We start from the raw sequence: 111673 nt of genomic DNA, 5'->3' as shown, positions 1-111673 counted from the left end.
TGCAATCGGACGGCGGACGATCTTCAACATGATCGGGCCGCTCGCGAACCCTGCGGGGGTGAAGCGGCAACTCGTCGGCGTGCCGGGGGAGCAATGGCTCCTCTCCATCGCCGGGGCGCTGCAGAGGCTTGGCGCCGACGCGGCCATGGTGGTGCACGGCAGCGACGGGCTCGACGAACTGACCGTCACCGGCCCGACGGCCTGCACGCGCCTGATCGCGGGGCGCCTCGAAACCGAAGAGGTGTCGCCCGAAACAGCGGGACTCGCGCGGCACGAACCGCAAGCGATCCGGGGCGGTACGCCCGAGGAGAACGCGTCGGCGATGCTGCGACTTCTGGAAGGCGAACGTGGCGGCTACCGCGACATCGTCTGCCTGAACGCCGCGGGCGCTCTGATCGTCGCGGGCAAGGCGGAGGATTGGGCCGCTGGTGCGGCGATGGCGGCGGCGGCGCTCGACGACGGGCGCGCACGGGCGCTGCTCGAACGCTGGAAGGCCTTTCGATGAGCGACGTGCTGGCGGAAATCTGCGACCACAAGCGCGGTGTCATCGCGGCGCGGAAAAGTGCGCGGCCGATCGGGGAGATCGAGGCGGCGGCGCGCATCGCGGATGCCCCGCGCGGCTTCAAGGCGGCGCTCGATACGGCGAAACAGGAGGGCCGCTTCGGCCTGATCGCCGAGATCAAGAAAGCATCGCCGAGCAAGGGCCTGATCCGCGCGGACTTCGACCCGCCGGCGCTGGCGCGCGCCTACCGCGCGGGCGGGGCTTCGTGCCTCTCGGTGCTCACCGAGGAGCACTGGTTCCAGGGCAGTGATGACAAGCTGATCGCGGCGCGCGGCGCCGTGCCGTTGCCGGTGCTGCGCAAGGACTTCATGGTCGATCCCTATCAGGTCGTGGAAGCGCGGGCGATCGGGGCGGATGCGATCCTCATCATCGTGGCGGCGATCGATATCGGGCTGGCGCAGGAACTGGAGGCCACGGCGTTCGGCTGGGGGATGGATGTTCTTGTCGAGGTGCATGATGCGGATGAGCAGAACACGGCGCTCGCGCACCTGAAATCCCGGCTTCTGGGCGTGAACAATCGCAATCTCAAGACATTGCATGTCGATATTGAGACATCGGCCGCGCTCGCAGGCGGTGTGCCGGCGGACTATACGCTTGTCGGCGAAAGCGGGCTGCGGACGCGTGCGGACCTCAACCGGCTGGCGGGCTTCGGGATCAACAGCTTCCTTGTCGGGGAATCGCTGATGGCGCAGGATGACGTCACCGCTGCGACGAAGCGGCTGCTGGAGGGCTGATTCATGGCGCTCACTCACCTCGACGAGGCCGGCAAGGCCCGCATGGTCGATATCTCGGGCAAGGCGGTGACGGCGCGCACAGCGATCGCCGAAGGCCGCATCACCATGTCCGCCGAGGCGCTCACGGCCGTCCGCGACGCCAGCGCGGCGAAGGGCGACGTGCTCGCCGTGGCGCGCATCGCGGGCATAACGGCCGCGAAAAAGACCGCCGACCTCATTCCGCTCTGCCACCCGCTGCCGCTCACCAGCGTCGCTGTGGATTTTGGGCTGGAGGACGACGGTGTGCGCGTGGAGGCGACAGCCTCGACGACGTGGGGCACGGGCGTTGAAATGGAAGCGATGACAGCGGCTTCCGTTGCGCTGCTGACGATCTACGACATGGTGAAAGCCGTGGACAAGGCGATGGTCATCTCGGGCGTGCGCCTGCTGAAGAAGACCGGCGGCAAGTCTGGCGACTGGATCGCCCCCAGCGGATGCTGAGCTACGAGGAAGCGCTAGCGCGGCTGCTCGCGGCCTGCGGGCCGGTTCCTCCCGTAGACCTTCCGCTCGCCGAGGCTGCGAGCCTGACGCTTGCCGGAGACCTCGCCGCGCGGTTGACGCAGCCGCCCTTCCCGGCCTCCGCGATGGACGGCTACGCAGTCCGCTGGGCCGATATGCCGGGACCTTGGCGTGTCGTCGGTGAAAGCGCGGCAGGCCGTGGCTTTGCCGGAAAGGTTCGCGCGGGCGAAACAGCCCGGATCTTCACGGGCGCGCCCTTGCCCGAAGGCGCCGACACGGTGATCGTGCAGGAAGAGGTGTGCCGCGAAGGCGATCTGCTGACACTGACGGGCGAAGGCCCGCCACACACGGGCGCGCACGTCCGCAAGGCGGGCAAGGATTTCAGCGCGGGCGAACGGCTGATCGCGGCGGGAACGCGGCTTAGCCCGCAGCATCTCGGTCTTGCCGCCGCATCCGGGCACGGCAGCCTTGCGGTACGGCGCCCGCGCGTCGCGGTCATCGCCACAGGAGACGAGTTGGTGCCGCCCGGCGAGACACCGCAAGCGGACCAGATCGTCAGCTCGAACGGCGTGATGCTTGCGGCGTTGTTTCGCGCCGCGGGCGCGGAAGCCTGCGACCTCGGCATCTTCCCCGACAATCTTGACGCCATCGGCAAGGGGCTGAAGGCCGCAAGCGATGCCGACCTCGTCGTCACCATTGGCGGCGCCTCGGTCGGCGACCACGATCTGGTGCAGGCGGCTCTGCAAGACGCTGGCGCGGCGCTCGATTTCTGGAAAGTCGCGATCAAGCCGGGCAAGCCGCTGATCGCCGGGTCGCTTGGGCGTGCGCGCGTGCTCGGGCTGCCGGGAAACCCGGTCTCCGCCCTCGTCTGCGCCGTGCTGTTCGCGCTGCCGATGCTCGCGCGCATGGCGGGACGCACGAACACCGACCCGACGATTACGGCGCGGCTGCTCGCCCCCCTGCCCGCGAACGGCAACCGCCGCGATCACCTGCGCGCGCGGCTGACGGCGGACGGCGTGCGCGCGTTCGATGCGCAGGATTCCTCCATGCTGGGCGTGCTCGCCGGTGCGAACGCGCTCATCATCCGCCCCGTGGGCGCTCCCGCAACGGCAGCAGGGGCTGATGTTCCCGTGCTCGCGCTTGACAGGATTTTCGTCACCCCCTAAATGTTCTCCATTCGTTCACGAAAAGCGGAACATCTTGTGGAACGAGTCGCGAAACACGGAAGGGCGGACCGGACATGCTGACACGCAAGCAACACGAACTGCTGATGTTCATCAACGATCGGCTGCAGGCCGGCGGTGTCTCACCCTCATTCGAGGAAATGAAGGAAGCGCTCGACCTCAAGTCGAAGTCCGGCGTGCACCGGCTGGTGAACGCGCTCGAGGAGCGGCAGTTCATCCGACGCCTGGCGAACCGCGCACGCGCACTCGAAGTGCTGCGCCTCCCCGAAACCGGCACGACGGCGAAGGCCCCTGCCCGGCAGACGCCGATCATCGCGGCGGCGAACGATGACGTCATCGAGCTTCCGCTGCATGGAAAAATCGCCGCGGGTATGCCGATCGAAGCGCTGCAAAGCGATCGTACGCTTTCCGTGCCCGCCGCGCTCCTCGGCGGTGCGGGCGATCATTTCGCGCTGGAGGTTTCCGGCGACTCCATGATCGAGGCGGGCATCCTCGACGGCGATTATGCGCTCGTCCAGAAATGCGACACGGCACGCGACGGCGAGATCGTCGTGGCGCTGGTCGATGAAGACGAGGCGACGCTCAAGTACCTCCGCCGCGACAAGGGCGAAATCCGCCTCGACCCCGCGAACAGCGCCTACACCGCGCAGCGCTATGCGCCGAACCGCGTACGCGTGCAGGGCAAACTCGTAGGGCTGCTGCGCCGATACAACTGAGGTTTACCGCGCCTCGACCGTGAGGTGCGCGAGTTCGTGCACCGGGTGCAGGCGCTCGCGGGCGGTTTCGGCCGGGATGCCAGTTACGGAAACGATCGCGGCGTGAACACCGGGGCCGACCTGCCAGACGTGAAGATCGCGGATGCGGGCATCCCCCGTTTCCACGCATTCGCGGATTTCCGCGACGAGATGCGGATCGGCGGCATCGAGCAGCACCGCTGAGGTGTCGCGCATCAACGACCATGACCAGCGCGCGATGACGATGGCGCCCACGATGCCCATGGCCGGATCGAGCCAGACCCAGCCGCCGTATCGGCCCGCAAGCAGCGCAGCGATTGCAAGCACCGACGTCAGCGCATCGGCAAGCACGTGCAGATAGGCGGCGCGCAGATTGTTATCGTCGTGGTGATGGCCGTGATGATCATGATGATGGTCATGGTCATGGTCATGGCCATGCCCGTGTCCATGATGGTGGCCACCCGACAGCAGCGCCGCACTGACGAGGTTGACGGCAAGACCGATGACGGCAACGAGTGTCGCATCCCCGAACGCGACCGTGACCGGGCTGGCGAGCCGGAGCGCAGACTCGACTGCGATGCCGAGCGCGATCACCCCCAGCACCAGTGCCGAGGCGAAGCCCGCGAGGTCGCCGACCTTGCCGGTGCCGAACGAATAGCGGGGATTACCGACATTGCGTCGCGCGTACGCATAGGCAACGGCGGCGATGCCGAGCGCGCCTGCGTGCGTCGCCATGTGGAACCCGTCCGCGAGCAGCGCCATCGAACCCGTCGCATAGCCGGCGATGATCTCGCCGACCATCATCAGTGCCGTCAGCAGCACCACCCAGCGCGTTCGCCGCGCGTTCGCGTCATGGCCCGCGCCCAGAAAATCATGGGAATGGCTGCCATCGGCCGCACCGTGAAAACCGTTCAATTCCGCCTCCTGCTCAGCGCATGTGCCGTTTGAGCACTGTGGCGAGTTCGTCCGCCCCCGCCGTGCGTTCGGCATCGCTCAGCCCCGGCGCGGCGACGTGCGCGCGCAGGTGATCCTCAACGAGTTCATCCATGAGCCCAGCCACGGCGCCGCGTACGGCGGCGGCGAGATGCAGCGTTTCGCTGCACGGCGCTTCGCTGGTGATCGCCCGCTCGATTGCAGCGACCTGACCGGCGATGCGGCGGATACGGGCAACAAGGCGATCCTTGCGTTCGGTTTCCTGAAGATGTGCCATACCATAGGGGGGTATCCTATATTGGCACGTGGCGCAACATGCTCCTGCTTTCCGGCGCCAGGCTGTGCCGCGCCCAGGGATGCGCACCGTCCTCCGCGGCGACACTGCGGATACGCGGCCCTTCGAGCCAGATCGACAGCGCGCCGGTTTCTGCGAGCTTTGCGCGGTCGAGCTTCAGCCAGCGCGGCGCACACCAATATGGCAGGCGGCGGTCGCTGACGACGATGTCGGCGGCGGCACAGGCGGGTTCGAATGCGGCGCGATCGATGAGAAGGCCGGAACGCGTGGCGAGCAGCGTCCATGCACGGTCGCCCGCCATGACACGGGCGGTGCAGGCATCGGTCGTGCAGCGCGCGTCCGGCAGTGTTTCGAGATTGCTGCTCGCGGCTTCTCCCGCCGCGTCCGCCCACATCGAGCGCACGTAATCTCCGGCGCGTGTGCGCAGGAGCGCGACCTTTCCATCCCGTATCACGGCGAGGTGCTTGCCCTCCCCGTCGACGATGAGGTCGGGCGGCTGCGCCGTCGCCATGCCCACAGTGCCGATCGCAAGCGGTAACAGCGCGAGCCACCGACGGCGCGTCTGCCAGAGGCAGAACCAGACGCCGCCGAGCATCAACACGGCGAATGCCCAGTCTGGCGCGGCGGGGAGCCGGGAGACGGCGCCGGGCATTGCCCCTGTGATCTCCGCGATGCGGATGAGGAGGTGGAGCGCATGGCCGAGCAGCCAATCTATGGGCGCGGCGAGCCCGACCGCGCCGAGAAACACCGACAGGCCGAGCAGCGGCAGGATCACGAAGCTGGTGTAGGGAATCGCCACGAGGTTCGCGGCGACGCCATAGAGCCCCATTTGATTGAAATGGAAGAAGGCGATGGGCGCGAGCGCGAACTCGGCGGCGATACCGGTGGCAAGGAGCGCGAGAATGCCGTGCCACATGCGTGCTGTGCGGCCCGCCTCCTTTCCCGCATTGAAGCGTCGCGCGAGCGGCGATTCATAAAGCGCGACGATCGCGGTGACGGCGGCAAAGCTGAGCTGGAAGCTTGGGCCGAGCAGGAAATCGGGGCGTACGAGCAGGATGAAGAACGCGCCCGCGGCGACGAGGCGCAGCGAGATCGCTTCCCGCCCCAGCGCGAGCCCGACGAGCACGATGAGCACGGCAATGCACGAGCGCACAGTCGGCACCTCCGCGCCCGCGATCAGCGTGTAACCGATGCCTGCGGCGGCGGCGGCGAGCGCGGCGATCAGCTTGATGTCTGTGCCGAGCGCGAGGCGTTCGCTCTGCGCGAGCAGGCGGCGCGTGCCCCACAGCACGCCGCCCACCACGACAGCGATGTGCAGGCCCGAGATCGAGATGAGGTGCGCGAGGCCGCTGTCGCGCATCGCCTCGGTAACGTCATCGGGTATACCGCCACGATCGCCGGTGACGAGCGCGGCCGCAAGCCCGCCTTCCCTGCCGCCGACGCCGTCCTGCAGGCGCTTCGTGAGCGCGCTGCGGAACGCCTCGAAGCGTCGGATGAAACCGGGACGCGAAGGTGCTGGCGCAACGACCGTGACGTCAGAGAGTGCGTAGCCGACCGCGCCGATGCCATCGAACCACGCGCGGCGCGCGAAATGGTAGCCGCCGGGAATATTCGGCCCCAGCGGCGGCGACAGCGATGCGCGCAGCGCGACCCGCGTGCCGGGTACGACGCCCTCCGGTGCATTACCTCGGATACCGACACGCGCGATGAGGCCCGGCGGCAGGCCGGAGATGTTCGAAAGACGCAGGCGCGTGCGGCTCTCGGCTGGGCGCGGTTCGACGGCGTCGACCGTCGCCTCGATCGTGAGTGCACGCCATGACCGCTCGATCACCGGCGCGCGTACCTGCTCGGCACGCAGCCATGCCGTGCCGACACCCAGCGCAAAAAGCAGGCCGACTGCGGCAAGCGCGATGCGCGGAAGCCCGTTTGCCAGCAGGCCGAACGCGGCAAGCGCGCCGCCGAGCAGCATGGCCGCGACCCATTCACGCGGTGTCGGCAGCGCGAACCATGCCGCGATGCCGAGCCCGAGCGCGACAGGTACGAACAGCACGAGCTGGTGACGCTCCTCCGCAAGCCAGATTTCTGCGGCTTCGTGCAGGCGCGTGCAATGCGCAAGGGGCAGTGCTCCGGCCTCGAGCGGCCCGGTTTGAACGGCTGGCAGCGTTATGTTAGAGCCCCCCGACTTCTTTCAGTTTCGGACAGGATTTCCATGGGCGCAAGCGCCAAAACCCCGGTCGTCACCCGCTTCGCACCGAGCCCGACCGGCTTCCTCCACATCGGCGGCGCACGCACCGCGCTGTTCAACCTGCTGTATGCGAAAGCGACCGGCGGCACCTTCAAGCTGCGCATCGAAGACACCGACAAAGCGCGCTCCACGAAGGAAGCGATCGACGCGATCATCGACGGGCTGTCGTGGCTGAACCTCGATTGGGACGGCGAGATCGTCTACCAGTCCGAACGCGAGGCGCGGCACGCGGAGGTCGCGCGCGGACTGCTGGAGACGGGCGGCGCCTACAAGTGCTTCGCGACGCCCGAAGAGCTGGAGCAGATGCGCGAGACAGCGCGCGCCGAGAAGCGCCCGATGCGGTACGATGGGCGCTGGCGCGACCGCGATCCCGCCGAGGCGCCCGTAGGTGCGCCCTACGTGATCCGCTTGAAAGCGCCGCAGGAGGGTGAGGTCACGCTTCAAGACGCCGTGCAGGGCGCAGTGACGGTGAAGAACGCCGAACTCGACGATTTCGTGCTGCTGCGTTCGGACGGGACGCCGACGTACATGCTCGCCGTGGTGGTCGACGACCACGACATGGGCATCACGCACGTGATCCGCGGCGACGACCATTTGAACAACGCCTTCCGCCAGCTCGCATTGATCCGCGCGCTCGGCTGGGCGGAGCCGAGCTATGCGCACGTGCCGCTGATCCATGGCGCGGACGGCGCTAAACTTTCCAAGCGGCACGGCGCGCTCGGCGTCGACGCTTACCGCGACATGGGTTTCCTCCCCGAGGCGCTGGAAAACTACCTGCTGCGGCTCGGCTGGGGCCACGGCGACCAGGAGTTCTTCACGCGCGAGGAAGCCGCGGCCGTTTTCACACTCGAAGGCATCGGGCGCAATCCGGCACGACTCGACTTCAAGAAGCTCGAGAACGTCAATGGCCACTACCTGCGCATCGCCGACGATGCCCGCCTGGTGGGGCTGATCGAAGGCCGGATCGCGGCCACGCTGGCCCGCGACCTGTCCGTGGAAGAGCAAGACTTGCTGCTCCGCACAATGCCGCATCTGAAGCCAAGAGCGAAAGATTTGAACGAGTTGGCCGCCTCCAGCGCATTTCTGTTTCGGCAGCGCCCAATAACACTCGACGAAAAGGCCGAAGGGTTGCTAGACAGCGCCGGCAGAGGGCGCCTTGCTGCACTGCGGGAGGTTATCGCCAGCGTCGGCGAATGGACGACCGCAGCCATCGAGGACGCCGTGCGGGACTATGCCGTGCGCGAGGATATCGGGCTCGGCAAGCTCGCTCAGCCCCTGCGCGCGGCGTTAACGGGAACCACAACGTCGCCGGGTATATTTGAGGTTCTGGAAGTGATGGGGCGCGAAGAAAGCCTCGGCAGGATAGACGATCAGGTTGGGAAGACGGCCTAGACCGCCAACGAAACGGAAGGGTGAGCGAGCCATGAGCAACACGACTGCGAAGCTGGATCTGGGCGGCAAGGCCAGCGACTACCCGGTGCTTTCGGGCTCGGTCGGGCCGGATGTCGTCGACATTCGCAAGCTCTACGGCAACACCGGCGCCTTCACCTATGATCCCGGCTTTACCTCCACCGCCTCGTGCGAATCGAAGATCACTTACATCGACGGCGACGAAGGTGTGCTGCTGCACCGCGGCTATCCGATCGACCAGCTCGCCGAGAAATCGAGCTTCATGGAGGTCGCTTACCTACTGATGCGCGGCGAGCTGCCGAACCCGAACGAGTACGACGAGTTCGTGCGCACGATCACGCGCCACACGATGATCCACGAACAGCTCGCGATGTTCTATCGCGGCTTCCGGCGCGATGCGCACCCGATGGCGATCATGTGCGGCGTCGTCGGCGCGCTTTCGGCCTTTTACCACGACTCGACCGACATCGACGATCCGGTGCAGCGCCGCATCGCCAGCCACCGCCTGATCGCCAAGATGCCAACGATCGCAGCGATGGCGTACAAATATTCTGTGGGTCAGCCGTTCCTCTACCCGGACAACAGCCTCTCCTACACAGGCAACTTCCTGCGCATGACCTTCGGCGTGCCGGCGGAAGCCTATGAGGTCGATCCGGTGATCGAGAAGGCGATGGACAAGATCTTCATCCTCCATGCCGACCACGAGCAGAACGCCTCGACCTCCACGGTGCGTCTCGCCGGCTCCTCGGGCGCCAATCCGTTCGCTTGCATCGCGGCGGGCATCGCCTGCCTGTGGGGCCCGGCGCACGGCGGCGCCAACGAGGCCGCGCTCGAAATGCTGCGCGAAATTGGCACGCCCGACAAGATTCCGGAATACATCAAGCGCGCCAAGGACAAGGACGACCCCTTCCGCCTGATGGGCTTCGGCCACCGCGTGTACAAGAACTACGATCCGCGCGCGACGGTGATGCAGAAGACCGCGAACGAGGTGCTCGCCAAGCTCGGCGTTACCGATCCGGTGTTCGACGTCGCCCGCGAGCTGGAGCACATCGCGCTCAACGACGAGTATTTCATCGAGAAGAAGCTCTACCCGAACGTGGACTTCTACTCGGGCGTCATCCTCTCGGCGATCGGCTTCCCGACCTCGATGTTCACCGTGCTGTTCGCGCTCGCCCGCACCGTGGGCTGGGTCGCGCAGTGGAATGAGATGATCGAAGACCCCGCGCAGAAGATCGGCCGCCCGCGCCAGCTCTACACGGGCGCCACGCAGCGCGACTACGTGGAGATCACCAACCGCTGAGCGGTGGGTTCCACGACGCAAACGAACGGGCGCCTTCGGGCGCCCGTTTTCGTTTGCGCTCTCACCGCATCGCGGCGCGGGCGTCCAGCATCGGTTGTTGGGAAACGGTGATGCCACCGCTCCACGGCCTGTCGAGATCGAGGATCAGCAGCAGTGCGAGCGTGAGGAGTGCGAACAGGATCGTGGTGACGACGCGGTGGCGCCTCCCGGAGCCGCCGAGGACGTAACCGACAATGCCCGCCGACATGAGCGCATAGAGAATCAGCACTTCGATCACGCGGCCCGGAATCCGTGCCGCGCGTTCCGCTTTCCGGGCACTCGCTGCGTCGAACATCTCATTGGTGGCGGTAATGATCGTGCCCGCGATCGGCGGCGGCGTATCGCGGATCGCGGTACGCATTTCCGCCCAAAGCCGGGTCTGCGCCCTGCCCGTTTCGGCCTCCGTGGCCTCTGCATCTCCGCTCTCGTTCGGCAGCTTCAGGCGCACGTCGGTATAGCGCGCGATCGCCGCCTGAAGGCCCGGCCCAGTTTCATCCCCGGCAAGTCCGGCGCGCAGCCACGCGGTGCCGATCGCATTGGCTTCGGTCACCACCATCACGCGGCGCGTATCGTAGCGATTGAGCGCCAGCGAAAAGGTGAAGGCGATAAGGAGCCCGAGCAACGCGAGCGCCGCCGAGAGCAGGTAGCCCTCGCGGTCCCCTTCCCCGTCGCGCTCGCCGCGAGCACGCTTGCGAAGCGAGACGCCGAGCCATGCGAACGCGGACATGGCGGCGAAGAGAACAAGGCCAAGCAGCCAGAGATTTGCCGAAACGAAGGCCGTATCGATGAGGCCCATGCGTGCGGCGCGTCAGTCCGCCACGGGCAGCGTGAGCGTGAAGCGCGCACCCATGCCCTTGTGGCTTTCGAGCGTGAGGCCGCCATTCATCAGTTCGGCAAGACGGCGCGAGATGTGGAGGCCGAGGCCGGTGCCCTCGCCGCTCGCCACATAGGGTGGTTTGGGGAGCTGCTCGAACTTTTCGAACACGCGGGCGTGATCTTCGGGATCGATGCCGGGGCCGGAGTCCCAGACCGTGACGGCGACGTAGCCGGCGAGCGTCGTCGCCGGTTCCGCGCCGACGAAACCGCCTTCGGGCGTGAACTTCACGGCGTTGGTGAGCAGGTTGACGAGAATCTGCAGCGTGCGGCGGCGATCACCGCGCGCGCGCAGCGGTGCGTCGAGCGCAACCGCCTTGATGTCGATGTTCCGCGCCGACGCCTTCATCTGGACCATCGCGCGCGCCTGCTCGACGAGCGCGGCAAGGTCGAAATCCTCGGTTTCGAGGTCGATCTCGCCCGAATCGAGGCTGGAGATGTCGAGCAAATCCTGAATGAGGCCGAGTAGGTGGCGCCCGGCGTTGGCAATATCCCCCGCATATTCGACGTACTGCGCCTTCAGCGGGCCATGAACCTCATGGTTCATCGCCTCGGCGAAACCGATGATGGCGTTGAGCGGCGTACGCAGCTCGTGGCTCATCGACGAGAGGAAATTGGCCTTGGCGGTGCGGCCGAGTTCGGAGCGCATCCGTTCGATCAGCCGTGCGCTGTCCGGCACCACTGCTGCGACGCCGCGATAACCGCAGCCGCCGTCCTTCGTGGGCACGGCGACCCCGGCGAGACGATAGAGCCGGGTGGCGCCGCCCTGCGTGGTGACCGACATCAGCTGATCGCGGAAGCTGGAACCGCGCGCCTGTGCCGCTTCATACGGCACTTCACCGTTCTCGCCGCGCAGAAGTGTGCCGATGGCTATGAGAGGCCTGCCGAGGAGCGCACCCGCCGGCTGCCCGACCAGAAGCTCGAGCGCGCGAGAAATCGAGGTGAGCGCGCCGCGGCTGTCCGTCTCCCAATACCAGTCCGAATTGACGCGCACGAGCTCATCGCCCTGCCAGCCGGCAAGGGTATCGCGCTCGCGCTGTTCAACCGTAGTGGACGATTCCCGCATGATTCCCACGAATTTCAACTCGTTGCGGGCCAGTGTCGACACGGGCACGAAACGAACGTGAAAATGACGTGGATCGCCCAAAAGCTCAAGAGTGAAGCTTGCTGAAACCGATTCTCCTGCAGGAGCCAGTGCAGCGACCAGCCGCGCCGCAAGTTCGCCAGGTGCAAGCATCACAGCGCGCTCAAGCTCGGCATAGGCCGCGTTGGCTTCAAGGAGCACACCGGTGGATGAGCATTCGAACACGACGGCACCGGCGAGCGCGGGGTCTGCCGCCGCGAGCGCATCGAGCGCGCTCGCATGACCGGGACGGATGTCGCGCGGCTCGAACATGGCCGCTACGCGGCGTCCCCGTTCAGATCATCGATCGCCTGCCGAAGCCCGGCATCGAGCTGCCAATACTGCAGCACACGGCGCGCGGCGGCGACATCGAGATCGTCGTGGAGCCTGAGAATTTCCGCAACCGCCGAGGGCGGACGCGCACTGGCGGCATTGCCCAGTTCGCCAAGCACGATCACGAGTGACGCCGTGGCGTCGCGGCTGACGTCAACCGCCTTCGCCAGCACGATGAAGCTCTCGCTCGCCGGATCGGTGACGATCCGCCACACGGTGTTGAACGCGATCTTCGCGCGCGCGGCAAACGCCGCGGTAAACAGGCTGAGCCGCCCCTGGCGCAGCGTGCGAAGCAGGAAGCCATCCGTGAGTTCGCCAAGTTCATTGAGGCGCCGTGCGAGTTGGAGCGCGCGGGACTGCACGGACTGCGTGTCGTCGTATTCCACCATCGCGCGCTTTGCCGCGCGTTCGAGCATCGGATCGAGCACGGCCTGATCGATGACGAAATTCTTGAGGATATGGCGGCGGAGCGCGGCCGCGACCCACCAGTAAACCTCGTGTGCGAGATCGGCGGAGAGATCGTTCTGCGTCAGGAGCGGCTGCTGGAACTGGCCGTTGCGCTTGCTCTCGGCGACCAGAAGCTCCATCGCGCGGCGCGAGAGCACGGGATCTTCGGTACGGATCAGGCCTTCGAGAACGTCGTCCTCGCTGCCCTTGAAGCCGCGTTCGGCCAGCGCCTCGGTGAGCGGCGGCGAAACGGTTTCGCGCAGAGCGATCGCCATGCGGTGCTCTTCGGCGCACTGGATGACGATATCCATGAGTGCGGGATTGCGAACCACGCTGCTGCGTTCGAGGATCGGCCGCGCCACCTCGATGCTGTCGCTCGCGAGCCGGGCTTCAAGGTCGGGCTGCGATGCGGGCGAGCGGCTGAGCGCTTCGACGAGGTGCCGGCGCACCTCCATTTCAACCGTGCCGAGCAGGCGCCCGAGCACATCCGTCATCAACGCGCGCTGCTGATCGGTAAGCCGCTGTGCCGCGGGCAGGAACAGATCGGTGACGGCGTTCGCAATCTGCGCCCGCGCCGCGCCGGAACGGCCGGCGGCGAGACCCAGCAGCGCCTGAACGTCGATTGGCCGATCCAGCGGCAAGACAACCCCTCTTTGGTGCGAACCCGTATCTTTTCTCGGATGCCGAACCTAGAGGGATGCACCTAAAATTGGATTAACCTAGAAACGTGTGCGCCAGCCGATTTCAATCGCGGTCTTCGCATCGCTGACGCCGGGCGTGTTCGGCGCGTCGGTGTCGTAGCGGGCCTCGAGGCTGATATCGCCGAAGGCGGTTGGGAGTTCGGTGCCGACTTCGAAGGCATTGTATGTCTCGCGATTGAGCGAGAGGTTGTTGTTCCGGAGGTTGCTCGTCTTGTTGATGTCGACGCGGCGATAGGTACCGTAGAAACGGCGGTTCTTCGCGTCCGTGACGGAAAGGCCAGCGGTCCAGAGTTCGCTATCGCCATCAAGGCTGTGGCCAAGCGCGTGGTCGCGGTAGGTGAAGCCGTCGAAATATATGAAATTGTTATACATGCTGCCCGGATAGGTCTTGCCGCCGCCGAGCTTTACCGCAAGCGTATCGGACCATTCGCCGAGCAGTGTCCAGCTTGCGCCGTTGTCGCCGATAGGGCCGGAGAGCGTGAAACCCGCCATGCGCGAGAACTGCTCGATCAGGAGGTTGTCCTCGTCCTCGGCTTCCCACTCGGTATACGCCTGCACGGCCACGTTGCCGATCATGCGCGTGTAGCTGATGTCGAAGCCGGCGATCTGGTTGCCGGGTTCGTTGAGCGTGCCCGTGTTGTCAGCGTCGCCGATGCCGACGACGGCGTCGAAAATGGTGCCGAGGCCGCAGGGGCGCCCGCTGCCGCAAAGCTGGAGGCCGCGATTGAGGCCGACTTCGAGGCCGGGGACGGGCTCGAAGGACAGGCGCATTCCCGCGATCGCCGGGTTGTTGTAGTCCTCGCGCTTTTCGGTCGCGATGCCCGCGAAAATGTCGAGCCGCCACGGGCCGAACCAGCGGAGCACCGGAAAATCGATCGGCTCGGGCACCAGCCGCTTGATGCCGACGCGCGGGATGGGACGCGCGTTGGTGGAGAAGAGCAGCGCGCTGTCGTGGCCCGGCCCCCACCACGTGTCGACATAGCCGCCGTAAAGCGCCCAGTTGCCGATGGGAAGCGCGAGTGTCGCGGGCTCGAAGTGGAAATCACGGCCCTGCTGGCCGTCGCGCCAGCCGACGCCATAGGACACGTAGAGCTTGCCGATCTCGTGCTCGGCGCGGACGGTGACGTCACCATCCTCGCGGGCGGTGTCGCCAAAATCGCGTACCACCGAAGGCCGATTGGCGGCGCGGGCGCGGACCTCGTAGCGGCTCTTCTGGCCGTCGCGCTCGGAGAGGATCGTCAGGCGGCGCACGGCAGCGCCGAGATGCGGCGGCAGCGCCTGGCCGTTGGCGCTCTCCAGCCCCTCGGCGACCTGGGCCCACGGCAGCGGCCACGCGTTGACAGGGCCGCGGATGAGGCCTGCGGCTTTCAGAAGCTCGACGTCGGCGCGGACCTGACGGTCACCCGCTTCGAGCCATGGACCCGCCGTGGCAGGCATCGCCGACAGCAGGACGGCGGCGGCCGCAACAAGAGACTTCATGCAGCACTCTCCCCTTTCGCGCCAAGCCAGCGCTCCGCGATCTCCAGCGCCCGCGCGTCGTCCACGTCGAGCCAAGCGCCATCCCCGGTTTCGACCGCGCACGCAAGCCCCGACGCGGCGAGCGTGGCAACGCCCTGCGACAGGCTGGGCGCGGAAAGCCCGGAGAGCGCATCGAACAGCGATTTCCCAACGGAGAAGACGCCGGTGTCGTAGCCGTTGAAGGGTTCAAGATGCTTGCCGATGGCGACAATGGCATCGCCTTCGGTGCGGACGCGCGTGACGTCATCCTCGTCGATCCAAGCGTGGCCGACGCGGCGATCGACGCCGAGCAGCAGCGCGCCGTCCTCGGCGGACGCCTCGACCACGCCGCGGTAGAGCGTGGAGTCGACGAGATGGTCGGCCATCACGAGCAAGGCACGCGACGCAATGAAAGGCGCAGCCGCCAACACGGATACGCCGTTCGGCAGTGCCGGATCGGCAACGGTGACCGTGCGCACGGCGAGCGGCAGGTTCCATTCCGCAAGCGCCGCCGCGACCTCTTCGGCGCGGTGCCCGAGCACGACCGTGACGTCATCGACGCCAGCTTCGGCGAGACGCGAAACCGTGTGGAGCAGCAGCGGCCGTCCCGCGACGAGGGCAAGCGGCTTTGATGGCGCGTGACTGCGGAGCCGGCTACCGAAACCGGCGGCAAGCACGATGGCCTGCATGGCGGTGTCCTAGTGTAGCTTGCCGCCGCCGGCGATGAACGCTTCCAGCGCGGCGAAGGCAAGGTCGTCGCTCGTCTGGCGCGGCGGGTGTTTGCAGAAATAGCTGGCGGCGGCATCGATCGGCCCGGAGAGGCCCCGATCGAGCGCGAGCTTCGCGCAGCGGATCATATCGATGGCGACGCCCGCCGAGTTGGGGCTGTCCTCCACCGAAAGGCGCAGTTCAAGGTTCATCGGAACGCCGCCGAAAAGCTGCCCTTCCATGCGCAGGAAGCAAACCTTGTTGTCGTTCTGCCATGCCACATAATCGGACGGGCCGACGTGGATGTTCTCGTCATCCATGCGCCGCTCGGCGACCGACTGCACGGCCTCGGTCTTCGACTCCTTCTTGGAAGCGAGACGCGAGCGGTTCAGCATGTTGAGGAAGTCGGTGTTGCCGCCGGTGTTGAGCTGGTACGTGCGATCGAGCTTCACACCGCGCTTCTTGAAGAGGTCGGTGAGCACGCGGTGGACGATCGTGGCGCCGAGCTGTGCCTTGATGTCGTCCCCGATGATGGGGAGGCCCGCATCCTTGAAGCGCTTCGCCCAAACGGGGTCGCTGGCGATGAACACCGGGATGTTGTTGACGAACGCAACGCCGGCCTCGAGCGCGCACTCGGCATAGAATTCGGTCGCCTTCTGGCTACCGACGGGGAGGTAATTCATCAGCACGTCGGCGCGCGTTTCGCGAAGCACGCGCACGACCTCGTCCTTGTCGGGCTCCGCTTCGTCCGCCACGAGGAAAGTGCGGTCGTCGGGATAGTCGGCCATATGCTCGCCGACGCCATCAAGCACGCAACCCATGCGGACGCGGACGCTGGTTTCCGGCACATGATCGCAGAACACTGCCGTGCAGTTCGGCTTCGCGAAGATCGCCTCGGCGATATCAAGGCCGACCTTGCGGCGATCGACATCCCAACCGGCAACGAAACGAATATCCTTGGGGCGATAACCACCGAGATCCCAGTGCAGCAGGCCGATCTGCTCGTTGGCACCACCGTTCTGATAGTGCGCGACACCCTGAACAAGCGAACTTGCACAATTGCCGATACCAACGACCGCTACTCTTACTTCATGCATGGGAAAGATCCTGAGACGCGTCTACTGCGCGGTTGACGACGATCACTTAGCGTTGCCAGCTGAATCGGGCAAGAATGTGTAGGCCGTCTTTGCAAAGTTCGCGGCGATCCGATCGCTGTTTTCGCTGCCATATTCCTGAAGCCGAACGAAGAAGCGTGCCTGCATGACGAAGAAGGTGAGCGCGCTGTACGCCGCGATCATCGCAAAGCCCAAATACCAGGCGCCGAACGCCGCAAACGGCAAAAGGCTCCAGAAGAATGTGTTGCGGCGGCCCGCGACCAGCCGGAAGCGGCGTTCGAACTCGCCGGCGTCGTCGATCTGCTTGCCGCTGAAGCGCCGGAAAAACTCGCCCTGTACGGCTTCGGCAAGCGCGAAACCCACGCAGATCGCAGCAAGCGGCCATGCGCCGCCGTGTCCGACCGAATTGAAATAATAAGCGAGCGCCGCGAACCAGCCGTACTCAACGACCTTGTCCGCGACATGTTCCAGATCGCCCCACTTCGAGAATTCGACACGGGTCCGCGCAAGTTTGCCGTCCACGCCGTCGAGGGGCCCGATGACGAGCGCGAGGACAAGGCCGATCCAGAGATGGCCGAGCGCGAATGCCGCCATCGCGGCGAGCCCGAGCAGGAACACGCCCACCGAGATCATATTGGGCGTGAGCGGTGTCGGCAGCAGCAGACGGGTGAGCAGATTCTCGACCGGCGGGTGGATGAAACGCGCGGGCCAATCGAGGATGCCCTTCTGCGCGGACGCCAGCGCTTCAGTGGTCGCTGCCTCAGCGGACGCTGCATCAACAACGCGGCGCCATTGCAGCGGGACCTCTCGCCGCCGCGACGGGCAATAGGCGGGGATGCGCGCGACCTCGACGGGCGTGTGCGGCCCCTCCCCCAGCGCCGAGCGCACCAGCGTTGCCTGCATATCCCAATCGCCGAGACGGCCCGCAACGCTGCGAACGAGACGTCCAGGAAAGCGTGCAAGCCCGGCGAAGAACCGGTCAGAGGCGATCCGCTCCGCCGTGATCGGGCGCTCATCCGCCTCCATCCAGACACCGAGCACGACATCACCGGTGGCACCTGCGACGGCGACGATGGCGCGTTCATCAGCGACGAGCCCCTCGTCGAGCGAGAGCACGCTATCTTCCTCGCGGATCGCGGCGCGAACGCCGTCTCCGCCGTGGACGACCTCGATACCGGGCGATGCGCGGCGCGCGCGATCGAGTGCGGCGGCGAGGCGGGGCGTCACACGCTCGACCATGACAACGACGCGCTCGGCACCCGCACGTCGGCACTGGCGAATCTGCCGGTCGACCGAGGCGATTCCCGTGATGCCGAGCGCGGCCAGCGGTTCGTCCGCCCCGGCGCTGAAATGATGGGCATAGAGCAGCGCCACAAGCGCCATCGACGTCTCCGGGTCTGAATGGATGGCGGACCATAAGGGCAAGCAAGCGGACTTGCCAACTCTCCCCAGAGCGGCGCACATCGCATACGATGCATTCCACAGTCGACACAGCAGACGGCGGACGCCCCCGGGCCATAGAGGAACCGCTGAACATCGCGGTCGTTCACCCGGTCTCGCGTGCATTGCTGCCAATAGCGGTGAAGCTTCGTATCCCGCCGAACGCCATTTCGATCGCCGGGATCGGCTTCGGTCTCGTCGCCGCATGGGCCTATTTTCACTACGAGACCCCAGCGATGGCGCTTGCCGGCTTCGCCGCGATGCTGGCGTGGCACGTCTTCGACGGGCTCGACGGCATGACTGCGCGCGCCACGGGGCGGACCAGCGAGTTCGGGCGCTTCCTCGACGGCTTCTGCGACTACAGCGTTTTCATCCTCGTTTATCTCAGTCTTGCCTTCGCGGCGGCACACGAGGTTGGCATAGGCGTCAGCCTGCCGTTTGCGGTTGCGGCGGGTGCCGCGCACGTCGTGCAGGCTGCATGGTACGAACTGCAGCGCGAGGTGTTCATCCGGCGAAGCGCAGGCCAGCCCGGCTTTGTGCCGCGTGCAGCCGTCGGCGGTTTCCTCGAAATCGGCTACAATGCGCTTCAGGCGAAGTTGATGCCGGGTGCGCAGGCGCTTGATACCGCGCTTGGCGCGAACCCGGCGCTGCGTGCGCGCTACGTGGAGAGGTTGCGCCCTATTCTCCTGGCTGCCACGATCCTTGGTGCGAGCGGGCGAACGCTTGCGATCTTCATCGCCTGCCTTGCCGGAAGCCCGCTCTGGTACTGGCTTTGGGAAATCCTTGGCCTCAGCCTTTCGGCAATTCTGATCGAACGCGCGCGCCGCGCGCGCGAAGCCGCGCTGCTAGAGCGCCCAGCGTGAAATCAGACGCAGGACGCGCGCGCTATCTCTTTGTTGACGCATCGTTGCTGGCGGAAAACCGGTTCCCACTTTTCCGCACGATGCTTTAGAAGCTTGAGAAGCGCATGATCTCAGCGTCGAGGCGCGCAAGGAGCGCGCTATCGCCCGGCGCCGACAGTTCGGCAAGCAGTGCGATCGCACCGATGGCCTCCGCGCCGATGGCCTGCGCCGCACCTTTCAAGCGATGCGCGGCGGCTTTCCAGCCCGTGCGATCCTTCGCAGCGCGCAGTTCGGCGGCATAGGCGGGCAAATTCTCGCGGAATTCCGACATCAGGTCGTCGAACAATGCCGTGTCCCCGCCCGTGATTTCGAGCAGGCGGTGCGGCAGGAAAGCGGGGGCGGATTCGGGGTTCATGCGGCCATGTTCGGCGACGAGTGTTAACAAACTGTCGACAAATGCAGATTGCCGGGCTGTCCTGTCCGCACGGGCGGTGATAGACAGGTGCGCGAGGGGTTTTCATACAACAGGTTTCGCGGGGGTCGTGCACCATGAGTCCAGTCGGTCGGCGGTCGTTTCCGGAAAAGCTTCCGCCGGACTACACGTGGCAGCAGAGCCCCGTGTCCGACGCTGAGCCGGATACGTCGGCGCCGATGAGGCGTCTGCGCCAGATGGATGACGAGGCCGTGGACGATGCCGTGCCGACGTTTTCCAGCCGCGTGCTGCTGTTCGCCGCCCTCGCCTCGCTCGCGTGGCTGGCGCTTGCCGCTGCCGTCGTCTGGCTGATCGCCGGTTCGGCGGGCGTCGGTGCGCTGACGCTGACCGAATGGGCGGGTGTCGCGGGCGGTGTTGCCGCGCCGCTTTCGGCGATCTGGCTGATCGCGCTCGTCGCCGCGCGCGTGTGGCCGGGGCAGCAACGCGAGATGCTGGCGCGAATCGAAGCCGCCGAGGAGCGCTTCGCACTCACCGCACGCGAAACGCGCACGCAGCTTGAAAGCATCGATTCCGTACTGGCGGCCGTGACCATGCGCGTCGAAGGGTTGCGCAAGGTGTTCGCCGAGGAGGTCGAGGGCTTCGTTACCGCCACGGACGCCGCCGTGCACCGCACACGCACGCTCGCCGGAACGCTCGCCGAAGACCGCGCCGCGATCGATGCCAGCTCTGCGGCGCTCGCCGAGAGCAGCGACAAGGCACGCGCCAGCTTCGATTCGCTGGCAAGCGCCCTCCCCGAAGCGGAAGCGCAGGTGAACCGCATCGCCGGGCTGCTCGCCACGAGCGCAACGGATGCACGCACGCAGCTTCAGGAAACCGAAGACCTGCTCGCCGCGGTGTGGACGCGCAGCGAGGAAGCGGGCGCGCAGGCCAAGGCCGCGACCGCAAGCCTCACCAGCGTGATTTCCGCCATTGCCACCTCCGCCGGCGATGCGGAGAGCCGTCTCGGCACCTATGCGACTGCGCTCGAAGCGAGCGGCGACGCGGCGCTCGCCAAGACCGGCGAGGCGCTGGAAGCCACGCGTGCCGGTGTCGAGGCACAGACGGCAGCGCTTGCCGCCGCGATCTCGCGCACTTCGCTCGACCTTGAAGACATCGGCGGCCGCGCCATCGAGACCATCGCAGGCAGGATCACCGCCATCGCCGAGCATGTTTCCGAGCTCAGCAGACGCATCAGCGAGCAGGACGCGGGCAGCCGCGGCTTCCTCGATACCGTCGAGCGCGGTTTCAGCGTGCTGGATGCCAAGCTCGGCAACGCCGCCAATTCGAGCGAAAGCGTCCTCGCCAGCCTTTCCGCGCGGATCGCGCAGGTGCGCGGCGAAATCGATTCGCTTTCGACGCCGCTCGGCACCACGCGCGGCGCGGCGAAAGAGATCGGCGACGCGCTCGCATCGGTACGTGCGGCGACGGATCAGGCGCTCGTCTCGCTTGCCGAGGGCGTGCCGGCAGGCGCTGAAAAGGGCCTTGGTGCCATCGACGCGCTGCGCGGCTCGGTCACGAACCTGTCCCAGGACATCGACCGCGTCTCCGAACGTGCTGCGGCGATCAACTCGCCGATTGCCGCGGGGCGGAAAGCGATCGACGAACTGCTCGACGGGCTCGAAGATCAGCGCGAAAGCCTCGAAGCCGTGGTGGCCAAGGTGCGCGGCGAGATCGAGGCGGCGCAGGGCATCCTCTCGGGCGTCGAACGCTCGGCGGAAAGCACGGCGCTCAGCGCGACGACGCAGCTGATCGACGCGCTCGGGCGCGTGCGCGAGGTTGCGGCGCAGACGGCGGGTACGGTGAAGAGCGCGCTCGAAGCCGTTGTCGAGGAAGCGCGCGAGGCGCTTTCGAAGGCGTCGCGCGAAGCTGTGCGCCAAAGCGCGATCGAGCCCGTGGAAACGCAGATCAAGGCGCTGGAAACCGCAGGCGCGCGTAGTGCCGACGCTGCGCAGGCCGCCGCCGAGCGCCTGTCGCGCCAGCTCGTGTCGGTCGCCGAAACCGCCGCCGCGATCGAAACGCGCGTCAACGAAGCGGACGCACATCTCGATGCCGCGCTCCGGAAAGACATCGGCCGCCAGTCCGAACTGCTCGTCGAAGCGCTCAACAGCGCCTCGATCGACATCGCCAAGGGTCTTTCGGCGGAGGTCACCGAGACGGCGTGGAAGCAGTATCTCGCGGGCGAACGCGGCGTCTTCTCGCGCCGCGCCGTGCAGCTCCTCACGAACCGCGATGCCAAGGAAGTCACGCGCCGCTACAGCGAGGACGCCGAGTTCCGCGACGGCGTGCGCCGCTACATCCACGATTTCGAGGCGATGCTCCGCCGCTTCAACGCGGACCGCGACGGCAACGCACTTTCGATGACGCTGCTGTCGTCAGACCTCGGCAAGCTCTACGTGGCATTGGCGCAGGCGACCGAACGCCTGCGCTGAGCGCTCTCGGATCAAGGCTGGAAAGCTTTGAGCTGGTTGATCGCGGTGTGCGCCGAATAGCCCTTGTAGAGAATCCAGCCGCCAAAACCCACGAACAGCAGGCCGATACCCAGAAACGGGATGAGCGGCAGGCCGATGACGACGAGCACCGCCGCGAGCACCATCGGCATCACAGTCGGCATGTAATAGCCCGCCCCGGTCGTCAGGTTGCGGAGCGCCACGGCTTCGAGCGTCCCGTTCTTGTCCGTGCCGACGACAGCGACACGATCGCCTTCGCTGATCGAAGGTAGCGTGCGCGTCTTGAACAGCACCGGTTTGTTGTCGATGCGCAGGCTTACGAGCTGGTTCTTGATGGCGACCGGGCCGTGGCTCGCACTCGCGGCGTAGGAATAGTCCGAACCCAGGTTGATCGCACTCGCAGTTCCGTGAACGAGAATAGCCATGTCGCCGTGCCCTCCGCTGTTTCCGCGCGGAGTGTTGCATCATTACGAAGTCAAAACAACCGGGTGCCGGGCGGCTCAATTCGGCATGAAATTGAGGTAGCCCGCCTCACTCAGCCACCAGACGCCGGCCATCAGGACGGCCGAGATCAGCGTCGTCCAGAGCACCTTCTTCGCAAGCATCGGGCGCACGGGCGCGCTGTCGGCCTGACCCTTCACCTTGTCCTCGCCCGCCTCCTCGGAGGTGCGGACGCCGAACGGCAGCACGGCGAACAGCGTCACCGTCCAGATCAGAAGATAGATCGCGAGTATCGATCCCCAGCCCATCAGCCCTTGATCCTTGTGACGGTGACTTCGGTAATGGGCTTCTTGCCCGTCCAGTCGCGCGCGGTGCGGCGGACGGCGACGCGGATCGCCTCTGCAAGCGCCTCCTCACCGTTGCTGCGCGCCTTCGCGGCGGCTTCGCTGGCGGCCGAAACGCAATCGTCGAGAAATTCGTCGCGGTCGTCCTCGACCGGAACGCCGTGCGACTGCACCTGCGGCGGCGCGAGCAGGCGGTTCTTGCCGTCGATCACGACGAACACGGCGATGAGGCCGTTGTGCATCATGCGGCGGCGCGCGAGCATCGTGGCGCCGTCGGCGGGGAGAATGACGTCACCGTCGAGGACGAGACGTCCCACGGGTTCGTGGCTGATGATCTGCGGTTTACCGGGCGCGAGGCGGATGGCGCTGCCGTTCACCGGCACGACCGCTTCCGGCACGCCGAAACGCCGCGCGAGGCGGGCGTGCTCTTCCATGTGGCGACGTTCGCCGTGGACAGGAATCGAGATTTGCGGACGAATCCAGCCGTACATCGCCTCAAGCTCGGGAATGCCGGGATGCCCGGAAACGTGGACGTGCGCCTGCCGGTCGGTGATGATCTCGATGCCCTTCGCGGCAAGCGCGTTCTGCACGCGGCCGATGGAGATCTCGTTGCCCGGAATCTGCTTCGAGGAATACACGACGAGATCGCCGCGTTCGAGCTTGATGTTGTGCTCCCCCTCCGCGATGCGCGAGAGCGCGGCGCGCGCCTCTCCCTGCGCCCCGGTGGAGACGATCAGCAGCTTGTCGCGCGGCACCTTCATCGCCTCTTCCTGCGACACGGTGGGCGGGAAATCGGTGAGGTAGCCGACGCTCTTCGATACTTCGAGGATACGATCGAGCGAACGGCCGACGACGCAGAGCTTGCGGCCCGTGTCCTTCGCGACCTCGCCAAGCGTATGCAGGCGTGCGGCGTTCGAGGCGAAGGTGGTGACGAGCACCCTGCCCTTGTGCCCGGCGATCACCTTGTCGAGCCCTTCGCGCACGCCCGTCTCGCTGCCGGAGGCTTCGGGGTTGAAGACGTTCGTGGAATCGCCGACGAGCGCGAGGATGCCCTCGTCGCCAAGCGCGGTCAGTTCCTCGGCGGTGGACGGCACGCCCAGCACCGGCGCCTCGTCGAGCTTCCAGTCGCCGGTGTGAAAGATCTTGCCGTAGGGCGTTTCGATGAGGAGCGCGTTGCCCTCGGGGATCGAATGCGCAAGCGGCACGTAACGACACTTGAAAGGACCGAGATCGACCTCGCCTTCAAGTTCCACGACATTGAGCTCGACATCGCGCTCGATGCCTTCCTCGATCAGCTTCTTGCGGATGAGGCCAGCGGTGAACGGCGTCGCGTAGAGCGGCACGTCGAACTCACCGATCAGGTAGGGGATCGCGCCGATATGATCCTCGTGGCCGTGCGTCAGGACGATACCGAGCAGATCCTTCTGTCGGTCCTCGATGAACGACAGGTCGGGCAGCACCAACTCGACGCCCGGCAGGTTCGGATCGGCGAAGGTCATGCCGAGATCGACCATGATCCACTTGCCGTTGCAGCCATAGAGATTGACGTTCATGCCGATCTCGCCGGAGCCGCCGAGCGGCAGGAAGATGAGTTCCTTACCGGGCCTCATGCGGCGGCACCCATCGCGCGGGCGTGGAGCACGGCTAGGCCGCGCAGCGTCAGGTCCGGTTCGATGGCATCGAAGAGGTGCGCGTGACTTTCAAAGAGCGGGGCGAGACCGCCGGTGGCGACGACCTTCACAGGCGTGCCGATTTCAACCTTCATGCGCGCAATCAATCCTTCGATCATGGAAACATAGCCCCAGTAGACGCCGATCAGCATCTGGCTTTCGGTGGTGCGGCCGATGACGCTGCCATCCTCCGGCGCCTCGATGGCGATGCGCGGCAGCTTGGCGGCTGCGGCGACGAGCGCATCGAGCGACAGGTTGATGCCCGGCGCGATGATGCCGCCCTTGTAGGCGCCGCTCGCGCTCACCCAGTCGAATGTCGTCGCCGTGCCGAAGCTGATGACGATGAGATCGCCTGCGTGCAGGCTGTGCGCGGCAATGGCGTTCACGGCGCGATCGGCACCGACGGCGTGCGGCTCCGCGACATCGAGTGCGATACCCCAATCCGCAGGCGGCTTGCCGGCAATGACAGGCTCGACCTTGAAATACTTGGTGGCAAGCACGGTAAGATTGTACGTCGCGCGCGGCACCACGGTGGCGATGATGACCGCGTCGACGTCCTCGCGGCCGTAGCCTTCGATAGCGAGAAGCTGGAGCAGCCAGACGGCATACTCGTCCGCCGTGCGGCGCGCGTCGGTCGCGATCCGCCAGCCGCGCTTGATGTCACCCCCATCGACGAGCGCGAACTTGATGTTGGTGTTGCCGGCGTCGATGACGAGCAGCATCAGCGCTGATCCCCCAATGTGAAGACTTCGCCCGCGTGAATGGGCCGTAACGTCCCGTCCGGCAAGCGCAGAAGGAGCGCACCGTCCGCCGCCAGACCTTCAAACGTCCCGGCGAGGTCGGCGTTCCCGAGGCGAGCGACGATGGGTTTGCCGAGCCCTGCGGCGGCGGTCAGCCAATCGGCGCGGGTGGCGGTGAAACCTTCCTCCCGCCAACGCCGGCGGTGCGCGGCGAAGGCTTCCGCGAGCGTTTCGCAGGCTTCACGCGCCGATGGCAGTGCGATGCCTGCCGCGGCGAGGCTCGTCGCAGGGCGTTCCGTCCCTTCCGGGAAATGCGCGAGGTTGACGCCGATGCCGATGATGACGCCCTGGGCGTGGCCTTCGAGCAGGATGCCCGCGACCTTCACACCGTCCAGCAGCAGGTCGTTCGGCCATTTGAGCGACAGGCGTTCACGCGGCACCCAGCGGGCTACGGTATCGAGCAGGGCGTTTGCAGCCACGAACGACAGATGCTGGGCCGCACCCTCCCCCGGCTGCGGCGCAGCGAACGTGCTGGCGAAGAGGTTTCCGACCTCGGATGTCCACGCCCGCGCGCGGCGGCCGCGTCCTGCCGTCTGCCGGTCGGCGCGAACCCACAGCCCGTCTTCCGGGTGCTCGGCGATCCAGTCGTTCGTGCTGCCGGTTTCGGCGAGATCGACGATGCGAAAATTCATCCGGTGACGATGATGCGCGCCGCCGCCGTCGCCCACGCGACCAGCGGTGCGATCGCGAGCATCCCGACGGGCGAGCAGAACACCGCCGCAGCCGTCAGCACGATGCCGTTCACGCGGCTTTCGCCGGGTGCGAGCGTACCCACGGGCTCGTCGAAGTAAGCGAGCTTCACGACGCGCAGGTAATAGTACGCACCCACGACCGACGTGACGACGCCGATCACTGCGAGCACATACATCTCGGACGCAATGGCGGCGTTGAAGACGCTGAACTTCGGCCAGAAGCCGAGCATCGGCGGAATACCGGCGAGGCTGAACATGAACACGGCAAGCGCAGCGGCAAGGCCGGGGCGCTGCTTCGAAAGGCCCGCGAGGCGTGCCATGTCGTCAACCGGCGTGCCGTCCGGGTCGCGGAGCGCGAGGACGACGAGGAACGAACCGACCGTCATCGCCGCGTAAATGCCCATGTAGAAGAGCACACCTGCAATGCCCTGCTCCGTCCCCGCAGCGAGGCCGATAAGCGCGAAGCCGACATTGTTGATCGACGAATAAGCGAGCAGGCGCTTGATGCTCGTCTGCCCGATGGCGCCGACGGCACCCAGGATCATCGAGGCGACCGCCGCGAAGGCAATGATCTGCCGCCATTCATCAGCAAGCCCGCCGAAGCCTTCGATCGCGACGCGCACGAGGAGACCCATCGCGGCCACCTTCGGGGCGGACGCGAAGAAGGCGGCAACCGGCGTCGGCGCGCCTTCGTAAACGTCCGGCGTCCACATGTGGAACGGCACGGCGCTGATCTTGAACGCGAGGCCCGCAAAGATGAAGACGAGGCCGAAGACGACGCCGATCGAGGCCGAACCTTCAAGCTGCGTGCCGAGCGCGACGAAGTTCGTGCTGCCGACGAAGCCGTAGATGAGGCTGATGCCGTAGAGCAGGATGCCGCTCGCGAGCGCGCCGAGCACGAAATACTTGAGACCCGCCTCGGAGGACTTCGTCTCGCTACGGTGGAACGCGGCAAGCACATACGCCGCGAGGCTCTGCAGTTCGAGACCGACGTAGAGCGAGAGGAGGTCGTTCGCCGAGACCATCATGCCCATGCCGAGCGCGCCGAGCATGAGCAGCACGGGGTATTCGAACTTGTCGGAGTGAGCGCGTCGCAGATACGGGATCGCGATCACGGTGCAGACGGCAGCGGCGCCGTAAACGACGGTTTTCAGATAGTCCGAGAACAGGTCCGCGACGTAGAGCCCGTCAAAGGCGAAGGCGCGCGGGGCATCGTCGATCATGCACAGGCCGGCGACGGCATAGATGCCGACGGCGAGCCACGACAGCAGACCGAGGCTGCGGTCACCCCGGAAAGTGCCGATCATCAGCAGCGCCATCGCGCCGACGGCGAGGATGATTTCCGGTGCGGCGATGCCGAGCGATTGCGCGAGCGGCTGCATCAGTGGGTCTCCGCCGGGATATGTGTCTCAGACTGGGGTTTGGCTGCAGCCGCCTTCACGACCGAAACCGTCTGCTGGTGCGGTGCGGTCGGCTCGAGCCGGGCAACGATCGCCGCAACCGGTGCGCGCACCGGATCGATGAACACGTTCGGCGCGATACCCATCCACAGCACGAAGACCGCGATGGGCGCGAGGCACAGGATCTCGCGCACGTTGAGATCGGTCATCGCGCGCACTTCGTCCTTGGTCACATTGCCGAACATCACCTTGCGATAGAGGTAGAGCATGTAGGCGGCGCCGAGGATGATGCCTGTGCAGATCACGGCGGTGGCGAAGGTGGACGTGCGGAACGCGCCCATCATCACGAGGAACTCGCCGATGAAGCCGCTGGTGCCGGGAAGGCCGACCGACGCCATGGTGAACAGCATGAACAGGATCGCATAGCGCGGCATGATCGTGGCGACGCCGCCGTAGGCATCGATATCGCGCGTGTGCAGCCGGTCATAGACGACGCCGACACAGAGGAAGAGCGCGCCCGAGACGAGACCGTGGCTGAGCATCACGACGATCGAGCCTTCGATCGCCTGCTGGTTGAAGCCGAACAGGCCGACCGTGACGAACGCCATGTGCGCGACAGACGAATACGCGATCAGCTTCTTCATGTCGGACTGTGCGAGCGCGATCAGCGACGTGACGACGACCGCGATCATCGACAGCGCGAAGACGATCCACATCAGCTCCGCCGAAGCCGCCGGGAACATCGGCAGCGAGAAGCGGATGAAGCCGTAGCCGCCCATCTTCAGGAGCACGCCCGCCAGGATCACCGAGCCCGCCGTCGGCGCCTGCACGTGCGCGTCGGGCAGCCACGTGTGCACCGGCCACATCGGCATCTTCACCGCGAAGCTCGCGAAGAAGGCGAGCCACAGCCATGTCTGCACCTTCGGATCGAAATCGTGGGTCAGCAGCGCCGGGATGTAGGTCGTGCCCGCGACGTGCGCCATGTAGAGCATGGCGAGCAGCATCAGCACCGAGCCGAGCAGCGTGTAGAGGAAGAACTTGTAGCTCGCGTAGATACGGTCCTTGCCGCCCCAGATGCCGATGATGAGGTACATCGGGATAAGGCCGCCTTCGAAGAAGACGTAGAACAGGAACAGGTCGGTCGCCGCGAAGACGCCGATCATCAGCGCTTCCATGAGCAGGAACGCCGCCATGTATTCCGGCACGCGCTTCTCGATCGAGGTCCACGACGCGAGGATGCAGATCGGCATCAGGAATACGCTGAGCGCGATGAGGACGAGGCTGATGCCGTCGATGCCGAGCGACCACGAGAAATACGGCTCGAACAGCGGCAGGCTCTCCGCATACTGAAAGCTCGCCGAACCCACGTCGAACTGCGCCCAGAGGACGATGCCGAGCACCAGCTCGACGAGCGTGATGCCGAGCGCGCCCCAGCGCGCCGTGTTCGCCCGCGCGTTCTCGTCGCCGGGAACGAACAGCAGCAGCGTCGCCGCCGCGAGCGGCAGCAGGATCATCAGGGAAAGGATCGGAAAGCCCATTATTCGCCGCCCAGCATCTTCGGGAGGAACCACGCTGCCGCGGCGGCGAGGCCGATCAGCATCACGAACGCGTAGGTGTAGAGGTAGCCGGTCTGCAGCCGCCGCGCGACGCCCGCACCGCTCATCACCAGCCCCGCAAGGCCGTTCGGCCCGAGGCGGTCGATGGTGCCCTCGTCACCCTTCTTCCACAGGAAGCGGCCGAGCCACTTCGACGGGCGCACGAAGATCACGTCGTACAGCTCGTCGAAGTACCACTTGTTGTAGAGGAACGCGTGAAGGCCGCGGAACATCGCGACGAAGCGCGCAGGCGCACCCGGATCGCGGAGGTAATTGTTCCACGCGATGAAGAGGCCGAGCAGCATGACGGCGGCAGGTGACAGCTTCACCCACATTGGTACGTGATGCGAGGCTTCAGCCAGGTGCGCATCGAACGCCAGCGCGCCCTTCCAGAACGCCACGCCGCCTTCCGCGTCGATGAACGCATGGTGGAAGATGAAACCGGCGAACACCGCGCCGAGCGACAGGACGCCGAGCGGGATCAACATGCTCGCCGGGCTCTCGTGCGGATGATAACCGAGCGTGCCGTCATCGTGCGCATGTGCGTGATGGTCGTCGTGACCATGCGCATGATCGCCGTGCGCGGCGTGCTGGATATGCTCGCTCTGCGACCAGCGCGGCTTGCCGAAGAAGGTGAGGAACACGAGGCGCCACGAATAGAAGCTGGTGAGCAGCGCTGCGAAGATGCCGACCGCGAAGGCGACATAGCCGGACTGCGTGCCCGCCGCAAAGGCGCTCTCGATGATCGCATCCTTCGAATAGAAGCCCGCGAAGCCGAACACGCCGAGGATGCCGACGCCGGTGATGGCGAGCGTGCCGAGCGTCATCGCCCAGAAGGTGAGCGGGATGTGTTTCCGCAGCCCGCCGTAATAGCGCATGTCCTGCTCGTGGTGCATCGCGTGGATCACGCTACCCGCGCCGAGGAACAGCAGCGCCTTGAAGAAGGCGTGCGTGAACAGGTGGAACATCGCCGCGCCATAGGCGCCAACGCCCGCCGCGAAGAACATGTAGCCGAGCTGTGAACAGGTCGAATAGGCGATCACGCGCTTGATGTCGTGCTGCGTGGTGCCAACGGTCGCCGCGAACAGTGCCGTCGCCGCACCTACGTAGGTGACGACAGTGAGCGCCACTTCGCTCGTTTCAAAGAGCGGCGACAGACGGCAGACCATGAACACGCCCGCCGTCACCATGGTGGCGGCGTGGATCAGCGCGGAGACGGGAGTCGGGCCTTCCATCGCGTCCGGCAGCCAGGTGTGGAGGCCGAGCTGCGCCGACTTGCCCATCGCGCCGATGAACAGCAGCAGGCAGAGCGCCGTCATCGTATCGACCTGCGCGCCGAGGAATTCGAAGGTCGAACCCTGATAATTCGGCGCGGCGGCGAGAATGTTCCCGATGTCCGTGGTACCGAACACCATGAACACACCGAAGATGCCGAGCGAGAAGCCGAAGTCGCCGACGCGGTTCACGACGAACGCCTTCACGGCGGCCGCGTTCGCGGAGGGCTTGTGATACCAGAAGCCAATGAGCAGGTACGACGCGAGGCCGACGCCTTCCCAGCCGAAGAACATCTGCACGAGGTTGTCCGCCGTCACCAGCATCAGCATCGCGAAGGTGAACAGCGACAGGTACGCGAAGAAGCGCGGCTGATCGGGATCTTCCGCCATGTACCCCCACGAATAGAGGTGCACGAGCGCCGACACGGTGGTGACGACGACGAGCATCACGGCGGTGAGCGTATCGAGCCGGAGCGACCATTCGACGACGAGCCCGCCTGAGCGGAACCATTCCATCACCGGCTGCCCCTCTACGGGCTGACCCGCGAGGACGGGGATGAAGATCGCCCACGACAGCGCACAGGCGATGAAAAGACCGCCCGTGGTGATCGCCTTGGCGGGGGTGTTGCCGATGGCGCGGTTGCCCAGCCCTGCGATGATCGCAGCCAGCAGCGGCAGGAAAACGATAGTGTGAAGCACGGCCCGCCCCTCAGCCCTTCATCATGTTGATGTCGTCGACGGCGATGGTGCCGCGGTTGCGGAAATAGATGACGAGGATCGCAAGCCCGATCGCGGCCTCGCCCGCCGCCACGGTGAGCACGAACATCGCGAACACCTGACCCACGAGATCGCCGAGGAAAGACGAGAACGCCACGAGGTTGATGTTCACCGCGAGCAGGATCAGTTCGATCGACATCAGGATGATGATGACGTTCTTCCGGTTGAGGAAGATGCCGAGCACGCCGAGCACGAACAGGATCGCCGCGACGGTGAGATAGTGGGTGATACCGATCATTTGAGTTTCACCCCTTCGCCCACGGGCACGCTGACGACATCGACAGCCTCTTCGGGCCGCACCGCGTTCTGGCGCGCGATGCTCTGCTTCTTGACGCCGCTGCGCTGGCGATGCGTCAGCACGATCGCCCCGATCATCGCGGTCAGCAGTACCATGCCCGCAGCCTGGAAGATGTAGACGTATTTTGTGTAGATGAGCGCGCCGAGCGCTTCGGTGTTGGTAACGTCACCCGCCGCCGCGACAGGCGCCGCAGCCACCGCTCCGGCTCCCGCGCCGAGCGTCCATGCCGTGCCCGCGATCACGAGTTCGGCAAGCAGCACGCCCGCGAGCATCAGCCCGAACGGCATGTAGCGCGCGAAACCGGAACGCAATTCCGAAAAGTCGATGTCGAGCATCATGACGACGAAAAGGAACAGCACTGCGACCGCGCCGACGTAGACGATCACGAGGATCATCGCGATGAACTCGGCGCCGAGCAGCAGGAACAGGCCGGCGGCGTTGAAGAACGCCAGGATCAGCCAGAGCACGCTGTGCACCGGGTTGCGGGCGAAGATCACCGCCGTTGCCGACAGGACAATAATGCCTGCGAGCATGTAGAAGATGATGGCCTCGATCACGGTTTCGCCCCGCCCCTTTTCATGTCGCCGCTCTTTTGCCTGCGGCCGGTTATCGCCACTGCGCGTCCGCCGCAAGGTTGGCGGCGATCGCCGTTTCCCACTGCTCGCCGTTCGCCAGCAGCTTCGCCTTGTCGTAGATCAGTTCCTCGCGCGTTTCGGTCGCGAACTCGAAGTTCGGCCCTTCGACGATCGCGTCCACCGGGCAGGCTTCCTGACAGAAGCCGCAGTAGATGCACTTCGTCATGTCGATGTCGTAGCGCGTGGTGCGACGCGAGCCGTCTTCGCGCGGTTCGGCCTCGATCGTGATCGCCTGCGCCGGGCACACCGCCTCGCAAAGCTTGCACGCGATGCAGCGTTCCTCGCCGTTCGGATAGCGGCGCAGCGCATGTTCGCCCCGGAAGCGCGGGCTGATCGGCCCCTTCTCGAACGGGTAGTTCAGCGTCGCCTTCGGCTTGAACATGTATTTGAGTGTGAGCGCCATGCCCTGGACGAACTCCAGCAGCAGCATCGATTTGGCAGCGCGGAATATGGCGGTCATGACGCAAACCTGTCTGTGAAGAACATCAGCCACCCGGAAACGAGGAACACCCAGAAGAGCGACAGCGGCAGGAACACCTTCCAGCCGAGGCGCATGAGCTGGTCGTAGCGATACCTCGGCACGGTCGCCTTCACCCAGGCGAACACGAAGAACATGAACGCCATCTTCGCGAGAAACCAGATGAAGCCGGGGATGAGGTAGAGCGGCGCCCAGTCCACCGGGGGCAGCCAGCCGCCGAGGAAGAGGACCGAGGTCATCGCGCACATCAGCAGGATGTTCGCGTACTCGCCGAGCCAGAACAGCGCGAAGCTCATCGAGGAGTATTCGACCTGATAGCCCGCGACGAGTTCGGCTTCCGCTTCGGGAAGGTCGAACGGCGGCCGGTTTGTCTCGGCAAGTGCCGAGATGAAGAATACGATGCCCATCGGGAACAGCAGCGGGTTGAAGATATTGCCGTTCAGGAACAGGATGTTGGCCTGCTGGCTCAGGACGATGTCGCTGAGGTTGAACGACGACGCGTAAAGCACGACGGTGATGATCACGAGGCCGAGCGAGACCTCGTAGGACACCATCTGCGCCGCCGAGCGGAGCCCGCCGAGGAACGGGTACTTCGAGTTCGACGCCCAGCCCGACATGATGATGCCGTAAACGCCAAGCGAGGACACCGCGAACAGGTAGAGGATGCCGACGTTGATGTCGGCAAGCACTGCCCCGGCATCAAACGGGATCACCGCCCAGCCGATGAGCGCGAGCGTGAAGGTGATCATCGGTGCGAGCAGGAACACGCCCTTGTTGGCACCCGACGGGATGATGGTTTCCTTGAGGAACACCTTCGCGCCGTCGGCGAAGCTCTGCAGCAGGCCCCACGGGCCGACCACGTTCGGGCCGCGGCGAAGCTGCATCGCCGCCCAGATCTTGCGGTCCGCATAGACCGCGAAGGCGACCGCAACCATCACCGGCAGCGCGATGAGAAGGATGAGGATGAGCGTCGCGACCAGATAGCCGAGGTTCGGCCCGATCAGATCCTGAAAGAACGCCGTCATTATTCCGCCGCCTCCAGAACCGTCTCACCGCGGATCAGCGTCGCCGAGCAGTCCTGCATCACTTCGGATGCGCGCGCGATCGCGTTCGTCAGGTAGAAATCGCGTATGGAACGGCCGATCGGCGCAGCGTCGAACTCGCCGCCGCTGCCGAAGTCGATCTCGCCTTCCGCCGCCGCAACGCCCTCCACGGAAAGTTGCGGCCATTCGGCGGCGATACGCGTGCGGAGCGCGGCGAAGCTGTCGTAGGGCAGCTTGCTGCCGAGCACTTCCGAAAGCGCGCGCAGAATCGCCCAGTCTTCGCGGGCGTCGCCCGGCGCGAACACGGCGCGGTAGCTGCGCTGCACACGGCCTTCCATGTTGACGTACGTGCCGTCCTTCTCGGCAAAGCTCGCGGCGGGCAGGATCACGTCCGCACCGCGCGCACCGGCGTCTCCGTGGTGGCCGATGTAGACCTTGAACACGCCGTCGAGATCGGTGTCGATCTCGTCCGCGCCGTGCACGATGAGCGCCTTGAGCCCACCGCCCAGCACCTCGCCGATACCGCCTTCATGCGTGAAGCCGATGTCGAGACCACCGACGCGCGAGGCAGCGGTGTGGAGGACGTTGAAGCCTTCCGCGCCGATCTTCGCGGTCTTGGCGATCTTGCCGAGCGCGGCGAGGATGGCCGGTGCGTCACCGCGCGTGAGCGCCGCGGCACCGACGATGATCGCGGGCTTCGTCGCGCTCTTCAGCGCGTCCGCCGCCGCCTTCGGCAGCTTGCCGAGCACGGAAGCGCCGTCGCCAAGCTGCGTGACCGGATAGGTGAGGTCGATTTCCGGGCCGACGTTGAAGACCTTCGCGCCCTTCTTCACCACGGCCTTGCGTAGGCGCGTGTTGACGAGCGGCGCATCCCAGCGCGGGTCCGCGCCGACGAGCAGCACGACGTCCGCGTCCTCGATACCCGCAATGCCGGTGTTGAAGCGGTAACCCGCCGTACCACCGCCGGGCAGCGCAGCGCCGTCCGTGCGGCACTCGAAGCGATCGGAGCCGAGCGACTTCATCAGGTCCTTCAGCGCGACCATCGATTCCACGTCGAGCAGTTCGCCCGCCACCGCGCCGATCTGGTTGCCGCTGAGGTCCGAAAGCCCGGTCTTGATCGCGGCGAAAGCCTCCGCCCACGTCGCGGCTTCAAGCTTGCCGCCACGGCGAACATAGGGCTTGTCGAGACGGCGCTTGGCAAGGCCGAGCGGCGCGTAGCGCGTCTTGTCCGACGCCCATTCCTCGTTCACGTCGTCGTTGACACGCGGCAGCACGCGCAGCACCGCGGGGCCGCGCGCATCGATGCGGATGTTGGTACCTACGGCGTCCATCACGCAGATGCCGTTCGTCTTCGTCAGTTCCCACGGCCGCGCCTCGAACGCATAGGGCTTCGAGGTGAGCGCGCCCACCGGGCAGAGATCGATGACATTGCCCGAAAGCTCGGACTTCACCGCCGCCTCAAGGTACGAGGTGATCTGCATGTTCTCGCCGCGATAGAGCGCGCCGATCTCGTCGGTGCCCGCCACTTCCTCGGCGAAACGCACGCAGCGCGTGCAGTGGATGCAGCGGGTCATCACCGTCTTGATGATGGGGCCCATGTATTTCTCGGTAACGGCGCGCTTGTTCTCAGTATAGCGCGTCGCGCCGCGCCCGTAGGCGATCGACTGGTCCTGCAGGTCGCACTCGCCGCCCTGATCGCAGATCGGGCAATCGAGCGGGTGGTTGATGAGCAGGAACTCCATCACGCCTTCGCGCGCCTTTTTCACCATGGCGCTGTCGGTGCGAACCTCCTGCCCGTCAGCGGCGGGAAGCGCGCACGACGCCTGCGGCTTCGGCGGCCCCGGCTTCACCTCGACAAGGCACATGCGGCAATTGCCGGCGATCGAAAGCCGCTCGTGATAGCAGAAGCGCGGCACTTCCTTGCCCACGGCCTCGCAGGCCTGAAGCACGGTCGCCCCAGCGGGAACCTCGACCTCGATACCGTCAACGGTGAGTTTAGGCATCAGACTTTCCTACTCTGCCGCCACGGCGAGGGCTTCGCCCTTGCGTTCATTGATGCGGCGCTCAAGCTCGGGGCGGAAGTGGCGGATGAGGCCCTGGATCGGCCAGGCCGCCGCGTCGCCGAGCGCGCAGATGGTGTGCCCTTCGACTTCGGTGGTGACGTCGAGCAGCGTATCGATTTCCGAGATGTCCGCGTCGCCGGTGCGCAGGCGCTCCATCACGCGCCACATCCAGCCGGTGCCCTCGCGGCACGGCGTGCACTGACCGCAGCTTTCGTGCTTGTAGAAGTATGAGATGCGGCTGATCGCGCGGACGATGTCGGTGGACTTGTCCATCACGATCACCGCCGCCGTGCCGAGGCCCGATTTCAGTTCACGCAGGCCGTCGAAGTCCATCGGCGCGTCCATGATCTGCGCGGCGGGAACCAGCGGAACGGACGAACCGCCGGGGATCACCGCAAGCAGATTGTCCCACCCGCCGCGAACGCCGCCACCATGCTTCTCGATGAGTTCGCGGAAGCTGATGCCCATCGTTTCTTCAACGACGCACGGCGTGTTCACGTGGCCCGAGATCTGGAACAGCTTGGTGCCGAGGTTGTTCGGGCGGCCGAAGCCGGCGAACCACTCCGCGCCGCGCCGCAGGATCGTGGGCACCACGGCGATGCTCTCGACATTGTTCACCGTCGTCGGGCAGCCATAAAGGCCCGCACCCGCCGGGAACGGCGGTTTCAGGCGCGGCTGGCCTTTCTTTCCTTCGAGGCTTTCAAGGAGCGCGGTTTCCTCGCCGCAGATGTATGCGCCCGCGCCGCGATGGACATAGACGTCGAAGTCATAGCCCGAACCGCAGGCGTTCTTGCCGATCAGCCCCTTGTCGTAAGCCTGCTCCACGGCGGCGAAGAGCGTCTCCGCCTCGCGGATGAACTCGCCGCGGATGTAGATGTACGCGGCCTTCGCGCGCATCGCGAAGCCAGCGATGAGAGCGCCTTCGATCAGCTTGTGCGGATCGTGGCGGATGATCTCGCGGTCCTTGCACGAACCGGGCTCGGACTCGTCGGCGTTGATGACGAGGTAGGACGGGCGATCCTCGCGCGGCTCCTTCGGCATGAACGACCATTTGAGGCCGGTCGGGAAGCCCGCGCCGCCGCGCCCGCGAAGGCCGGACGCCTTCACCTGCTCGATGATCCAGTCCTGCCCCTTGGCGAGGAAATCCTTGGTGCCGTCCCAATCGCCGCGCTTCAGCGCGCCTTTGACGCCCCAGTCCTGGAACCCGTAGAGGTTCGTGAAAATCCGGTCCTTGTCCTCAAGCGGCGCAATGGTCGTCATGCCATATACTCCTTGAGAACACGGGGTCCGCCCACGGGCGCGCTGTTCTGCCGGTCGATCTGCGGGCCGGGCTTCGGCGTCTTGCCGGCGGCAAGCTCGTCGAGGAGACGCGTCATGCTCGCGTAGTCGAGGTCTTCGTAATTGTCGTCGTTGATCTGCACCATCGGCGCGTTCGCGCAGGTGCCCATGCACTCGACCTCGGTGAGCGTGAAGAGGCCGTCTTCGGTGGTGTGGCCCTTGGCGAGCCCCTTGTCCTTGCACGCCTGCATCACGTCGTCGGAGCCGCGCAGCATACAGGGCGTCGTCCCGCAGACCTGCACATGATGGCGTCCCACGGGCGCGAGGTTGTACATGGTGTAGAAGGTCGCGACCTCGAGCACGCGGATGTACGGCATCCCGAGCATCCCCGCGATGAACTCGATCACCGGGATCGGCAGCCAGCCCTGCGTCTTCGTCTGCGCGCCGACCTGGCGCTGCGCGAGATCGAGGAGCGGCATCACGGCGGATTGCTTCCGCACCTCCGGATAGCGCGCAAGGATCACCTTCACGCGCTTGGCGTTCTCAGGAGTCCAATCGAAGCCGTCGAACGCGTGGTGCTGTTCGGGCGTTGCTGAAGCGGCGTGACTCACCGGTCGACCTCACCGAAAACGATATCGAGACTGCCGAGCACGGCGGGCGCGTCGGCGAGCATGTGGCCCTTGCAGAGGAAATCCATCGCCTGCAGGTGCGAGAAGCCCGTAGGGCGGATCTTGCAGCGGTACGGCTTGTTGGTGCCGTCTGCCACCATGTAGATGCCGAACTCGCCCTTAGGGCTTTCGGTCGCGACGTAGACCTCGCCCGCAGGAACGTGGAAGCCTTCCGTGTAGAGCTTGAAGTGGTGGATGAGTGCTTCCATCGAGCGCTTCATCTCGCCGCGCTTCGGCGGCACCACCTTGCGGTCGAGGCTGCCGATCGGGCCTTCCGGCATCTCTTTCAGGCACTGCTTGATGATGCGCAGCGACTGCTTCATCTCTTCGATGCGGACCATGAAACGATCGTAGCAATCGCCGTTCTTGCCGACCGGCACGTCGAACTCCATGCGGTCGTAGACCTCGTAGGGTTGCGACTTGCGGAGGTCCCACGGCAGGCCGGAGCCGCGGATGCACGGCCCGGAGAAGCCCCATGCCACCGCGTCCTGCTCGCTGATGATGCCGATATCGACATTGCGCTGCTTGAAGATACGGTTGTCGCAGATCAGCGCCTCGAAGTCGGCGAGCGCCTTCGGGAAGGCATCGGCCCAGTCGGCGATGTCGGCGATCAGCTTCGGCGGCAGGTCCTGATGGACGCCGCCGGGCCGGAAATAGGCCGCGTGGAAGCGCGCGCCCGAGGCCCGCTCGTAGAAGCCGAGCAGTTCCTCGCGCTCCTCGAACAGCCACAGGATCGGCGTCAGCGCGCCGACGTCCATCGCGTGCGCGGTGGTGTTGAGGATGTGGTTGGCAATGCGCGTCAGCTCCGCGAACAGCACGCGGATATACTGGGCGCGCAGCGGCACCTCGATATCGAGCAGCTTCTCGATGGCGAGCACATAGCTGTGCTCCATGGACATCGGCGACACGTAGTCGAGCCGGTCCATGTAGGGCAGCGCCTGCAGATAGGTCTTGTATTCGATCAGCTTCTCGGTGCCGCGATGCAGCAGGCCTACGTGCGGATCGCAGCGCTCGATGATCTCGCCGTCCAGCTCCATGACGAGACGGAGCACGCCGTGCGCCGCCGGATGCTGCGGGCCGAAGTTGATCGTGTAGTTCTGGATTTCGACGTCAGGCGTCGTGGTTGCGACGTCGGCCATCAGCTCGCCTTCCCTTCCGCCTTCTCATCGCCCGGCAGCACGTATTCGGCGCCTTCCCACGGGCTCATGAAGTCGAAGCTGCGGAAGTCCTGCGCCAGTTTGACGGGCTCGTAGACGACGCGCTTGTGCTCTTCGGAGTAGCGCAGCTCGACGTAGCCGGTGAGCGGGAAGTCCTTGCGGAACGGATGCCCGGTGAAGCCATAGTCGGTGAGGATGCGGCGATGATCCGGATTGCCGTCGAAACGGACGCCGTACATGTCCCACACTTCGCGTTCCAGCCAGCCCGCGACCGGCCAGAGGTCGACGACGGACGGCACCGCGTGCTTCTCGTCGGTCAGCGTCTTCACGCGGATGCGGCGGTTCTTCGTCAGCGACAGCAGGCAGTAGTTGACCTCGAAGCGCTCGGGGCGCTCCGGATAGTCGACACCCGCGATCTCCATGAGCTGCTGGTACTCAAGGCCGGGCGTATCGCGCAGCGCTTCGAGCACCTTGTAGAGATCGCGGCGATGAACGGTCAGCGTCACCTCGAAGGCGTGCTCGGTCGCATCGATGATGAGGTCGCCAAGCGCGGCGCGCGCGGTTTCGATGACGCCGTCGTCGGAGGACGTGCGGGGCGCGGGACTTTTCATCGTTCGAACGTTCCCACCCGGCGGATCTTCCGCTGCAGCTGCAGGATGCCGTAAAGCAGCGCCTCTGCGGTCGGCGGGCAGCCCGGCACGTAGATGTCCACGGGCACGATGCGGTCGCAGCCGCGCACCACCGAATAGCTGTAGTGGTAATAGCCGCCACCGTTGGCGCAGCTTCCCATTGAGATGACGTAGCGCGGTTCCGACATCTGGTCGTAAACGCGGCGCAGCGCCGGGGCCATCTTGTTGCAGAGCGTGCCCGCGACGATCATCACGTCCGACTGGCGCGGGGATGCGCGCGGCGCGGCACCGAAGCGCTCGAGGTCGTAGCGCGGCATACTCGAATGCATCATCTCGACCGCGCAGCAGGCAAGGCCGAAGGTCATCCACCACAGCGAGCCGGTGCGCGCCCAGTGGAACAGCTCCTCGGTCGAGGTCACGAGGAAGCCCTTGTTGGACACCTCGTTGTTGATGTCGTCGACAAAGCCCTGTTCCGGCATGATGATGCCAGAAGCCGAACCGTTGCCAGATGGCGCCATTTGGGTCTCTACTCCCATTCCAGCGCGCCCTTCTTCCATTCGTAGATGAAGCCAATCGTAAGGATGCCGAGGAACACCATCATCGATGCCCAGCCGAACACGCCCGTCGCGCCGAGGCTGACCGCCCACGGGAACAGGAACGCGACCTCGAGGTCGAAGATGATGAACAGGATCGACACCAGATAGAAGCGCACGTCGAACTGGCGGCGCGCGTCTTCGAAGGCGGGGAAACCGCACTCGTATTCGGCAAGCTTGTTGGGGTCCGGCTTGTTGGTTCCGGTGAGGTTCGAAACAAGCACCGGCAGGCCGACGAAGACGCCCGAAAGCACCACCGCGACACCCAGAAACAAGAGGATGGGCAGATACTCCGCCGCGACCGATTGCATACGCGATTCCCTGATGTTCGCGGCGCTTTTAGGCGCGTGTCAGCGGGCTTGCAAGGCTGTAAGCCTGCCTTTCGCAATCACTTTGCTGCGCTGCGAAGTGCCCCGCCGATGAGTTTATGCAAACGACTCTGAATAGCACCATTGGAGGCGATAACTTCGCGTCTTTCGATGGCCTTGTCGCCGCCGCGATAGTCGCTGACGAACCCCCCGGCTTCGCGCACAAGGAGGATGCCGGCACCCACATCCCAGCTGTTGAGACCCGCTTCCCAATAGCCGTCATAACGCCCCGCCGCGACCCACGCGAGATCGAGCGCCGCCGATCCGAAGCGCCTTATGCCTGCGACATTTGGCGCCACGGCCTGCAGGATCGAATCGAACTGTTCGAAATCACCGTGCCCGCGGAACGGAATGCCCGTCGCGATCAGGCAATCGCCGAGGTCTTTACGCGCCGAAACGCGCAGCCGCTGGTTCTGAAGCCAGGCACCCCTGCCCGCTTCCGCCCAGAAGCTCTCGTCGGTCATCGGCTGGTAGACGAGACCCGAAATGATCTGGCCATCCTGCTCCGCCGCGATGGTGATCGCGAAGTGCGGGATGCCGTGCAGGAAGTTCGAAGTGCCGTCGAGCGGATCGACGATCCAGCGCGGACGCGATGGGTCGCCTTCGATCTCGCCGCCCTCTTCCAGCACCAGCCCCCAGTCGGGTCGTGCCTGCCGCAGGATCTCGACGATGGTGCGCTCGGCCGCGCGGTCGGCGTTGGACACGAAGTCCGACGGACCTTTGCGGGAGACCTGAAGCTGGGCCACCTCATTGAAATCACGGCGCAGCCGCGGCGCAGCCTTGCGCGCGGCCTTGTCCATGATGGTGATGAGGGCGGAATGAGCAGGCATGGTGTTTCCGATCAGTCCGCGCGGCGAACGTAGGTCTGTTCGTAGACGTCAACGACGATGCGCGTGCCCGATGCGATGTGCGGCGGCACCATGATGCGCACGCCGTTGTCGAGCACGGCGGGCTTGTAGCTGGAAGACGCCGTCTGGCCTTTCACCACGGCGTCGGCTTCCACGATCGTGGCTTCGACCTGATCGGGAAGCTGCACGGAAAGTGGCTTCTCTTCATAGAGTTCCATCACGACGTCCATGCCGTCCTGCAGGAACGCGGCGGCATCGCCGAGCAGGTCCTGCGGCAGCGAGACCTGCTCATAGGTCTCCTTGTCCATGAAGGTCAGCATGTCGCCTTCGGCATAGAGGAACTGGAAGTCCTTCGTGTCGAGGCGAACGCGCTCCACCGTCTCCGACGAGCGGAAGCGGACGTTGGTCTTGCGGCCGTCGACGAGGTTCTTCAGTTCCACCTGCATATAGGCGCCGCCCTTGCCGGGCTGCGTGTGCTGGATCTTCACGGCGCGCCACAGCCCGCCTTCATATTCGATGATGTTGCCGGGACGAATGTCCACGCCGCTGATCTTCATGGGTGCGTTCCTGAGAAAGAAAGGTCGCGCGGCTTCTATCAGCGCGCGGGCATCTGCTCAAGGATGCTCTGAAACGCCTTTACGCCCGCCCCAGCGCCTTCCGGATGCGTCCATACGGCGCTGGAAACCACCAGAAAGTCCGCACCTGCCGCAACGAGCGGCGCCGCGTTCGCAGGTGTGATGCCGCCGATGGCGACGCAGGGGATTTCGCTGATCGTCGTCCACCACGAGAGGATCGAGGGGTCGGGACGGTGCGAAGTTTCCTTGGTGGCGGTGGGATGGAAGGCGCCGAACGCCACATAGTCCGCGCCCGCCTCGCCGGCTTCCATCGCAAGGTGGCGACTGTCGTGGCAGGTGACACCGATCTGCGCATCGTGGCCGAGCAGGCTGCGCGCCGCCGCGATACTGCCATCGGTCTGGCCGAGGTGGACGCCATCAGCGCCCAGTTCCTTCGCAAGGTCGGCGCGGTCGTTGAGGATGAAGGCGACGTCGTAGGCCGCGAGGATCGGCTTCAGCGCGGCCCCCGCGCGCAGGATTTCCATGTCCTCCACGCCCTTCAGCCGAAGCTGAAACGCCGCCACCGGTCCCGCATCGAGCGCGGCCTTCAGCGTTTCCGGGAAGCCGGGATCATAGCGCTCAGGCGAGATCAGGTAGAGCTGGCACGGCGGCCGCTTGTCACGTTCGAAGCGGTCGGCGAACCCCGGATCCAGCGCCACGTCGTCATCGTTCATCATTTACCGTCCACCACCGCGATCAGAAAACCGTCCCAGCCCTTGGCGCCCACAGTCTGGATCGCCGTCGCGCTGAGGCGTGGCTCAGCGGCGACGGCATCAAACAGCGCGCGCGCGCCGAGGATCGCCTCGTCGGCACTCGACGCGTCCGTTACACGCCCTTCGCGTACCACATTGTCCACGACGATGAGCCCGCCGGGCCGGGCCAGCGCGAGCGCGGCTTTCAGGTAAGCGACGTTGTTCGGCTTGTCGGCGTCGATGAACACGAGGTCGAACGGCCCCTCGCCTTCGGCTTCCATGCGGGACAGCGTCTCCACGGCCGGACCGACGCGGATTTCGACCTTGTCGCCGACGCCCGCCGCGTCGAGGTTCGCGCGGGCGACCTCGGCGTGGTGCGGATCGATCTCCAACGTGACAAGAGCGCCGTGCCCCGGAAGCGCGCGGGCGAGCCAGATCGTCGAATAGCCGCCGAGCGTGCCGACCTCCAATATCCGCCACGCGTCGATGGAGCGCGCGAGGATATGGAGCAGCTTGCCCTGCGCCACCGAAACGTCGATCGGCGGCAAGCCTTCTCCCGCATTGCGGGCAAGGGCCTCGTCAAGCGCCGTATCGCCGCCGATCAGACGGTCGGCAATATAGGCGTCGACATCGGCCCAGCCCGCGGACATGGGGCCTATTCCTTGCCCTTGTAGATGTTCACCAGCTTCGCAAGCATCGCCATCGCCTCGTCGCGCGGGCGCTGGAAGGTGTTGCGGCCGATGATCGAGCCGTTGCCGCCGCCGTCGCGGATGTCGCGCGCGTCCTGATAGACGGCGTCGGCGCCCTTCGCGGCGCCGCCCGAGAAGACGACGATGCGGCGGCCGTTGAAGCACGACTTCACGACATGCGACACACGCTTCGCCTGCGTCGAACTGTCCAGCTTCTCGTAAGCCTTCTGCGCGTCCTTCTGTTCGATGTGTGCGCTCGGCAGCTTCACCTTGATGATGTGTGCGCCGAGCAGCGCTGCCATGTGCGCCGCATAGGCGCCGACGTCGAGCGCAAGCTCGCCGTCCTTCGAGAGGTTGCCGCCGCGCGGATACGACCAGATCACGGTCGCGATGCCCACCGACTTCGCTTCGGCGGACATTTCGCGGATCTCTTCCATCATGTCGAACACGTCGTCCGCGCCAGGATAGATGGTGAAGCCGATCGCCGAGCAGCCGAGGCGCAGCGCGTCGTCGACCGTGCCGGTGACGGCCTGGTTGATCGAGGTCGCCCACGAGTTCGACGAGTTCACCTTGAGGATCGTCGGGATCTGGCCCGCGAACGTATCTGCGCCCGCCTCGATCATGCCGAGCGGCGCGGCATAGGCCGAAAGCCCGGCGTCGATGGCGATCTGGAAGTGATAGTGCGGGTCGTACGCCGGCTCATTGACCGCGAAGCTGCGCGCGGGGCCGTGCTCGAAGCCCTGATCGACGGGGAGGATGATGAGCTTTCCGGTGCCGCCGAGCTGGCCCTGCATCAGGATACGGGCGAGGTTCGCCTTCGTGCCGGGGTTGTCGCTTTCATAGTTGGAAAGGATGGCCTTCACGGCTTTCGTGATCTTCATGCGTCGTCCTCGTCGCTTGAGTATTCTGGGCTGGATTATTCCGGTTGCCGCGCGTGATACAGAAGAGGGCCGCGCATCGCAACGACCCTCGCGCGCGGATTCAGGATGATAGGTTAGTTGAGCGCGGCGAGCGCGAACTGCGCTTCGGCGCGGCCGAGCACCATGGTCCAGAAGCGCCCCTTGGTGGGCGAGCAGGCATAGCCGATGCCGACATCGGTGACGTCTTCGAGCATCATATTGTCGCGGTGGCCGGGGCTCCGCTCCCACGCGACGACCACGGCGGCGGACGTCGGCAGGTTCCACGCGACGTTCTCGGCGCGCGGTACGCCGTCGAAGCGTGCGCGCTCGGCCCGGTCGACGAAGTTGCTGCCATCGGAGCCGCTGTGCGAAAGCTTGCCCCACCCCGCAAGATCATCGGAATGCCGCTGTGCCGCACGGGTGAGCGCCATGTTGGGACGCACCGGCGACAGGCCCTGCGCACGGCGCAGGTCGTTGAGCGCAGCCACGGCCTCGACGGGGTTCACGTCGCCCGCCGCGCACCAGCTGTGCTTCGCGACCGCAACGGTCGAAAAGCCAGCGGCCATGGCCGGGGTGGCGATCAGGAATGCAGCAGTGGCGAGACGCATAAGCATGGCACCGACCTTCGCCCGTAAGGCTTAAGGTCGGGTTTTAAGAAAAGGTTAATTTCCCGCTTACCATAGCTGAAGTGACGCATCGCCGCGACAAAACCGGGTTCGTTACGCCCGCAGCGCCTCGACACCCGGAAGCGCCTTGCCTTCCATCCATTCGAGGAAAGCGCCGCCCGCGGTCGAGACGAAACTGAAGCTTTCCGCCACGCCCGCGTGGTTGAGCGCCGCGACCGTGTCGCCGCCGCCCGCGACCGAAACGAGGCTTCCGGCCTCGGTAAGCGCCGCCGCCGTGCGCGCGAGCGCGACCGTGGCCGCATCGAACGGCTCCAGCTCGAACGCGCCGAGCGGCCCGTTCCACACCAGCGTCCGGCAGGTCTTGAGCGCGTCCGACAGCGCCTCGACAGCCGCGGGACCAACGTCGAGGATCATCTCGTCCGCTGCCACCTCGTGTACGTTCACCGTGTGGTTCGCGGCATTCGCCTTGAACTCCTTCGCCACGACGACGTCGTAAGGCAGGTGCACGGTGCAGCGCGCCGCATCCGCCTTGGCGAGGATGCCGATGGCCACGTCCTTAAGGTCGTGCTCGCAAAGCGACTTACCGACATCGACACCCTTTGCGGCAAGGAACGTGTTCGCCATGCCGCCGCCGATGATCAGGTGATCGACCTTGCCGACGAGGTTGTTGAGCACATCGAGCTTCGAAGACACCTTGGCGCCGCCGACGACCGCCGCGACAGGCCGCTCAGGCTCGCCGAGCGCGGCTTCCAGATGCTCCAGCTCCGCCTGCATCGAACGCCCTGCATAGGCCGGAAGCACATGCGCCAGCCCCTCTGTGGAAGCGTGCGCGCGGTGCGCGGCGGAGAAGGCATCGTTGACGTAGAGGTCGCCGAGCTTCGCGATGGCGGCGACGAGCGCCGGATCGTTCTTCTCCTCGCCTGCCTCGAAGCGAGTGTTTTCAAGAACGGCGATCTCGCCCGCCGCCATCAGGCTCACCGCCTGCTCGGCGGCCGGACCCTTGCACTCGGTGACGAAACCCACCGTGCGGCCGAGCACCTTCGCGAGTGCCGACGAAATCGGCGACAGGCTGAACTCGGCGCTTTCGCCCTTCGGACGCCCGAAGTGCGAGAGCACCAGCACGATTGCGCCCTTGTCGGCGAGTTCGGCGATGGTCGGCTGCGCCGCGCGCAGGCGGGTGTCGTCGCTGACCTTCCCCGCCTGCATCGGCACGTTGAGATCGGCACGAACGAGGACGCGCTTGCCGCGCACGTCCCCGATATCGTCGAGCGTCCGGAATTTCGCCATGCTCAGAGGAACGCCGCAATGGCTTTCGCGGTGTCGACCATGCGGTTCGAGAAGCCCCACTCGTTATCGTACCATGAAACGACGCGCACGAGCTTGCCTTCAAGCACGGCGGTTTCAAGGCTGTCGATCGTCGAGGACGCCGCTGTGTGCTGGTAGTCGATCGAAACCAGCGGCTCGTCAGAATAGCAGAGGATACCCTTCAGCGGACCGCTTTCGGACGCCGCCTTCAGGATCGCGTTCACCTCGTCCTTCGTCGTGTCACGCTTCGGCGTGAAGGTCAGGTCGACGAGGCTGACGTCCGGCGTCGGCACGCGGATCGCGGAGCCGTCCAGCTTGCCCTTCAGTTCCGGAAGCACCTCACCCACGGCGCGGGCAGCGCCCGTCGTCGTCGGGATCATCGACATGGCGGCGGCGCGGGCGCGGCGCGGATCGTCGTGGATCTGGTCGAGGATCTTCTGGTCGTTGGTGTAGGCGTGAACCGTCGTCATCAGGCCGCGTTCGATGCCGAGCGCATCGTTCAGCACCTTGGCGACCGGCGCGAGGCAGTTCGTCGTGCAGCTCGCGTTCGAAACGATCTTGTGCTCGGCCGAAAGCTTGTCGTTGTTCACGCCGAAAACGACCGTGAGGTCGACGTTCTTGCCCGGCGCTGAGATCAGCACGCGCTTGGCGCCCGCCGCGATGTGCTTCTCGGCCGATGCCCGGTCCGTGAAGAAGCCCGTGCACTCGAGCGCGATATCGACGCCGTTCGCGGCGTGCGGCAGGTTCGCCGGGTCGCGCTCGGCCGAAACCTTGATGCGCTTGCCGTCGATGATGAGATCGTTGCCGTCCACCTCGACCGTGCCCCCCCACGTGCCGTGCACGGAATCGCGCTTGAACAGCAGGGCGTTCGACTTGGCGTCGGACAGGTCGTTGATCGAAACCAGCTCCAGCCCGCTTTCCGGACGCTCCAGAATGGCCCGCGCCACGAGGCGCCCGATGCGGCCGAATCCGTTGATCGAAACCTTCGCCATGTCTTCCGTACTCCTGTTCCTAATTTAAGCGAGCTTCCCCCGAACCGCCTTCGCGATCGCGTCGGCGGTCAATCCGAACTTCTCATACAAGGCTTCGGCAGGCGCGGAAGCGCCGAAACGGTCGATGCCGAGCCGCAGGCCCTTGCGGCCCGTGTAGCGTTCCCAACCGATCGTTGTCCCGGCTTCGACCGAAACGATGAGCGCGTCTTCCGGCAGGATATCGGCCTGATAGGCGTCGCTCTGCAGATCGAAAAGCTCCCAACAGGGCATCGAGACGACGTCGCAGCCAATGCCTGCCGCTTCGAGCTGGTCGGCAGCGCCAAGCGCGGCCTGCACTTCGGAGCCGGTCGCGAGGAACACGACCTTGCGCGCGGCAGAAGCGGCACGCAGGCGATAGGCGCCCTTCGCGGAGAGATTCTCACCGGCTTCCGTTCGAACCTGCGGCAGGTTCTGGCGGGAAAGCGCAAGCACCGTGGGGCCGCTGTCGTTCTCAAGCGCAAGCGCCCAGCACTCTGCCGTTTCGACAACATCTGCCGGGCGCATCACGAGCACGTTCGGCATCACGCGCAGGCTCATGACGTGCTCGATCGGCTGGTGCGTCGGGCCGTCTTCGCCAAGCCCGATCGAATCGTGCGTCATCACATAGATGGCCTGCGCCCGCTGCAGCGCGCTGAGACGGATCGCCGGGCGACAATAATCCGTGAACACGAGGAAGGTGCCGCCATAGGGCACGAGACCGCCGTGCAGCGCCATGCCATTCATCGCGGCGGCCATGCCGAACTCGCGGATGCCGTAATAGACGTAGCGGCCGCCGTAGTTCGCAGCGTCAAGCGTGCCGAGGCCCTTGGTCAGCGTATTGTTGGAGCCGGTGAGATCGGCCGAGCCGCCGATGGTGTTCGGTACGGCGGCGTTGATCGCGCCAAGCGCAAGCTCGCTCGCCTTTCGCGTCGCAACCGTCTGCGGTGCGGCGATCAGCGCGTCGATATGGGCCTTCAGCGCCGGGCCTGCCGCTTTCAGCGCCGAACCATCCAGCCAGGTCAGGAATTCGGCATAACCCTCTGCTTTCGCAGCGTTCACCTTCCAATCGGCGCTGACCTTGGTGCCGCGCGCACCCGAAGTGCGCCACGCATCAAGGATATCCGCCGGGATTTCGAACGGTTCGTGATTCCAGCCGAGCGTCTCGCGTGCCGCCGCGATTTCCGCCGTGCCGAGCGGCGAGCCGTGCGTTGCCGCGGTGCCCTGCTTGTTGGGCGCGCCGTAGCCGATGATCGTGCGACAGGCGATCAGCGACGGGCGCGGATCGGCCTTCGCCGCGCGCAGTGCCGCGTCAATGCTCGCTGCGTCGTGGCCGTCACAGGAAACGACGTGCCAGCCTGAAGCCTCGTAGCGTGCCTTCACGTCCTCCGACGTCGACATCGAGGTCGCGCCGTCGATGGTGATGCGGTTGTCGTCCCAGATCACATTGAGGCGGCCGAGCTTCAAGTGTCCGGCAAGCCCGATCGCCTCGTGGTTGATGCCTTCCATCAAGCAGCCGTCGCCTGCGATCACCCATGTGTGATGGTCCTGCACGGCGTCGCCGAAGCGCGCGTTGAGGTGCCGCTCCGCGAGCGCCATGCCGACGGCGGTGGCGAGACCCTGCCCGAGCGGGCCGGTCGTCGTCTCCACGCCGGGGAGCTCGAAATTCTCGGGGTGGCCGGCGCACGGGCTGCCAAGCTGGCGGAAGTTCCGGATCTGGTCGAGCGTCGGCTTCTTATAGCCGGTGAGATATAGAAGTGCGTAGATCAACATCGAGCCGTGACCGGCGGAAAGCACGAAGCGGTCGCGATCAGGCCATTCAGGCCACTGCGGATCGTACTTCAGATGCTGTGTGAAGAGAACCGTCGCGGCATCCGCCATGCCCATCGGCATTCCAGGATGACCGGAATTCGCGGCCTGTACGGCATCCATCGCCAGCGCACGGACAGCGTTGGCGAGATCGGCGTGATTGACGGTCATCTTCGGCTTGGTTCCCCAATATTTCGGCCGGGCGGCGAATCGGCGCGCACAATGGAGAGGGGCTTATGCTGCGTCAACGTCATGTCAAGGCATGGCGGCCATGCGCACATGAAACAGGCGGGAATCCGGCTGAATCGGAATGAATCGGCGAACCGACCCGCGCTCGCCTTGACCGTCATTCGGATTCGTTCTTATGTTCCTCGCCCAAACTGCTGATTTCGGGACTTTTCGGCATGGATCAGATGACCGGTTTCGCGTCGGCGCTGACACGCCTTGAAAGCGCACTCGACAAGCTCGAGCGCGCTGCGGCGGGTGCAGGTGATACCGGCGGCGCGCTCGCCGAACTGGACGCACTGCGTCAGAAGCACCGCCGCCTCAAGGACTCCACAGAACGCGCCGTCGCCGATCTCGACGTGCTGATCGCGTCGCGGAGCTAGGCGCGTGGGTCAGATCAACGTCACGATCGGCGGCCGTTCCTATCCCCTCGCCTGCCGCGATGGCGAAGAGGAGCGGCTGAACCGTCTCGCGGCGCATGTCGACGCCAAGGCGGCCGATCTGCAGGGCGCGCTCGGGCAGATGAGCGAGCCTCGGTTGCTGCTGATGTCGGCCATCCTCATCGCCGACGAATTCTTCGACCTCAAGGAACGCGACCCATCGCTCGGTGACACGATCGCGACGGGCGCGCTCGAAAAGGCGGCGCAGCGGGTGGAAGCGATTGTCGCGGCCCTTGAGAAGCGGCGCGCCAACGCCTAGATTACTCCACGGCGGATACTGCCTGGTGCGCGCGATGCGAACATCCCTGAGGCGATATCGACATCCAAGGGTGCTGTCCCTGTGCGGATCCTGGTCCGACCATATGGTGCCCACCTGACGTTACTGGCGTCAGAGGATATTCCGGCAAACGGCCGAGGCGGTTCCGCCACCCATTTTTGACCTGTCGCCCGGATTCCCGTTTGCCCACCGCCTCCCCCTTCGACAAGGAAGCCCTGCGCCGCGACGCCCGCGCAGCGCGCGCCGCGTTCGTGCGCGGCCTGTCCGCCGGGGAACGGCAGGCACTGGAAGCCGCGCTCGCCGCGCGCACCCTTCCCTTCCTCGCGAACGCGCGCGCCATCGGCAGCTACGTGCCCATGGGCCACGAGATCGATCCCGCCGCGTGTCTTGCGCAAGGCATGGCGCTCTTACCATGGTTCGCGAGCCGCGATGACGTCATGCACTTTCGCGTCTCCGGCGGCCCGCTGGAGCCCGGCCCTTTCGGCACCATGCAACCATTTGCCGACGCGGCCGAAGCCGTCCCCGATACGCTCCTCGTTCCCCTTGTCGCGGCCGACATGCACGGCAATCGCATCGGCCAGGGCAAAGGCCACTTCGACCGCGCCCTCGCCGCACTGCGCGCCGTACAGCCCACGATCGCCATCGGCCTTGCCTGGGACGTGCAAATTCTGGAAGCGCTTCCCGCCGACAGCTGGGACCAGTGCCTCGACGCGGTGGTGACACCGACAAGGACACTCACCACATGACCGATCCCAAGCCAAGCCTCCGGAAGCCCTTCGGCGTGCTCCTGCTGATCGTCCTGATCGCTATCTATGCCGTCCTCGCCGTCGCCGTGGCTGAGCCCGTCACACGCCTTCACGTGCTCCTTCAACTCCCGATCTGGATCGTACTGGGCATCGCCTGGGTCTTCCCGGCCCGCCCCCTTGTTCGCTGGATAGAAACCGGACGCTTCCGCAAATGACCGACATCGTAGCCCCCGACACCTGCACCACCATGCCGGAGATCCGCGCCGCGATCGACGCGCTCGACCGCGAGATCGTCGCGCTGCTGGCGAAGCGGATGCGCTACATCGAGGCGGCGGCCAGGGTGAAGACGTCGCGCGGCGCGGTGCGCGACGAGGACCGGAAGGCGGACGTGATCGCCAAGGCCTGTGCCGCCGCGGAAACCCACGGCCTCTCCCGCGAGCATGTCGCGGCGATCTATGAACTGCTCGTGGAGCGCTCGATCGCGCATGAGTTCAGGGTCTTCGACAGCATCGAAGCCTGATCTCGCTTCCTGCGGGGAAGCGCCATTTCTGCTTGCAAGAAATGGCGCGAGTGACGGGGCTCGAACCCGCGACCTCCGGCGTGACAGGCCGGCACTCTAACCAACTGAGCTACACCCGCGCGTTGCTTCGTATTTCGAAAGCCGGGCGTACCTATTGGCGGGGCCCGGTGCTGTCAAGAAGCATCTGCCGGATTTTACCGCAACTGACGGGGAACTGCGAAGCGCTTTGAAAAAAGCAGCGGAAACGCATAAATTTTGCGCCGCATGTCACACGCGCCGAGCCTGTTTCGTCATGTCTGCAAGCGCGCACGGTGCGCGCCGCCAAGGAGAACGGACATGACCGCCCGACTGAACAATGCGCAGAGCTACGCCCCCGAAGCGATGCAGGCGATGATCGCACTCGAAGAGAGCTTCAAAACCAGTGGCCTCGAACAGAATTTGATGGACCTGGTGCGGCTGCGCGCCTCGCAGATCAACGGCTGCGCTTTCTGCATTTACATGCATTCTACCGAACTTCGCCACGCGGGCGAAGACGAGATGAGGCTCTACATGCTGAACGCATGGCGCGAATCGACGCTGTACACCCCCCGGGAACGCGCAGCACTCGGCTGGACCGAGGCGCTCACCCGGCTTTCAGAGACGGGCGCACCAGACGCGGATTACGATGCGCTGAAAGCCGAGTTCAGCGAGGCCGAGCAGGTGAAGCTGACGTTTTTGATCGGCGCGATCAACACGTGGAATCGTCTCCAGGCCGGCTTCCGCGCCCCGCACCCGGCCCTGCGCCGTGCCGCAGCCTGAAAACACCGCTCTGTTCGAGGCGCAGCGCCCCCGGCTGCTGCGCCTCGCCTACCGGATGCTCGGCTCCGTCGCTGAAGCCGAGGATGTGGTGCAGGACGCCTGGCTGCGCTGGTCTGAAGCGTCGGACATCGAGTCGCCGCCTGCGTGGCTGACGCGTGTCGTCACGCGCCTCTGCCTCGATCGCATGAAGTCGGCGCGTGCACGCCGCGAAACCTATTTCGGCACATGGCTCCCCGAACCCCTGCTCGAACCCGAAGCCATCGCCGACGACGTCACTCTCACGCTGATGCTCGCGCTCGAGCGCCTCTCACCCTTGGAGCGGGCGGCATTCTTGCTCCACGACGTGTTCGAAGTGAGCCTCGGCGACGTCGCAGCGACGCTCGGCAGGGATGCGGCGGCGGTGCGCCAGCTTGCCGTGCGCGCCCGGCGGCACGTGCAGGAGTCGAAATCGCGTTACATGGTGGAGGACGCCGAGGCCGAACGCATCGCGCAGGCCTTTTTCGCTGCAACGCGCGACGGCGACACGGCCGCGCTGCAGGCGATGCTCGCCGAGGATGTCGTGATCCATGCGGACGGCGGCGGCCGCGTGCTTGCGTTCCGCAATCCGATCCGCGGCATCGCGCGTGTGCTCCGGCTTTACGCCAGCCTGTTTCGCAAGTTCGGCGACGCCGCAACCTTGCTGCGCACGCAGCGCATCGACGGCCTTCCGGGCTTCGTCAGCCTCGATCGCGGCGACGTTCTGCAGACGACCGCACTCGCGATCGAGGACGGCTGCATCACCGCGATCTATATAGTGCGCAACCCCGACAAGCTCGGCCACGTCATCCAGGCGCTGCCCGTTAACTGAAGCCTCAGCGCGGCTTTACCGCGAACGCCTGAATCTCGATCTTCGCCCGGTCCTCGACGAGCGCCGCGACCTGCACCAGCGCCATCGCCGGAAAGTTCTTGCCCATGGTGTCGCGATAGGCCGCACCCACACCCTTCAGATTAGCGAGATACTCGGCCTTGTCGGTCACGTACCATGTCATCGACGTCACGTGCTCCGGCCCTGCCCCGCCGGCCTTCAGCACCGCGACGACGTTCTCGAGCGTCTGCCGCGTCTGCGCCGCAAAATCGTCCGTCTCGAACTCGGCGTTCGCGTTCCAGCCGATCTGGCCGCCCACGAAGATCAAGGTGCCCTCGGCAGCGATGCCGTTCGCATAGCCGATCGGCTTCACCCAGCCTTCGGGCTGCAGGGTTTCAAACATTCGAGGTCTCCAGATGCTGTTCGAGAGCCGCGCGCATGTCGTCCGGCCACGGACGCGCGCGGTGAGTATCGGTATCGGTTGCAACGACGCGCTGCTCGGCGGACCAGAGCAGCGTACCGCCACAGGTGATGCGGTGCAGGAAATCGAGCGAGCTTCCACCCACGCGCTTCACATCCACCCGGAATTCAAGCACGTCGCCGTGCACGCCCGGATGGCTGAACGTGATGTCCAGCCGCACGGTCGGCACGGAAATACGGCGTTCGCCCATCATCACCGGCCATGGCGAGCCGATGGAGGCGAAGAACTCCTCCATCACCCCGACGAGCAGGTTGAGATAGGACGGGAAGTAAGCGATCCCCGAAGGGTCGCAGTCCCCGAACCGCAAGGGGCGAACCGCCGTGAAAGCCATGACGATCGCCTAGTTCGCGAAGGCCGCGATGCCGGTGATCGCGCGGCCGATGATGAGCGCATGGACATCGTGCGTGCCTTCATAGGTGTTCACCACCTCGAGGTTCACAAGATGCCGCGCCACACCGAATTCGTCGGAAATGCCGTTACCGCCCAGCATGTCGCGCGCGGTGCGGGCGATATCGAGCGCCTTGCCGCAATTGTTGCGCTTCAGGATCGAGGTCAGCTCCACCGGCGGATGCCCGTCCTCCTTCATCCGGCCGAGCCGCAGGCAGCCCTGGAAGCCGAACGAGATGTCGGTCACCATGTCGGCGAGCTTCTTCTGGATGAGCTGGTTCGCCGCGAGCGGCCGCCCAAACTGCTTGCGATCGAGCACATACTGGCGCGCCGTCTTGTAACAGGATTCCGCCGCACCGAGCGCACCCCAGGCGATGCCGAACCGCGCGGAGTTGAGGCACGTGAACGGCCCTTTCAGGCCGCGCACCTCGGGGAACATCGCCTCTTCGGGCACGAACACGTCGTCCATCAGGATCTGGCCGGTGATCGAGGCGCGCAGGCCCACCTTGCCGTGGATCGCGGGCGCGGAGAGACCCTCCATGCCCTTTTCGAGCACGAAGCCGCGGATGGCGCCGTCGTCGGTCTTCGCCCACACGACGAACACGTCGGCGATCGGCGCGTTGGTGATCCACGTCTTGGCGCCCGAAAGGCGGTAGCCGCCCGGCACGCTCTTCGCGCGCGTCGCCATCGATCCGGGGTCGGAGCCGTGGTCCGGCTCGGTGAGTCCGAAGCAGCCGACCCACTCGCCGCGCGCCAGCTTCGGCAGATACTTCTGCTTCTGCGCTTCCGAACCGAACGTCTCGATCGGCACCATCACGAGCGAAGACTGCACGCTCATCATCGAACGATAGCCGCTGTCGATTGCCTCGACCTCGCGCGCGATCAGCCCGTAAGCGACGTAGCCGAAGCCCGCGCCGCCATATTCCGGCGAAATCGTCGCGCCGAGCAGGCCAAGCTCGCCCATCTCGCGGAAGATCGCGGCGTCGGTTTTCTCGTGCCGGAAAGCCTCGACGACGCGCGGCGCCAGCCGGTCCTCGGCAAAACGGCGCGCGGTCGCGGAGATCATCTGCTCTTCTTCGGTGAGCTGCTGCTCAAGACCGAAGGGGTCAAAGGGATCGAAGGTTGCCAAGATCGTGCTCCACTAGAGTTCGGTACGTACTTTCCAGAGTTCGGGGAACAATTCCACCTCCAGCATCTTGCGGAGGTACGAAACGCCCGAAGTCCCGCCGGTGCCGCGCTTCAATCCGATGATGCGTTCAACGGTCGTCACGTGGTTGAAACGCCAGCGGCGGAAATAATCCTCGAAGTCGACGAGCTTCTCGGCGAGTTCGTAAAGCGCCCAGTGCTTCTCGGGTGCGCGGTAAACGATCTTCCACGCCTCTACGACATCCTGGCTCTCCGCGCGCGGGGTCGCCCAGTCCGTGCGCTCCGCATCGGCCTTGCCGATCGGGATGCCGCTGCGCTGGAGGAGCAGCAGCGCCTCGTCATAAAGGCTCGGCTTTGCAAGAATGTCTTCGAGCTGGGCCATGATCTCGGGCCGGTGCGCGTGTGGTTTCAGCATCGCGGCATTGCGGTTCCCGGCCAGGAATTCGATCGCACGATACTGATAGGACTGGAAGCCGGAGGACTGGCCCAGCGAGTCCCGAAACTCGGTGTATTCGCTCGGCGTCATCGTCCTCAGCACGTCCCACGCGCTGTTGAGCTGCTCGAAGATGCGCGCCACACGCGTCAGCATCTTGAAGGCGTTCGAAACGCGGTCCTCGCGCACCGCCTCCATCGCCGCGCGCACCTCGTGGATCGCAAGCTTCATCCAAAGCTCGGACGTCTGGTGCTGGATGATGAACAGCATTTCGTCATGCGCGGCCGAAAGCGGCTTCTGCGCATTCAGAATCGGATCAAGCGACAGATAATCGCCGTAGGACATGCGTTCCCGGAACGACATCTGCGCGCCGTCTTTGGCCGGGTCATAGGGTTGCTGGCTGGTCAAGTGACAAGTCCTCTTCTGTGATATTCGGGTTTGTCCCAGCTCCTCTTGCTCAGAACGTCCTCCATGATGGAGACCGCGCCGAGCACCTCCTCCTCGCCGATATAAAGCGGCGTTAAACCAAACCTCAGCGCGTCGGGCGCGCGGAAATCACCGATCAGTCCGCGCGCGATCAGCGCCTGCATGACCGCGTAGCCCTGCGGGTGGCGGAACGACACCTGGCTGCCACGCGACGCGCTATCGCGTGGCGAGGCAAGCACGAGGTCAGCACAGCGCTCCTCGACCTCGCGAATGAACAGCTCGGAAAGTTCGATCGACTTCCGGCGCACGTCCGCCATGTCAACGCCCTCCCACGCATCGAGCGCGGCATCGAGCACGGCAAGCGCGATGATCGGCGGCGTGCCGACGCGCATCCGTTCGATACCGGTGCCGGGGCGATAGTCCTGATCGAATGCGAATGGCGCCTCGTGCCCCATCCAGCCGGAAAGCGCCGGGCGCGCCGCATCCGCGTGCTCGGCCGCCACATAGATGAACGCAGGCGCACCGGGGCCGCCGTTCAGATACTTGTATGTGCAGCCGACGGCGAAGTCCGCGCCCGCGCCTTTCACGTCCACCGGAATCGCCCCCGCGGAGTGCGCGAGATCCCAGATCACCAGCGCGCCCATCGCGTGCGCCTTCGCGATCAGCTTCGCCATGTCGTGCAGGCGGCCGGTGCGGTAATCGACCTCGGTGATCATCACCACGGCGACGCTCTCGTCGATCGCGGCCTCCACGGCTTCGGGCTCCACGACCTTCAGCTCATGCCCCCGCCCCAGCGAAGCGATAAGGCCCTGCGCCATATAGAGGTCGGTCGGGAAATTGCCGCTGTCCGACACGATCACGCGCCGGTCCGGGCGCATTTCGAGCGCGGAAGCCAGCGCCTGATAGACCTTGATCGAAAGCGTATCGCCCATCACGACGCTGCCCTCGGGCGCGCCGATCAGCCGGGCGATGCGGTCGCCAACCTTCCGCGGCTGCACCATCCACCCGGCGGTGTTCCAGCCCTTGATAAGCTGGCCGCCCCATTCCTCCTCGATCACCTTTGCCGCGCGCGCCTTCGCGGCGATCGGCAGCGGCCCCAGCGAATTGCCATCGAGGTAAAGGATGCCTTCGGGAATGTGGAACTTCGCGCGCGTTGCGCTGAAATCGGTCATTGGAACCTCTAAGCCTTCAGCCGGAACCGTTGGATCTTGCCGCTCTCGGTCTTGGGAAGCGCGGCCGTGAACCGCACCGAGCGCGGATATTTGTAGGGGGCGATCGTCGCCTTCACGTGGTCCTGCAAGGTCTTCACGATGCCGTCGTCTGCCGCAATGCCTTCCACCAGCACGACATGCGCCTCAACGATCTGCCCGCGCGCCTCATCAGCGATGCCGATCACCGCGCATTCCAGCACGTGCGGATGCTTGAGCAGCGCGGCTTCCACCTCCGGCCCGGCGATATTGTATCCCGCCGAGATGATCATGTCGTCGGAACGTGCCGCGAAGTGGAAGCGTCCTTCCGCGTCCTGCGTGAAGGAATCACCGGTCAGGTTCCAGCCCTTCTTCACGTATTTCAGCTGCCGCGTGTCGGCGAGATAGCGGCATCCAACCGGCCCGCGAACCGCCAGCCGCCCCACCTCGCCGCGCGGCAACTCGTTCATGTCCTCGTCTACGATCTTCGCTTCGTAGCCGGTGAGCGGCCGCCCCGTGCAGGCCGGGTGCATGTCGTCGAGACGGTTCGAAATGAAGATATGCAGCAGTTCGGTCGCGCCGATGCCGTCGAGGATCGGCTTGCCGGTCTTCCGCACCCAGTCTTCGAACACCGGACCGGGCAGCGTCTCGCCCGCCGAAACGGCAATGCGCAGCGAGGAGAGGTCGGCGCCCTCGTCGAACGCCGCCAGCATCATCCGGTAGGCGGTCGGCGCGGTGAAGCTGATCGTCGCCTTGTAGGTCTCGATGATCTCGATCATGCTTTGCGGAGAGGCATGTTCAAGCAGCGTCGCCGCAGCGCCGAAGCGCAGCGGGAAGATTGCGAGCCCGCCGAGCCCGAAGGTGAAGGCAAGTGGCGGCGAACCCACGAAAATGTCGTCCGGGCGCACACCGAGCACTTCCTTCGCATAGGCGTCCGCGATGATCAGCAGATCACGGTGGAAGTGCATCGTCGCCTTGGGCTCGCCCGTGGTGCCCGAGGTGAAGCCGAGCAGCGCGACGTCGTCACGGCCCGTCTGCACCGCATCGAATTTCACGGACTTGCCGAGCGCCACGCGATCGAGTTCCGCGTCATGGTTGGCGGTGCCGTCGAAGCCGACGACCGCTTTCAGGAAACGGCTGTCCTTCGCGCACAGCACCATTTCGTCCATCAGCCGCGTGTCGCAGAGTGCGAGGCTGATCTCGGCCTTGTCGACGATCTTTGAAAGCTCGCCCGCGCGCAGCATCGGCATGGTGTTGACGACGACTGCGCCGGCTTTGGTGGCGGCGAGCCAGCACGCGACCATCGCGGGGTTGTTCGCCGAACGGATCAGCACGCGGTGGCCCGGCTTGATGCCGTAGTCTTCGACAAGCGCGTGCGCGATGCGGTTCGACCAGTCGGTCAGTTCCTTGTAGGTGCGCCGCCGCCCGTTGCCGATGAGCGCTGTGTGATCGCCGAAACCCTTCTCCACCATCGCATCGGTGAGTTCGACACCGGCGTTCAGAGTATCGGGGTATTCAAAGCCATCGAGCAGCAGGTCCGGCCATTCTTCGAACGGCGGCAGATTGTCCCGCGTAAACGTATCGACATGCGCCGACGGCCCCAAAATCATGCTCCCGCTCCCATCACCTGACGCGCAATCACCACCTTCTGTACGTCCGATGCGCCCTCGTAGATGCGAAGCGCCCGGATCTCCCGGTACAGGCTTTCGACGATGTGGCCGTGGCGCACACCGTCCCCACCATGAAGCTGTACCGCTTTATCGATCACGGACTGTGCGCGGTCGGTGGCGTAAAGCTTCGCCATCGCCGCCTCGCGCGTCACGCGCGGCGCGCCCATGTCCTTCGTCCACGCCGCGCGATAGACGAGGAGCGCCGCCGCATCCACGTCGAGCGCCATGTCCGCGATGTGGCCCTGCACCATCTGCAGGTCGAACAGCGGCGCGCCGAACAGCGTGCGTTCGCTCGTCCGCTTGATGCTCTCTTCCAGCGCCCTACGCGCGAAGCCGAGCGCCGCCGCGCCCACCGTCGAGCGGAACACGTCGAGCACCGACATGGCGATGCGGAAACCGTCTCCCGGTTTCCCGACCATTGCCGATGCGGGCACGCGTACGTCATTGAACCGCAGCCGTGCAAGCGGGTGCGGCGCGATCACGTCGATACGCTCGGCGATCTCAAGCCCAGGCGTATCCGCCGCCACGACGAACGCCGAAATGCCCTTCGCGCCCGGCGCCTCGCCGGTGCGGGCGAACACCGTGTAAACGTCGGCAATACCGCCGTTCGAAATCCAAGTCTTTTCGCCCGAAAGCACATAGTCATCACCGTCGCGCCGCGCGGCCATATCCATATTGGCAACGTCAGAGCCCGAGCGCGGCTCGGAAAGCGCGAACGCGGAAATCGCCTTGCCCGCACGCGTCTTCCTCAGCCATTCGCGATGTCCGGCGTCACCAAACAGGCTGATCGTCCCGGTGCCGAGTCCCTGCATCGCAAAGGCGAAGTCGGCCAGCCCGTCATGTCGCGCCAGCGTCTCGCGCGTGATGCACAGCGTCCGCACGTCGAGCGGCGCAGGCGTATCACTATCCACCGCCGTCGCGAGCAGCCACCCCCCCTCGCCCAGCATGTCCACAAGCCTGCGGCACGCACCGTCTGTGTCGTCGTGGTCGACCGGAAGATTCTCCCGGCACCACCCCTCCAGCCGCTCGGCATAGTCACGGTGCCGGTCTTCGAAGAACGGCCAGTCCAGAAAGCTGCGGTCCGCCATCAGTCGCCCTCGAACACGGGAGTCTGCTTCGCCACGAACGCGTTGTAAGCCCGCTCGAAGTCCCGCGTCTGCATACAGATCGCCTGAGCCTGCGCCTCGGCCTCGATCGCCTGATCCAGGCTCATCGACCATTCCTGATTGAGCTGCGTCTTGGTGATACCATGCGCAAACGTCGGCCCCGCCACGATCCGCCGCGCGAGCGCCATCGCCTCGTCCTCCAGCGTCTCGGCAGCAACCAGCCGGTTGTAATACCCCCAGCGCTCGCCTTCCTCAGCACTCATCGCGCGCCCAGTGTAAAGCAGCTCCGCCGCCCGTCCCTGCCCGATGATGCGCGGCAGCACCGCGCACGCACCCATGTCGCAGCCCGCGAGGCCGACGCGCGTGAACAGGAACGCCGTCTTCGCCGCCGGGGTTGCAATCCGCATGTCCGAAGCCATCGTGATGATCGCACCCGCACCGACCGCCACACCGTCCACCGCCGAGATGATCGGCTTGCCGCAGTGGATCATCGCCTTCACGAGATCACCCGTCATACGCGTGAACGCGAGTAGCTGCTTCATGTCCATCGCAACCAGCGGCCCGATAATGTCGTGCACATCGCCGCCCGAGCAGAAATTGCCGCCGTTCGGCAGGAATGCCACCGCGTCGACATCCTCGGCGTAAACCAGCGCGCGGAACGTGTCGCGAAGCTCGGCATAGGAGTCGAACGTCAGCGGGTTCTTGCGGTCAGGCCGGTTCAGGCGGACACGCGCGATGCGGTCTTCGACCTCCCACAGGAAATGCTCCGGCTTCAATCCTGCCATCTGCGTCAATGTCCGCCCTCCCACTTGCTCTGGAATGTTCTGAGTGTGCCCGCGAGGTGTGCGGCCTCTTCGGGATCGACATCGGCGAGCATCGCGTCGATCCAGCGGCCGTGCGCGGTCGCCATTGCCTTGAACTGCGTGGCGCCCATGTCCGTCAGCTTGACGATGAAGGCGCGGCGGTCGCCGTCGCGGGCGGTGCGGGCGACCAATCCATCCGATACCAGGCGGTCGACGATGCCGGTGACGTTGCCGTTGGAAACCAATAGGAAACGCGACAGTTCGCTCATCATCATGCCGTCCGGCGCGCGGTCGAGTGCCGCCATGACGTCGAAGCGAGGCAGCGTCGTGTCGAACTCGGTTTTCAGCCGTTCGCGCAGTTCGGCTTCGATGAGGCGGGTGGCGCGGAGCAGGCGCAGCCACAGGCGGACACGTTCCTTGCCGTCGCCGGCGGTGAGCGGTGCGCTTACCATGTCTCGCCGCCCGATACGGAAATGGCCTGGCCGGTGATCGATGCCGCGCCCTCGCTTGCGAGCCAGAGGACGGTGGCCGCGATCTCGTCCGGGGTGATGAAGCGGCCTTGCGGGTTCGTCGCCGCGAGGCTGGCGCGCGCGTCTTCGCGGCTGCGGCCGGTGGTGGCCATGATGCGTTCGATCGACTCTTCGAGGAGGTCGGTCTCGGTGAAACCGGGGCACACAGCGTTGACCGTGACACCCGACTTCGCCGTCTCCGCCGCGAGCGCGCGCATCAGGCCGACGACGCCATGCTTCGCCGCCACATAGGGCGCGACATAGGCATAGCCCTTGAGGCCCGCCGTCGAGGCGATGAAGATGATCCGCCCGGCGCGGCGCTTGACCATTTGCCCGATGGCGGGCTGCACGGTGAGGAAGGCGCCGGTGAGGTTCACGGCGAGCGCCGCCTGCCAAGCCGCCTGCGTCACCTTGTGCGCGGGCGCGCTTTCCGCCGCGCCTGCGTTCGCCACAACGATATCGAACGGTCCGTGTGTTTCGTGGAGCGCGCACATCGCCGCTTCATCGGTCACGTCCGCCTGCGCGGCAACAATGCGGTCGCTTTCCGCCGCGACCGCTTCCAGCGGTGCGAGACGACGGCCGCAGATGGTGACGCGGACGCCTGCACCGGCAAGCGCAAGCGCGATGGCCCGGCCCGCGCCGGTGCCACCGCCCGTGACGAGTGCGCTCTGCCCTGCGATCATACCTTGCCCGTCATCTGCTCAGGCCCGCGCTCGGCGAGGCGGAACGCCTGATCGCGCCCGGCGAGATAGGGCTTCGGCCATTCCGTCTGCTTGTCGCCGAGCGTCGCTGCGGCGTGCAGCGTCCAATAGGGATCGGCGAGGTGCGGTCGCGCAAGGCAGACGAGATCAGCGCGGCCCGCCATCAGGATCGAGTTGGCGTGGTCGGGCTCGTAGATGTTGCCGACGGTCATCGTCGCCATGCCGGTCTCGTTGCGGATACGGTCGGAGAACGGCGTCTGGAACATGCGGCCGTAGACAGGTTTTGCGCGCACCGACGTCTGCCCTGCGGAAACGTCGCAAATGTCGACGCCTGCGTCCTTCAGGATTTCGGCGATCTGCACGGCTTCTTCCGGCGTCACGCCCTCGTCGCCGACCCAGTCGTTCGCTGAGATACGCACCGAAATCGGCTTTTCATCCGGCCACACAGCGCGCACCGCGCGGAAGACTTCGAGCGGATAGCGCATCCGGTTTTCGAGGCTGCCGCCATACTCGTCCTCGCGGCGGTTGGTGAGCGGGCTGATGAACGACGAGAGCAGATAGCCGTGCGCGGCGTGGATCTCGACCATGTCGAAGCCCGCACGGTTCGCCATCTCGGCCGCCGCGACGAACTGATCACGCACCCGATCCATGTCCGCGCGGTCCATCGCTTTCGGCACGGCGTTCTTCTCGGACCACGGCACGGCGGAGGCTGCAAGCAGCGGCCAGTTGCCCGCAGGCAGCGGCGCGTCCATTTCCTCCCAGCCGATCTGCGTCGAGCCCTTGGAACCGGAATGGCCGAGCTGCGCGCAGATCTTCGCGGATGTTTCAGCGTGAACGAAATCGACGAGCCGCTTCCAAGCCACCTCATGTTCCGGCGCATAAAGGCCGGGGCAGCCGGGCGTGATACGCCCTTCCGGGCTCACGCAGGTCATTTCCACGAACACGAGGCCCGCGCCGCCCTTTGCGCGCTCGGCATAGTGCACGAAGTGCCAGTCGGTCGGGCAGCCGTCGACCGCCTTGTACTGCGCCATCGGCGAGACGACGATGCGATTTTCAAGCGTCATGCCGCGCAGATTCAAAGGCGCGAACATCGGCGCGCGGCGCACGTTTCCGGCGCCCGCCTGCTGCTGGAACCACGTCTCCGCGCTGTCGAGCCACGCGCGGTCGCGCAGGCGCAGGTTTTCGTGCGAGATGCGCTGCGAACGCGTGAGCAGCGAATAGTTGAACTGCACCGGGTCGAGATCGAGGTAGCGCTCGACCTCCTCGAACCATTCCATCGAGTTGCGCGCCGCCGATTGCAGGCGCAGCACCTCGACACGGCGCGCATCCTCATACTTCTGGAAGGCCGCCGCCAGCGTCGGCTCGCTGTGGATATAGTCGGCAAGCGCCACAGCGCTTTCCATCGCGAGCTTGCTGCCCGAACCGATCGAGAAGTGCGCCGTCGCCGCCGCGTCGCCGAGCAGCGCGACGTTCTGGTAAGACCAGCGCTCGCAGAGCACACGCGGGAAGTTGATCCACGCCGAACCGCGCACATGCGCCGCGTTCGACATCAGCGGATGCCCGCCGAGGTGCTTTGCGAAGATGCGCTCGCACGTCGCGATCGACTCTTCCTTCGTCATTTCGCCGAAGCCGAAGGCTGCCCAGGTGTCCTCAGTGCACTCGACGATAAACGTCGCCGTATCCGCATCGAATTGGTAGGCGTGCGCCCACACCCAGCCGTGCTCGGTCTTTTCGAAGATGAAGGTGAAAGCATCGTCGAACTTCTGGTGCGTGCCGAGCCAGACGAACTTGCACTTGCGCACGTCGATATTGGGCTGGAAATGATCCGCGAACTCGGTGCGCGTGCGGGAATTGAGCCCGTCCGCAGCAACGACGAGGTCGTACTTGTCCATGTAGGCCTGCGTCGGCTCGGCCTCGGTTTCGAAGCGGATTTCGACGCCGAGCTCCAGTGCACGCGCCTGGAGCAGAAGCAGCAGCTGCTTGCGCCCGATGCCGCAGAAGCCGTGCCCGGTGGAAAGCGTGCGCACGCCCTTGTGAACGACGGCGATATCGTCCCAATAGGCGAAATGTTCGCGGATCGCGGCAGCGCTGACGGGGTCGTTCGCGGCGAGGTTGTCCAGCGTCTCGTCCGAGAGCACGACGCCCCAGCCGAACGTGTCGTCCGGGCGGTTGCGCTCGATCACCGTGATGCGATGGCTGGAATCGCGCAGCTTCATGCTGATCGCGAAATAAAGGCCCGCAGGCCCGCCGCCGAGTACAGCCACATCCATCGGATGACCTCCCTTGTCGATGAGTCGGAGGCTGACATGTCGATTTAATTATTTCAAGCCTAAAGTTTCAGGGTTGAAATATTTTCGAGGCGGCGCATTGTGCGTGAACCCGAACAGGAGTGGACATGACCCTGCACGCGATCACCGACTGGGACGATGCCTACGCCAACGCCGCGCACATCGCGGACGGCGACCGCTGGCCGGACGCGTGGGTTGAGCCTGCCCAGCGCTGGCGCGATGCGTGCGGCACACGCGCGAGGCTGGACCTCCCTTACGGCGAAGCACCCCGCAACCGCTACGACCTGTTCCTGCCGGAAGGCATGCCCGGCGGCCTCGTCGTCTTCATCCACGGCGGCTACTGGCTCGCGCTCGACAAGAGCTACTGGTCGCACCTGTCGCGGGGACCGCTCGCACGCGGTTTCGCCGTCGCGATGCCGTCCTACACGCTCTGCCCCGAGAACCGCATCGGCGGCATCACGCGCGAGATCGGCGCCGCGATCACTGCCGCCGCGGCACGTATCGACGGCCCGATCTTCATCACCGGGCACTCGGCGGGCGGGCACCTCGCCGCGCGCATGGCCTCCGCATCCTCGCCGCTACCGTCGGAGGTCGCGGCCCGCATTGCGCATACCGTGCCGATCTCGGCGCTCACCGACCTGCGGCCGCTGATGCGAACGGGAATGAACGACACGCTTCACATCGACGATGGAGAAGCTGCCGCCGAAAGCCCAGCCCTCCTCGCTCCGCTCTCCGGCGCGCGTGTGACCTGCTGGGTCGGCGCGGACGAGCGTCCTGAATTCCGCCGCCAGTCGGCGCTTCTCGCCAACATCTGGACCGGCCTTGGCGCCGCAGCCGCGCTTTTCGAGGAACCGGGGCGTCATCACTTCAACGTCATCGACGGGCTTGAAGACCCCGATCACCCGCTGACGCGCACGCTGCTCGGCGAATAGCTCAATCAGCCTTCATCCAGCGACCGTACCAGTCGATGTTGGCGCGGATACGGTGCGCGAGGTAGCTCGGCACGGTGAGACCGTGGTTTTCGCCCGGGTAGACGATCAGCTTTGTCGGGATGCCGCGTGTCTTCAGCGTGAGGTACATCTGCTCGGCGCCCACGCAGGGCACGTTGTCGTCGGCGTCCGCACACTGGAACAAGGTCGCCGCGGTGATGCGCTCCGGTTCGAAGAACGGATAGGCGAGCTTCTTCCACGTATCGAAGTTCTCCCACGGCGTACCGAGTTCGAGCATGTATTCGCGCTGATACATGTCGACGCCCCACGTCGCGAAGATGTTGGAAACGCCCGCACCCGCGACCGCCGCCTTGATGCGCTTGTCGTAGGCGATCATGTAGCCGGTGAGGATACCGCCGTAGCTCCAGCCGCCGGCGCCGATGCGGTTCGGGTCCGCGATGCCGGTTTCGATCGCATTGGTGATGCCCGCGCTGATGTCCTGCGCATCGACATTGCCCCAATCGGCATAGATGGCGCGCGAGAAATCGAAACCGCGCCCCGATGAACCGCGTGGATTGATCTTGAGGACGACATAGCCCGCCGCCGCGAGCGCGCGCGCATCGAGATCGAACTCGTGGCTGTGCTGATAGACGGGGCCGCCGTGGAGGTCCGCGATCAATGGGTAGCGCTTCGCCGGATCATAATCCGGCGGCAGCACGTAGAAGCCGTGGATTTCAACGTCGCCGCTCTTGAAGCTGACGTCGCGCGTTTCACCGAGAGCGCGGTCTTTCAGCCACGGATTGTGGTCGGTCAGCGGGCGGGCGGCGCCCTTGTCGAGCGCGAAAAGCTCGGCGGGCTTTTCGTTGGTCGTTTCGAGAATGGCGATACGCCCGTCGTTTGCGACGGCATAGTCATAGGCGAAGCGCGTGCCCTTGGTGAGGTAGCTGATCCTGCCGCTCTTGGCGTCCACGCGCGCCAGCCACGTGTCGCGGTCGCCCTCGATCTGCGTCAGGATCGAACCGTCCGGGGCGAAGCGCGGGTAATAGAACCAGAGGTCGAGCTTTGCGGGCCGCGTCACCGCGCCCGTTGCCACGTCGGCGACGGCAAGGTGCGGCGTGCCGTAGTAGAGCCACTTGTCCTCCATGCCTTCGAGCCAGACGATCCGCTTCGAATCCGGAGACCATGAAACGCCCGCGACCCAATCCGGATCGTCGTCCGCATTCGCGGTCGGGCTGAGCTTGCGTGGTTCGCCGCCGGATGGCGCCAGCACGTAGATTTCGGTGTTCAGCGTCTTGTCGGTCTCGCCGTGATCCTTGGCGGTGTAGGCGATGAGCTTGCCGTCGGGCGACCACGCGGGGCGCCAGTGATCGCGCGCGCCGCTCGTGAGCTGCCGCGCCGCGCCCGTTTCAAGGTCGACGATGAAGAGCTGCTGCGTGCGGTCGTCGAGATAGCCGCGACCGTCCTGCTTGAAATAGAAGCGCTCGGTTTCAACGGGAGGCGGGTTCTTTGCCTTGCTGCCCACAGCCCTGCCGACCTCGGCGACAACGACGGCGTATTTGCCGTCCGGCGACAGATCATAGTCGCTGATCCCGCCCGGAAGGCTCGTGATCCGTTTGCTTGCGCCGCCTGCCGCGGGCATCCGCCAGAGCTGGGCGCTGTCGTCTTCCTCGTCGTCGCCCTCCGCCTTTTCGCCCGCATCGCTGAGGAACACGATCGTCTTGCCGTCCGGCGTGTATCGAGGGCTGTATTCGCTCGTCTCGGGGGTGCGGGTGAGCGGCGCGGGCGTGCCGCCCTTCCACGGCACGGTCCACAGGTCACTCGTCTTTTCATCCCGCGCCTGATCGGGGGTCGAGACCATGTAGACGAGCGTGCCGCCATCGGGCGAGAACGCCGGCTCGCCCACATCCGCGAGCCGGTAATAATCCTCCGGCACCACCTCGGACGGCGCGGCAGATGCAAGGCTGGAAGTTGCCAGCAGCAGAAAACCGCCCAGAATCCGGTACATAAGCCCTGCCCCCTTGTGCTGCCCTGCGTTCAGAACGAAACGGTCGCACCCATGTAGAAATAGCGGCCCATCGCGGAGACCGGATAGGAGCTGAAATTGAACGCCGGCTTCTCGTCGAACAGGTTGTTGACGCCGCCGTAGATGCTGAATCGTTCGCCGATGTCGTAGCTCAGCTGCACTTCGTGCTCCCACTTCTGCTTTGCCCAGAAGTATTTGGGATCACTGTAATCGGGATCGCCTGCGAGATCCTCGGTCGTGAAGCGGCGGGTCTTGTCGAACCACGAGATGCCGTACGCGATCGTCACCGGCCCCTTGTTCCACGTGAGATCGAGCGTCGCCGAGTAGCGCGGCGCATAGGCGAGCGCCTCATCGCGGTCGGAATCGACCTCGGCACCCGGCGTCGCCACGAAATCCAGACGGTCGAGATAATTGCCGGCGAGCGCAACGTTGAACGTGCCCGCCGTATCCGTGTGGATCCGGTAGGCGAGCGTTACGTCGAGCCCGGCAGTGCGGAACTGCGCGACATTGTCGGGCCGCGAGGTGAAGCCGGTGATGAAGCCCGTGTCGGGATCGCGCGTGATCGCCGAACAGAACGGATTGTCGAGCGTCGGCTGGTCGACGCACAGCTCGGCGAGTTCCTCGGCCTGCGGCGTGTTGATCGCGTTCCTGATCTTGATGTCGTACCAGTCCGCCGAGAAGGTGAAGCCCGGCAGGAAACGCGGGCGCAGCACGACGCCCGCCGTCCACGTCTTCGCGGTTTCCTCCTGAAGGTCGGGATTACCGCCGCTCAGACCCTCGGTGAAAAGTGACGAGCTGGGGTCGCTCGACGGGCTGAACGTCGTCGGGTCGATACCGAGCCCGCCGATCAAGTCCGCGCAGTTCGCTTCGCGTGTCGAGGTGCCGTTGTTCAGCTCCAGCGTGTCGCACGGATCGACGATGAAGTTGAACGAAGAGCTTTCCGGCGCAAACAGCTCCGCGATATTCGGCGCGCGCACCGCCTGCGAATAGGTCGCGCGGAACGAGACGTCGGGGATCGGCGCGTAGACGCCGTCCACCTTCCACGTCGTCGTCGATCCGATCGTGCTGTAGTCCGAAAGCCGGATGGCGCCGCCGAACGACAGCAGGTGTGCGCCCGGCACGTCCTTCAACAGCGGCAGGTTGATCTCGGCGAACACTTCCTTCACGTCGAAGCTGCCGCTCGATGGCTGGATCGCACCGTACCATGTCAAACCGTCGCGGATCACCGGGTCCGGATCGAACGTGCTCTTCTCTTTGCGATACTCGGCGCCGACGGCGAAGCCGACCGCCCCGCCCGGAAGATTGAAGAATGCGCCCGTGTCGCCCGAAATCGAGCCCGAGACAACGTGCTGGGTTACCTTCGCACGGCTGAGACTATCAGTCGTCACGAAGCCGATCGCGGCCGGATCGCGCACATTCTCGCCGAAGATGTTATACGGTACACAGTTTGGGAACGGATTGTCCGGGTCAAGCATCGTCCGGCAGATCGGCGCGCCCGTGTCGGGATCGGCGACAACATCGATCGCCGCCTGCCATTCGGCTTCCAGCCGGTTGCCCTGGCTGAACGTGCGCGTCTTCGTCTGGCCGTAGACGTACGACACTTCGTATTTCAGGTGCTCGCTGAAATTGCCGCTGGCGCCGATCACACCGCGCAGCGTTTGGCGGACGTTCTCCTCGAAATTGACGCCGAGATCGAAATTGTCGCGCGTAACCCACACGCCGTCCGGCATCTCCGGATCTTCGTAGGCGGCGGCTGCAGCGCCAGGCACGATCGCGTCGCGGATCGAATCCGGCATGAACGGGTTTTCCGCAGTCTGGAACAGGTAGAAATCGTAGGTCGGCTGTTGCTGCGTCCACGCCTTGGTGCGGACGTACTTGCCTTCCGCGAAGAGAGTGAAAGCATCGCTGAATTCATAGCGGCCTAGGACGTTGAGGAGGTGGCGTTCCAGGCCCGGGAAGAGGTCGCCCTGGTAGCCGTCGATGGGCGTGCTCGATCCGCCCTGCGCGTATCCGCCGGATTCCTCCAGCACGAGGCCGCGATCGTAGATGTCGCCGTCGCCCTCGAAGTCGGACGCATAGTCGAAATCGACATCGACGGCGCCCATGCGCGCGCTGTCCGCATAGCGGACGTCGTTATAGGGGATATAGTCCGGAATACTGGGATCGTCCGGAATATCGCCCTGATTCCGGTACAGCCACTTGGCGCGCGGATTGCGTAGCCGCGAGCGCTGCAGCTCGTTCAGCCTGTCTTCCTTGTTGTATTCATAAGCGGCGGCAATGTTGCCCCGGCCTTCGGAAAAGTTGGTGCCTGCGGTGATCGCGCCGTAGCGGTTGCCACCGTCGCCGCGCTGCGAAATGCCGATCTGGCCGCGCGCGGTGATGCCTTCGAAATCGTGCTTCAGGCGGAAGTTGACGACGCCCGAGACACCGTCCGCGCCGTAGATCGCCGAAGCGCCGCCGGTCAGCACGTCGACGGCTTCGATGAGGTCCGTGGGGATGGCATTGATGTCCACCGCGGCCGAGCCCGCGAGCGCGGACACGTGACGGCGCCCGTCCACCAGCACCAGCGTGCGGTCGGTGCCGAGGTTCCTGAGATCGAGGAGGTTGAGGCCCGCCTCGCCGAACTCCGACTCGGAACCGCCGGTGAGGTTGCCCGTCTGGGAACCGACGAGTGCCGGGCTCTGCGTCAGGAAATCGGCGATATTGGTCTTGCCGGACTGCGCGATGGCGTCAGCGGACAGCGTTGTGACGGGGTTCGCGAAGTCGAGTTCGGGGCGGCTGATGCGCGTGCCCGTGATGATGATGGTTTCGGCGACCTGCTCTTCGGCGGTGTCCGCCTGCTCGCCCGCTTGCTGCGCGAAAGCCTGCGCGGTCCATGCTGCCGTCGCCATCAACGCGGCGAACGCGGTGATCGTCTTCATAGCTGCTGCTCCCACCCTTTGCCGGTTTCCGGCGTTCTTTACGAACTTCCCGGAGCGGAGGATGTCGCAGCCTCAAGTGTTAGTCAATTGTCCAATCGGCGAACGGAAGGCGCCACCCCCGGGCGGGATCGGGGGCGGCGCGACCGAACTTCGGACGGAGTGTTCAGAATGAACCGAGCGGATTGCGCGCGCGGTTCCAGCCGAGTGCCGCGAGACGTTCCGAGCGTTCGAAACGGCGGCGCTCTATGATGCCGTTGAGCTTCATCGCAAGGCCGATCGCGATAAAGGCCCACACCGCCTGCGAATAATTTTGCAGCGCGAAGCTGGCGGTGCCGACAACGGCGCAGATGATAATGATCATAGGGAAGACGCGGGCGTAGACCGCGTCAGCGAGTTCAACCTTGTCCATGGCCCCTAGACTCCCGAGCATTTTCTTGACCCGGTGCCCATTAGCGACCCGAATGACTAACGAGGTCTTGCCGAAGGCGGTTAACGTCAAAACTTTGATGGTTAACCTTACGGCCCTGTTATCAACTCCGCTCCAGCCCCCTCTACTTGCTGCCTGCGATCAGGCTCGCGGTGCTGCCGCCGCCTTCCTTCGCGGAGGCGTGGACCTGCAGACTGCGCCCGGTCGCGTCGTCCTGCGCAGCGACCATGCGCATCTCGGGCGTCGTCATTTCACCGGCGACCTTGAGGCCGGACTTCTCGGCCGCTGCCTTGTACCAGGCGATCACCTTTTCCGGCGCGTCGCCGGTTTCGAAGTTGACCATGCCGCCCTTGCCCGTGCTGGAATCCCCGCCCGCGCCGCCGACAACCTTCGCGCCCGGATAGAGCGGCGCAAAATCGGGGAGGAAGCTCGCGGCAGCCTCGCCGCTCTTGAACGTGCCCGTTTGCCCATCGGGTCCGGTGACGGTGACGGTGGAATTCTCGCCGTCCTGACGCACGCTGTATTGCGCCTCGCCCTCCCCGGTTTCGACACTGCCGCTGGCGACCTCCTTGCCCTCGCCCTTCGAGGCCTCGCTGGCATCGTTGCCGCCGCACGCCGCAAGCGCCAGCAGTGCTGCACCCGCCACAAATCCTTGTTTCATCATGAAAAGGCCTCCCTGTCCGGCCCCACCCTAACAAAAGCGGATACCGGACAGGAAGCCTTGTTATTCCGTCAGCTCAGCGGCACTTGACACCGTCGTCGAGGCTCTTGCCGACGAGGCCGCCCGCGACAGCGCCGAGCACGGCGCCAACGGTCTTGGAGCCGCCCGGCGCGATCTCGTGGCCGAGCACGCCGCCAGCCACGCCGCCGATGATGAGGCCGGTCGTGCCGTCCTTGCGCTTGCAGTAATAGCGCCCGTCGCGACCGCGATAGATCTGCTCGTCGCGGCCGAGGCGCCGCTCGCGATAATTGCCCTTGCGGTAGTGATCATCGGCATACCAGCGATCCCGATCCTTGGCGCGCTTGCCGTGCGCGGGCGCCCACTCCGGCGGATCGGCAAACGCCGGAGCCGAGGCGACACCGGCAAGCGGGATCAGCGAAGCCGCAACCGCGGCGAATACGACCTTTTTCATAAACCTCTCCAAAACCAGTCACATGAAGCCTTCGCTTCGGCTGCCAAACGCAAGACTGCGCAAACGGCTCCCACGAAAAGCTTCCCCGCGAAGGTTGCCATGGAACGCTGACTCGTGCCTGAACAGCCGTGGCGGCGTGCCCCCGCGCGCGCTAAGACGTGTCTCCATGCAGACGATCGTCCTCCTCACCTTCTCGAACATCCTGATGACCTTCGCGTGGTACTGGCACCTGAAGGCCGGCGCGGCGGGCGCAAGGCCGATGTTCGTGATCATCCTCATCAGCTGGGGCATCGCCTTCTTCGAATATGCGCTCGCGGTCCCCGCGAACCGCATCGGCGCCGCCGCCGGCTGGACACCGGGGCAGCTGAAGATCGCGCAGGAGGCGATCGCGCTCACCATCTTCGGCGTGTTCATGGTCACCTATCTCGGCGAACCGCTGCACTGGCGCCACCTCGCGGCCTTCGGCTGCATCATGGCGGCGGTCGGCTTCCTGTTCGTTGGCCGCTGAAGGATGGAAGCCGCGCTCGCAGCGCTCGTTTCGCCCGACGGCACGCTCGCCGTGCGGGTGACGCCGAAAGCGCGCGGCGGCGAACGCATCGTCGTTGAAGACACGCCCGAAGGCCCGCGCGCCCGCGTGTGGGTTTCCGCCCCGCCCGAAGACGGCAAAGCGAACGCCGCTGTCTGCCGACTCGTCGCGAAGGCGCTCGGCCTTCCCAAATCCGCCGTCAGCGTCGCGCGCGGCGACACCTCTCGCGAGAAGCTGCTGCGCATCGCACGCTAAACCGCCGTTTTCCTTTGAAAGAAAGAACCGCGCCGCAAAGCGAGTTTGACTCAGATCAAAGTCCGAACGCAGCGCTGCCTTACCTACAGAGGGGAGGTTCCGCCGGCGACTACCGTCCCACCACCCTCCGCAAGGGGCCGGCGGACCCTCCCCGCAGTAAACACCTCCTCCTCGGGGGATAGCGCGCTCCTGCTGTCCCCCACATTTCTTTCCTGTCCTTTTGAAGACGTTGCGCCGCCACGCGCAGCCCACCACGATCGGCCGCAGACCGGAACGGGTGCAGACGGGGAAGGACCAATCATGAGCGCCGATTTCATACGCAAGAGCGCAGGCACGCTGATGCTGCTGACCGGCGTCGGACACGTCGCGCTGCTCGCGCTGCGGCCGATGAGCCCGGAACTCGCGATCACCGCCGCATTCGGCGCGGGCTACTTTTTGATCGGCATTTTCCTGTGGCGCAGCGGCGGGCGCGGAGCGCTCTGGGCCGGGCTTATCCTCCCCGCGATCGGCGCTGCGCTCTCCTTCGCCGCGAACCCGCCCGGCAAAGGCAGCTGGACGCCGATCGGCACGGCGTTCGTCGCCATCGACATCGTGGTGCTGCTGGCGTGTTTGTGGTTGCTGATGCGGCGCCTGGGGTGAGCGAAGTGAGACCGGGGTGAACCCGGAGGCGAGCGGCGCGGTTTCGGAGACAGTCCGGGGAGATCGCTCGCGTCCGTTTCCGGCAAAGCCACACGCTTTTCCGCGCGAGCGAGACGGACAAGTAGAGGAAGTGGAGGCCAAGCGCGCAATTCCTGTTTTCTTCGGCACGCCGGGTTAGGCGGCCCGCAATGCAGGAACGCTGGCACAGGAAATCCTATTAGAACAGGGTTTGGAGTCTGGGGCGGTAGAGTGGACACTTGTCAAGATTTATAGGAAATTCTATAAAGATTGACATGGCACAGATGAACGTCTCGATCCCCGACGCCCTCAAGAACTGGGCGGAACACCGTGTGGCCGAAGGCCGCTACAGCAGCACCAGCGACTATGTGCGCGACCTGATCCGGCGGGATCAGGAACGGGCGGACGAACTGGCGGCACTGGAAGCTGCACTCGATACCGGGGAGAAGTCGGGCATCAGCACGCGCACCATCGACGATGTGATAGCAGACCACCGGAAACGCCGCCGCGCGCGTGGCTGACGTCCGTTTCACCGAGGCGGCGCTTGCCGACCTCGCGCATATCTATGAATGGAGCGAAGCCGAATTCGGGCCAGAGATTGCCGATGTCTACATGGCGAAGCTGAAAATGAACTTCGACTTGCTGGTGCGACATCCTGAAGCGGGAATGCTCCGAACCGACCTCCGGAAGCCATATCGCACCCTGCCCTGCCGCAGTCATCGGATCTTCTATGCCGTCGATGATCAGGGCGTTCGCATTGTACGTGTGCTTCACGCAGCTATGAGCGCTGAACGTATTCTCTAACTCTGATATTGGAGTGGCGGAGGTGATGACATCACCTCCGCCACGGTTGATGACTACCGGCTAAATCCATTCCTTGTCGGAACACACCAGTTCGAAGTTTTGTTGTGCTTCAGGAAGCGTTGGAAATGCGAAGCCGGAACGACCCAACGGGTCTCCTTCATCCGACTCGGCATACCAACGCCAGTCACAACCGCTCTCCATCATAAAAAAAACGCGCATAGCGTTCTCCTTTAGAAAGAGGCGTTTAGGGACAGTTTGGATTGTTGATCTTGTGTCCCGGAAGCACATTGTCCGGACCCGAATCCTCAGCATGAATGCAAAGGTAGCGTCAGTAGCTTGTGCGTCCCCGATAGATCAGAGATCCAGCTTTCTGTCCGAGTTTGTTAGGAAGCCATAGTAAACACCCCCTCTCTTAAAAAGCTGCGATCAACCTACTCCGCCACCCCCAGCAGCCCCTGCGCGTCGCCCGCCTCGTTGGCGGCGGTGGTGATTTTCGCGGATTTGCGCTTGTCGAAGGCGTCCCACACGTCGTTCCAGCTGCCCTTGGTGGCGGCTTTCGAATATTCGGTGGCGCGGGTTTCGAAGAAGTTGGCGTGCTCGACACCATTCAGCAGCGGCGCGAGCCACGGCAGCGGGTGTTCGCTGATCTTGTAGATCGGCTTGAGGCCAAGCTGGCTGAGCCGCCAATCAGCGATGAAGCGGATGTAGTTCTTGATGTCGTCGGGCGTCATGCCGGGCACCGGGCCCATCTCGAACGCCAGATCGACGAACGCGTCCTCCAGATCCACCGTGTGATAGCAGGTGTCGCGGATTTCCTTGCGCATCGCCGGGGTCAGGCAATCCCGCTCCTGGCAGAAGGTGTGGAACAGCTTGATGATGCCCTCGCAGTGCAGGCTCTCGTCGCGCACCGACCAGCTGACGATCTGGCCCATGCCCTTCATCTTGTTGTGGCGTGGGAAGTTCATCAGCATGGCGAAGCTGGCGAAGAGCTGAAGCCCTTCGGTGAAGCCGCCGAACATGGCGAGCGTCTTCGCGATATCCTCGTCCGTATCGACGCCGAAGGTCGCGAGGTAATCGTGCTTGTCCTTCATTTCCTTGTATTGAAGGAACATGCCGTACTCGCTTTCGGGCATACCGATCGTGTCGAGCAGGTGGCTGTAGGCGGCGATGTGCACCGTCTCCATGTTGCTGAACGCGGTCAGCATCATCTTGATCTCGGTGGGCTTGAAGACGCGGCCGTATTTCTCGTGGTAGCAATCCTGCACCTCGACGTCCGCCTGCGTGAAGAAGCGGAAGATCTGCGTGAGCAGGTTGCGCTCGTGATCCGAGAGCTTCTGCGCCCAATCCCGGCAATCCTCGCCGAGCGGCACTTCCTCTGGCAGCCAATGGAGCTGCTGCTGGAGCTTCCAATAGTCGTATGCCCACGGATACTCGAAGGGCTTGTACTGCTTGGAGGCTTGCAGAAGAGGCATCGCCGTTACTTTCCCATTGCGGGCCAGGCTTCAAGGCCGCCCGAATTTACACTGTTTCCCGCGATCAAAGTATCGCTTTGATCGAAACCCCTATTGGCAGGTCCCTACTGACAAGCGAGACACTCGTCGTAGTCCTTCACCTCCACCTCGATCATCTTGAGGTCGATGGTGTTGTCCGCCTCCACGCCGCCCGCGAAGCCCGCGCGCTGGATGGACTTGGAGCGGCAATAATAGAGCGACTTGATGCCCAGCTCCCACGCCCGGTAGTGCATCATCAGAAGATCCCACTTCTCGATGTCCGCCGGCAGGAACAGGTTGAGGCTCTGCGCCTGATCGATATAGGGCGTGCGGTCGCCGGCGAGCTCGAGCAGCCAGCGCTGATCGATCTCGAACGCGGTGCGGAACGTCGCCTTCTCTTCGGGCGTGAGGAAATCGAGGTGCTGCACGGAGCCGCCGCGCTCCAGGATCGTGCTCCACACCTTGTCGCTGTTCTTCGCCTTGTCCTCCAGCACCTTTTCAAGGTGCGGGTTCCGGACGGTGAAGCTGCCCGACAGCGTCTTGTGCGTGTAGATGTTCGCGGGGATCGGCTCGATACAGGCCGATGTGCCGCCGCAGATGATGCTGATCGACGCGGTCGGCGCGATCGCCATCTTGCACGAGAAACGCTCCATCACGCCCATATCCTCAGCGTCCGGGCAGGCGCCGCGCTCGGTCGCGAGCAGCATCGAGGCCTCATCCACGTGCGCGCGGATGTGGCGGAAGATCTTGAGGTTCCAGGACTTCGCCATCGCGCCTTCGAACGGGATCGAACGCGCCTGCAGGAAGCTGTGGAAGCCCATGACGCCAAGACCGACCGAGCGCTCGCGCGCGGCGGCGTATTTGGCGCGCTCCATCTCGTCGGGCGCCCGCTCGATATAGTCGCTGAGCACGTTGTCGAGGAAGCGCATCACGTCCTCGATGAAGGCCTTGTCCTTCGACCACTCGTCCCACGTATCGAGGTTGAGGCTGGAGAGGCAGCACACCGCCGTGCGGTCCTTGCCGTGCTGGTCGACGCCGGTCGGCAGCGTGATTTCCGAGCACAGGTTCGACGTGGTGACCTTGAGGCCGACGTCGCGCTGATGCTTCGGCATCGTGTTGTTCACGTGATCGATGAAGATGATGTATGGCTCGCCCGTCGCCAGCCGGGTCTCGACCAGCTTCTGGAACAGCGCGCGCGCATCCACCTGACCCCGCTTCGAACCGTCCTTCGGGCTGACGAGATCGAAGGGAAGACCATCTCGCACGGCCTCCATGAAGGCGTCGGTGACAAGGACGCCGTGATGGAGGTTCAAGGCCTTGCGGTTGAAATCACCGGAAGGCTTGCGGATTTCGAGGAACTCTTCGATCTCCGGGTGCGAGATGTCGAGGTAGCAAGCTGCGGATCCCCGCCTCAGCGATCCCTGGCTTATCGCCAGTGTCAGTGAATCCATGACGCGCACGAACGGGACAATGCCCGACGTCTTGCCGTTCAGGCCCACGGGCTCCCCGATGCCGCGGACATGGCCCCAATAGGTGCCGATGCCGCCGCCCTTGGAGGCGAGCCAGACGTTCTCGTTCCACGTGCCGACGATGCCTTCAAGGCTGTCCGACACGCTGTTCAGGTAGCAGGAGATGGGAAGGCCGCGCCCGGTGCCGCCGTTCGAGAGCACGGGCGTCGCGGGCATGAACCACAGGCGCGAGATATAGTCGTAGAGGCGCTGCGCGTGGGCATCGTCGTCCGCATAGGCCGCGGCGACGCGGGCGAACAGATCCTGCGGCTTCTCGCCCGGCAGCAGGTAGCGATCCTCGAGCGTCTCCCGACCGAAATCGGTGAGGAGCGCGTCGCGGCCATGGTCGATCTCGACGGCGTGCGAACTCGCGCCGCGCGGGCGCACCGCCGCAACGTCGAGGTCGCCGTCAAGAGTCGCCGTATCCACGCCACTGAAATCCATCTGAGCCGACTCCCCTATGTTCCTGCTTCGTTCCAAATTCGTCAAGGGGTACTGCGAATATGGGGTAGCGGGTGTTTCCCGCAACGGATACGGGCGATGTCGCGCCGTCCCCGATATCCTCGTAATCCACAGGCCCCGGCGATCTCTCGCCGGACCAAGGGGGCAAAACCGGCCCTGCCCCGGGAAAGCTTCGTTTCCCGTGTGACACAAGCTGTTGTGGTGACCCCCCGGTCCCAGAACCAGACTTTGTGGTGAACCCGCGCCTAACGCAAGGGGGTTTTTACACAATTTAAGTTTTTGTGACGAGATCAGGCACTTAGCTGAATCGCTTGAAGAATCCGTGCAAGACACTGGTGGACGAAGGCCTCCGCGATGGCTAATCACCGCCCCCAAATCGGTCTTTTCGAGAGGGCTTTTGCATGGCGGTGATCCGCGAAGAAGACGTCATTGAGTCGGTCGCCGACGCGCTTCAGTACATCAGCTACTATCACCCCATGGACTACATTCGCGCGCTCGGGCGCGCGTACGAACTCGAGCAGGGACCGGCCGCAAAGGACGCAATTGCGCAGATTCTGACGAACAGCCGCATGTGCGCGGAGGGGCACCGCCCGATCTGCCAGGACACCGGCATCGTCACCGCCTTCGTGAAAATCGGTATGAACGTCCAGTGGCAAACCACGAAAACTGTTCAGGAAATGATCGATGAAGGCGTGCGCCGTGCCTACCTCCACCCGGAGAACCGCCTGCGCGCCTCGATCGTTGCGGACCCGGCATTTTCGCGCAAGAACACGAAGGACAACACGCCCGCCGTGGTGCACATCGAAATGGTGCCCGGCGACACGGTGGAGATCACCGTCGCGGCGAAGGGCGGCGGCAGCGAGAACAAGTCCAAGTTCAAGATGCTGAACCCCAGCGATTCCATCGTGGACTGGGTGCTGGAGATGGTGCCGCAGATGGGCGCCGGCTGGTGCCCGCCCGGAATGCTCGGCATCGGCATCGGCGGCACGGCGGAAAAGGCCATGCTGCTCGCCAAGGAATCGCTGATGGAAGCGATCGACATGGCGGAGCTGAAGGCGCGCGGGCCGCAGAACGAACTCGAAGAACTGCGCATCGAGATTCACGACAAGGTGAACGCGCTCGGCATCGGCGCGCAGGGCCTCGGCGGGCTCGCGACCGTGCTCGACGTCAAGATCTACGATTGCCCGACGCACGCCGCCTCGAAGCCGATCGCGATGATCCCGAACTGCGCCGCGACGCGCCACGCGCACTTCGTGCTCGACGGCTCCGGCCCGGCCTATCTCGAAGCGCCGGACCTTGCCGACTGGCCGAAGGTGGAATGGACGCCTTCCAAGGAAGCGATCCGCGTCGATCTCGACACGCTGACGCCCGAGGTCGTGCAGAGCTGGAAGCAGGGCGACCGGCTGCTGCTGAACGGCAAGATGCTCACCGGGCGCGATGCCGCGCACAAGCGCATTCAGGACATGCTGGCGAAAGGCGAGGACCTGCCTGTCGAGTTCAAGGGCCGAGTCATCTATTATGTCGGCCCGGTCGATCCCGTGGGCGAAGAGGTCGTCGGCCCGGCAGGCCCCACCACGGCCACCCGCATGGACAAGTTCACCCGCATGATGCTGGAACAGGGCCTCACCGCGATGGTCGGCAAGGCCGAACGCGGGCCGATGGCCGTGGACGCGATCCGCGATCACAAGAGCGCCTACCTGATGGCGGTGGGCGGCGCGGCCTATCTCGTTGCCCGCGCCATCAAGGGCAGCAAGGTCGTCGGCTTCGAAGACCTCGGCATGGAAGCGATCTACGAGTTCGAGGTGAAGGACTTCCCCGTCACCGTCGCCGTCGACAGCGAGGGCAAGAACGTCCACCACCTCGCCCCGCTCGTCTGGCGCGAGAAGATCGCCAAGGAACGCCTGCTGGAGCCCGCCGAATAGCGCCGCGCGCACGCCGAACCGCGCCTTGCCAAGGAACCGACGAAACGCAGCAACCGTTTCGGCTGGGTGAGGAAGACAAGGAGATCAGGCATGTATCGGCAAATCGCCACGGGAATCGGCGCGGCAGCGCTCATCGGCCTATCCGCACCCGCATTTGCGGATCGCCAGGCCACCGCGACGGAAATCGAGAAGATCGTGCCCGTGCTGAAAGCCGCGGGCTATGTGAGCTGGGAAGAGATCGAACTCGACGACGACGGCCCCCTCTTCGAGGTGGACGACGCGCGCAAGGCGGACGGCTCGAAATGGGACGTGAAGCTGAGCGCGAGCGACTTCCAGATCGTGCGCGAGAAGAAGGACTGATGCGGGCCCGCCGGGAAGCGCGCGCTTGAACAGCGTATCCGTTCATCAGAAGGTGCCCGGCGAACCGCTCTCCCCGCGCCTTTCCGACACGATCGCCGTCACACGTGTGCTGTGTGTGCTCGGCATCGTCTATGTCCATGCGTGGACGGGCCTCGGCGGCGCCGAACTCACAGCAGCAGCAGGGACCGGCCAAGGCCTGTTCCGCCTCGTGCTGATGGAGGTGTTCGGCCGCAGCGCCGTGCCGCTGCTCGGCATGATCTCGGGCTATCTCGTCGCGGGCGCGGCGATAAGGTCGTGGCGCACGTTCCTTGAGCGCAAGGCGCGCACGATTCTGCTGCCCATGGCGCTGTGGAACGCGCTCGCCATCCTGCTCGTCTCGGGCACGGCATGGCTCGGTTTCCTGCGGGCACCGATTCCCGAAAGCCTCTGGTGGCTGATCGACGAGTTGCTCTCGATCCTCACCCCCAATCACATCAACGTGCAGACGCCATTCCTGCGCGACCTCTTCGTCTGCATGGCGATGGCACCGTTGCTGCTCCGGCTGCGCGGGCCGTGGCTGACGGGCGCGATCCTGCTCGTTGCGGCGTGGAGCGTCTCGGGCTGGTTCTTTCCGCTGATGCTGAGACCGCAGATTTTGCTGTTCTTCCTGCTCGGCATCGCCGCACGCCGCCACGACCTTGGCGCGCGCATCGCCGGGGTGCCCTTCACCGCGGCGCTCGCGCCGTTCACCGCCATCGCCGTCATCAAGCTGATCGTCAGCGTGCCCGTGCCGGGCGGAACGGTGATGTCGCCGGCGCTGATGCCGCTGCTCGATCTCGGCCTTCGCCTTGCCGCGGCGCTCGCCTTCGCGCGCATCGCGTGGGGCGTCGCAGCGCGGCCCGCGATGTTCCGCTGGCTGGAGCCCTACGCCTTCTTCCTGTTCTGCTCGCACATGATCCTGATCTGGCTTTCGACGCCACTGTTCGAGGCATTGACCGGCCCGCTCGGATCGCCCGCCTATCCGCTCCTCCTCCTCATACACCCGCTGCTGGCGCTCGGCTTTGCGCTTGGCCTTGGCCAGATGCTGATGCTGTTTGCGCCCCGCACGGGTGAGATTCTGAGCGGTGGGCGACTGAAGGCGGAAAGCGAAAGCGCAGCCGCAATTCGTTCCGCATCTTGAAGATACCGCAACGATAAACAATTTTCACACTGTACAGGTGACGGCGCGACCCTCGCCTGTATAAGATCATACGAAATCAAATCCTAATCGAAATGCGAGGCGCGTGCACCACGACAACCTGATCCTCATCCTCGTCGGCGGCTTCGTGCTCGCCTTTCTGTTCGGAATGCTGGCGAACCGGCTGAAACTCTCGCCGATCGTCGGATATCTTGTTGCCGGTGTGGTCGTTGGACCCTTCACGCCGGGCTGGGTGGCCGACCAATCGCTCGCGCCCCAACTCGCCGAAATCGGCGTGATCCTGCTGATGTTCGGCGTCGGGCTGCACTTTTCCCCGAAGGAACTGATGCGCGTTCAATCGATCGCGCTGCCTGGTGCCATCGTGCAGATCGCGGTTGCAACCGCGCTCGGCTGGGGCACGGGCTTGCTGATGGGCATGTCGGGGCCGGAAGCCGCAATCTTCGGTTTCTCGCTCTCCGTCGCATCGACCGTGGTGCTGCTGCGCGCGATCGAAGGCCGGGGCCAGCTGAAAACGAGCATCGGACAGATCGCGGTCGGCTGGCTGCTCGTTGAAGATCTTGTCATCATCATCGCGCTCGTCCTGTTGCCGTTGCTGGCGAACATGGGTGAAATGGGCGGTGGCGCTGCGATTGCACGCGAAATCGCCTGGACCTTCGCCAAGATCGCCGCGTTCCTCGCGCTGATGTTCGTTGTCGGCGTGCGCGCCATGCCGGTGATCCTCGTGTGGATCGCACATACGCGCTCACGCGAACTGTTCACGCTCGGCGTGCTTGCCATCGCGCTCGGCATCGCCTGGCTCGCCTATGCGGTGTTCGGCGCTTCGTTCGCGCTCGGCGCCTTCGTTGCGGGTCTCGTGCTCAACAGCACGCCGCTCGGCCACAACGCCGCGGAACGTTCGCTGCCGCTGCGCGATGCCTTCGCAGTGCTGTTCTTCGTGTCGGTTGGGATGCTGTTCGATCCTTCGACACTGATCCGCGAACCGATCGGTGTCATCGCGACGCTGGCGATTATCCTTATCGGCAAGTCCATTGCTGCCGTGGCGGTAACGAGCCTGTTCAAACGAGAACGGGGCGAAGGCCTTACGATTGCGGCGAGCCTTGCGCAGATCGGCGAGTTCTCGTTCATCCTCGCCGGGCTCGGCGTGACGCTCGAACTCATCTCGCACGATACGAACAACCTGATCCTCGCCGCCGCGCTGCTCTCGATCGCGCTCAACCCGTTCATGTTCAAGCTGGCGGACCGGCTTGGCGGGGGCACGAAGCCGAAGCCGATCGAAGAGCCTGCGGCCTGATCACTTCGTACGCATCAGGTGCTCGGCGAGCGCCTGATAGGCGGGAAGCGACGTTGGATCGAAGTTCGCATTTCCCGCCATCGGGTGCGAGGCGAAGCGGGCAATGACCATTTCAGCCTTCGGGTCGACATAGATCGCCTGTCCGTGAATGCCGCGCGCGGTGTAGGCGCCGTGTGAGTTGTGGCTGACCCACCACTGGTTCCGGTAGCTCCAGCCCGGCAGCGTCGCATAGCCCGCCTTGGCGAAGTCTTCCTTGCGGGCCCCGCGCACGATATCGGCAATCGCCGCTTCCGGCAGGATCTGCTTGCCGCCCATGCGCCCGCCAAGCCGCATCAGCTCGCCGAAGCGCGCGAGATCGAGCAGACGCATGTTGAAGCCGCCGCCCGCGAACGGCGTGCCGACCGGATCGACCTGGAAATAACCGTCCGCCTCCGCGCCCATCGGCGCCCAGATCCGCTCGGAAAGCTGCTCGGTGAAGGGCTTGCCGCCGACGCGCGAGACGATCCAGCCGAGCACATCGGTATTGACGGTGCGATAGGTGAAGCCTTCGCCGTGCGCACCCGCCTTCTTCACCGTGGCGAGATAGGCATAATCGCCATTTGGCCCCGCATAATCGGCCGGGCGCGGCCCCGCCCCGATCGCCGCGACATAGCCCGCGAACGAGGAGTTCGGATCGCCGTACTTTTCGGTGAAGTCGAGACCGGTCGTCATGTCCATCACCTGCCGGACGGTGGCGTCGCCGAAGCCGCTGTCTTTCAGTTCGGGCAGGTAGAACGCCACGGCTTTCGCTGGATCGATCTTGCCTTCCACGACCAGCATGGAGGCGAGCGTGCCGATGAACGACTTGGTGACGGAAAAGGCGATGTGCTCGCCTTCGGGCTTCAGCGCGCCGAAATAGCGCTCGTAGACGACGCGCCCCTTGTGGAGCACGACGATGCCGTCTGTGTAGTTGGCGGCAAGCGATGCGGCCCATGTCATGGGTGCCGTTCCGCCTATCGGCGTGAACGTCACGCCATCGATGTCGCTGCGTTCAGCACGCGGCAACGCGCTCACCGGCCCTGCCCCGCGCGAGACGCCCACGCTCGGCATCAGTTCGCGCCAGTGCGAGAAACTCCAGCGCCACTGCGGAAAGGTGAAGAAGCTGTAGTCGCCGAACGCAATGCGCTTTTCCGGCGGAGGCGGCGAGCCCTGCATCCAGCCGAGCTTTACAGGATCGCTGGCGGCGGCATCGGGAAACGCAGGCTCCGCGCGCGCGGAAACGGAAAAGATCGCCGCAAAAAGGGCGATACCGGTCATGGCTTTCATGGTGTTCCTCCCCAGAACGGGCCGAAGGCTATGAAAGTGCTGACACTTCCACAAGCAGGGAGGTTTGAGAGGTATTGCTAGCAGGCGCCTGTACGCTTGCCGCTGATCTTCGAAGTCATCCGCATGTTCCCGCGCGGGCCTTCCACGACCATGACGTTGGTCGATTCATAGCTGGTGGCGCTGTAGGTGCCGAGCATCGTCATCGTCATCTTGCCCTGCGGCCCCTTGCACTGCATCGCAGCGTTCAGCCTGCCACCGGCCATGTTGAACTTCGTGTACTCGCATTCGCCGTTGTCGCCCTTGAACATCTGGCGCGGGTCTTTCGCCGCCTGTTCGGGCGTGAGGCAATAGCTGTGATTGATCGGGCGTTTCTTCATCATCGCCAGCGCCTCGGGCGGCATCCCTGGCATGTCGACGGAGGTGACAGCGCCGGTCGAGGCCCATTTGCCGGGCGAGAGAGCGTTGCCCGCGAAGGCAGCCAAAGGCACCGCCGCGCTTGCTGCAAGCAGGAGCCTGAACCCGGCGCGCATGAGGAAACCCTTTGTGCGGAAAATGACGCCCGCAATTATAGTGCGGGCGCCATCAAGGTAAAGATAACAGGCTGTTAACCTTGAAATATCATGAGCGCGGTTTCAGCAGTTCGAGCGTCGCCGAAACCATCGCCTCGGTGCCGAGCGTCACCGCGGGTTCCGGCGCGATCTTGAACAGCGGCGAGTGGTGCGAGGGCACCGGCGGGCCGCCCGCCTTCGCCGCATCGAAGGCCGCCTGCGGCGTACCGCCAACCCCGAAGTAGTAGCCGGGCACCTTGAGATCGGGCTGCACGAAGAACGCGAAATCCTCGGCCCCCATGTTTTCCTGTCTGAACGGGATCATCACATCCGGCCCAAGATCGCGCGCCAGGGCCGCATTCATGCGGCGGGCGAGCGCAGTGTCGTTGATCGTCGTGGGCGTGCCCTCGCTGGTCTTCACGTCCGGCAGCCTGTCCTCCGCGACACCGTTCGCCCGCGCGACGTTCTTCGCCACGCGTTCGATCGCGGCGATCAGTTGCGCGCGCGTCGCCTCGTCGTTGGCGCGCACGGTGAGCTGGAGGTCGGCGCGGTCGGAGATGATGTTGTGCTTGTGCCCCGCGTGGAACGCGCCGACGGTGATCACCGCAGGCGACAGCGGGCCAACCTCGCGGCTGACGATCGACTGCAGCGCCACGACGATCGCGGAGGCGATGTAAACGGGGTCCTTGCCCGCGTGCGGCGCGGCACCGTGCGCACCGACGCCATGCACCGTGATGTCGACGCTGTCGGCCGAGGAATATTGCAGGCCTTCCGAAGCGCTGATCTTGCCCGACGGCAGGTTCGCGGCGACATGGAAGGCGACCGCATAGTCCGGCTTCGGGAAGCGCGTGTAGAGCCCGTCGGCGAGCATCGCCTTCGCGCCGCCCACGCGCTCCTCGGCAGGCTGCACGACGAACAGGACCGTGCCCTTCCACTTGTCCTTCATCGCCGCGAGGCGCCGCGCCGTGCCCACCATCGATGTGATATGCGTATCGTGGCCGCAGGCGTGCATCACCGGGTAAACTTGCCCGTCGAGGCCTTTCTGCGTGACCTTCGAGGCGTAGGGGAGCCCCGACTTTTCCTCGACCGGGAGCCCATCCATATCGGCGCGCAGCAGCAGCACCGGGCCTTCACCGTTCTTCATCACGCCGACGACGCCGGTGCCGCCGACCCCGGTCGTGACGGTCGCGCCGGCTTTCTTCAGCTCGACGGCCATGCGCTTCGCCGTCTCGGTTTCGAGATAGGACAGCTCCGGGTTCTGGTGGAAATGCGTGAACAGCGGGCCGAGGTAGGCGTCGTAATCCGCCTTGATCGCCGATTTCAGTGCCGGGTCCGCAGCGGCGGGACCGGCCATGATCGCAGTAGCCGCGGCGGCAAGCAGAAGGCGCTTCATGCGGCGCCTCCGATGCGGAACACGCAGAGCTTGTTGCCGTCGGGATCGCGGAAATAGGCGCCGTAGAACGCCTGCGGCCCCTCCTCTCCGCGAACGCCGGGTTCGCCTTCGTCGGCGCCGCCGAGCGCGCGGGCTTTCGCATAGACCGCGTCCACCTGCGGACGGCTCCCGGCGACGAGCGCGATCATCGTGCCGTTGCCGACGGTCGCGGCGTTGCCGTCGTAGGGCGGCGTCACGGCGAGCATCGGGGCGTCATAGCCCGTGCCGTACATGGTGAAGCCGTTGTCGAACGCCATCAGGCGCTTTGCGCCGAATTCCGCGAGCAGCGGATCGTAGAAGCCCCGCGACTTTTCGATGTCGTTGGTGCCGACGGTTGCGTAGCCGAGCATGAGTCCCTCCCGTTTTCAAAGAATACGTGAGGCAAGGCTAGCAAGGCGCAGAGCGGACCGCCAGCCGGTCCGCCCCCAAAAAGCATCAGCAGGTGCCGCTAACCTTCCCGCTGATATTCGAGCGCACCGTCAGATCGCCGGTCTTGGTCTTGAACACGGACGTGTTCGAACCGGAATAGATCGTGCCGTTGTAGGTGCCGTTGAACGCGATGCTCGCGTCTCCGTAGGGCCCGCCCGTGCACTGCGCCGTCGCGGCCACGCGGCCGACCCGAACCGCGAAGTTCGAATATTTGCACGTGCCGAACGCCGCGCCGATCACGGATTTGATCTCACTGTCTCCCGGCGCTTTCGCAGCGCAGACGGTGTGGCTGATCGGCATAGCCTTCAGCATCTTCTGCGTCTCCGCGTCCGCGCCCGGCCCGGTTACGGAAACGATCGCTCCCGTCGTCGACCACAGTGATTTTCCCGCCGCCTGAGCACCCGCCGGCACCATGGCCGCGACGAGGATTCCAGCGAATTTTACAGTACGCATCATTTCCAAAGACCCCTTGTTACACAAGCTCAGCAGTTGCCGCTGATCTTCCCGCTGATCACCGACTTCACGTAAACATTGCCCTTGTTGCCGGGAAAAACCGCGTTGTTGGTGCCCGAATAGCTCGTCGTGCCGCGCGTTCCGACGAAGTCCGCGTCCATCGGGCCATAGCTGCCGTTGCACTTCATCGTTGCGCGGATGGTGCTCGTCGCGAGGCCGAACTTGGAGAACGTGCACGATCCGAAGGTGTTGCCGATCGCGGCCTGGATGTCGGCGGCCGTGGGGCTGCGCGCCATGCAGGTCGTGTTGGAGAGCTTCTGCTTCTTGATCGTCCTGATTTCGCTGGCCGTCAGACCGCCGCCGGAGACGCTGACGATCGACCCCGTCGTCACCCAGACCGCTTTGGTAGAGACCGGCGCTGTCGTCTTTGTCGTCGTTTTCGGCGCCGCCACCGCAGACGTCGCAATCCATGCAATGCAGACACCTGCAAGCAAACGTTTCATACCTGAGACCCCTTATCGTTCACCAGACGGCCGTTCCCTTCACCGACTCAGGACACACTGCGCCCATCTGGCATTTCGCCCCTACGCCCCCCATAGTTAAGCAATGACAAACATCCGGATTCGCACGTCGCTGACCGACCCGTCGGAGCAGCCTGTGTTCCAGCCCCATCGTCCCGAGCGCCCGGAGAAGTCCGAAGGCGGGCGGCGGTTCGAGCTGGCGAGCGATTATCAGCCCTCCGGCGACCAGCCGCAAGCGATCGAGGAGCTGGTTTCGGGCATAACGGCCGGAGACCGCGACCAGGTGCTGCTCGGCGTCACCGGCTCCGGCAAGACTTTCACGATGGCGAAGATCGTGGAGGCGCTGCAGCGCCCCACGCTCGTCCTCGCGCACAACAAGATCCTCGCCGCGCAGCTTTACGGCGAGTTCAAATCGTTCTTCCCGAACAACGCGGTCGAATATTTCGTCAGCTACTACGACTACTACCAGCCGGAGGCCTACGTGCCCCGATCGGACACGTACATCGAGAAGGAAAGCTCGGTGAACGAAGCGATCGACCGGATGCGCCACTCGGCCACCCGCGCGCTGCTGGAGCGGGACGACGTGCTGATCGTCGCCTCGGTCTCGTGCCTCTACGGTATCGGCTCGGTCGAGACCTATTCGGCGATGACCTTCAAGCTGAACAAGGGCGAGAGCGTCGATAACCGCGAACTCATCCGCAAGCTCGTCGCCCTCCAATACAAGCGCAACGACGCGAACTTCGTGCGCGGCAGCTTCCGCGTGCGCGGCGACAGCCTGGAAATCTTCCCGAGCCACCTTGAAGACATGGCGTGGCGGATCAGCTTCTTCGGCGACGAAATCGAGGAGATCGCCGAGTTCGATCCCTTGACCGGCGAGAAAGGCGCGCGGCTCGATACGGTGAAGGTCTACGCGAACTCCCACCACGTGACGCCCGGCCCGACGCTGAAGCAGGCGACGATCGCCATCAAGGCGGAGCTTGCCGAGCGGCTGAAGGAGTTCGAAGCGGAAGGCAAATTGCTCGAAGCCCAGCGGCTGGAGCAGCGCACCAATTTCGACCTCGAAATGATCGCCGCGACCGGAAGCTGCGCGGGCATCGAGAACTATTCGCGCTTCCTCACCGGCCGCATTCCGGGGGAACCGCCGCCCACGCTCTTCGAATACCTCCCCGAAAACGCGCTGCTGTTCGTGGACGAAAGCCACCAGACGGTGCCGCAGATCGGCGCGATGTCGCGCGGCGACTTCCGGCGCAAGCTGACGCTCGCCGAATACGGCTTCCGCCTGCCCTCGTGTATCGACAACCGCCCGCTGAAGTTCGACGAGTGGGACGCGATGCGCCCGCAATCGACCTTCGTTTCGGCGACGCCCGGCCCGTGGGAGATGGAACGCACGGCCGGCGTTTTCACCGAACAGGTGATCCGCCCGACCGGCCTCGTCGACCCGCCTGTGGAAATCCGCCCCGTGGAAAGCCAGGTCGACGACCTGATCGGCGAAATCCGTGAGACGACCGCGCGGGGCTATCGCACGCTCGTCACCACGCTCACCAAGCGCATGGCCGAGGATTTGACCGAGTTCCTGCACGAGGCCGGCATCAAGGTGCGCTACATGCACTCCGACGTGGAGACGCTGGAGCGCATCGAGCTGATCCGCGACCTGCGCATGGGCGTCTATGACGTGCTCGTCGGCATCAACCTGCTGCGCGAGGGGCTGGATATCCCCGAATGCGGGCTCGTCGCCATCCTCGACGCCGACAAGGAGGGCTTCCTGCGCTCCGAAACCAGCCTCGTGCAGACGATCGGCCGCGCCGCGCGCAACGTCGACGGCCGTGTCATCCTCTACGCCGACACCATCACCGGCTCGATCGAACGCGCGCTCGCGGAAACGGACCGCCGCCGCGCCAGACAGGTCGCCTACAACGAAGCGCACGGCATCACGCCGCAAACCATCCGAAAGAACATCGGCGACATCATCGCGCATGTGACGGACAAGGCCGACCGCATGACGGTCGACATCGACGAGGAGACCCCGCACCTCGTCGGCCACAACCTCAAGGCCTACATCGCCGAACTCGAAGAGAAGATGAAAGCCGCCGCCGCCGACCTCGAATTCGAAACCGCAGCCCGTATTCGGGACGAGATCAGGAAGCTCGAAGCCTCGGAGCTTGGGCTTCCGGCGGATTTGCAGGTGGCGAGACCCAAGGGCCGGGCGATGGAGGGCAAGCCGGGCACGCGGAAGACACGGTTCGGGAAGACACGGCCGCGGAAGATGGGCATTTGATCGGTGGCTGAGTCTTTTCGGATGAAATCAACGGCGTGACCCTACCCCTCCACCAGCAGCTTGAGACGCGCCAGACGCTGGCGCCATGCTGCTTTCAGGCGTTCGAACTCGGCCTCCGTTGAAGCGAGTCCATCGGCGTCGAGGGCCCAGACGTGTTCGCGGCCGCGGATTGTGCCTTGCACCAGCCCGGCGCCTTCCAGCACCTTGAGGTGCTGTGTCACGGCCTGACGCGTGACGCCCGCGCCGCTGCTGAGGTCGCTGATGGAGGCTTCGCCGCGCTCTGCCAGCGTTTCCACGAGGCGGAGGCGCTGTGGATCGCCGAGGGCGGCGAACTGGGCGGCACGATCAGGTATGCGTTCAGCCTGCGCTTTCAAGGTATTTCCTCAGCGATGCTGCCTGTTCGAGCCAGCCGTTGACATTGTCGCGGAACACCGAGGGTCGCCGCGACGCGTTGATCGCGTCGAAGCCGGTTTCGGTGACGGTGAGCATCGTGCCGTCGGCGTGCGGCGCCAGATCGAAGGCGGTCGTTGTCTTCGGTTCCTTCGTGTAATCGAGGCTGTGATCCACCCATCCCGGATGCCAGCGCCATACGAGACGGCGCGGCGGCGTCATCTCGACGACGTCGATCGCGAAGCGCTCACCGAGGCAGGTCATCGAGACCGTGCGCCCCTCCGCGAACGGCGCGTCCAGCTCGCTCGCGAACCATGCGCCGAATTCCGTCGCATCCGTCAGCGCGCGCCATACGCGTTCGGGTGTCGCAGCAAGATAGACGCGCTGTTCGATCCTGTCGGTGTCGGTCATGCCCGCCTCCTTTTCATGCAATCATTTTGTTGCACGTGAGCACTCATCATGCAATCGATTCGTTGCACGAAATCATCAGCTGCCCATGCGCGCTGCGTTTCGATAGAATCGCATGTGGGGAGGACGGATCATGACAGAGACGGTTTTCGGCGAGCGGATGCTCATCACGCGCGGGGCCATCGCCGTGACCACGCGCGACAGCAGACCACTGCCGGAGGTGGGTGACGGCGACGTGCTCTTCGCCATCCACCGCATCGCGCTCACGGCGAACAACGTCACCTATGCGGCGGCGGGTGAGATGCTCGGCTACTGGCGCTTCTTTCCGGGCCCCGAGGGCAAAGGCGTCCTGCCCGTGTGGGGGTTCGGCGAGGTGGTGGAGAGCCGCGCGCCGGAGTTTGCTGTGGGCGACCGCTTCTACGGATACTGGCCGCTCGCGACGCATCTTCTGGTGCAGGCGCCCGTATCGGCCCCCGGCGGCTTTACCGACGCCGCGCCGCACCGGCAGGGCCTTGCCGACATCTACAACCGCTACAGCCGTGTGGAGCCGCGCCTTGCGGGCGAGGAAGCGCTCGATGCGCTGTTCCGGCCACTGTTCATGACCGGGTGGCTGATCGACAGCTTCCTTGAGGGTGCGGGCGATTTCGGGGCCGAACAGGTGATCCTGTCGAGCGCTTCATCGAAAACCGCGATGGCGGCAGCGTTCAACCTTTCGAGGCGCGGCGCGGTGCAGGTGATCGGCCTGACCTCTGCGGCGAACCGCGCTTTCACCGAAAGCCTCGGCTCCTATACCCATGTGCTCACATACGATGAGGTCGACACGCTGGAGCAGAAGCCCTCGGTGTATGTGGATTTCGCGGGCGACCGCGCGCTGACGCAAAGCGTGCACGTGCGCCTCGGCGATGCGCTGAAACACAGCGCCATCGTGGGCATGACGCACTGGAGCCACGGCGGTGACACGCTCCTCCCCGGCCCCACGCCGACATTGTTCTTCGCGCCCGCGGTCGCCGAGGCGACGGTCGCGAAGCTGGGCTCTGCCGGTTTCGCGGACGTGACAGGGCGTGCATGGGCGAAGTTCGTGCCCGCCGTGCGGGACAAGCTTGCGGTCGAAACGCTGCACGGTCTCGATGCCGCCGAAACCGCCTATCGCGATCTTGCCGCCGGCAGGATCGGCGGCGCTTCAGCGATCGTGGTGGAGCTGGACTGAGAACCCGGAATCAGGTGCCGTCCGGACCGAGCGTGGGATCCAGATCGCGCGGGCGGATGAAGCGGACGAGTTCGCCCGTGGCTTCATCGATATCCTCCCAGCGTTCCACGTCGAAACGCATCTCGGCGAGCGTGGCGGTCGGGTACTTGATGTCGACCTCCTTGCGGAGCGTGCCGCTGCCCGCGGGCGTCAGCAGGAAGATCAGGTCTTCGAGACCGGGGTTGTGGCCGACGAGGAGCAGCGTTTCGGCATCGGCATCGGTTTCGTGGACGATGTCGAGCAGCGTCGGCGCGGAGGCCATGTAGACGCGCTTGTCGAAGGTGGCGCCGAGGCGGCGGCCCGCACCGCTCTCCACGCCGTCCAGCGTCTCGATAACGCGCACGGCAGGCGAGGCGACCACGCTGTCGAAGGCGAGGCTCTGTTCGCGGAGGTAGCGCCCGATCGTCTCGGCGGCGCGGCCGCCCCGCGTGTTGAGCGGGCGATCGAAATCGCGCTCGACAGGGTCGTCCCAGCTGGATTTGGCGTGGCGGAGCAGGAAGATCGTCTTCATGTGGCGGCGCTGATGCCCGATGTCGCGCCCGGTGTCATCGGAAGATTTCGTGTCGGTGAAGACATTTCCCGCACGATGCGCACGGCCGCGTCGAGCGGGACGCGCTCCACCTCCACGCCATCCGGGAAGGCCTGGCAGAGGCGGCTCGGCACAGCCGCCCCGAGCAGCACGAAGGTGCCCCTGTCGCTCGCGCGGCGAATGAGCCGCCCGAACGCCTGCGCCATGCGGCCAGAGGCGACGAGGTCGTCGTAGGTCTTGCCGCCGAACGCGGCGCGGCGCGCGGCATGGAGCACGGTGGGGCGCGGCCACGGCACGCCTTCGAGCACGACAAGACGCAGCGAATCGCCGGGCACGTCGACGCCGTCGCGTAGCGCATCGGTGCCGAGAAGCGACGCTCCGGGATCGGCGCGGAACATGTCGACGAGCGTGCCCGCATCGATGGGATCGATGTGCTGCGCGAAGAGCGGCAGGCCTTCGCGGGCAAGGCTTTCCTCGATGCGCGCGTGCACGGCCTTCAACCGCGAAATCGCCGTAAACAGGCCGAGCGCGCCGCCGTGCGATGCGGAGATCAGCGCCTTGTACGCCCCGGCGAGCGCGGGGACATTGCCGCGCTGCACGTCCGTGACGATGAGGACGCGGGCTTGCCGGGCGTAGTCGAAGGGGCTGTCCGCCGAAAAGCGCACGGGCGGCAACGGCAGGTGCGAGGCGCCGGTGCGGGCTTCGCTGTCGCGCCAGTCCGCATCGGGCGCGGCATCGTCGGTGATGCGCGAGCGCAGCGTCGCCGAGGTGATGACGGCGCCGTGCGCCTGTTTGAGCACAGCCTCGGCGAAGGGCTTCGTCGGGTCGAGCCAGTGGCGGCGGATGCCGACGTCGATCTCGCGCCCGTCGATGCGTTCGAGCGCGAGCCAGTCCACGAAATCCGGATCGGCGTGCCCGCCCATGCGCGCGAGGAGTTGCACCCACGCGCCGATCAGCCCGAGCCGCCACGTGAGGCCGGAGAGCGCGCCTTCGACGCGGGCACGGCCGGCGCCATCGAGCCAGTCCGGCGATTCCTCGACGAGCGCTTCAAGGCGCTGCGAGAGCTTCATGAGCGGCACTGCAATGGCTTCCAATGCGCGCGCCGCCACCTCCGCCGCATCGACGAGTGCGGGCTGCAGCGCGACCACCTCTGTTTCGAGGCCGTAGCCGGTCTCCGCCGCATCCGCGCGGGCGTAGACCTGCGCACGCACGGCGGCGAGCAGGCGTTCCAGCGGGCCTTCGGGCGTGCCATCGACGACGCGGCCGAGCCAGCCGTCGGCGGGAAGCGCGGCGGCGGTGTGGACGGCGTCTTCGAGCAGGATCGCACCTTCACCGTCGAAGGCGACGAGATCGCCGAGGCGGGCGGCGAGGCCCCGGCGGCGGCCCTTGCTGCGCTTTTCAGGGCCGATGATCCAGCGACGCAGCTCGATCGCCTCGCCGCCGGTGAGCGCCATCGCGAAGGCGCTGTCGGCGGCGTCGAACAGGTGGTGGCCCTCGTCGAACACGATGCGTTTGAGGCCCCGCCCCTCCGCCTTACCGCGCACGGCGTTGACCATGACGAGCGCGTGGTTGGCGATGACGAGATCGGCGTCCGCCGTGCCGCGAACGGCGTGCTCGATGAAGCAGCGGCGGTAATGGGGACAGCCCGCGTAAACGCATTCGCCGCGCCGGTCGGTAAGGCTGGCGCGCGCATTCCGCCCGAACAGGCCGGAGAGCCAGCCGGGGAGATCGCCGCCCACCATGTCACCGTCGCGGCTGTACATCGCCCAATGTTGCACGAGCTGCGCGAAGATCGCCGCGCGGCCTGCGAAACCGCCCTGCACCGCGTCTTCGAGATTGAGCAGGCACAGGTAATTCTCGCGGCCCTTGCGCACAACGACACGCGCCGCCTTCACGCGCGGATCGGGGTAGAGGCGCGCGGTTTCGTGATCGAGCTGGCGCTGCAGCGCCTTCGTGTAGGTGGAGAGCCAGACGGTGCCGCCGGACTGCTCGGCCCAGAGCGAGGCGGGCGACAGGTAGCCCAAGGTCTTGCCGATGCCGGTGCCTGCCTCGGCGAGCACGACGTTCGGGGCGTCGCGGATTTCGCGCGGGCGGAAGGCGGCGGCGGCGGCGATCGCGTAGGCGCGCTGTCCGGGGCGCTCCTCGGCGCCGCAGCCGGTGAGCTGCGCAAGGCGGCCAGCGGCTTCATCGCCCGTGATGACGACCTCGCGCACGGGGACAGGCGGCGCGCCCTCTTCCCACTTGGGCAGGCTGGTGAAGACGGAACGGTCGTGGCCCTGCGGCTCGCCGAGCGCGGCGAGGACGGCGGGCGCCCACGGCCACTTGAGACGCGAGAGGGCGCGCGCAGTGTTCCATGCGCCGCCTGCGCGGTCCCACTTGCCGCCTTCGATCTGCGCAAGCAGCGCCTGCGTGACGGCGCGGAGCAGCTTCGCCTCCGCCGCGCCCTCGTGCGTCGAATCGAGGCCGAGGACGGCGGCGAGACCGTGCACGGTCGGCACTGCAAAGCGCGCGGGATGCACGAAGGCGAACAGCTCCAGGACATCGAGACCCGAGGCTTCCGGGTAGCCGAGCTTCGAGGCGACGAGCGGCGCGTTTATCAGCAGCGTCGGCGTGTCGGCGAGCAATCGGATCGCCGCCTGCCGGTCCACCTTGCGCGCGCCATCCGCCTCGGCAAGCCAGATGCCGTCGAGCCCGATGTGAAGCGCGGGCCAGGGGATGGGAACTGTCGTCACACCCCGTTTTCGGCCAGCGGGTGTTGCCGGCGCAAGCAAAACCTCAAGCCGGCGTCATCGTCTCGCGCAGCCGGGAGACCAGCGCCTCGACACGCGCTACGTCCGGAACGCTCTCGAAAACGAAGGTGTCCGTGGTGCGATTGCCTTCGCTGTCGCGGTGGCTGCCGGTTTCGATGGAGAGCGTGCCGTGACCGCTCTCCCGCTGCCGCCGCGTTACCGGCCCGATCGACGAAGCCTCGACGCTGCGCACCTTGAGGCTGCGACCCGCGATGAGTTCCACAAGGCGGCGGTCCGTAACACCATAAATCGTGCGGTGTGCCGTTCGTCTTGCCGAAAACGGCGCGGCCATCATGGCGAGGCCGATCACCACGAACGGCAGCCCGAACAGTACCATCACGAGGCCCATCAGCGCCGGTGCGCCGGTGAAAGCCATGCGGATCGCGATCCCCTCCCAGAACAGGGAAAATGCGCTCCACGGCACCGCGAAGAGGTAGAAACCGAAGGGTTTCAACATCGCGCGCCGCGCATCGGGTTGGCCGGACCAAAGCAAGCGTTCGCCGAGGCGCATTTCGCGCGCCAGCAGGGCCGGAAGCGATACGGATGGCGCCGAGTTCATGCAGCACGCGCTAGCACGCGCAGGCTTGCCGCCGCGTAAACGGTTGCACGCGTCCGCCGCTGCCGCTAGCGCCTGTCCCCGCTATGACAGATGACCTTCGCGCTGCCGCCCTTGTTTCCAAAGCCTGGCCCTATGAGGAAGCCCGGAAGGTGCTGGCGCGTCTGAAAGGCGGCCTGCCCGCGAAAGGCAACGTCCTTTTCGAAACCGGCTACGGACCTTCGGGCCTGCCGCATATCGGGACGTTCAACGAGGTGCTGCGGACGACGATGGTGCGCCGCGCCTTTTGCGAAATGTCGGACGTGCCGACGCGGCTGCTTGCGTTCTCGGACGACATGGACGGGCTTCGCAAGGTGCCCGACAACGTTCCCAATCAAGCGATGCTCACTGAACACCTCGGCGAGCCGCTGTCGCGCATTCCCGACCCGTTCGGGAAGTTCGAAAGCTTCGCGCACCACAACAACGCCATGCTGCGCGCCTTCCTCGACCGCTTCGGCTTCGAGTACGAATTCGCCAGCTCGACGGAGTATTACACCTCGGGCCGGTTCGACGATCAGCTGAAGAACGTCCTCGCCAATTATCAGGCGATCATGGACATCATGCTGCCGACGCTGCGCGAGGAGCGCCGCCGGACCTATTCGCCGGTGCTGCCGATCAGCCCGGTTTCGGGCAAGGTGCTGCAGGTGCCGATCGAGGTGGTGGACGCCGCCGCGGGCCTGATCCGCTTCGAGGAAGACGGCACGACGCACGAGCATTGCATCCTTTCGGGCGGCGCCAAGCTGCAATGGAAGGTCGACTGGGCGATGCGCTGGGTGGCACTCGACGTCGATTACGAGATGTACGGCAAGGATTTGACGGATTCGGGCGTGCAATCCGGCCGCATCGCCAAGGTGATGGGCGGCCGTAAGCCGGAAGGCCTGATCTACGAGATGTTCCTCGACGAGAAGGGTGAGAAGATTTCGAAGTCAAAGGGCAACGGACTCGCGCTTGAGGACTGGCTGACCTACGGTCCCGGCGAAAGTGTCGCCTTCTACGCCTACCGCGAACCGAAGAGCGCCAAGCAGCTGCATATCGGCGTGATCCCGCGCGCTGTGGACGAGTATTTCCAGTTCCGCGCCAACTATGCCGAGCAGCCGATCGACAAGAAGCTCGGCAACCCCGTGCACCACATCCACGGCGGCAAGGTGCCGGACGCGCCGATGCCGGTGACGTTCGGGCTGCTGCTCAATCTCGTGGGCGTGATGGGTGCGGACGCGGACCGCGCACAGGTGTGGGCGTACCTTGGCAATTACGTGCCGGGTGCGAGCGCGGAGGCGTACCCGGAGGTCGACAAGCTGATCGGCCATGCGCTGGCGTACAACCGCGATTTCGTCGCGCCGACGCTGAAGCGTCGCAAGCCCGACGCGCGCGAGACGACTGCGCTGCGCGATCTCGACGCGCGGCTCGCGGCACTGCCGGAGGGCGCGGAGGCCGAAGCGATCCAGAACGAGGTCTACGCGGTCGGCAAGGAAGGCGGCTTCGAGAACCTTCGCGACTGGTTCGCGGCGCTTTACGAGACGCTGCTCGGTTCGAGCCAGGGGCCGCGCATGGGCAGTTTCATCGCGCTCTACGGCATCGCCAACACGCGGCGCCTGATCGCCGAGGCGCTCGCCTGAACACCACATCGTTGCACAGGGCGTCCGCGAGCGCCCTTGCGCTTTGCCCTATCACGCACTAATTGAAGTTACATGAAACGCGACAGCCGCCTTTCGGGCGTGCTTCATGTGCTGCTGCACATGGCCGAGCACGAAGGCCCGATGACATCCGAAACGCTCGCCAAGGCGATGCAGACGAACCCGGTAGTGATCCGGCGCGTGATGGCCGGGCTTCGCGAAGCGGGCTACGTGCGCTCCGAAAAGGGGCACGGCGGCGGCTGGACGCTCGCCTGCGATCTCCGCGCCGTCACCCTGCGCGACATCTACGATGCGCTCGGCCACCCTTCCCTGCTGGCGATGGGCAACCGCACCGAAGCTCCCGGCTGCCTCGTCGAGCAGGCGGTGAATGCCGCGCTGAGCGATGCCTTTCGTGATGCCGAGGCCTTGCTGCTGGCGCGCTTCGAAACCGTCACGCTCGCCGCGCTCAGCGCCGATTTCCATGCCCGGATGAAACAGCGCGGGCCCCTTCCAGAGGATCACGATCATGGCGACTAAGGCAGACGACGGCGCGCAGCAGTTCATGAAGGCCTTTTTGGACCCGGTCTCCGTGGCGCGCTACGCCGAGGGGCCGCCGCGCTTCGTGCCCGGTTTCGACGCCCTGCACCGCATGACCTCGGTGCTGCTCGACGAGCACGCCCCTTCCGACGCGCGCGTTCTCGTCCTCGGCGCGGGTGGCGGGCTTGAATTGAAAGCCCTCGCCACCGCCCATCCCGGCTGGACATTCGTGGGCGTCGACCCTGCGGCCGAAATGCTGCGACAGGCTGAACGCACGCTCGGCCCGCTGATGGCGCGTGTCGAGCTTATCGAAGGTTATATCGACGATGCGCCCGCCGGGCCGTTTGACGCGGCCACGTGCCTGCTCACGCTGCATTTCCTTGGCACTGCCGAACGCGAACGCACCGTCCGGGCGATCCACGCGCGCCTGAAGCCGGGCGCGCCGTTCGTCGCGGCGCACGGCAGCTATCCGCAGGACGCATCGCGCGACCTCTGGCTTTCGCGCTACGCCGGCTTTGCGGTCGCATCCGGCGCGGATCCGGAACAGGCCGAGATGGCAAGGAGCGCGGTCGCGACCGCCGTCAACATGATGAGCCCGGAAGACGACCTCTCGATCCTGCGCGCGGCCGGCTTTGCCGATGCCGAGCCCTTCTTCGCGGCCTTCACGTGGCGCGGCTGGATCGGCCACGCCTGACGCGCCGGGCTTCGCGCCTTCAATCCGATACCGTTTGTGCCATGGCTTCGCGCTGGCCCGCCCAGGTGAGCAGGGCATCGAGCGCGGGGCACAGCGCCTGACCCCAATCGGTGAGGCAATATTCCACCTTGGGCGGCACCTGATGATGAACGATCCGGCGCACGACCCCGTCCTTCTCCATCTGGCGGAGTTGCTGGATCAGCATTTTCTGCGAAATCGCCGGGATCGCCCGTTCCAGATCGGAGAAGCGCAGCACCTTGCCGCCGAACAGATGGAACAGGATCACGAGTTTCCAGCGCCCCTCCAGTATCCGAAGCACCTGCTCGACACCATCTGCAGCCGAAACCGGCGTCAAATGGCTATTCTTACCTTCGGGTAAGCTCCTTACGTTTTCGTGCGTTCTTGTCATTCCAGAAGGCTAGACCCACGCTCTGCGCCGATCAATTAGCCGGAGACCTCCCATGCCCCTCGACCTGCCGAAGCCCATTGCCGCATATTTCACAGCCGACAGGGCAGACGGCGAAGCCATCGCCCGCTGTTTCACCGAGGATGCCGTGGTGAAAGACGAGGGCCGAACCTATGTGGGGCGTGCCGCCATCGCCGCGTGGAAGAGCGAGGCCTCGACCAAGTACACCTACACGAGCGAGCCGATCGCGCTCGAAAACGCCGGTGACACGACCATCGTGACCAGCCACCTCGTCGGCGACTTTCCCGGGAGTCCGATCGACCTCCGCTTCATCTTCACGATCGCCGGGGATCGGATTGCATCGCTCGAAATCAAGGCGTGAGGATGCCGCCTACTGCGAAACCGCCGCTACCTGCTGGTTCTGCTGCCAGTCCCGAAGTTCCGCCTGGAACGCCTCTATGCGGCGGAAATGGTCCTGGAAATCCTGCTCGATGTCGGCGAGCGCACCGAGCGACCAGGCTTCGAGATCCTTTGAAGCCATGGCGTTCGCGGCCGTGAGATAGCGCGCCGTCTTCGCGCAGAACGCGCCCTTCACGGGCGGATAGGCATAGTGATTGTAGAGCTTCGTCATCCGGCTATCGCGGAGGCGCAGGCCGGCGCTGCCGTGCTCGCGGCGATATTTGGCGTCGATCGCCTTGTTGGCGTTCGCAAGTACGGTCTTGTGGAGCTTCAGGAAGCGATTGTAGCCGTCGCGCGGCGCGGTGTTCGCGCTCGTCACGCAGCTGAGCGCCGCGACGTTGAGCGCGGAGCGGACGTTGAACAGCGTCTCCAGCGGCCCGAGGCCAATGTTCGGCGTCAGGAAACGGCCGTCGCTGTCCTTCGCGGGCAGTTCATAGGCGGGATCGATCCCGGCAGGCGGTTGCGGTGGGCGCGAGACCTGCGGCGGCGGCGGCGGAGCCTTGACGGGTGGCGGTGGTGCAGGCGGCGCAGCGCAGGCCGCAACGCCGAGCGCCAGCATAAACACCATCCCTCTCAGACGCATACGTCCCCCCGCCCCTTTGCTCTGCCGGATTCATCTCATGGTGCGTTTCCCACTGTCCAGCGCCCGCGCGACGAAACGAGTCTGCGACACGTCATATGCCCGTCACACGCGCGTAACCTCGATCTGGTTAAGCCTCGCGCATCGAAACCGGGGACTGAAGACGATGGAACGCGGACCCTGCGCCTACAAGATCCTGATGTTCTGGGCCTGCCGAGCCCAAAAGCCGCCGCGCATGAGCTGGCGCCGGCGCCTGTCGGACGCGGTGTCGTTCCGACTCGCTAGAGCGTAGCGCCCGCCAAGCGCTCGCTGCCGAGGAGCGCGCAGCCCATGCCGGCGCGCATCAGCGTGGACATGAGGCGCGTGTCGCCCAGCCTCGCCAGCTTGTCGCCGATCTCGCCGACGGTCATGTCGCGCCATTCGTCCTGCGTACGCATCGTGTCGCCCGCGACCTCCGCGATCAGCAGCCAGTCCCGCTCCTGAAGCTTGCCGGCGAGCTCACGCGCCACGCACGCCGATTCCTGTTTGCCGAAGCCGCGCGAGAGCAGCGTGCTCTCGATCTGGGCATTCGACGGGTTGCACGCCGCGAGCAGGCCCAGGGCCGGGAGCACGACGAGGGCGCGCCGCATCGTCAGGCGCCCATCAGCGCGCAGCCGAGCCCGGCGCGTGTCACCACCTCGACGATCTCGGGATCGCCGATCGCCTGAAAACGCTTCTGGATCTCGCGCAGGCTCATCTGCTCGACCTCGCGCCGGTCGACGCCCTTGGCGAAGCGCGCAAGGCGCTTCAGCTGCGCCGTCGAGAGCCGGTCGACCATCTGGTCCGCCATGCAGCCCGCCACGGGCCGCGACACGCCCGCGCTCGTCAGGCTGCGCTCGATGCGGTTTTCATAGCTCGCGGCGCAGCCCGCGAGGAGCGCGGCGGCGGTAACGACAATCAGCACTGGCTTCATGAATTCGGTCTCCGGTGTACGCGGCCTTCATCGCCCGATCCGCCTTAACCCAAGCTGACCCCGGTGCTATAGCTCGGCGCCATGAGTATCTGGACCGGCATCCTCGTTGCGCTCGCCGCGACGCTCGCCATGGAAGGCGTCGCCTATGTGGCGCACCGCTGGGTGATGCACGGCTTTCTCTGGTCGCTGCACAAATCGCACCACGAGCTGCGAACGGGCCTTTTCGAGAAGAACGACTGGTTCGCCTTCATGTTCGCTTTGCCCTCGATCGCGTGCATCTACCTCGGCGTCGAGGCAGGCTGGCATCCGGCGTGGATGTGGGTCGGCATTGGCATTGCGGGCTACGGCGCCATTTATTTCGGCTTTCATGACGTCATCGTCCACCGCCGCATCGCGCACGGATATGTGCCGAAAAGCGCGTACATGAAGCGCATCGTGCAGGCGCACCGGTTGCACCATGTGGTGAACAGCAAGCACGGCACCGTGTCGTTCGGCTTCCTGTGGGCGCCGCCCGTGCGCGCGCTCAAGGCCGAGCTGGAACGCAGCGGTGGCGATATCCGGGTGCCGACGGGCGCGTGAACCCGCCGCCGCGGCCTGCCGCGCTCCGCGTCGCCGAGCGCCTGCTGCCGAAGCTGTGGTCGGCGGGCGTGCTGCCGCCGCCCGATCTCGACGAAAACCGGCTATTCCGCCAGGCGCGCCGCGCTGCGAAGCTGGACGATTTCGGACCGGATGACGGCTGGCGCGACAATCTCTCGGTGTTGCTCGGGGCGCTTCGCGACGCGCCGATGAACGCGATCGGCCGCACCATCGCGCACGGCAGCATCCTGAAGGTTCTGACGGACCGCCTGCGCGCAGAGGCGCTGTTCGCCGCGCATCCCGATATCCGTGCACGGCCGCTCGCGCCGCCGCTCGTCATCTGCGGCCAGATGCGCTCCGGCACCACGCGACTGCAGCGCCTGCTCGCCTGCGACGACCGCTTCGCGCACCTCCGCCTTTATGAAACGCTGAGCCCGGTGCCGCCGCTGCGCGCAGGGCGTGATCCGCGTATCCGCTGGGCGGGCTTCGGCGTGCGCTTCCTCAATTGGGCGAACCCCGGCAATGCGGCCGCGCACCCCACGGGACCGATGGAGCCCGACGAAGAGACCGGGCTTCTGGAGCATAGTTTCTGGGGCGCGCAGATCGAGGCGCAGCGCCGTATCCCGGCGTTCGCGCGTCACTGCGAGACCGCCGATGCCCTCCCCGCCTACCGCCGCTTCGCCGACCTTCTGCGCCTTTCCGGGTGGTTCCGCCGTGACGATCCGAAACTGCCATGGCTTCTGAAGTCGCCGCAGTATCTACAAGACCTGCCTGCACTTTCCGAAGTTTTTCCGAGCGTACGCTTCATCTTCGTGACGCGCGAGGCGGACGCGCTTGTCGCATCGGGCTGCTCGCTCGTCTGGAACCAGATGGTCGTGCAGTCGGACGCCGTCGACGCGGTGTGGATCGGCCGCGAATGGCTGCACAAGACTGCGCTCCGGCAGGCGCGCGCCGAAGGGTTTCGGGCGACGCTGCCGGACGCGCGCGCCTTCGCGCTCGACTTCGCCGATATGGAGCAGGACTGGCGCGAAAGCATCCGCCGCCTCTACGACTGGCTCGACTTGCCACTCGGGGCCGGGCTGACGGGGCGGATGGACGCGTATATGGCGCGCGAACGCCGCCATATCGGGCACCGCTATGAACTCGCCGACTTCGGCCTTACGCGCGAGGCGGTGACGTCAGCGTTGGCGGCGTCCAGTCCGGCGTATCGCCCTTCTTCCACAGCGGCGGACGCGGCGGCAACGGTGTCGTAAGGCGCGGCGTCAGGAAGGCGCTGACGACGAAACGCAGCTTTTCGGCGATCGACGTACCTTGCCGATGATCCCACGCCGCGGGGCCCGCCGCGCGCACCTTCGCGCCGATCGCGGCATAGATGTCTGCGGCGGAAAGCACCGCCCGGCCTGAACGCCGCGGCAGACGCCGCGCGCCCTCGCGCGCCGACGCATAATAGGCATCCGCAAGATCGAGCAACCGCCGGATGATGCCGACGAGCGCGCCGCGATGCTCGGGCCGCACATGATCGCCCGGCGGGATACCCGCATCGGCAAGCCAGTCTTCCGGGAGGTAGCAGCGCCCGAGCGCCGCATCATCGAACACGTCGCGCGCGATGTTGGTGAGTTGGAAGGCGATGCCGAGATCAGCGGCGCGGTGCAGGAGATCACGGTTTTCAGGCGCAATGCCCATCACCACCGCCATCATCTCGCCGACGACACCCGCGACGTGGTGGCAATAATCGAGCGTATCTTCGATATGCCGGAAGCGACGTTCGTGGACGTCCATCGCATAGCCAGCGAGGTGCGCGAGCGGATAAGCTCGCGGCATTCGCGTTTCGTGCGCGACCGTAGAAAGTGCACCGAATGCATTGATATCGCTTTGCTCTGCCGCGACCGCTGCGCGCGTGCGCTCCGTCAGTTCAGCAAGGCGCAACGCCGCAGGCGCGCTTTCCGCCACGCGGCCCTGCCCGCCCTCCTGCCCGTCGATCACATCATCGCAGTGACGGCACCAGGCGTAGAGCAGCCACGCCCGGCGGCGGGTCGCCGGATCGAACAGCCTGGAGGCAAGCGCGAAGCTGCGTGAGCCACGTGCGATACTGCGCTGCGCCCAGCGGGTCAGCTCACCCATCGGAAAGATCGGCCAGCATCAGCCGTGCCGTCGCCTTCGCAGACCCGACAACGCCCGGGATGCCGGCGCCGGGATGCGTGCCCGCGCCGACGAAATAGAGGTTCGAGATGACGTCGTCGCGGTTGTGCACGCGAAACCATGCACTTTGCCAGAGGACGGGTTCGAGACTGAACGCCGAGCCGAGATGCGCGTTCAGTTCGGTTTTGAAGTCAGCGGGGGTAAACCAACGTTTTACCTCGATATTCTTGAGAAGACCGGGGAGCAGATGCGCATCGAGAAATTTCAGGATGCGCTCCGCGTACTGAGGGGCGATGCTTTCCCAATCCCCGTCGTATTTGCCAAGATGCGGCACCGGCGACAACACGTAGAAACTGCTGCATCCCGGCGGCGAGAGGCTGGGATCGGATGCCGTCGGATGATGAAGGTAGAGCGAGAAATCGTCGGCGAGACGTCCGCCACCGTAAATCTCGTCAAGCAGCGCCTTGTATCGCGGCCCGAACAGGATGTTGTGGTGTGGAACCTCCGGCCATGTTCCCTTTGCACCGAAATAGACCACGAACAGAGACGGCGAAAACCGCTTACGCTTCAATGACCTTGCCGCCGTATGTCCGCGCGGGGTCGCACCAAGCAGGTCGGCGTAGGTGTGCACGATGTCGCCGTTCGAGGCAATGGCATCAAAGGTGTAGCGCGCTTCGCCTGCCACGAGGCCCGTCACCTGGTTTCCGTTGGTTTCGATCGCCGTCACCGGCGTCCCCAGCTTCACCGTGCCGCCCAGATCCTCGAACAACCGCACAAGGCCGCGCACCAGCGCGTGTGTGCCGCCGCGCGGAAACCACACACCCCACTTCTTCTCCAGCGCATGAATAAGCGCGTATATCGAGCTGGTATTAAAAGGATTTCCACCAACAAGAAGCGTGTGGAAGCTGAACGCTTCGCGCAGCTTCGGGTGGCGGATATGGCTTGCCACGACCGAATACACCGAACGCCACGCACCGTAGCGCATGAGCTGCGGCGCAGCGGCGAGCATCGATCGGAAATCCAGAAACGCCTCGTGGCCGAGCTTCTCGTAGCCTTCGCGGAACACGCCTTCGGAGTAGGCGAAGAAGCGCCGGTAACCCTCGACATCTTCGGGCGAAAGTGCGGCGATTTCAGCGGACAGCCGCGTCTCGTCTCCCGTGTAGTCGAACGTCGTGCCGTCCGGCCAATGCAGGCGGTAGAACGGCTCGACCGACATCAGGTCGACATAATCGGCAAGGCGGCGCCCCGAGAGCGCGAATAACTCTTCGAGGCAGGTGGGATCGGTGACAACGGTGGGGCCAGCATCGAACGTATAGCCCGCTTCCTCGTAGACATAGGCGCGGCCGCCCGGCTTCTCGCGCGCTTCGAACAGCGTGACGTCATGCCCGGCGGATTGCAGACGCACCGCAAGCGCAAGGCCGCCGAAGCCGCTTCCAATGACCGCAATTTTCGCCATGGCCGCGCCTAGTCCACTCCAAGCATCACCGCAAGCGCGCGCCCGAGCGGGACAGGCGGGCGGCCCGCGAGGATGCGCAGCTTGTCGGCGCGCGTCGAGTTGCCGGCATAGAACCGCGCGACGAGTGCTTCCGGCATCCGGTAGAAATGCTGGAGCACGCGGTAGCGCGCGGGCGGATCGGCCGCGCGGAACAACATGCGTGCGAGCATCCGGTAGTAACGGCGCCCGTGCCACGTGCGTGTCGCGTGCGAACGCACGGCATTGTAGACGAGATCGGGATCGAAACGCGGCAGATCGGCGAGGAGATCGGCGGTGCGCACCGCATCGGGGAAGCTGTAGCCGGTCAGCGGATGGAAAAGCCCCGCCCGCATCCCGATACGCGCGACGCCCGGCGTGCCCGCATCCCAAAGCGTCTCGATGTTGCCGCCAAGCGCCAGCGGCAGCACGCCCTGCTCGCTCCTGACGACGCCGTGGGGGCCGAGCCCAGCGCTGAGCGCCCAGTCCCCGATGCGCGCCTTCACCGTTTCCACGTCGAGATCGGGGCTGTCGCTGTAGTACGTGTCCTCGATGAGCAGGCGACGCTCGTCCCACGGCAGCACGTAGACGAAGCGGTAGCCTTCCGCCTGATCGACGGTGGCGTCCATGATGAGCGGTGCTTCCATGCCGTGCGGGCGCAGCGTTTCGATCTCGAGGCCGACGAACTTCTGCCACGCAAGCTCCAGCGCCGTCGTCGGCGCATGGCCGCGCCCGTCGATGACGACGCGCGCACCCAGCCGCTCGCCCGATTCAAGCGTCACGCCGGTCGCATCGAGGCTACGGACCTTGCGGCCGAAGAGCAGGTGATCGGCGGGCATGGCGGCGCGAACGGCAGCATCGAGGTTCGCCGAGCGTGCGCTCGCATAACCATGGTGCAGCGTGCGACTGAACGCCGGAAAGCGAACATCGTAGCGTGGCCAGCGCGCGGCGTAGAGCGGCGCGGTCCATTCGCGCTGCGCCGGGGTCACGTCGCTGTCGAAGGAAGACCAGACGTGGTCGCCGCCGATCCGGCTTTCAGCCTCGACGATCGCGACGCGAAGCTCCGGCCGCCGCGTGGCAAGCCTCAGCCCCGCAAGCCCCGATGCCAGGCCCCCGCCCACCAGGATCAGGTCGAAATCCATGCCCCGACAGGTGTAGCGGGTCGGCGCACAAATGCCACCGGATTTGCATGACCGCCGCCCGCGCGGCTGATAGAAGGCGCGCGTGGCCGAAGCCGTGCTCACCATCGCCGCGATGATCCTGATCGTCGCCGTCCGCTACTTGGCGGTTTCGGGCGCGTTCGCGTGGATTTCGGGACGGGTGCGGCCCGGCATCTATGCGGGTGCGCAAATGGCGCGGCAGATCCGCGGCGAGATCGGCTGGTCGCTAACCGCCGCGGCGATCTATGCGATACCCGCGGGCTTTGCGCTTCACCTGTGGCAGACGCGCGGCTGGACGCGCATCTACACCGATCCCACCGCCCATGGCTGGTGGTGGCTCCCGGCGAGCGTACTTGCCTACCTCCTCGTCCACGACACGTATTTTTACTGGACACACCGCTGGATGCACGCGCCCCGCCTATTCGCGCGCATCCACAAGGTGCACCACGACAGCCGCCCGCCGACGGCGTGGGCCGCGATGAGCTTCCACCCATGGGAGTCGCTGATCGGCGCGGCACTGATCCCGGCACTCACGTTCATCATCCCCATTCATGTCGCGGCGCTCGGCCTCGTGTTGACGGTGATGACCTTTTTCGGCGTCACCAACCACATGGGCTGGGAGCTGTTTCCGCGCGCGCTGGTTAAGGGGCCGTTCGGGAAACTGGTGATAACCGCGTCGCACCATCACCGGCACCATCAGGATTATCGCTGCAACTACGGGCTCTATTTCCGGCACTGGGACAGGCTTTGCCGGACGGATAAGGGCCTTGGAGATTTCGATGCTGAAACGCGTGCTCATTATGGCGGCGTGCCTGCCGCTTCTCGGCGCGGCGCCGCCGCCACAGGCTTCTCTGCACCTGACGTTTGAAGGCCTGCGCTCGCAAAAGGGCACCATCCGCCTGTGCTTGTGGCGCGACGCATCGGGCTACCCGGACTGCACGCGCGGCACCGGCGCCACAAAGGAAAGCGTGACCGCATCGAACCCGACCCTCGACATCACGGGGCTTCCGCCGGGCGAATACGCGGTCTCCGCGATCCATGACGAGAACGACAACAGGAAGCTCGACAAGAGCTTCATCGGAATGCCGACGGAGGGCGTCGCCTTTTCGAACAACGCGAAGATCGCCTTCGGCCCGCCGAAGTTCGAGAAGGTCCGCTTCCATGTGGAGGGCGAGACGACGCAGACGATGCGTATGCGTTATTTCCTTTGAAACCCATACGCCTTAACGGACGCGCATGAAGTTCGAACGCAGCGAAGAGAACATCGGCAACCGCGTCTTCAAGGGCGCGCTGTTTGTGGCGGGGGGGCGTTTCGTGCTGCGCCTCTTTTCGCTCGTCAACCTCGTGGTCCTCGGCCGTTTGCTGGCGCCCGAGGATTATGGCGTCGCGAGCCTCGCCATTGTCGTTATCGGCTTTATGCAGGTGCTGTCGGACATGCGTGTCAACAGCGCGCTCATCGCGATGCGCGAGATCGACGAGCGGCACATCGACACGGGCTTCACCATCAACATGCTGCGCGGGCTTCTGATAGCGGCGCTGCTGTTCATCTTCGCCGGCCCCATCGCGGACTACATGAACGAACCGAAGCTCGAAGACGTGCTTCGCGTGATCTCCGTGGTGCTCATCTTCGACGGTGCCCGAAACCCCGCCTTCACGATGTATCAACGGAACATCGACTTTTCGAAGGAGTTCCGCCGCCGCGTCGCCGCCACGATTCTGGGCTCGATCGCAGCGATCGTCTTTGCAGTCCTCACCAAGAGCTATTGGGCGATCGTGGCAGGCACATTGTTTGGACGCTTTACCGAAGCGGCGTTCAGCTATTGGAAGATCCCCTACAAGCCGCGCATCAGTTTCCGCGAGTGGAAGGTCTTCGTCAGCTTCGGCGGCTGGCTGACGCTTTCGGGCATCCTCTCCTACTTCACGCAGACGATCCCGCAGCTGCTCATCGGCAAATATCTCGGCGCATCGCCCCTCGGCTACTTCACGATCGGACGGGACGTCGCGCAGGTGGCAACGCGCGAGCTAACGGGGCCGCTCGTGGTTGCCATCACGCCCGGTCTTTCGGCGATCGCCCACAACACGCAGCGCCTGAGAACGGCCTATCGCAAGGCGCAGGCGGTGATTCTGGGCATCGCGATGCCGATCGGCGTCGGCACCGCGCTGATGGCCAAGGAACTGATCGCGGTACTCGTGGGCGCGAAGTGGCTGCCTGCGACCGACGTCATCGTCTGGCTTGGACCGACGCTCGCCTTCACCATGATCGCCTCCGCGACAGACGGACTCGCCATGGCCAAGATGGCGACACGCGCGATGTTCAACCGCGCCTTGTTCGTGGCTGTGGTTTCGACGCCGGTTTTCGGCCTCGCGATCTGGCAAGGCGACATGATTACGGTTGTGTACGCACTTGTCTTCCGGATGTTCCTGCAGACCGCCGTCAACATGTACTTCGCCAAGACGCTGATCGGAGATTCGTTCTTCTCCCCCTTCACATCCAGCTGGCGCAGCCTGATAGCCGCTGCCGCCATGGCTGCGATCGTCAGCGCCGTACCCGCGTCGTTTACGCCGAGCGACCCGGAATATGTCGTGCTCCTCGAAATGATGCCGCGCGTCCTTCTCGGCGCGGCGGTTTACGTCCTCGCGCACTTTGTCCTGTGGCGGCTCGCGGGCCGTCCGGACGGGTTCGAGACGAAGATGCTGGAGGTTTCCGGCATCGCGCTCGGCAAGCTCCGCCGCTTTCGCCGCACGGCGAATTGACAGGCGACGCGGAAGCCACCAGAGTCCGCCGCAGCATTCGTTCCAAGGGGTACCCGGTGTAACGCCGGGCTGAGATCGCCGCACGAGCGGGGGAACCCTTCGAACCTGACCCGGGTCGTGCCGGCGTAGGGATCGGAACCGCAGTCGCCCAAGCTGGGTCGCTGCCACTGCCATATCCCGTCGCCTGTGCGCCCCATGACGGAGCACGACACATGGCCGACATCCCCGCACGCACCGAAATCGGCGTCACCACCGGACCCATCAGGGGCAGCCGCAAGGTGCATGTCGGCCCGCTGAAGGTCGCCATGCGCGAGATCGACCTTGAGCCCTCGTCGGGCGAGCCGAGCATCCGCGTCTACGATACCTCCGGCCCCTACACGGACCCGAACGCGCGCATCGACATCATGGCCGGGCTCCCGTCGCTCCGCCGCGACTGGATTCTCGCGCGCGGCGACGTGGAAGCCTACGACGCCCGCGAAATCCGCCCCGAAGACAACGGCCAGCTCGGGCCGGACCGCTCCGGCGGCGTGCAGCCCTTCCCCAATGTCGTGAAGCGGCCGCTGCGCGCCAAATCCGGCCTGAACGTCAGCCAGATGCACTATGCCCGCCGCGGCATCATCACGCCCGAGATGGAATATGTGGCCGAGCGCGAGAACCTCGGCCGCGCGCGCCTGAAAGAGTACGTCCGCGATGGTCAGGACTTCGGCGCAGCCATCCCCGATTACGTGACGCCAGAGTTCGTGCGAGACGAGGTCGCGCGCGGCCGCGCCATCATCCCCAACAACATCAACCACCCGGAATCAGAGCCGATGGCGATCGGCCGCAACTTCCTCGTGAAGATCAACGCCAACATCGGCAACTCGGCCGTCGCCAGCAACGTCGCGAGCGAGGTCGACAAGATGGTGTGGGCCATCCGCTGGGGCGCGGACACGGTGATGGACCTTTCGACGGGCCGCAACATCCACGACACGCGCGAATGGATCCTGCGCAACAGCCCCGTCCCCATCGGCACCGTGCCGATCTATCAGGCGCTGGAGAAGGTCGGCGGCATCGCCGAGGACCTGACGTGGGAGATCTTCCGCGACACGCTCATCGAGCAGGCCGAGCAGGGCGTCGACTATTTCACCATCCACGCGGGCGTGCGCCTGCCCTATGTGCCGCTCGCGGCAAAGCGCATGACCGGCATCGTGTCGCGCGGTGGCAGCATCATGGCGAAATGGTGCCTCGCGCATCACAAGGAAAGCTTCCTCTACGAACGCTTCGACGAGATTACCGAGATCATGAAGGCCTATGACGTTGCCTACTCCCTCGGCGACGGCCTCCGCCCCGGCAGCATCTACGACGCAAACGACGAGGCGCAGTTCGCAGAGCTCTACACGCTCGGCGAGCTCACCAAGCGCGCGTGGGCGCAAGATGTGCAGGTGATGATCGAAGGCCCGGGACACGTGCCCATGCACAAGATCAAGGAGAATATGGAAAAGCAGCTCGAAGCCTGCGGCGAGGCGCCCTTCTATACCTTGGGGCCGCTCACCACCGACATCGCGCCCGGCTACGACCATATCACCAGCGGCATCGGCGCCGCGCAGATCGGCTGGTACGGCACCGCGATGCTCTGCTACGTCACGCCAAAGGAGCATCTCGGCCTTCCCGACCGCGACGATGTGAAGGTCGGCGTCGTCACCTACAAGCTCGCCGCCCACGCCGCCGACCTTGCCAAGGGCCACCCCGCCGCGCAGGTCCGCGACGACGCGCTCAGCAAAGCCCGCTTCGAATTCCGCTGGCGCGACCAGTTCAACCTGTCGCTCGACCCCGACACCGCCGAGCAATACCATGACCAGACGCTACCGGCGGAAGGCGCCAAGTCGGCGCATTTCTGTAGCATGTGCGGCCCGAAATTCTGCTCGATGAAGATCAGCCAGGAAGTCCGCGACTTCGCGAAGCTGCAAAACCAGGAAAGCGCTGGGTTCATCGCAGCAGAAGAAGCCGAGAAGGGCATGGCGGAAATGAGCCAGGTCTATGAGGATACAGGGCGTGAGTTGTATATGGGCGCAGGTGATCGGGAGCATGATTGAAGGCAGCCCTCCAACAAGAGCGCAAATATATGCTGGCTGGCAATTTCTAGACGACCGTAAAGAACGTCGTTAATCAAGCCCAAGAATATACGCTTGGGGGGGGTGAGGAAAAATGCCAGAGCTTCGTAAGCCGGATATGGCTGCTGTTTTGGCGCGCACCAATTTAGCGCGCCATATAGGCGGTTTTCTGCTCCCCGTATTTGAAGCGGTATCGAACTCCATTCATTCCATAACGGATAAGTATTCCACAAAAAAATCGGGAATCGATGGAAAAATTACGATAAGGGTGACCGATACCACCAATATTAGCGACTTTAAAGTGTCTGTATTGGACAATGGGAATGGCTTAGATCCCAAGAATTTTGAAGCATTTTTGACCCCTTTTACAGGAAACAAGTTACGGAAAAATGGGAAAGGTTTTGGGCGATTTATAGCCTTTAAAGTATTCGAAGCTGTCGAGTATGAAAGCAAAATAGCTGAAAAGGATGTTACATTCAGATTTGATTTTAACGTATATCGAGACGAAGAGATCGAACAGCGGAGCGGTCGCCGAGAATTCCCGTTCGACGAAGGTTGCTTGGTAACATACTCGAAAGTGAAATCAGAATATCACAATGGCTGGAAGAGCATAAATGAGAAGTCTTTTCTAGACCAAATTACCCAAAACTTTCTCACCTACCTAGTTGATGGCTCAATGCCACAAACAGAGGTTATATTTAACGGAAATAGTACCGACTTGCGATCTCATTTCTTATCAGTTTTCAAACACGAAGAGACTCATGATTTCCACATTGATCTTGAGGGAGAGAAATTCCTATTTAAGCTCGACGTCTCACGTGTAGATCGCGGAGTTCCATTTAATCGCCACACAATAATTTTCTTTGCGGACAACAGGATACTTGGCCAAGGGCGCTCGATTGAAGGAAAGCTAGGCCGCGCCTATTTTGAGGACACAGACGAAAGAGAATATGTAATTATTGCTTCGGTTAGCGGAGAATATTTAGATCGTCATGCCAATAATGACAGAACATTTCTGGAGGCAAGTGAAGACAATATTAAAGAAATTATCGACGCCGCTTGCGCCTTAGTTCTGAAGACTGAAAAAGGTCAGAACGAGATTATCAAGTCCGAGCAAAAACAAGAAGTGATAGGCCTTCTCCAGAGCCATCCGCTCCTTCGGTTTGGATTAGACGGAAAAACTATCGAGCAATACGTCAAACAGAAGCCAAATAGCTGGAAACGAGAGCGATTCGTATCCGATCTAGCAGTACAACGCCTTCGCGCTGAACGCCGATGGGATGAATACGTTCAAGAAACAGTATCTGACAAGGCTTTATTTAAAGAAAGAAAAGATAAGCTTTTAGAAAAGGTCACTGATACGTATCGCGACGCCTTGAGTGAATATGTCGTTCATCGCCGCGCAGTATTAGAAGTCGCAGAGGGATTAAGGCGCTTCACGGACGAAATGAAGATGAGCGCAGAGGATGCAGTTCATCAACTGATATTCCCAAGAAATTCCGATACCACTGAAACAAAATATTATCAGCATAATCTGTGGCTTCTCGACGAGAGATTGTCGTTCGTTTCTTACGCCTCGAGCGATCGCACGCTGCATGGTGGCCGCCGTTCAGCTGGCGACAAAGTCGTGGATATTGCGTTCTACGATGAAATTTTTGTCGCCGGTGGTGACGGCACATCAGCCGTAATGATCGTCGAATTCAAAAAACCCGGCCGGAACGATTATTCTTTCGGGGCGGACGGACGAGATCCAATTAGGTTTCGTGGACAAAGCTTGACTGGAGACTCGGAGGTTGATTCAAGGCTGTCTTTTGGGAGGCGGCGTT

Annotated in this window: 115 protein-coding genes, 1 tRNA gene and 1 riboswitch (1 of these 117 cut by a window edge); of the genes, 39 read left to right on the top strand and 77 right to left on the bottom strand. The window is 65.0% G+C overall.

The genetic code is table 11. The features are described 5' to 3' along the window. The 5 genes from trpD to lexA all read left to right on the top strand — a co-directional run. Positions 1–505: the 3' portion of an anthranilate phosphoribosyltransferase gene (gene trpD, locus ACFQ00_RS17305; protein WP_381493773.1), read on the top strand. 485 nt of this gene lie to the left of the window's left edge; only the last 505 of its 990 coding nucleotides appear in the window; its start codon lies off the left edge, out of view; it ends in the stop codon at positions 503–505. Continuing rightward, positions 502–1296: an indole-3-glycerol phosphate synthase TrpC gene (gene trpC, locus ACFQ00_RS17300; protein ID WP_381493770.1), complete on the top strand. Its 795-nt coding sequence runs from the start codon at positions 502–504 to the stop codon at positions 1294–1296. The genes trpD and trpC overlap by 4 nt, the downstream gene beginning before the upstream one ends. Positions 1297–1299: 3 nt before the next feature. Then, entirely contained in the window at positions 1300–1776 is a 477-nt protein-coding gene (moaC, locus tag ACFQ00_RS17295) for a cyclic pyranopterin monophosphate synthase MoaC (protein ID WP_381493768.1), read from the top strand. Next, on the top strand, positions 1770–2960 hold the full coding sequence (locus ACFQ00_RS17290; protein WP_381493765.1) for a molybdopterin molybdotransferase MoeA: 1191 nt from the start codon (positions 1770–1772) through the stop codon (positions 2958–2960). Before moaC ends, ACFQ00_RS17290 begins: the two co-directional genes overlap by 7 nt. Before the next feature lie 74 nt (positions 2961–3034). Further along, complete coding sequence (lexA, locus tag ACFQ00_RS17285; RefSeq protein WP_374592824.1) at positions 3035–3694, top strand: transcriptional repressor LexA; 660 nt, start codon at positions 3035–3037, stop codon at positions 3692–3694. Between the two features lie 3 nt (positions 3695–3697). Here lexA and dmeF read toward each other — a convergent pair whose 3' ends face one another. The 3 genes from dmeF to ACFQ00_RS17270 are packed head-to-tail and all read right to left on the bottom strand — an operon-like array spanning position 3698 to position 6990. Beyond that, entirely contained in the window at positions 3698–4627 is a 930-nt protein-coding gene (dmeF, locus tag ACFQ00_RS17280) for a CDF family Co(II)/Ni(II) efflux transporter DmeF (protein ID WP_381493761.1), read from the bottom strand. 13 nt (positions 4628–4640) lie between these two features. Then, positions 4641–4922: a metal/formaldehyde-sensitive transcriptional repressor gene (locus ACFQ00_RS17275; RefSeq protein WP_381493758.1), complete on the bottom strand. Its 282-nt coding sequence runs from the start codon at positions 4920–4922 to the stop codon at positions 4641–4643. A 16-nt stretch (positions 4923–4938) separates the two neighbouring features. Continuing rightward, entirely contained in the window at positions 4939–6990 is a 2052-nt protein-coding gene (locus ACFQ00_RS17270; RefSeq protein ID WP_381493755.1) for a ComEC/Rec2 family competence protein, read from the bottom strand. Positions 6991–7143: 153 nt separating this feature from the next. Between ACFQ00_RS17270 and gltX the strand changes: the two genes are divergently transcribed. Then, positions 7144–8577, top strand: a complete 1434-nt coding sequence (gene gltX, locus ACFQ00_RS17265; protein WP_381495251.1) for a glutamate--tRNA ligase — start codon at positions 7144–7146, stop codon at positions 8575–8577. Positions 8578–8608: 31 nt separating this feature from the next. Further along, positions 8609–9895, top strand: a complete 1287-nt coding sequence (locus ACFQ00_RS17260) for a citrate synthase (protein WP_381493752.1) — start codon at positions 8609–8611, stop codon at positions 9893–9895. Positions 9896–9956: 61 nt separating this feature from the next. On the opposite strand, the gene ACFQ00_RS17255 is transcribed toward ACFQ00_RS17260, so the two are convergent. From ACFQ00_RS17255 to ACFQ00_RS17225, 7 genes are all read right to left on the bottom strand, one after another. After that, entirely contained in the window at positions 9957–10730 is a 774-nt protein-coding gene (locus ACFQ00_RS17255; protein ID WP_381493749.1) for a bestrophin-like domain, read from the bottom strand. A 12-nt stretch (positions 10731–10742) separates the two neighbouring features. Then, positions 10743–12203, bottom strand: a complete 1461-nt coding sequence (locus tag ACFQ00_RS17250; protein WP_381493745.1) for a sensor histidine kinase — start codon at positions 12201–12203, stop codon at positions 10743–10745. 5 nt (positions 12204–12208) lie between these two features. Beyond that, positions 12209–13351 (bottom strand): DUF2336 domain-containing protein, encoded by a 1143-nt coding sequence (locus tag ACFQ00_RS17245; protein ID WP_381493741.1) that lies wholly within the window; start codon positions 13349–13351, stop codon positions 12209–12211. A gap of 78 nt (positions 13352–13429) precedes the next feature. Continuing rightward, positions 13430–14890: a capsule assembly Wzi family protein gene (locus ACFQ00_RS17240; RefSeq protein WP_381493737.1), complete on the bottom strand. Its 1461-nt coding sequence runs from the start codon at positions 14888–14890 to the stop codon at positions 13430–13432. Then, the gene (locus ACFQ00_RS17235; protein WP_381493734.1) at positions 14887–15597 is read right to left on the bottom strand and encodes a phosphocholine cytidylyltransferase family protein; all 711 of its coding nucleotides are present in this window, start codon (positions 15595–15597) and stop codon (positions 14887–14889) included. Before ACFQ00_RS17235 ends, ACFQ00_RS17240 begins: the two co-directional genes overlap by 4 nt. A 9-nt stretch (positions 15598–15606) precedes the next feature. Next, a complete protein-coding gene (locus tag ACFQ00_RS17230) occupies positions 15607–16713 on the bottom strand; it encodes an inositol-3-phosphate synthase (protein WP_381493731.1) in 1107 nt (368 codons plus the stop codon). 42 nt (positions 16714–16755) lie between these two features. Next, positions 16756–18114, bottom strand: a complete 1359-nt coding sequence (locus ACFQ00_RS17225; protein WP_381493729.1) for a CDP-alcohol phosphatidyltransferase family protein — start codon at positions 18112–18114, stop codon at positions 16756–16758. A gap of 89 nt (positions 18115–18203) precedes the next feature. Here ACFQ00_RS17225 and ACFQ00_RS17220 point away from each other — a divergent pair, with 89 nt between their 5' ends. Further along, entirely contained in the window at positions 18204–19034 is an 831-nt protein-coding gene (locus ACFQ00_RS17220; protein ID WP_381493726.1) for a CDP-alcohol phosphatidyltransferase family protein, read from the top strand. A gap of 85 nt (positions 19035–19119) precedes the next feature. Here ACFQ00_RS17220 and ACFQ00_RS17215 read toward each other — a convergent pair whose 3' ends face one another. Then, positions 19120–19428 (bottom strand): Hpt domain-containing protein, encoded by a 309-nt coding sequence (locus ACFQ00_RS17215; RefSeq protein WP_374592802.1) that lies wholly within the window; start codon positions 19426–19428, stop codon positions 19120–19122. 134 nt (positions 19429–19562) lie between these two features. Between ACFQ00_RS17215 and ACFQ00_RS17210 the strand changes: the two genes are divergently transcribed. After that, the gene (locus ACFQ00_RS17210; protein WP_381493720.1) at positions 19563–21914 is read left to right on the top strand and encodes a hypothetical protein; all 2352 of its coding nucleotides are present in this window, start codon (positions 19563–19565) and stop codon (positions 21912–21914) included. Positions 21915–21925: 11 nt separating this feature from the next. On the opposite strand, the gene ACFQ00_RS17205 is transcribed toward ACFQ00_RS17210, so the two are convergent. The 28 genes from ACFQ00_RS17205 to tkt form a co-directional block, all read right to left on the bottom strand. After that, a complete protein-coding gene (locus ACFQ00_RS17205) occupies positions 21926–22357 on the bottom strand; it encodes a hypothetical protein (protein WP_381493718.1) in 432 nt (143 codons plus the stop codon). A 75-nt stretch (positions 22358–22432) separates the two neighbouring features. Continuing rightward, complete coding sequence (locus ACFQ00_RS17200; protein WP_381493714.1) at positions 22433–22681, bottom strand: DUF1467 family protein; 249 nt, start codon at positions 22679–22681, stop codon at positions 22433–22435. Then, positions 22681–24327, bottom strand: a complete 1647-nt coding sequence (locus tag ACFQ00_RS17195; protein ID WP_381493710.1) for a ribonuclease J — start codon at positions 24325–24327, stop codon at positions 22681–22683. The genes ACFQ00_RS17200 and ACFQ00_RS17195 overlap by 1 nt, the downstream gene beginning before the upstream one ends. Next, on the bottom strand, positions 24324–25109 hold the full coding sequence (locus ACFQ00_RS17190; RefSeq protein WP_381493707.1) for a type III pantothenate kinase: 786 nt from the start codon (positions 25107–25109) through the stop codon (positions 24324–24326). The genes ACFQ00_RS17195 and ACFQ00_RS17190 overlap by 4 nt, the downstream gene beginning before the upstream one ends. Then, on the bottom strand, positions 25109–25819 hold the full coding sequence (locus ACFQ00_RS17185) for a biotin--[acetyl-CoA-carboxylase] ligase (protein ID WP_381493704.1): 711 nt from the start codon (positions 25817–25819) through the stop codon (positions 25109–25111). The genes ACFQ00_RS17190 and ACFQ00_RS17185 overlap by 1 nt, the downstream gene beginning before the upstream one ends. Further along, a complete protein-coding gene (gene nuoN, locus ACFQ00_RS17180; RefSeq protein WP_381493701.1) occupies positions 25816–27261 on the bottom strand; it encodes an NADH-quinone oxidoreductase subunit NuoN in 1446 nt (481 codons plus the stop codon). The genes ACFQ00_RS17185 and nuoN overlap by 4 nt, the downstream gene beginning before the upstream one ends. Further along, positions 27261–28820, bottom strand: coding sequence for an NADH-quinone oxidoreductase subunit M (locus ACFQ00_RS17175; protein ID WP_381495249.1), 1560 nt, complete (start codon positions 28818–28820; stop codon positions 27261–27263). Before ACFQ00_RS17175 ends, nuoN begins: the two co-directional genes overlap by 1 nt. Beyond that, a complete protein-coding gene (gene nuoL / locus ACFQ00_RS17170; RefSeq protein ID WP_381493697.1) occupies positions 28817–30847 on the bottom strand; it encodes an NADH-quinone oxidoreductase subunit L in 2031 nt (676 codons plus the stop codon). The genes ACFQ00_RS17175 and nuoL overlap by 4 nt, the downstream gene beginning before the upstream one ends. A 10-nt stretch (positions 30848–30857) precedes the next feature. After that, the gene (gene nuoK, locus ACFQ00_RS17165; RefSeq protein ID WP_381493694.1) at positions 30858–31163 is read right to left on the bottom strand and encodes an NADH-quinone oxidoreductase subunit NuoK; all 306 of its coding nucleotides are present in this window, start codon (positions 31161–31163) and stop codon (positions 30858–30860) included. Beyond that, positions 31160–31780: an NADH-quinone oxidoreductase subunit J gene (locus ACFQ00_RS17160; RefSeq protein WP_381493691.1), complete on the bottom strand. Its 621-nt coding sequence runs from the start codon at positions 31778–31780 to the stop codon at positions 31160–31162. Before ACFQ00_RS17160 ends, nuoK begins: the two co-directional genes overlap by 4 nt. Positions 31781–31829: 49 nt before the next feature. Beyond that, positions 31830–32318 (bottom strand): NADH-quinone oxidoreductase subunit NuoI, encoded by a 489-nt coding sequence (gene nuoI, locus ACFQ00_RS17155; protein WP_121048592.1) that lies wholly within the window; start codon positions 32316–32318, stop codon positions 31830–31832. After that, entirely contained in the window at positions 32315–33361 is a 1047-nt protein-coding gene (gene nuoH, locus ACFQ00_RS17150; RefSeq protein ID WP_381493686.1) for an NADH-quinone oxidoreductase subunit NuoH, read from the bottom strand. Before nuoH ends, nuoI begins: the two co-directional genes overlap by 4 nt. After that, on the bottom strand, positions 33361–35382 hold the full coding sequence (nuoG, locus tag ACFQ00_RS17145; RefSeq protein WP_381493683.1) for an NADH-quinone oxidoreductase subunit NuoG: 2022 nt from the start codon (positions 35380–35382) through the stop codon (positions 33361–33363). Before nuoG ends, nuoH begins: the two co-directional genes overlap by 1 nt. Before the next feature lie 9 nt (positions 35383–35391). After that, on the bottom strand, positions 35392–36702 hold the full coding sequence (nuoF, locus tag ACFQ00_RS17140; protein WP_381493680.1) for an NADH-quinone oxidoreductase subunit NuoF: 1311 nt from the start codon (positions 36700–36702) through the stop codon (positions 35392–35394). Then, on the bottom strand, positions 36699–37331 hold the full coding sequence (nuoE, locus tag ACFQ00_RS17135; RefSeq protein WP_381493676.1) for an NADH-quinone oxidoreductase subunit NuoE: 633 nt from the start codon (positions 37329–37331) through the stop codon (positions 36699–36701). The genes nuoF and nuoE overlap by 4 nt, the downstream gene beginning before the upstream one ends. Further along, positions 37328–38527 (bottom strand): NADH-quinone oxidoreductase subunit D, encoded by a 1200-nt coding sequence (locus tag ACFQ00_RS17130; RefSeq protein WP_381493672.1) that lies wholly within the window; start codon positions 38525–38527, stop codon positions 37328–37330. The genes nuoE and ACFQ00_RS17130 overlap by 4 nt, the downstream gene beginning before the upstream one ends. Further along, positions 38527–39156, bottom strand: a complete 630-nt coding sequence (locus ACFQ00_RS17125) for an NADH-quinone oxidoreductase subunit C (protein WP_381493668.1) — start codon at positions 39154–39156, stop codon at positions 38527–38529. Before ACFQ00_RS17125 ends, ACFQ00_RS17130 begins: the two co-directional genes overlap by 1 nt. Next, positions 39153–39653: a NuoB/complex I 20 kDa subunit family protein gene (locus ACFQ00_RS17120; RefSeq protein ID WP_449325425.1), complete on the bottom strand. Its 501-nt coding sequence runs from the start codon at positions 39651–39653 to the stop codon at positions 39153–39155. Before ACFQ00_RS17120 ends, ACFQ00_RS17125 begins: the two co-directional genes overlap by 4 nt. A 47-nt stretch (positions 39654–39700) precedes the next feature. Then, positions 39701–40078: an NADH-quinone oxidoreductase subunit A gene (locus ACFQ00_RS17115; protein WP_121048569.1), complete on the bottom strand. Its 378-nt coding sequence runs from the start codon at positions 40076–40078 to the stop codon at positions 39701–39703. Between the two features lie 77 nt (positions 40079–40155). Next, positions 40156–40965 (bottom strand): inositol monophosphatase family protein, encoded by an 810-nt coding sequence (locus ACFQ00_RS17110; protein ID WP_374592765.1) that lies wholly within the window; start codon positions 40963–40965, stop codon positions 40156–40158. An 11-nt stretch (positions 40966–40976) separates the two neighbouring features. Then, positions 40977–41540: an elongation factor P gene (gene efp, locus ACFQ00_RS17105; RefSeq protein ID WP_339708747.1), complete on the bottom strand. Its 564-nt coding sequence runs from the start codon at positions 41538–41540 to the stop codon at positions 40977–40979. Positions 41541–41578: 38 nt separating this feature from the next. After that, complete coding sequence (gene thiE, locus ACFQ00_RS17100; protein ID WP_381493658.1) at positions 41579–42274, bottom strand: thiamine phosphate synthase; 696 nt, start codon at positions 42272–42274, stop codon at positions 41579–41581. Further along, positions 42271–42939 (bottom strand): O-methyltransferase, encoded by a 669-nt coding sequence (locus ACFQ00_RS17095; protein ID WP_381493655.1) that lies wholly within the window; start codon positions 42937–42939, stop codon positions 42271–42273. Before ACFQ00_RS17095 ends, thiE begins: the two co-directional genes overlap by 4 nt. A gap of 5 nt (positions 42940–42944) precedes the next feature. Further along, complete coding sequence (locus ACFQ00_RS17090) at positions 42945–43859, bottom strand: class I fructose-bisphosphate aldolase (RefSeq protein ID WP_381493652.1); 915 nt, start codon at positions 43857–43859, stop codon at positions 42945–42947. Between the two features lie 113 nt (positions 43860–43972). Beyond that, positions 43973–44491 (bottom strand): CAP domain-containing protein, encoded by a 519-nt coding sequence (locus tag ACFQ00_RS17085; protein ID WP_381493650.1) that lies wholly within the window; start codon positions 44489–44491, stop codon positions 43973–43975. A 105-nt stretch (positions 44492–44596) separates the two neighbouring features. Beyond that, a complete protein-coding gene (locus ACFQ00_RS17080) occupies positions 44597–45790 on the bottom strand; it encodes a phosphoglycerate kinase (protein WP_381493648.1) in 1194 nt (397 codons plus the stop codon). A 2-nt stretch (positions 45791–45792) separates the two neighbouring features. After that, the gene (gene gap, locus ACFQ00_RS17075; RefSeq protein WP_381493646.1) at positions 45793–46800 is read right to left on the bottom strand and encodes a type I glyceraldehyde-3-phosphate dehydrogenase; all 1008 of its coding nucleotides are present in this window, start codon (positions 46798–46800) and stop codon (positions 45793–45795) included. 24 nt (positions 46801–46824) lie between these two features. Further along, positions 46825–48795: a transketolase gene (gene tkt, locus ACFQ00_RS17070; RefSeq protein ID WP_381493644.1), complete on the bottom strand. Its 1971-nt coding sequence runs from the start codon at positions 48793–48795 to the stop codon at positions 46825–46827. 233 nt (positions 48796–49028) lie between these two features. Here tkt and ACFQ00_RS17065 point away from each other — a divergent pair, with 233 nt between their 5' ends. From ACFQ00_RS17065 to ACFQ00_RS17045, 5 genes are all read left to right on the top strand, one after another. After that, entirely contained in the window at positions 49029–49232 is a 204-nt protein-coding gene (locus ACFQ00_RS17065; RefSeq protein ID WP_381493639.1) for a hypothetical protein, read from the top strand. 4 nt (positions 49233–49236) lie between these two features. Beyond that, positions 49237–49548 carry a cell division protein ZapA gene (locus ACFQ00_RS17060; RefSeq protein WP_374592746.1) on the top strand — a complete coding sequence of 104 codons (312 nt, stop codon included), beginning with the start codon at positions 49237–49239 and terminating at the stop codon, positions 49546–49548. Between the two features lie 200 nt (positions 49549–49748). Next, on the top strand, positions 49749–50312 hold the full coding sequence (locus tag ACFQ00_RS17055) for a 5-formyltetrahydrofolate cyclo-ligase (protein ID WP_381493635.1): 564 nt from the start codon (positions 49749–49751) through the stop codon (positions 50310–50312). Beyond that, positions 50309–50527: a DUF2842 domain-containing protein gene (locus ACFQ00_RS17050; protein WP_381493632.1), complete on the top strand. Its 219-nt coding sequence runs from the start codon at positions 50309–50311 to the stop codon at positions 50525–50527. Before ACFQ00_RS17055 ends, ACFQ00_RS17050 begins: the two co-directional genes overlap by 4 nt. Further along, complete coding sequence (locus tag ACFQ00_RS17045; RefSeq protein ID WP_381493630.1) at positions 50524–50832, top strand: chorismate mutase; 309 nt, start codon at positions 50524–50526, stop codon at positions 50830–50832. The genes ACFQ00_RS17050 and ACFQ00_RS17045 overlap by 4 nt, the downstream gene beginning before the upstream one ends. A gap of 42 nt (positions 50833–50874) precedes the next feature. Here the strand turns inward: ACFQ00_RS17045 and ACFQ00_RS17040 are convergent. Then, positions 50875–50951 (bottom strand) — tRNA-Asp (locus tag ACFQ00_RS17040). A 217-nt stretch (positions 50952–51168) separates the two neighbouring features. Here ACFQ00_RS17040 and ACFQ00_RS17035 point away from each other — a divergent pair. Both ACFQ00_RS17035 and ACFQ00_RS17030 read left to right on the top strand, forming a co-directional pair. Further along, positions 51169–51630: a carboxymuconolactone decarboxylase family protein gene (locus tag ACFQ00_RS17035; protein ID WP_381493628.1), complete on the top strand. Its 462-nt coding sequence runs from the start codon at positions 51169–51171 to the stop codon at positions 51628–51630. After that, on the top strand, positions 51617–52477 hold the full coding sequence (locus ACFQ00_RS17030; protein ID WP_381493625.1) for a sigma-70 family RNA polymerase sigma factor: 861 nt from the start codon (positions 51617–51619) through the stop codon (positions 52475–52477). Before ACFQ00_RS17035 ends, ACFQ00_RS17030 begins: the two co-directional genes overlap by 14 nt. Positions 52478–52481: 4 nt before the next feature. Here ACFQ00_RS17030 and ACFQ00_RS17025 read toward each other — a convergent pair whose 3' ends face one another. Genes ACFQ00_RS17025 through ACFQ00_RS16975 form a run of 11 tightly spaced genes read right to left on the bottom strand, consistent with a single transcriptional unit; the run spans position 52482 to position 63593 of the window. Continuing rightward, positions 52482–52877, bottom strand: a complete 396-nt coding sequence (locus ACFQ00_RS17025) for a RidA family protein (protein ID WP_381493622.1) — start codon at positions 52875–52877, stop codon at positions 52482–52484. Continuing rightward, the gene (locus ACFQ00_RS17020; protein ID WP_381493619.1) at positions 52870–53286 is read right to left on the bottom strand and encodes an acyl-CoA thioesterase; all 417 of its coding nucleotides are present in this window, start codon (positions 53284–53286) and stop codon (positions 52870–52872) included. The genes ACFQ00_RS17025 and ACFQ00_RS17020 overlap by 8 nt, the downstream gene beginning before the upstream one ends. Positions 53287–53295: 9 nt before the next feature. Beyond that, positions 53296–54471 carry an acyl-CoA dehydrogenase gene (locus tag ACFQ00_RS17015; RefSeq protein WP_381493617.1) on the bottom strand — a complete coding sequence of 392 codons (1176 nt, stop codon included), beginning with the start codon at positions 54469–54471 and terminating at the stop codon, positions 53296–53298. A gap of 12 nt (positions 54472–54483) precedes the next feature. Next, a complete protein-coding gene (gene kynA / locus ACFQ00_RS17010; RefSeq protein WP_381493615.1) occupies positions 54484–55329 on the bottom strand; it encodes a tryptophan 2,3-dioxygenase in 846 nt (281 codons plus the stop codon). Beyond that, positions 55326–56519 (bottom strand): kynureninase, encoded by a 1194-nt coding sequence (kynU, locus tag ACFQ00_RS17005; protein ID WP_381493613.1) that lies wholly within the window; start codon positions 56517–56519, stop codon positions 55326–55328. Before kynU ends, kynA begins: the two co-directional genes overlap by 4 nt. 8 nt (positions 56520–56527) lie before the next feature. Then, on the bottom strand, positions 56528–58144 hold the full coding sequence (locus tag ACFQ00_RS17000) for an AMP-binding protein (protein ID WP_381493611.1): 1617 nt from the start codon (positions 58142–58144) through the stop codon (positions 56528–56530). After that, on the bottom strand, positions 58141–59292 hold the full coding sequence (locus ACFQ00_RS16995) for an acyl-CoA dehydrogenase family protein (protein WP_381493608.1): 1152 nt from the start codon (positions 59290–59292) through the stop codon (positions 58141–58143). Before ACFQ00_RS16995 ends, ACFQ00_RS17000 begins: the two co-directional genes overlap by 4 nt. Beyond that, positions 59292–60095, bottom strand: coding sequence for an enoyl-CoA hydratase family protein (locus tag ACFQ00_RS16990; RefSeq protein WP_381495245.1), 804 nt, complete (start codon positions 60093–60095; stop codon positions 59292–59294). Before ACFQ00_RS16990 ends, ACFQ00_RS16995 begins: the two co-directional genes overlap by 1 nt. 5 nt (positions 60096–60100) lie before the next feature. After that, positions 60101–60565: a MarR family winged helix-turn-helix transcriptional regulator gene (locus tag ACFQ00_RS16985; protein WP_381493605.1), complete on the bottom strand. Its 465-nt coding sequence runs from the start codon at positions 60563–60565 to the stop codon at positions 60101–60103. Then, positions 60559–61305, bottom strand: coding sequence for an SDR family NAD(P)-dependent oxidoreductase (locus tag ACFQ00_RS16980; protein ID WP_381493601.1), 747 nt, complete (start codon positions 61303–61305; stop codon positions 60559–60561). Before ACFQ00_RS16980 ends, ACFQ00_RS16985 begins: the two co-directional genes overlap by 7 nt. Next, a complete protein-coding gene (locus tag ACFQ00_RS16975; RefSeq protein ID WP_381493598.1) occupies positions 61302–63593 on the bottom strand; it encodes a bifunctional salicylyl-CoA 5-hydroxylase/oxidoreductase in 2292 nt (763 codons plus the stop codon). The genes ACFQ00_RS16980 and ACFQ00_RS16975 overlap by 4 nt, the downstream gene beginning before the upstream one ends. Positions 63594–63718: 125 nt before the next feature. On the opposite strand from ACFQ00_RS16975, the gene ACFQ00_RS16970 reads away from it, so the two are divergent. Continuing rightward, complete coding sequence (locus ACFQ00_RS16970) at positions 63719–64543, top strand: alpha/beta hydrolase (protein ID WP_381493595.1); 825 nt, start codon at positions 63719–63721, stop codon at positions 64541–64543. 1 nt (position 64544) lies between these two features. On the opposite strand, the gene ACFQ00_RS16965 is transcribed toward ACFQ00_RS16970, so the two are convergent. From ACFQ00_RS16965 to ACFQ00_RS16945, 5 genes are all read right to left on the bottom strand, one after another. Beyond that, on the bottom strand, positions 64545–66545 hold the full coding sequence (locus tag ACFQ00_RS16965) for a S9 family peptidase (protein ID WP_381493592.1): 2001 nt from the start codon (positions 66543–66545) through the stop codon (positions 64545–64547). 29 nt (positions 66546–66574) lie between these two features. After that, positions 66575–69484, bottom strand: coding sequence for a TonB-dependent receptor plug domain-containing protein (locus tag ACFQ00_RS16960; RefSeq protein WP_381493589.1), 2910 nt, complete (start codon positions 69482–69484; stop codon positions 66575–66577). A gap of 163 nt (positions 69485–69647) precedes the next feature. Then, positions 69648–69893 (bottom strand): hypothetical protein, encoded by a 246-nt coding sequence (locus ACFQ00_RS16955; RefSeq protein ID WP_374592713.1) that lies wholly within the window; start codon positions 69891–69893, stop codon positions 69648–69650. A 142-nt stretch (positions 69894–70035) separates the two neighbouring features. Beyond that, entirely contained in the window at positions 70036–70575 is a 540-nt protein-coding gene (locus tag ACFQ00_RS16950; protein WP_381493586.1) for a hypothetical protein, read from the bottom strand. A gap of 73 nt (positions 70576–70648) precedes the next feature. Beyond that, entirely contained in the window at positions 70649–71044 is a 396-nt protein-coding gene (locus ACFQ00_RS16945) for a glycine zipper 2TM domain-containing protein (protein WP_374592709.1), read from the bottom strand. A gap of 166 nt (positions 71045–71210) precedes the next feature. On the opposite strand from ACFQ00_RS16945, the gene ACFQ00_RS16940 reads away from it, so the two are divergent. From ACFQ00_RS16940 to ACFQ00_RS16920, 5 genes are all read left to right on the top strand, one after another. Continuing rightward, complete coding sequence (locus ACFQ00_RS16940) at positions 71211–71552, top strand: DMT family protein (RefSeq protein WP_381493582.1); 342 nt, start codon at positions 71211–71213, stop codon at positions 71550–71552. Positions 71553–71555: 3 nt separating this feature from the next. Beyond that, positions 71556–71825 (top strand): DUF167 domain-containing protein, encoded by a 270-nt coding sequence (locus tag ACFQ00_RS16935; protein ID WP_381493579.1) that lies wholly within the window; start codon positions 71556–71558, stop codon positions 71823–71825. Between the two features lie 300 nt (positions 71826–72125). Further along, on the top strand, positions 72126–72464 hold the full coding sequence (locus tag ACFQ00_RS16930) for a hypothetical protein (RefSeq protein WP_381493576.1): 339 nt from the start codon (positions 72126–72128) through the stop codon (positions 72462–72464). 293 nt (positions 72465–72757) lie between these two features. Beyond that, the gene (locus ACFQ00_RS16925) at positions 72758–73003 is read left to right on the top strand and encodes a type II toxin-antitoxin system ParD family antitoxin (protein ID WP_381493573.1); all 246 of its coding nucleotides are present in this window, start codon (positions 72758–72760) and stop codon (positions 73001–73003) included. Next, positions 72996–73286, top strand: coding sequence for a type II toxin-antitoxin system RelE/ParE family toxin (locus tag ACFQ00_RS16920; RefSeq protein ID WP_381493570.1), 291 nt, complete (start codon positions 72996–72998; stop codon positions 73284–73286). Before ACFQ00_RS16925 ends, ACFQ00_RS16920 begins: the two co-directional genes overlap by 8 nt. A gap of 60 nt (positions 73287–73346) precedes the next feature. Here ACFQ00_RS16920 and ACFQ00_RS16915 read toward each other — a convergent pair whose 3' ends face one another. From ACFQ00_RS16915 to ACFQ00_RS16905, 3 genes are all read right to left on the bottom strand, one after another. Beyond that, a complete protein-coding gene (locus ACFQ00_RS16915; protein ID WP_381493567.1) occupies positions 73347–73505 on the bottom strand; it encodes a hypothetical protein in 159 nt (52 codons plus the stop codon). Positions 73506–73717: 212 nt separating this feature from the next. After that, positions 73718–74758: a ribonucleotide-diphosphate reductase subunit beta gene (locus ACFQ00_RS16910; protein ID WP_374592698.1), complete on the bottom strand. Its 1041-nt coding sequence runs from the start codon at positions 74756–74758 to the stop codon at positions 73718–73720. A gap of 104 nt (positions 74759–74862) precedes the next feature. Continuing rightward, positions 74863–76728, bottom strand: coding sequence for a ribonucleoside-diphosphate reductase subunit alpha (locus ACFQ00_RS16905; RefSeq protein WP_381493563.1), 1866 nt, complete (start codon positions 76726–76728; stop codon positions 74863–74865). Between the two features lie 419 nt (positions 76729–77147). On the opposite strand from ACFQ00_RS16905, the gene ACFQ00_RS16900 reads away from it, so the two are divergent. The 4 genes from ACFQ00_RS16900 (at position 77148) to ACFQ00_RS16885 (ending at position 81496) form a co-directional block, all read left to right on the top strand. Continuing rightward, entirely contained in the window at positions 77148–78668 is a 1521-nt protein-coding gene (locus tag ACFQ00_RS16900) for a fumarate hydratase (protein WP_381493559.1), read from the top strand. 90 nt (positions 78669–78758) lie between these two features. Then, positions 78759–79028: a PepSY domain-containing protein gene (locus ACFQ00_RS16895; protein WP_381493556.1), complete on the top strand. Its 270-nt coding sequence runs from the start codon at positions 78759–78761 to the stop codon at positions 79026–79028. A gap of 25 nt (positions 79029–79053) precedes the next feature. After that, positions 79054–80187: an acyltransferase family protein gene (locus ACFQ00_RS16890; protein ID WP_381493553.1), complete on the top strand. Its 1134-nt coding sequence runs from the start codon at positions 79054–79056 to the stop codon at positions 80185–80187. A 103-nt stretch (positions 80188–80290) separates the two neighbouring features. After that, positions 80291–81496, top strand: a complete 1206-nt coding sequence (locus ACFQ00_RS16885) for a cation:proton antiporter domain-containing protein (RefSeq protein ID WP_381493550.1) — start codon at positions 80291–80293, stop codon at positions 81494–81496. Here the strand turns inward: ACFQ00_RS16885 and ACFQ00_RS16880 are convergent, their stop codons facing one another. The 6 genes from ACFQ00_RS16880 to ACFQ00_RS16855 form a co-directional block, all read right to left on the bottom strand. Then, on the bottom strand, positions 81497–82801 hold the full coding sequence (locus tag ACFQ00_RS16880) for a serine hydrolase domain-containing protein (protein WP_381493547.1): 1305 nt from the start codon (positions 82799–82801) through the stop codon (positions 81497–81499). A gap of 77 nt (positions 82802–82878) precedes the next feature. Then, positions 82879–83331: a DUF3617 domain-containing protein gene (locus ACFQ00_RS16875; protein ID WP_381493544.1), complete on the bottom strand. Its 453-nt coding sequence runs from the start codon at positions 83329–83331 to the stop codon at positions 82879–82881. A gap of 88 nt (positions 83332–83419) precedes the next feature. Continuing rightward, positions 83420–84742, bottom strand: coding sequence for an amidohydrolase (locus ACFQ00_RS16870; RefSeq protein ID WP_381493541.1), 1323 nt, complete (start codon positions 84740–84742; stop codon positions 83420–83422). Further along, positions 84739–85131, bottom strand: a complete 393-nt coding sequence (locus tag ACFQ00_RS16865; RefSeq protein ID WP_381493538.1) for a VOC family protein — start codon at positions 85129–85131, stop codon at positions 84739–84741. Before ACFQ00_RS16865 ends, ACFQ00_RS16870 begins: the two co-directional genes overlap by 4 nt. Before the next feature lie 85 nt (positions 85132–85216). Beyond that, positions 85217–85666 carry a DUF3617 domain-containing protein gene (locus ACFQ00_RS16860; protein WP_381493535.1) on the bottom strand — a complete coding sequence of 150 codons (450 nt, stop codon included), beginning with the start codon at positions 85664–85666 and terminating at the stop codon, positions 85217–85219. A gap of 26 nt (positions 85667–85692) precedes the next feature. Continuing rightward, positions 85693–86166 (bottom strand): DUF3617 domain-containing protein, encoded by a 474-nt coding sequence (locus ACFQ00_RS16855; RefSeq protein ID WP_381493532.1) that lies wholly within the window; start codon positions 86164–86166, stop codon positions 85693–85695. A 103-nt stretch (positions 86167–86269) separates the two neighbouring features. On the opposite strand from ACFQ00_RS16855, the gene uvrB reads away from it, so the two are divergent. Then, positions 86270–88459, top strand: a complete 2190-nt coding sequence (gene uvrB, locus ACFQ00_RS16850; RefSeq protein WP_381493529.1) for an excinuclease ABC subunit UvrB — start codon at positions 86270–86272, stop codon at positions 88457–88459. Between the two features lie 41 nt (positions 88460–88500). Here uvrB and ACFQ00_RS16845 read toward each other — a convergent pair whose 3' ends face one another. Both ACFQ00_RS16845 and ACFQ00_RS16840 read right to left on the bottom strand, forming a co-directional pair. Further along, entirely contained in the window at positions 88501–88833 is a 333-nt protein-coding gene (locus tag ACFQ00_RS16845) for an ArsR/SmtB family transcription factor (protein WP_381493526.1), read from the bottom strand. Next, complete coding sequence (locus ACFQ00_RS16840) at positions 88817–89260, bottom strand: SRPBCC family protein (protein ID WP_381493522.1); 444 nt, start codon at positions 89258–89260, stop codon at positions 88817–88819. The genes ACFQ00_RS16845 and ACFQ00_RS16840 overlap by 17 nt, the downstream gene beginning before the upstream one ends. A 130-nt stretch (positions 89261–89390) precedes the next feature. Here ACFQ00_RS16840 and ACFQ00_RS16835 point away from each other — a divergent pair, with 130 nt between their 5' ends. After that, complete coding sequence (locus ACFQ00_RS16835) at positions 89391–90464, top strand: DUF2855 family protein (RefSeq protein ID WP_381493519.1); 1074 nt, start codon at positions 89391–89393, stop codon at positions 90462–90464. 10 nt (positions 90465–90474) lie between these two features. On the opposite strand, the gene ACFQ00_RS16830 is transcribed toward ACFQ00_RS16835, so the two are convergent. From ACFQ00_RS16830 to ACFQ00_RS16820, 3 genes are read right to left on the bottom strand one after another with little or no spacing between them, the layout of a single operon-like run. Continuing rightward, a complete protein-coding gene (locus ACFQ00_RS16830; RefSeq protein ID WP_381493516.1) occupies positions 90475–91014 on the bottom strand; it encodes a SixA phosphatase family protein in 540 nt (179 codons plus the stop codon). Further along, positions 91011–93764, bottom strand: coding sequence for an ATP-dependent DNA helicase (locus ACFQ00_RS16825; protein ID WP_381493513.1), 2754 nt, complete (start codon positions 93762–93764; stop codon positions 91011–91013). The genes ACFQ00_RS16830 and ACFQ00_RS16825 overlap by 4 nt, the downstream gene beginning before the upstream one ends. Before the next feature lie 43 nt (positions 93765–93807). After that, the gene (locus ACFQ00_RS16820; RefSeq protein WP_381493509.1) at positions 93808–94380 is read right to left on the bottom strand and encodes a hypothetical protein; all 573 of its coding nucleotides are present in this window, start codon (positions 94378–94380) and stop codon (positions 93808–93810) included. Between the two features lie 83 nt (positions 94381–94463). On the opposite strand from ACFQ00_RS16820, the gene ACFQ00_RS16815 reads away from it, so the two are divergent. The 3 genes from ACFQ00_RS16815 (at position 94464) to ACFQ00_RS16805 (ending at position 97260) form a co-directional block, all read left to right on the top strand. Continuing rightward, positions 94464–96032, top strand: a complete 1569-nt coding sequence (locus ACFQ00_RS16815; protein ID WP_381493507.1) for a lysine--tRNA ligase — start codon at positions 94464–94466, stop codon at positions 96030–96032. A gap of 72 nt (positions 96033–96104) precedes the next feature. Continuing rightward, positions 96105–96566 carry an Rrf2 family transcriptional regulator gene (locus tag ACFQ00_RS16810; protein WP_381493504.1) on the top strand — a complete coding sequence of 154 codons (462 nt, stop codon included), beginning with the start codon at positions 96105–96107 and terminating at the stop codon, positions 96564–96566. Next, entirely contained in the window at positions 96556–97260 is a 705-nt protein-coding gene (locus ACFQ00_RS16805; protein WP_381493501.1) for a class I SAM-dependent methyltransferase, read from the top strand. The genes ACFQ00_RS16810 and ACFQ00_RS16805 overlap by 11 nt, the downstream gene beginning before the upstream one ends. Before the next feature lie 19 nt (positions 97261–97279). Here the strand turns inward: ACFQ00_RS16805 and ACFQ00_RS16800 are convergent, their stop codons facing one another. Next, positions 97280–97615 carry a winged helix-turn-helix transcriptional regulator gene (locus ACFQ00_RS16800; RefSeq protein WP_381493498.1) on the bottom strand — a complete coding sequence of 112 codons (336 nt, stop codon included), beginning with the start codon at positions 97613–97615 and terminating at the stop codon, positions 97280–97282. 106 nt (positions 97616–97721) lie between these two features. On the opposite strand from ACFQ00_RS16800, the gene ACFQ00_RS16795 reads away from it, so the two are divergent. Then, entirely contained in the window at positions 97722–98048 is a 327-nt protein-coding gene (locus ACFQ00_RS16795; RefSeq protein WP_381493495.1) for a nuclear transport factor 2 family protein, read from the top strand. A 9-nt stretch (positions 98049–98057) separates the two neighbouring features. On the opposite strand, the gene ACFQ00_RS16790 is transcribed toward ACFQ00_RS16795, so the two are convergent. The 3 genes from ACFQ00_RS16790 to ACFQ00_RS16780 all read right to left on the bottom strand — a co-directional run bounded on the left by ACFQ00_RS16790 (position 98058) and on the right by ACFQ00_RS16780 (position 99657). After that, a complete protein-coding gene (locus tag ACFQ00_RS16790) occupies positions 98058–98684 on the bottom strand; it encodes a hypothetical protein (protein ID WP_381493492.1) in 627 nt (208 codons plus the stop codon). Between the two features lie 302 nt (positions 98685–98986). Continuing rightward, the gene (locus ACFQ00_RS16785) at positions 98987–99316 is read right to left on the bottom strand and encodes a hypothetical protein (protein ID WP_381493489.1); all 330 of its coding nucleotides are present in this window, start codon (positions 99314–99316) and stop codon (positions 98987–98989) included. A 20-nt stretch (positions 99317–99336) separates the two neighbouring features. After that, a complete protein-coding gene (locus ACFQ00_RS16780; protein WP_381493485.1) occupies positions 99337–99657 on the bottom strand; it encodes a hypothetical protein in 321 nt (106 codons plus the stop codon). 81 nt (positions 99658–99738) lie between these two features. Between ACFQ00_RS16780 and ACFQ00_RS16775 the strand changes: the two genes are divergently transcribed. Further along, on the top strand, positions 99739–100236 hold the full coding sequence (locus tag ACFQ00_RS16775; protein ID WP_381493480.1) for a sterol desaturase family protein: 498 nt from the start codon (positions 99739–99741) through the stop codon (positions 100234–100236). Beyond that, the gene (locus tag ACFQ00_RS16770; RefSeq protein WP_381493477.1) at positions 100233–101486 is read left to right on the top strand and encodes a sulfotransferase family protein; all 1254 of its coding nucleotides are present in this window, start codon (positions 100233–100235) and stop codon (positions 101484–101486) included. The genes ACFQ00_RS16775 and ACFQ00_RS16770 overlap by 4 nt, the downstream gene beginning before the upstream one ends. Here ACFQ00_RS16770 and ACFQ00_RS16765 read toward each other — a convergent pair. The 3 genes from ACFQ00_RS16765 to crtY are packed head-to-tail and all read right to left on the bottom strand — an operon-like array spanning position 101392 to position 104985. Beyond that, positions 101392–102354, bottom strand: a complete 963-nt coding sequence (locus tag ACFQ00_RS16765; protein WP_381493474.1) for a phytoene/squalene synthase family protein — start codon at positions 102352–102354, stop codon at positions 101392–101394. The two genes, ACFQ00_RS16770 and ACFQ00_RS16765, sit on opposite strands and share 95 nt — an antisense overlap. After that, positions 102347–103828, bottom strand: coding sequence for a phytoene desaturase (locus ACFQ00_RS16760; protein ID WP_381493471.1), 1482 nt, complete (start codon positions 103826–103828; stop codon positions 102347–102349). Before ACFQ00_RS16760 ends, ACFQ00_RS16765 begins: the two co-directional genes overlap by 8 nt. Before the next feature lie 8 nt (positions 103829–103836). Continuing rightward, positions 103837–104985, bottom strand: coding sequence for a lycopene beta-cyclase CrtY (gene crtY, locus ACFQ00_RS16755; protein WP_381493468.1), 1149 nt, complete (start codon positions 104983–104985; stop codon positions 103837–103839). Positions 104986–105097: 112 nt separating this feature from the next. Between crtY and ACFQ00_RS16750 the strand changes: the two genes are divergently transcribed. The 5 genes from ACFQ00_RS16750 to ACFQ00_RS16730 form a co-directional block, all read left to right on the top strand. Next, positions 105098–105871 carry a sterol desaturase family protein gene (locus tag ACFQ00_RS16750; protein ID WP_381495241.1) on the top strand — a complete coding sequence of 258 codons (774 nt, stop codon included), beginning with the start codon at positions 105098–105100 and terminating at the stop codon, positions 105869–105871. After that, positions 105783–106214: a DUF2141 domain-containing protein gene (locus ACFQ00_RS16745; RefSeq protein ID WP_381493465.1), complete on the top strand. Its 432-nt coding sequence runs from the start codon at positions 105783–105785 to the stop codon at positions 106212–106214. The genes ACFQ00_RS16750 and ACFQ00_RS16745 overlap by 89 nt, the downstream gene beginning before the upstream one ends. Before the next feature lie 25 nt (positions 106215–106239). Further along, positions 106240–107757: a lipopolysaccharide biosynthesis protein gene (locus ACFQ00_RS16740; RefSeq protein WP_381493462.1), complete on the top strand. Its 1518-nt coding sequence runs from the start codon at positions 106240–106242 to the stop codon at positions 107755–107757. A 35-nt stretch (positions 107758–107792) separates the two neighbouring features. Then, positions 107793–107907: riboswitch (TPP riboswitch) on the top strand. Positions 107908–107969: 62 nt separating this feature from the next. Continuing rightward, positions 107970–109829: a phosphomethylpyrimidine synthase ThiC gene (thiC, locus tag ACFQ00_RS16735; RefSeq protein ID WP_381493459.1), complete on the top strand. Its 1860-nt coding sequence runs from the start codon at positions 107970–107972 to the stop codon at positions 109827–109829. Positions 109830–109941: 112 nt separating this feature from the next. Continuing rightward, positions 109942–111673, top strand: a 1732-nt coding sequence (locus ACFQ00_RS16730) for an ATP-binding protein (RefSeq protein ID WP_381493456.1), incomplete at its 3' end; no start/stop codon positions are given.

This window comes from Sphingosinicella xenopeptidilytica (assembly GCF_042676985.1).
GTDB classification, from domain to species: Bacteria; Pseudomonadota; Alphaproteobacteria; order Sphingomonadales; family Sphingomonadaceae; genus Sphingosinicella; species Sphingosinicella xenopeptidilytica.
The sequence above is the reverse complement of the archived record's forward strand: the minus strand, read 5'-3'. Positions and strand labels throughout refer to the sequence as shown.

Bases quoted from the DNA above. Each gene is read 5' to 3' on its own strand.
- ACFQ00_RS17190 (WP_381493707.1), bottom strand. From the start codon at position 25,109: ATGCTGCTCGTCATCGACGCCGGCAACACCAACATCAAGTTCGCGCTC.
- ACFQ00_RS17200 (WP_381493714.1), bottom strand. From the start codon at position 22,681: ATGGGCTGGGGATCGATACTCGCGATCTATCTTCTGATCTGGACGGTG.
- nuoG (WP_381493683.1), bottom strand. From the start codon at position 35,382: ATGCCTAAACTCACCGTTGACGGTATCGAGGTCGAGGTTCCCGCTGGG.
- gap (WP_381493646.1), bottom strand. From the start codon at position 46,800: ATGGCGAAGGTTTCGATCAACGGATTCGGCCGCATCGGGCGCCTCGTG.
- nuoK (WP_381493694.1), bottom strand. From the start codon at position 31,163: ATGATCGGTATCACCCACTATCTCACCGTCGCGGCGATCCTGTTCGTG.
- ACFQ00_RS17205 (WP_381493718.1), bottom strand. From the start codon at position 22,357: ATGGCTATTCTCGTTCACGGAACTGCGAGTGCGATCAACCTGGGTTCG.
- ACFQ00_RS17250 (WP_381493745.1), bottom strand. From the start codon at position 12,203: ATGTTCGAGCCGCGCGACATCCGTCCCGGTCATGCGAGCGCGCTCGAT.
- ACFQ00_RS16780 (WP_381493485.1), bottom strand. From the start codon at position 99,657: ATGAAGCCAGTGCTGATTGTCGTTACCGCCGCCGCGCTCCTCGCGGGC.
- ACFQ00_RS16775 (WP_381493480.1), top strand. From the start codon at position 99,739: ATGAGTATCTGGACCGGCATCCTCGTTGCGCTCGCCGCGACGCTCGCC.
- nuoF (WP_381493680.1), bottom strand. From the start codon at position 36,702: ATGACGACCATTGCGCCGCTTGAGGACAAGGACCGGATTTTCACGAAC.
- ACFQ00_RS17035 (WP_381493628.1), top strand. From the start codon at position 51,169: ATGACCGCCCGACTGAACAATGCGCAGAGCTACGCCCCCGAAGCGATG.
- ACFQ00_RS17235 (WP_381493734.1), bottom strand. From the start codon at position 15,597: ATGCAGGCCATCGTGCTTGCCGCCGGTTTCGGTAGCCGGCTCCGCAGT.
- ACFQ00_RS16875 (WP_381493544.1), bottom strand. From the start codon at position 83,331: ATGCGCGCCGGGTTCAGGCTCCTGCTTGCAGCAAGCGCGGCGGTGCCT.
- ACFQ00_RS16915 (WP_381493567.1), bottom strand. From the start codon at position 73,505: ATGCGCGTTTTTTTTATGATGGAGAGCGGTTGTGACTGGCGTTGGTAT.
- ACFQ00_RS17125 (WP_381493668.1), bottom strand. From the start codon at position 39,156: ATGAAAAGTCCCGCGCCCCGCACGTCCTCCGACGACGGCGTCATCGAA.
- ACFQ00_RS16985 (WP_381493605.1), bottom strand. From the start codon at position 60,565: ATGGTAAGCGCACCGCTCACCGCCGGCGACGGCAAGGAACGTGTCCGC.
- ACFQ00_RS16860 (WP_381493535.1), bottom strand. From the start codon at position 85,666: ATGATGCGTACTGTAAAATTCGCTGGAATCCTCGTCGCGGCCATGGTG.
- ACFQ00_RS16990 (WP_381495245.1), bottom strand. From the start codon at position 60,095: ATGGCAGGATTGAAGCCGGAGCATTTCCTGTGGGAGGTCGAAGACCGC.
- ACFQ00_RS17120 (WP_449325425.1), bottom strand. From the start codon at position 39,653: ATGCCGGAACAGGGCTTTGTCGACGACATCAACAACGAGGTGTCCAAC.
- ACFQ00_RS17220 (WP_381493726.1), top strand. From the start codon at position 18,204: ATGCATTCCACAGTCGACACAGCAGACGGCGGACGCCCCCGGGCCATA.
- ACFQ00_RS17195 (WP_381493710.1), bottom strand. From the start codon at position 24,327: ATGAGGCCCGGTAAGGAACTCATCTTCCTGCCGCTCGGCGGCTCCGGC.
- ACFQ00_RS16810 (WP_381493504.1), top strand. From the start codon at position 96,105: ATGAAACGCGACAGCCGCCTTTCGGGCGTGCTTCATGTGCTGCTGCAC.
- ACFQ00_RS16815 (WP_381493507.1), top strand. From the start codon at position 94,464: ATGACAGATGACCTTCGCGCTGCCGCCCTTGTTTCCAAAGCCTGGCCC.
- ACFQ00_RS16965 (WP_381493592.1), bottom strand. From the start codon at position 66,545: ATGTACCGGATTCTGGGCGGTTTTCTGCTGCTGGCAACTTCCAGCCTT.
- ACFQ00_RS17115 (WP_121048569.1), bottom strand. From the start codon at position 40,078: ATGCAATCGGTCGCGGCGGAGTATCTGCCCATCCTCTTGTTTCTGGGT.
- ACFQ00_RS16940 (WP_381493582.1), top strand. From the start codon at position 71,211: ATGCAGACGATCGTCCTCCTCACCTTCTCGAACATCCTGATGACCTTC.
- kynU (WP_381493613.1), bottom strand. From the start codon at position 56,519: ATGACCGATTTCAGCGCAACGCGCGCGAAGTTCCACATTCCCGAAGGC.
- moaC (WP_381493768.1), top strand. From the start codon at position 1,300: ATGGCGCTCACTCACCTCGACGAGGCCGGCAAGGCCCGCATGGTCGAT.
- ACFQ00_RS16830 (WP_381493516.1), bottom strand. From the start codon at position 91,014: ATGAAGACGATCTTCCTGCTCCGCCACGCCAAATCCAGCTGGGACGAC.
- ACFQ00_RS16960 (WP_381493589.1), bottom strand. From the start codon at position 69,484: ATGAAGACGATCACCGCGTTCGCCGCGTTGATGGCGACGGCAGCATGG.
- ACFQ00_RS17085 (WP_381493650.1), bottom strand. From the start codon at position 44,491: ATGCTTATGCGTCTCGCCACTGCTGCATTCCTGATCGCCACCCCGGCC.
- lexA (WP_374592824.1), top strand. From the start codon at position 3,035: ATGCTGACACGCAAGCAACACGAACTGCTGATGTTCATCAACGATCGG.
- ACFQ00_RS16980 (WP_381493601.1), bottom strand. From the start codon at position 61,305: ATGATCGCAGGGCAGAGCGCACTCGTCACGGGCGGTGGCACCGGCGCG.
- ACFQ00_RS17020 (WP_381493619.1), bottom strand. From the start codon at position 53,286: ATGGCTTTCACGGCGGTTCGCCCCTTGCGGTTCGGGGACTGCGACCCT.
- ACFQ00_RS17130 (WP_381493672.1), bottom strand. From the start codon at position 38,527: ATGGCCGACGTCGCAACCACGACGCCTGACGTCGAAATCCAGAACTAC.
- ACFQ00_RS17290 (WP_381493765.1), top strand. From the start codon at position 1,770: ATGCTGAGCTACGAGGAAGCGCTAGCGCGGCTGCTCGCGGCCTGCGGG.
- crtY (WP_381493468.1), bottom strand. From the start codon at position 104,985: ATGGATTTCGACCTGATCCTGGTGGGCGGGGGCCTGGCATCGGGGCTT.
- ACFQ00_RS16935 (WP_381493579.1), top strand. From the start codon at position 71,556: ATGGAAGCCGCGCTCGCAGCGCTCGTTTCGCCCGACGGCACGCTCGCC.
- ACFQ00_RS17065 (WP_381493639.1), top strand. From the start codon at position 49,029: ATGGATCAGATGACCGGTTTCGCGTCGGCGCTGACACGCCTTGAAAGC.
- ACFQ00_RS16805 (WP_381493501.1), top strand. From the start codon at position 96,556: ATGGCGACTAAGGCAGACGACGGCGCGCAGCAGTTCATGAAGGCCTTT.
- ACFQ00_RS16910 (WP_374592698.1), bottom strand. From the start codon at position 74,758: ATGCCTCTTCTGCAAGCCTCCAAGCAGTACAAGCCCTTCGAGTATCCG.
- ACFQ00_RS17185 (WP_381493704.1), bottom strand. From the start codon at position 25,819: ATGAATTTTCGCATCGTCGATCTCGCCGAAACCGGCAGCACGAACGAC.
- ACFQ00_RS16760 (WP_381493471.1), bottom strand. From the start codon at position 103,828: ATGGCGAAAATTGCGGTCATTGGAAGCGGCTTCGGCGGCCTTGCGCTT.
- tkt (WP_381493644.1), bottom strand. From the start codon at position 48,795: ATGACCGTCAATCACGCCGATCTCGCCAACGCTGTCCGTGCGCTGGCG.
- ACFQ00_RS16820 (WP_381493509.1), bottom strand. From the start codon at position 94,380: ATGAACTCGGCGCCATCCGTATCGCTTCCGGCCCTGCTGGCGCGCGAA.
- ACFQ00_RS17210 (WP_381493720.1), top strand. From the start codon at position 19,563: ATGAGTCCAGTCGGTCGGCGGTCGTTTCCGGAAAAGCTTCCGCCGGAC.
- ACFQ00_RS16925 (WP_381493573.1), top strand. From the start codon at position 72,758: ATGGCACAGATGAACGTCTCGATCCCCGACGCCCTCAAGAACTGGGCG.
- ACFQ00_RS16870 (WP_381493541.1), bottom strand. From the start codon at position 84,742: ATGAAGCGCCTTCTGCTTGCCGCCGCGGCTACTGCGATCATGGCCGGT.
- nuoH (WP_381493686.1), bottom strand. From the start codon at position 33,361: ATGACGGCGTTCTTTCAGGATCTGATCGGGCCGAACCTCGGCTATCTG.
- ACFQ00_RS17095 (WP_381493655.1), bottom strand. From the start codon at position 42,939: ATGTCCGCGGGCTGGGCCGATGTCGACGCCTATATTGCCGACCGTCTG.
- ACFQ00_RS17240 (WP_381493737.1), bottom strand. From the start codon at position 14,890: ATGAAGTCTCTTGTTGCGGCCGCCGCCGTCCTGCTGTCGGCGATGCCT.
- trpC (WP_381493770.1), top strand. From the start codon at position 502: ATGAGCGACGTGCTGGCGGAAATCTGCGACCACAAGCGCGGTGTCATC.
- ACFQ00_RS16835 (WP_381493519.1), top strand. From the start codon at position 89,391: ATGACAGAGACGGTTTTCGGCGAGCGGATGCTCATCACGCGCGGGGCC.
- ACFQ00_RS16905 (WP_381493563.1), bottom strand. From the start codon at position 76,728: ATGGATTTCAGTGGCGTGGATACGGCGACTCTTGACGGCGACCTCGAC.
- thiC (WP_381493459.1), top strand. From the start codon at position 107,970: ATGGCCGACATCCCCGCACGCACCGAAATCGGCGTCACCACCGGACCC.
- ACFQ00_RS16745 (WP_381493465.1), top strand. From the start codon at position 105,783: ATGCTGAAACGCGTGCTCATTATGGCGGCGTGCCTGCCGCTTCTCGGC.
- ACFQ00_RS17045 (WP_381493630.1), top strand. From the start codon at position 50,524: ATGACCGACATCGTAGCCCCCGACACCTGCACCACCATGCCGGAGATC.
- ACFQ00_RS16765 (WP_381493474.1), bottom strand. From the start codon at position 102,354: ATGGGTGAGCTGACCCGCTGGGCGCAGCGCAGTATCGCACGTGGCTCA.
- efp (WP_339708747.1), bottom strand. From the start codon at position 41,540: ATGAAGATCAGCGGCGTGGACATTCGTCCCGGCAACATCATCGAATAT.
- nuoN (WP_381493701.1), bottom strand. From the start codon at position 27,261: ATGCAGCCGCTCGCGCAATCGCTCGGCATCGCCGCACCGGAAATCATC.
- ACFQ00_RS17110 (WP_374592765.1), bottom strand. From the start codon at position 40,965: ATGCCTGCTCATTCCGCCCTCATCACCATCATGGACAAGGCCGCGCGC.
- ACFQ00_RS16945 (WP_374592709.1), bottom strand. From the start codon at position 71,044: ATGAAAAAGGTCGTATTCGCCGCGGTTGCGGCTTCGCTGATCCCGCTT.
- ACFQ00_RS16880 (WP_381493547.1), bottom strand. From the start codon at position 82,801: ATGAAAGCCATGACCGGTATCGCCCTTTTTGCGGCGATCTTTTCCGTT.
- ACFQ00_RS16840 (WP_381493522.1), bottom strand. From the start codon at position 89,260: ATGACCGACACCGACAGGATCGAACAGCGCGTCTATCTTGCTGCGACA.
- nuoI (WP_121048592.1), bottom strand. From the start codon at position 32,318: ATGACCGCCATATTCCGCGCTGCCAAATCGATGCTGCTGCTGGAGTTC.
- ACFQ00_RS16975 (WP_381493598.1), bottom strand. From the start codon at position 63,593: ATGGATGTGGCTGTACTCGGCGGCGGGCCTGCGGGCCTTTATTTCGCG.
- ACFQ00_RS16955 (WP_374592713.1), bottom strand. From the start codon at position 69,893: ATGGACAAGGTTGAACTCGCTGACGCGGTCTACGCCCGCGTCTTCCCT.
- ACFQ00_RS17255 (WP_381493749.1), bottom strand. From the start codon at position 10,730: ATGGGCCTCATCGATACGGCCTTCGTTTCGGCAAATCTCTGGCTGCTT.
- ACFQ00_RS17275 (WP_381493758.1), bottom strand. From the start codon at position 4,922: ATGGCACATCTTCAGGAAACCGAACGCAAGGATCGCCTTGTTGCCCGT.
- ACFQ00_RS17215 (WP_374592802.1), bottom strand. From the start codon at position 19,428: ATGAACCCCGAATCCGCCCCCGCTTTCCTGCCGCACCGCCTGCTCGAA.
- ACFQ00_RS17225 (WP_381493729.1), bottom strand. From the start codon at position 18,114: ATGGCGCTTGTGGCGCTGCTCTATGCCCATCATTTCAGCGCCGGGGCG.
- ACFQ00_RS16795 (WP_381493495.1), top strand. From the start codon at position 97,722: ATGCCCCTCGACCTGCCGAAGCCCATTGCCGCATATTTCACAGCCGAC.
- ACFQ00_RS16895 (WP_381493556.1), top strand. From the start codon at position 78,759: ATGTATCGGCAAATCGCCACGGGAATCGGCGCGGCAGCGCTCATCGGC.
- ACFQ00_RS17230 (WP_381493731.1), bottom strand. From the start codon at position 16,713: ATGCATGAAGTAAGAGTAGCGGTCGTTGGTATCGGCAATTGTGCAAGT.
- ACFQ00_RS17000 (WP_381493611.1), bottom strand. From the start codon at position 58,144: ATGATTTTGGGGCCGTCGGCGCATGTCGATACGTTTACGCGGGACAAT.
- ACFQ00_RS17090 (WP_381493652.1), bottom strand. From the start codon at position 43,859: ATGAAGATCACGAAAGCCGTGAAGGCCATCCTTTCCAACTATGAAAGC.
- uvrB (WP_381493529.1), top strand. From the start codon at position 86,270: ATGACAAACATCCGGATTCGCACGTCGCTGACCGACCCGTCGGAGCAG.
- ACFQ00_RS16865 (WP_381493538.1), bottom strand. From the start codon at position 85,131: ATGCTCGGCTACGCAACCGTCGGCACCAACGACATCGAAAAGTCGCGG.
- ACFQ00_RS17260 (WP_381493752.1), top strand. From the start codon at position 8,609: ATGAGCAACACGACTGCGAAGCTGGATCTGGGCGGCAAGGCCAGCGAC.
- ACFQ00_RS16790 (WP_381493492.1), bottom strand. From the start codon at position 98,684: ATGCTGGCGCTCGGCGTTGCGGCCTGCGCTGCGCCGCCTGCACCACCG.
- ACFQ00_RS16950 (WP_381493586.1), bottom strand. From the start codon at position 70,575: ATGATGAAACAAGGATTTGTGGCGGGTGCAGCACTGCTGGCGCTTGCG.
- ACFQ00_RS17050 (WP_381493632.1), top strand. From the start codon at position 50,309: ATGACCGATCCCAAGCCAAGCCTCCGGAAGCCCTTCGGCGTGCTCCTG.
- ACFQ00_RS16740 (WP_381493462.1), top strand. From the start codon at position 106,240: ATGAAGTTCGAACGCAGCGAAGAGAACATCGGCAACCGCGTCTTCAAG.
- ACFQ00_RS16930 (WP_381493576.1), top strand. From the start codon at position 72,126: ATGAGCGCCGATTTCATACGCAAGAGCGCAGGCACGCTGATGCTGCTG.
- ACFQ00_RS16900 (WP_381493559.1), top strand. From the start codon at position 77,148: ATGGCGGTGATCCGCGAAGAAGACGTCATTGAGTCGGTCGCCGACGCG.
- thiE (WP_381493658.1), bottom strand. From the start codon at position 42,274: ATGATGAACGATGACGACGTGGCGCTGGATCCGGGGTTCGCCGACCGC.
- ACFQ00_RS17025 (WP_381493622.1), bottom strand. From the start codon at position 52,877: ATGTTTGAAACCCTGCAGCCCGAAGGCTGGGTGAAGCCGATCGGCTAT.
- ACFQ00_RS16995 (WP_381493608.1), bottom strand. From the start codon at position 59,292: ATGGCGGACCGCAGCTTTCTGGACTGGCCGTTCTTCGAAGACCGGCAC.
- ACFQ00_RS16855 (WP_381493532.1), bottom strand. From the start codon at position 86,166: ATGAAACGTTTGCTTGCAGGTGTCTGCATTGCATGGATTGCGACGTCT.
- ACFQ00_RS17080 (WP_381493648.1), bottom strand. From the start codon at position 45,790: ATGGCGAAATTCCGGACGCTCGACGATATCGGGGACGTGCGCGGCAAG.
- ACFQ00_RS16970 (WP_381493595.1), top strand. From the start codon at position 63,719: ATGACCCTGCACGCGATCACCGACTGGGACGATGCCTACGCCAACGCC.
- ACFQ00_RS16750 (WP_381495241.1), top strand. From the start codon at position 105,098: ATGATCCTGATCGTCGCCGTCCGCTACTTGGCGGTTTCGGGCGCGTTC.